Annotated in this window: 82 protein-coding genes and 1 tRNA gene (1 of these 83 only partly in view); 27 read left to right on the forward strand and 56 right to left on the reverse strand. The window is 60.0% G+C overall.

What is annotated here, in order from left to right; all coding sequences use genetic code 11:
• Both QVG21_RS02715 and purT read left to right on the forward strand, forming a co-directional pair.
• On the forward strand, nt 1-219 hold the 3' portion of the coding sequence (locus QVG21_RS02715) for a peptidylprolyl isomerase (RefSeq protein WP_251213749.1). Its footprint begins 231 nt before the window's first position; the window shows 219 of its 450 coding nt (coding positions 232-450); its start codon lies beyond the left edge, outside the window; the stop codon is at nt 217-219.
• Nucleotides 220-225: 6 nt separating this feature from the next.
• Nucleotides 226-1401 (forward strand): formate-dependent phosphoribosylglycinamide formyltransferase, encoded by a 1176-nt coding sequence (purT, locus tag QVG21_RS02720; protein ID WP_287921994.1) that lies wholly within the window; start codon nt 226-228, stop codon nt 1399-1401.
• A 75-nt stretch (nt 1402-1476) separates the two neighbouring features.
• Here the strand turns inward: purT and QVG21_RS02725 are convergent, their stop codons facing one another.
• The 11 genes from QVG21_RS02725 to QVG21_RS02775 all read right to left on the reverse strand — a co-directional run bounded on the left by QVG21_RS02725 (nt 1477) and on the right by QVG21_RS02775 (nt 19224).
• Entirely contained in the window at nt 1477-2664 is a 1188-nt protein-coding gene (locus QVG21_RS02725; RefSeq protein ID WP_287921996.1) for a pyridoxal phosphate-dependent aminotransferase, read from the reverse strand.
• A 155-nt stretch (nt 2665-2819) separates the two neighbouring features.
• A complete protein-coding gene (locus QVG21_RS02730; RefSeq protein ID WP_287921999.1) occupies nt 2820-4484 on the reverse strand; it encodes a putative transporter in 1665 nt (554 codons plus the stop codon).
• A gap of 83 nt (nt 4485-4567) precedes the next feature.
• Complete coding sequence (locus tag QVG21_RS02735) at nt 4568-5260, reverse strand: LrgB family protein (RefSeq protein ID WP_287922002.1); 693 nt, start codon at nt 5258-5260, stop codon at nt 4568-4570.
• On the reverse strand, nt 5253-5603 hold the full coding sequence (locus tag QVG21_RS02740; protein WP_251213744.1) for a CidA/LrgA family protein: 351 nt from the start codon (nt 5601-5603) through the stop codon (nt 5253-5255). Before QVG21_RS02740 ends, QVG21_RS02735 begins: the two co-directional genes overlap by 8 nt.
• 118 nt (nt 5604-5721) lie before the next feature.
• Nucleotides 5722-8205, reverse strand: coding sequence for a glycoside hydrolase family 3 N-terminal domain-containing protein (locus QVG21_RS02745; protein WP_287922005.1), 2484 nt, complete (start codon nt 8203-8205; stop codon nt 5722-5724).
• A gap of 38 nt (nt 8206-8243) precedes the next feature.
• Entirely contained in the window at nt 8244-10586 is a 2343-nt protein-coding gene (locus QVG21_RS02750; protein WP_287922008.1) for a glycoside hydrolase family 3 C-terminal domain-containing protein, read from the reverse strand.
• Between the two features lie 16 nt (nt 10587-10602).
• Nucleotides 10603-11793, reverse strand: coding sequence for an esterase (locus tag QVG21_RS02755; protein ID WP_287922011.1), 1191 nt, complete (start codon nt 11791-11793; stop codon nt 10603-10605).
• 92 nt (nt 11794-11885) lie between these two features.
• Nucleotides 11886-12839: a hypothetical protein gene (locus QVG21_RS02760; protein ID WP_287922014.1), complete on the reverse strand. Its 954-nt coding sequence runs from the start codon at nt 12837-12839 to the stop codon at nt 11886-11888.
• Nucleotides 12840-12872: 33 nt separating this feature from the next.
• A complete protein-coding gene (locus tag QVG21_RS02765; RefSeq protein WP_353738563.1) occupies nt 12873-14438 on the reverse strand; it encodes a RagB/SusD family nutrient uptake outer membrane protein in 1566 nt (521 codons plus the stop codon).
• A gap of 27 nt (nt 14439-14465) precedes the next feature.
• Nucleotides 14466-17531, reverse strand: a complete 3066-nt coding sequence (locus QVG21_RS02770; RefSeq protein WP_287922020.1) for a SusC/RagA family TonB-linked outer membrane protein — start codon at nt 17529-17531, stop codon at nt 14466-14468.
• Nucleotides 17532-17571: 40 nt separating this feature from the next.
• The gene (locus tag QVG21_RS02775) at nt 17572-19224 is read right to left on the reverse strand and encodes a carboxylesterase/lipase family protein (protein ID WP_287922023.1); all 1653 of its coding nucleotides are present in this window, start codon (nt 19222-19224) and stop codon (nt 17572-17574) included.
• 204 nt (nt 19225-19428) lie between these two features.
• Between QVG21_RS02775 and QVG21_RS02780 the strand changes: the two genes are divergently transcribed.
• Nucleotides 19429-23478: a hybrid sensor histidine kinase/response regulator transcription factor gene (locus QVG21_RS02780; protein WP_287922025.1), complete on the forward strand. Its 4050-nt coding sequence runs from the start codon at nt 19429-19431 to the stop codon at nt 23476-23478.
• Between the two features lie 46 nt (nt 23479-23524).
• Here QVG21_RS02780 and QVG21_RS02785 read toward each other — a convergent pair whose 3' ends face one another.
• The 15 genes from QVG21_RS02785 to QVG21_RS02855 all read right to left on the reverse strand — a co-directional run bounded on the left by QVG21_RS02785 (nt 23525) and on the right by QVG21_RS02855 (nt 48285).
• Nucleotides 23525-23689, reverse strand: coding sequence for a hypothetical protein (locus tag QVG21_RS02785; RefSeq protein WP_251213743.1), 165 nt, complete (start codon nt 23687-23689; stop codon nt 23525-23527).
• On the reverse strand, nt 23680-26040 hold the full coding sequence (gene feoB, locus QVG21_RS02790) for a ferrous iron transport protein B (protein ID WP_287922030.1): 2361 nt from the start codon (nt 26038-26040) through the stop codon (nt 23680-23682). The genes QVG21_RS02785 and feoB overlap by 10 nt, the downstream gene beginning before the upstream one ends.
• A 149-nt stretch (nt 26041-26189) precedes the next feature.
• Nucleotides 26190-27587: a sialate O-acetylesterase gene (locus QVG21_RS02795; protein ID WP_287922032.1), complete on the reverse strand. Its 1398-nt coding sequence runs from the start codon at nt 27585-27587 to the stop codon at nt 26190-26192.
• Nucleotides 27588-27592: 5 nt separating this feature from the next.
• Complete coding sequence (locus QVG21_RS02800) at nt 27593-29164, reverse strand: calcineurin-like phosphoesterase C-terminal domain-containing protein (protein ID WP_251213740.1); 1572 nt, start codon at nt 29162-29164, stop codon at nt 27593-27595.
• An 80-nt stretch (nt 29165-29244) separates the two neighbouring features.
• Complete coding sequence (locus tag QVG21_RS02805; protein WP_287922035.1) at nt 29245-31242, reverse strand: metallophosphoesterase N-terminal domain-containing protein; 1998 nt, start codon at nt 31240-31242, stop codon at nt 29245-29247.
• A 29-nt stretch (nt 31243-31271) separates the two neighbouring features.
• Entirely contained in the window at nt 31272-33122 is a 1851-nt protein-coding gene (locus tag QVG21_RS02810) for a DUF5017 domain-containing protein (protein ID WP_287922038.1), read from the reverse strand.
• Between the two features lie 16 nt (nt 33123-33138).
• Entirely contained in the window at nt 33139-34140 is a 1002-nt protein-coding gene (locus QVG21_RS02815) for a DUF5017 domain-containing protein (RefSeq protein ID WP_287922041.1), read from the reverse strand.
• 19 nt (nt 34141-34159) lie between these two features.
• Nucleotides 34160-35749: a RagB/SusD family nutrient uptake outer membrane protein gene (locus tag QVG21_RS02820; RefSeq protein WP_287922043.1), complete on the reverse strand. Its 1590-nt coding sequence runs from the start codon at nt 35747-35749 to the stop codon at nt 34160-34162.
• Nucleotides 35750-35767: 18 nt separating this feature from the next.
• Nucleotides 35768-38905 (reverse strand): SusC/RagA family TonB-linked outer membrane protein, encoded by a 3138-nt coding sequence (locus QVG21_RS02825; RefSeq protein ID WP_287922046.1) that lies wholly within the window; start codon nt 38903-38905, stop codon nt 35768-35770.
• Between the two features lie 29 nt (nt 38906-38934).
• Nucleotides 38935-40725, reverse strand: coding sequence for an L-fucose isomerase (locus QVG21_RS02830; protein ID WP_287922048.1), 1791 nt, complete (start codon nt 40723-40725; stop codon nt 38935-38937).
• Nucleotides 40726-40753: 28 nt separating this feature from the next.
• Nucleotides 40754-42217, reverse strand: coding sequence for a sulfatase family protein (locus QVG21_RS02835; protein WP_287922051.1), 1464 nt, complete (start codon nt 42215-42217; stop codon nt 40754-40756).
• Entirely contained in the window at nt 42214-43698 is a 1485-nt protein-coding gene (locus QVG21_RS02840; RefSeq protein ID WP_287922053.1) for a sodium:solute symporter family protein, read from the reverse strand. Before QVG21_RS02840 ends, QVG21_RS02835 begins: the two co-directional genes overlap by 4 nt.
• 21 nt (nt 43699-43719) lie before the next feature.
• On the reverse strand, nt 43720-44637 hold the full coding sequence (locus tag QVG21_RS02845; RefSeq protein ID WP_287922056.1) for a dihydrodipicolinate synthase family protein: 918 nt from the start codon (nt 44635-44637) through the stop codon (nt 43720-43722).
• A 198-nt stretch (nt 44638-44835) separates the two neighbouring features.
• Nucleotides 44836-47079, reverse strand: a complete 2244-nt coding sequence (locus tag QVG21_RS02850) for an FG-GAP repeat domain-containing protein (protein ID WP_287922058.1) — start codon at nt 47077-47079, stop codon at nt 44836-44838.
• Nucleotides 47080-47211: 132 nt separating this feature from the next.
• Entirely contained in the window at nt 47212-48285 is a 1074-nt protein-coding gene (locus tag QVG21_RS02855; RefSeq protein WP_287922060.1) for a LacI family DNA-binding transcriptional regulator, read from the reverse strand.
• A 113-nt stretch (nt 48286-48398) separates the two neighbouring features.
• On the opposite strand from QVG21_RS02855, the gene QVG21_RS02860 reads away from it, so the two are divergent.
• The 3 genes from QVG21_RS02860 (at nt 48399) to QVG21_RS02870 (ending at nt 51517) form a co-directional block, all read left to right on the forward strand.
• Nucleotides 48399-49526 carry a DUF6786 family protein gene (locus QVG21_RS02860; protein WP_287922063.1) on the forward strand — a complete coding sequence of 376 codons (1128 nt, stop codon included), beginning with the start codon at nt 48399-48401 and terminating at the stop codon, nt 49524-49526.
• Between the two features lie 14 nt (nt 49527-49540).
• Entirely contained in the window at nt 49541-51163 is a 1623-nt protein-coding gene (locus tag QVG21_RS02865) for a ribulokinase (RefSeq protein WP_287922066.1), read from the forward strand.
• 180 nt (nt 51164-51343) lie between these two features.
• On the forward strand, nt 51344-51517 hold the full coding sequence (locus tag QVG21_RS02870; protein WP_251213726.1) for a BF3379 family histone-like protein: 174 nt from the start codon (nt 51344-51346) through the stop codon (nt 51515-51517).
• A gap of 298 nt (nt 51518-51815) precedes the next feature.
• Here the strand turns inward: QVG21_RS02870 and QVG21_RS02875 are convergent, their stop codons facing one another.
• Genes QVG21_RS02875 through QVG21_RS02885 form a run of 3 tightly spaced genes read right to left on the reverse strand, consistent with a single transcriptional unit; the run spans nt 51816 to nt 55274 of the window.
• On the reverse strand, nt 51816-53528 hold the full coding sequence (locus QVG21_RS02875; protein WP_287922070.1) for a phosphoethanolamine transferase family protein: 1713 nt from the start codon (nt 53526-53528) through the stop codon (nt 51816-51818).
• A 3-nt stretch (nt 53529-53531) separates the two neighbouring features.
• On the reverse strand, nt 53532-54746 hold the full coding sequence (locus QVG21_RS02880) for a BamA/TamA family outer membrane protein (protein WP_287922072.1): 1215 nt from the start codon (nt 54744-54746) through the stop codon (nt 53532-53534).
• A 6-nt stretch (nt 54747-54752) separates the two neighbouring features.
• On the reverse strand, nt 54753-55274 hold the full coding sequence (locus tag QVG21_RS02885; protein ID WP_287922075.1) for a hypothetical protein: 522 nt from the start codon (nt 55272-55274) through the stop codon (nt 54753-54755).
• Between the two features lie 151 nt (nt 55275-55425).
• On the opposite strand from QVG21_RS02885, the gene QVG21_RS02890 reads away from it, so the two are divergent.
• On the forward strand, nt 55426-55914 hold the full coding sequence (locus QVG21_RS02890) for a low molecular weight protein-tyrosine-phosphatase (protein WP_287922078.1): 489 nt from the start codon (nt 55426-55428) through the stop codon (nt 55912-55914).
• Between the two features lie 31 nt (nt 55915-55945).
• Here QVG21_RS02890 and QVG21_RS02895 read toward each other — a convergent pair whose 3' ends face one another.
• Nucleotides 55946-56827, reverse strand: a complete 882-nt coding sequence (locus QVG21_RS02895; RefSeq protein ID WP_287922081.1) for a PorV/PorQ family protein — start codon at nt 56825-56827, stop codon at nt 55946-55948.
• 251 nt (nt 56828-57078) lie between these two features.
• Entirely contained in the window at nt 57079-57825 is a 747-nt protein-coding gene (gene fabG, locus QVG21_RS02900) for a 3-oxoacyl-[acyl-carrier-protein] reductase (protein ID WP_287922084.1), read from the reverse strand.
• Between the two features lie 154 nt (nt 57826-57979).
• Here fabG and glyA point away from each other — a divergent pair, with 154 nt between their 5' ends.
• Nucleotides 57980-59260, forward strand: coding sequence for a serine hydroxymethyltransferase (gene glyA / locus QVG21_RS02905; RefSeq protein WP_287922087.1), 1281 nt, complete (start codon nt 57980-57982; stop codon nt 59258-59260).
• The gene (locus tag QVG21_RS02910) at nt 59254-59955 is read left to right on the forward strand and encodes a DUF2461 domain-containing protein (RefSeq protein WP_251213718.1); all 702 of its coding nucleotides are present in this window, start codon (nt 59254-59256) and stop codon (nt 59953-59955) included. The genes glyA and QVG21_RS02910 overlap by 7 nt, the downstream gene beginning before the upstream one ends.
• A 71-nt stretch (nt 59956-60026) precedes the next feature.
• On the opposite strand, the gene glmS is transcribed toward QVG21_RS02910, so the two are convergent.
• The 3 genes from glmS to glmM all read right to left on the reverse strand — a co-directional run bounded on the left by glmS (nt 60027) and on the right by glmM (nt 64713).
• Nucleotides 60027-61871, reverse strand: a complete 1845-nt coding sequence (gene glmS, locus QVG21_RS02915; RefSeq protein WP_287922089.1) for a glutamine--fructose-6-phosphate transaminase (isomerizing) — start codon at nt 61869-61871, stop codon at nt 60027-60029.
• Between the two features lie 89 nt (nt 61872-61960).
• Nucleotides 61961-63322: a dipeptidase gene (locus QVG21_RS02920; protein ID WP_287922091.1), complete on the reverse strand. Its 1362-nt coding sequence runs from the start codon at nt 63320-63322 to the stop codon at nt 61961-61963.
• 2 nt (nt 63323-63324) lie between these two features.
• The gene (gene glmM, locus QVG21_RS02925) at nt 63325-64713 is read right to left on the reverse strand and encodes a phosphoglucosamine mutase (RefSeq protein WP_287922094.1); all 1389 of its coding nucleotides are present in this window, start codon (nt 64711-64713) and stop codon (nt 63325-63327) included.
• A gap of 126 nt (nt 64714-64839) precedes the next feature.
• Here glmM and QVG21_RS02930 point away from each other — a divergent pair, with 126 nt between their 5' ends.
• From QVG21_RS02930 to QVG21_RS02960, 7 genes are read left to right on the forward strand one after another with little or no spacing between them, the layout of a single operon-like run.
• Nucleotides 64840-65715, forward strand: a complete 876-nt coding sequence (locus QVG21_RS02930) for a nucleoside phosphorylase (protein ID WP_287922162.1) — start codon at nt 64840-64842, stop codon at nt 65713-65715.
• Nucleotides 65716-65760: 45 nt separating this feature from the next.
• Nucleotides 65761-66885: a DNA polymerase III subunit beta gene (dnaN, locus tag QVG21_RS02935; protein WP_251213714.1), complete on the forward strand. Its 1125-nt coding sequence runs from the start codon at nt 65761-65763 to the stop codon at nt 66883-66885.
• A gap of 8 nt (nt 66886-66893) precedes the next feature.
• On the forward strand, nt 66894-67661 hold the full coding sequence (locus tag QVG21_RS02940) for a 3'-5' exonuclease (RefSeq protein WP_251213713.1): 768 nt from the start codon (nt 66894-66896) through the stop codon (nt 67659-67661).
• A gap of 3 nt (nt 67662-67664) precedes the next feature.
• Nucleotides 67665-69509 (forward strand): LysM peptidoglycan-binding domain-containing protein, encoded by a 1845-nt coding sequence (locus tag QVG21_RS02945; RefSeq protein WP_287922100.1) that lies wholly within the window; start codon nt 67665-67667, stop codon nt 69507-69509.
• A gap of 3 nt (nt 69510-69512) precedes the next feature.
• Nucleotides 69513-70160, forward strand: coding sequence for a redox-sensing transcriptional repressor Rex (locus QVG21_RS02950; RefSeq protein WP_251213711.1), 648 nt, complete (start codon nt 69513-69515; stop codon nt 70158-70160).
• 3 nt (nt 70161-70163) lie between these two features.
• Nucleotides 70164-70721 (forward strand): adenylyltransferase/cytidyltransferase family protein, encoded by a 558-nt coding sequence (locus QVG21_RS02955; protein WP_287922103.1) that lies wholly within the window; start codon nt 70164-70166, stop codon nt 70719-70721.
• A 32-nt stretch (nt 70722-70753) separates the two neighbouring features.
• A complete protein-coding gene (locus QVG21_RS02960; protein ID WP_251213709.1) occupies nt 70754-71158 on the forward strand; it encodes an acyl-CoA thioesterase in 405 nt (134 codons plus the stop codon).
• 77 nt (nt 71159-71235) lie between these two features.
• On the opposite strand, the gene htpG is transcribed toward QVG21_RS02960, so the two are convergent.
• The 4 genes from htpG to dnaE form a co-directional block, all read right to left on the reverse strand.
• Nucleotides 71236-73296, reverse strand: a complete 2061-nt coding sequence (htpG, locus tag QVG21_RS02965; RefSeq protein WP_287922108.1) for a molecular chaperone HtpG — start codon at nt 73294-73296, stop codon at nt 71236-71238.
• A gap of 163 nt (nt 73297-73459) precedes the next feature.
• The gene (locus QVG21_RS02970; RefSeq protein WP_287922111.1) at nt 73460-74452 is read right to left on the reverse strand and encodes an aldose 1-epimerase; all 993 of its coding nucleotides are present in this window, start codon (nt 74450-74452) and stop codon (nt 73460-73462) included.
• 3 nt (nt 74453-74455) lie between these two features.
• On the reverse strand, nt 74456-74776 hold the full coding sequence (gene trxA, locus QVG21_RS02975; protein WP_289181939.1) for a thioredoxin: 321 nt from the start codon (nt 74774-74776) through the stop codon (nt 74456-74458).
• A gap of 16 nt (nt 74777-74792) precedes the next feature.
• Complete coding sequence (gene dnaE / locus QVG21_RS02980) at nt 74793-78740, reverse strand: DNA polymerase III subunit alpha (protein WP_287922113.1); 3948 nt, start codon at nt 78738-78740, stop codon at nt 74793-74795.
• A gap of 170 nt (nt 78741-78910) precedes the next feature.
• Between dnaE and QVG21_RS02985 the strand changes: the two genes are divergently transcribed.
• Complete coding sequence (locus QVG21_RS02985; protein ID WP_251213704.1) at nt 78911-79120, forward strand: putative signal transducing protein; 210 nt, start codon at nt 78911-78913, stop codon at nt 79118-79120.
• A 45-nt stretch (nt 79121-79165) separates the two neighbouring features.
• On the opposite strand, the gene QVG21_RS02990 is transcribed toward QVG21_RS02985, so the two are convergent.
• The 9 genes from QVG21_RS02990 to QVG21_RS03030 form a co-directional block, all read right to left on the reverse strand.
• Entirely contained in the window at nt 79166-79903 is a 738-nt protein-coding gene (locus QVG21_RS02990; protein WP_287922115.1) for a shikimate dehydrogenase family protein, read from the reverse strand.
• A 4-nt stretch (nt 79904-79907) separates the two neighbouring features.
• Complete coding sequence (locus QVG21_RS02995) at nt 79908-80810, reverse strand: DUF368 domain-containing protein (protein WP_287922117.1); 903 nt, start codon at nt 80808-80810, stop codon at nt 79908-79910.
• Nucleotides 80811-80820: 10 nt separating this feature from the next.
• Entirely contained in the window at nt 80821-82425 is a 1605-nt protein-coding gene (locus QVG21_RS03000) for a S41 family peptidase (protein WP_287922119.1), read from the reverse strand.
• A 16-nt stretch (nt 82426-82441) separates the two neighbouring features.
• Nucleotides 82442-83782: a histidine--tRNA ligase gene (gene hisS / locus QVG21_RS03005; protein ID WP_251213700.1), complete on the reverse strand. Its 1341-nt coding sequence runs from the start codon at nt 83780-83782 to the stop codon at nt 82442-82444.
• A 136-nt stretch (nt 83783-83918) separates the two neighbouring features.
• On the reverse strand, nt 83919-85595 hold the full coding sequence (ettA, locus tag QVG21_RS03010) for an energy-dependent translational throttle protein EttA (protein WP_287922123.1): 1677 nt from the start codon (nt 85593-85595) through the stop codon (nt 83919-83921).
• A gap of 296 nt (nt 85596-85891) precedes the next feature.
• Nucleotides 85892-86470: a rubrerythrin gene (rbr, locus tag QVG21_RS03015; protein ID WP_287922124.1), complete on the reverse strand. Its 579-nt coding sequence runs from the start codon at nt 86468-86470 to the stop codon at nt 85892-85894.
• A 73-nt stretch (nt 86471-86543) separates the two neighbouring features.
• Complete coding sequence (locus tag QVG21_RS03020; RefSeq protein ID WP_287922125.1) at nt 86544-87578, reverse strand: CapA family protein; 1035 nt, start codon at nt 87576-87578, stop codon at nt 86544-86546.
• Nucleotides 87575-87880 (reverse strand): DUF4491 family protein, encoded by a 306-nt coding sequence (locus tag QVG21_RS03025; protein WP_251213696.1) that lies wholly within the window; start codon nt 87878-87880, stop codon nt 87575-87577. Before QVG21_RS03025 ends, QVG21_RS03020 begins: the two co-directional genes overlap by 4 nt.
• Nucleotides 87881-87995: 115 nt before the next feature.
• On the reverse strand, nt 87996-89345 hold the full coding sequence (locus tag QVG21_RS03030; RefSeq protein ID WP_251213695.1) for a DcaP family trimeric outer membrane transporter: 1350 nt from the start codon (nt 89343-89345) through the stop codon (nt 87996-87998).
• Between the two features lie 300 nt (nt 89346-89645).
• Here QVG21_RS03030 and QVG21_RS03035 point away from each other — a divergent pair, with 300 nt between their 5' ends.
• The 6 genes from QVG21_RS03035 (at nt 89646) to QVG21_RS03060 (ending at nt 96840) form a co-directional block, all read left to right on the forward strand.
• Nucleotides 89646-90809: a metallophosphoesterase gene (locus QVG21_RS03035; protein ID WP_251213694.1), complete on the forward strand. Its 1164-nt coding sequence runs from the start codon at nt 89646-89648 to the stop codon at nt 90807-90809.
• Nucleotides 90800-91870 (forward strand): dihydrofolate reductase family protein, encoded by a 1071-nt coding sequence (locus QVG21_RS03040; RefSeq protein WP_287922127.1) that lies wholly within the window; start codon nt 90800-90802, stop codon nt 91868-91870. The genes QVG21_RS03035 and QVG21_RS03040 overlap by 10 nt, the downstream gene beginning before the upstream one ends.
• A gap of 115 nt (nt 91871-91985) precedes the next feature.
• Complete coding sequence (locus QVG21_RS03045) at nt 91986-93437, forward strand: TolC family protein (protein ID WP_287922129.1); 1452 nt, start codon at nt 91986-91988, stop codon at nt 93435-93437.
• Between the two features lie 12 nt (nt 93438-93449).
• A complete protein-coding gene (locus QVG21_RS03050; protein ID WP_251213691.1) occupies nt 93450-94439 on the forward strand; it encodes an HlyD family secretion protein in 990 nt (329 codons plus the stop codon).
• A gap of 3 nt (nt 94440-94442) precedes the next feature.
• Nucleotides 94443-95618, forward strand: a complete 1176-nt coding sequence (locus QVG21_RS03055) for an ABC transporter permease (protein ID WP_287922131.1) — start codon at nt 94443-94445, stop codon at nt 95616-95618.
• Between the two features lies 1 nt (nt 95619).
• Nucleotides 95620-96840: an ABC transporter permease gene (locus QVG21_RS03060; protein ID WP_287922133.1), complete on the forward strand. Its 1221-nt coding sequence runs from the start codon at nt 95620-95622 to the stop codon at nt 96838-96840.
• Nucleotides 96841-96898: 58 nt separating this feature from the next.
• On the opposite strand, the gene QVG21_RS03065 is transcribed toward QVG21_RS03060, so the two are convergent.
• The 6 genes from QVG21_RS03065 to mazG form a co-directional block, all read right to left on the reverse strand.
• Nucleotides 96899-99820 carry an outer membrane beta-barrel protein gene (locus QVG21_RS03065; RefSeq protein ID WP_287922136.1) on the reverse strand — a complete coding sequence of 974 codons (2922 nt, stop codon included), beginning with the start codon at nt 99818-99820 and terminating at the stop codon, nt 96899-96901.
• Between the two features lie 193 nt (nt 99821-100013).
• Nucleotides 100014-100454: a DUF4890 domain-containing protein gene (locus tag QVG21_RS03070; RefSeq protein ID WP_287922138.1), complete on the reverse strand. Its 441-nt coding sequence runs from the start codon at nt 100452-100454 to the stop codon at nt 100014-100016.
• A gap of 106 nt (nt 100455-100560) precedes the next feature.
• On the reverse strand, nt 100561-101322 hold the full coding sequence (locus tag QVG21_RS03075) for a LytR/AlgR family response regulator transcription factor (RefSeq protein WP_287922141.1): 762 nt from the start codon (nt 101320-101322) through the stop codon (nt 100561-100563).
• The gene (locus QVG21_RS03080) at nt 101307-102617 is read right to left on the reverse strand and encodes a sensor histidine kinase (protein WP_287922144.1); all 1311 of its coding nucleotides are present in this window, start codon (nt 102615-102617) and stop codon (nt 101307-101309) included. Before QVG21_RS03080 ends, QVG21_RS03075 begins: the two co-directional genes overlap by 16 nt.
• 4 nt (nt 102618-102621) lie before the next feature.
• Nucleotides 102622-103152 carry a gamma carbonic anhydrase family protein gene (locus tag QVG21_RS03085; protein ID WP_251213684.1) on the reverse strand — a complete coding sequence of 177 codons (531 nt, stop codon included), beginning with the start codon at nt 103150-103152 and terminating at the stop codon, nt 102622-102624.
• A gap of 1 nt (nt 103153) precedes the next feature.
• Nucleotides 103154-103933: a nucleoside triphosphate pyrophosphohydrolase gene (mazG, locus tag QVG21_RS03090; RefSeq protein WP_251213683.1), complete on the reverse strand. Its 780-nt coding sequence runs from the start codon at nt 103931-103933 to the stop codon at nt 103154-103156.
• Nucleotides 103934-104018: 85 nt separating this feature from the next.
• Between mazG and QVG21_RS03095 the strand changes: the two genes are divergently transcribed.
• A complete protein-coding gene (locus QVG21_RS03095; RefSeq protein WP_287922152.1) occupies nt 104019-106166 on the forward strand; it encodes a beta-N-acetylhexosaminidase in 2148 nt (715 codons plus the stop codon).
• Nucleotides 106167-106226: 60 nt separating this feature from the next.
• Here the strand turns inward: QVG21_RS03095 and pheT are convergent, their stop codons facing one another.
• Both pheT and QVG21_RS03105 read right to left on the reverse strand, forming a co-directional pair.
• On the reverse strand, nt 106227-108692 hold the full coding sequence (gene pheT / locus QVG21_RS03100) for a phenylalanine--tRNA ligase subunit beta (protein ID WP_287922154.1): 2466 nt from the start codon (nt 108690-108692) through the stop codon (nt 106227-106229).
• A 96-nt stretch (nt 108693-108788) separates the two neighbouring features.
• On the reverse strand, nt 108789-109688 hold the full coding sequence (locus QVG21_RS03105; protein WP_287922156.1) for an EamA family transporter: 900 nt from the start codon (nt 109686-109688) through the stop codon (nt 108789-108791).
• 168 nt (nt 109689-109856) lie between these two features.
• On the opposite strand from QVG21_RS03105, the gene lepA reads away from it, so the two are divergent.
• The 3 genes from lepA to QVG21_RS03120 all read left to right on the forward strand — a co-directional run bounded on the left by lepA (nt 109857) and on the right by QVG21_RS03120 (nt 112785).
• Nucleotides 109857-111647: a translation elongation factor 4 gene (gene lepA / locus QVG21_RS03110; protein WP_287922158.1), complete on the forward strand. Its 1791-nt coding sequence runs from the start codon at nt 109857-109859 to the stop codon at nt 111645-111647.
• Nucleotides 111648-111844: 197 nt separating this feature from the next.
• Nucleotides 111845-111917 (forward strand) — tRNA-Gly (locus tag QVG21_RS03115).
• Between the two features lie 355 nt (nt 111918-112272).
• The gene (locus tag QVG21_RS03120) at nt 112273-112785 is read left to right on the forward strand and encodes an Arm DNA-binding domain-containing protein (RefSeq protein ID WP_287922159.1); all 513 of its coding nucleotides are present in this window, start codon (nt 112273-112275) and stop codon (nt 112783-112785) included.
• A gap of 293 nt (nt 112786-113078) precedes the next feature.
• On the opposite strand, the gene QVG21_RS03125 is transcribed toward QVG21_RS03120, so the two are convergent.
• Nucleotides 113079-113332, reverse strand: a 254-nt coding sequence (locus tag QVG21_RS03125) for a PepSY domain-containing protein (RefSeq protein ID WP_287922160.1), incomplete at its 5' end; no start/stop codon positions are given.

The following is a 113332-nucleotide window of genomic DNA, read 5'->3' on the forward strand; positions in this document are numbered from 1 at the left end:
TCGGCCCCGCGTCAGTACCACGATCGCGGAGTGCTGTCGATGGCCCATGCAGGCAAGGACACGGGCGGTTCGCAGTTCTTCATCTGCCACAACCGCGAGAATACGCAGCACCTCGACGGCCGCCACACCTGCTTCGGCAAGGTCGTAGAGGGGCTCGACGTCATCGACGACATCCGCCCGGGCGACAAGATTCTTTCCATCCGCATCGTAGAAGAGTAGGAGGCCATGACCCGGAAAATCATGTTGCTCGGTTCGGGAGAATTGGGCAAAGAGTTCGTCATTGCCGCCCAGCGGCTCGGTCGGACCGTCGTTGCGTGCGATAAGTATCCCGGCGCTCCGGCCATGCAGGTGGCCGACGCCTGCGAGGTGTTCGACATGCTCGACGGCGATGCGCTCGAAGCAGCCGTCGCCAAACACCGGCCCGACATCATCGTGCCCGAAATCGAGGCCATCCGCACCGAACGTCTCTACGACATCGAGCGGCAGGGCGTGCAGGTGGTGCCCAGCGCCCGGGCCGTCAATTTCACCATGAACCGCAAGGCCATCCGCGACCTTGCGGCCAAAGAGCTGGGGCTCAAGACCGCCCGCTATTTCTACGCCAAGTCCTACGATGAGCTGTGCAGCGCCGCGGCCCGAATCGGATTCCCGTGCGTGGTCAAGCCGCTTATGTCCTCGTCGGGCAAAGGGCAGTCGGTGGTCAAGGGGCCCGAGGAACTGGAGCACGCGTGGAACTACGGGTGCGAGGGTTCGCGCGGCGACATCCGCGAACTGATCGTCGAGGAATTCATCGCGTTCGACAGCGAAATCACGCTGCTGACCGTCACGCAGAAGAACGGCCCTACGCTTTTCTGCCCGCCTATCGGCCACGTGCAGAAAGGCGGCGACTATCGCGAGAGTTTCCAGTCGCCGCAGATTGCTCCCGAGCATCTCGCCGAGGCGCAGCGCATGGCTGCCGCCGTCACCGAAGCGCTGACGGGCGCCGGCATCTGGGGTGTGGAATTCTTCCTCAGCCACGAAAACGGCGTCTATTTCTCCGAGCTGTCGCCCCGGCCGCACGATACGGGCATGGTGACGCTGGCCGGAACGCAGAATCTCAACGAATTCGAGCTGCACCTGCGCGCAGTGCTCGGTCTTCCGATTCCTGCGATTACGTTCGAGCGCATGGGTGCCAGCGCCGTCATTCTTTCGGAAAAGGCCATCGCCGGAACGCCCCGTTACGAGGGTGTCGGCGACGCGCTGGCTGCCGGCCCGCAGACCGACATCCGTATTTTCGGCAAGCCCTCGGCCCGCGTCGGTCGCCGAATGGGCGTGGTCGTGAGCTACGCGCCGCTGGGCAGCGACCTCGACGCCTTGCGCGAACGGACCAAAGCGGCCGCCGCCAAGGTCAAAGTGCTGGAGTAACCCATATCTCTGCATAAGCAAGGCGCCGAACCCACGAGTTCGGCGCCTTTTGCTTGTTCCGGTCGGAATCCGGATTTATTTGTGCAGTTTCGCTACCACGTTGTCCGTAGCCTTTTTCAGCAGCTCCTCCGGACAGCAGAGCGTGATGCGGATATAGCGCCTGCCCTCCGAGCCGAAGATTCCGCCCGGAGTGAGGAACACATCGCACTTTTCCATCACTTCGTCGGAGAACGAGAAGCTGTCGCCCTCGTAGTCCTCCGGCAGTTCGGCCCAGACGAACAGACCCGCCTGATGCTCGCGGTAGCGGCACCCCAGCGCATCGAGCAGGGCATACGCCTGCTTCTCGCGGCCGTAATAGATGGCGTTCAGCTCCTTGAACCATTCGTCGCCCAGCGCCAGCGCCGTGTCGGCCGCCGCCTGAATCGGGTAGAACATGCCCGAATCCATGTTCGACTTGAACGTGAGAATCGAATCTATCCACTCCTTTTTGCCCACCACGACGCCCACGCGCCAGCCAGCCATCGAATGGCCTTTCGAGAGCGAGTTCATCTCCAGCGCCACGTCGCGCGCGCCCTCGGCCTCCATGATGGAAATCGGAGCCTCGGCGTTGCGGATGAAGCTGTAGGGGTTGTCGTGGACAATCAGAATGTTGTGACGGGCACCGAAATCCACGATTTTCTGCATCAGCTCCATCGAGGGCGTCTGTCCCGTCGGCATGTTGGGGTAGTTGACCAGCATCATCTTCACACCCTCCAGCCCGGCGCGTTCGATGGCGTCGAAATCGGGGTAGAAGTTCGTCGCCTTGTTGAGCGAGTAGGTCACCATCTCGCCGCCCGACAGCCGCACGGCCGACGAATAGGTGGGGTAACCCGGATTCGGCACCAGCACCTTGTCGCCCTTGTTCAGAAAGGTCATGCAGATGTGCATGATGCCCTCTTTCGAGCCGATGAGCGGCAGCACCTCCGAATTGTAGTCCAGTTCGGTGCGGTACCATCTTTTGTACCAGTCGGCGAAAGCCTTGCGCAGAATCGGCTCGCCCTTGTAGGACATGTACTTGTGGACGTCGGGGCGCTGCGCCTCTTTCGACAGCCGTTCGATGACCGAGGGGTGGGGCGGCAGGTCGGGGCTGCCCATCGCGAGCTTGATGATCTGACGGCCCGTGGCCGCTTCGATATCGGCGATTTCGCGCAGACGGCGCGAGAAATAGTACTCTCCGGTGCCGTCCAGCCGGTGCGAACGGGCGATGTTGACTGCTTTGGCCATAATCAAATTGGTTTGTCTTTTACAAAGATAGCGCAAGCCGAACGCAATATCAAGTTTTCTTGAATATTGCTGAGGCGTAGTTTATCTTCTACAAAGGTAGCACACCGGGTGCGCAAAAGCAAATTAATTCCGTACTTTCCTGCCGCGGCGCCGGGTCAGAGCGCAAAAAGAATGAATATCTGCGCCGTGAGCACCCGCAGGAACATGACCACCGGATAGACCGTGGAATAGCCTACCGCGGGCATGTCGTTGCCTGCCGTGGCATTGGCATAGGCCAGCGCAGGCGGGTCGGTCGTCGCTCCGGCAATCAGTCCCATGAGCGTGTAGTAGTTCATCTTGAGCCACAGACGCGCCACGAGCCCCACGATCAGCAGGGGCACCACGGTGATGATGACACCGTAACCTATCCAGCGGTAGCCGCCGCCGACAACCGCGTCGACGAATCCGTCGCCCGCACCGATTCCGACCGCCGCAAGAAACAGCGCAATGCCGATTTCGCGCAGCATCAGATTGGCGCTCATGGTGGTGTAGGTCACCAGATGGAAGTGGGTGCCGAACCGGCCTATCAGAATCGCCACGATAAGCGGTCCGCCCGCCAGGCCCAGCTTCACGGGCTGCGGCACGTTCATCAGCGGAATCGAACCCAGCAAAACACCTAAAGCGATACCTACGAAGATCGTCACTAAGTTCGGGTGGTCCAGCTTCTTAAGCGAGTTGCCCAGCACGTCGGCCACCTGCGCCACCGCCTTGGCCGTGCCGACCACCATCACCCGGTCGCCGATTTGGAGTTCGAGCCCCTGGTAGGGTATCAGGTCGACGCCCGCACGGTTCACGCGCGTAAGCGTAATGCCGTATTTGGTCCGGAGCCGCAGGTCGGAAAACTTCTTGCCGTTGACCGAGGGCTTGGTTATCAGAATGCGGCGCGAAATGAGTTCGGCGTCGGGCGTGTTGCCGCCCCACTCCTCGTCGGTCATCTCCACCCGGTGGCCGAAGAACGCCACGATGGCTTCGGTATCTTCGGCCTGGCAGATGACACACAGGCGGTCGCCCGTGTGGATGACCGTGTCGGTGTCGGCCATCGCTATTTCGCCCGCCGAAGACATCACGCGCGAGATGACGAACTGGCGGTTGATCAGGTCGCGCAGATATTCCACCGTGCGGCCGTCGAGTATCTTGTTGGTGAACTCCACCGACACCTTGTCGGCGAATTTGTGTTCCTGCGAAAGCGCCGCGAGCCCTTCGTTTTCCTTCTCGAATTTCACGCGCAGGGCGTAGCGGATGAAAATCATCGTGAAGATGATGCCGACCACGCCGAGCGGATAGGCTACCGCATAGCCCAGCGCGATGGTCGGGTCGTTCAGCCCCGTTGCGTCGGCATAGGCCTGCTGGGCCGCACCCAGTCCGGGCGTGTTGGTCACGGCGCCCGAAAGAATGCCCACCATCGTGGGAATCGGGGTTCCGGTGACTATATGCAGGATATAGGCGGTCGCTACGCCCAGCAGCACGATGGCCGCGGCGCAGCAAACCAGCGTCAGCCCGCCGTGCTTGAACGAAGCGAAGAAGCCCGGCCCGACTTGCAGGCCTATCGAAAAGACAAAGAGAATCAGCCCGAATTCCTTGACGAAATGGAGCACGTCGCCGCTGACGGTCATGCCGATGCTGCTCAGCGCGATGCCGACGAACAGAATCCACGTGATGCCCAGCGAGACCCCGCCTATCTTGATTTTGCCCAGCAGAATTCCCAGTGTAATGGCCAGCGAGAAAATCAATACCGCGTGGGCGATGCCGCCGCCGAAAAAGAGGGATTGGAGCCACTCCATTTATCTGTCTGTTTTTGTGCTGTTTGACCTGCGTTACCTAACCAAGCGCAAAAATAGTCGATTTTCCGGGAAATTTCCAGCGTTCAATACAGAAATTTTTCCATCCAGGGGGTCAGCAGGGCCGTCGCAAGCCCCATCAGCGCCATGGCCAGTCCGCTCAGCGCTCCTTCGACCGCGCCTATTTCGATGGCCCGGGCCGTGCCGATGCCGTGTGCCGCCGCTCCGAGGGCGAATCCCCGGGCTTCGGGGTCGCACACGCCGCAGCGGCGCAGAATCCATTCGCCGAAAATACTGCCGAAGATTCCCACGCAGAAGACCACCACCGAGGTCACCGAGACGTTGCCGCCCAGCGGTCCCGACACCGACACGGCTATGGGCACCGTGACGGATTTGGGGGCTATCGAGTTGAGAATCATCCGCTCGGCGCCGAATGCCTTGGCCGTATAAACGACGCTCAGCACCCCTGTGACGCATCCGACGAGCGTAGCCACAGCTACGGGAACCAGGCTGCCGCGCAGCCGTTCGACCTGTTCGTAGAGCAGGTAGCCGAGCGCCACGACCGACATCCCCAGCGCGAAGTCGAGAATCCGGGTCGCTTCCTGATAGCGGGAGTAGGGGATGCCCGTTGTTTGCAAAAAGACAATCATGGCAACGAACGTGAGCAGTACGGGGTGCAGCAGAGCCAGCCGGGTCCGGCGGTAGATGATGCCGCCCAGGCAGAAAAGCCCCGTCGTCAGCGTGAGCAGAAAGAGGTCCGAGGAGATGAAGCTATTCATTCTTTCCGGGATTTTTGCGGTTGAGAATCTGATAGGTGCGGCCGGTTATGTAAAGTACCGCCACCGTCGAGACGATTCCCGCCACGACAATCGCCCACAGGTTGTCCAGAATGACATGGTACGATTCGATCAGCCCTACGCCGTAAGGAACGAAAAAGAGGGCCATGCTCCCCAGCAGGAACTTGGCGGCCGGGCGTACCTGTTCGGCATCGACCCACCGCAGGCACAGCGCCGCAAAGAGCAGGACCATGCCGATGATGTTTCCCGAGATGTGGTTCCCGGTCGCAAGGCTCAGCGCATTTCCCGCCAGCCAGCACAACAAGATGTAAAACACTCCGCGCATAACGGCCGCAAAGGTACGCAAACAATCGGCGGAATGAAACATTCCGTCCGAAAAAAAGCGGAGGCCCGACGGGAAAAACCGCCGGACCTCCGCCGCATTCAAACGTCTGATGCAAAACCTATCGGTTGGGCGTCGCCCATTTTCTGCCCTCCGAGCAGACGAGCTGCAGGGTCTGGTCGCCCGCCTGCATCCGGAAGCCGCCTTTTTCGAGCACCCATTTGCCGTCGTAGCCCACGAACGCAAGGTCGGAGCCCTTGAGCTTCAGCACGACGGTCTTCGTCTCGCCCGGCTGCAATTCGATTTTCTCGAAAGCACGCAGACGGCGGTTGTCGGGCGAGAGCGAGGCCACCAGGTCGCTGCTGAACAGCAGCACGCTCTCTTTGCCTGCGCGTTTGCCCGTGTTGGTCACGTCGACCGAGAACGTCAGCGTGTCATCGGCCGTGAAGTCCGTTTTGTCGACCCGGAAATTGCTGTACGCGAAGTCGGTGTAGCTCAGACCATAGCCGAAAGCCCATTGCACGGCGACTTGTGCGTCGTAGTTGTAGGCTCCCTCCATCTGCTTGCCGATGTGCTCGCAGGGCTTGTAGTCGTAGGTAATCAGCGAGTTGATTTCGCGCGGATAGGTGAACGGCAGTTTGCCGCTGAAGTTGGCGTCGCCCGCCAGCAGGTTGGCCAGCGCATCGCCGCCGTAGTTGCCCGGCAGCATGACGTCGACCACGGCCTTGGCCAGGGGCTCGATTTGGGCTACCAAGCGCGGACGGCCTTCGTTCAGAATCAGAATGATAGGCTTGCCGGTGCGGGCCAGCGCCTTCACCAATTCGGTCTGATTCTCCGAGAGGGTCAGGTTCGTCAGGTTGCCCGGCGTCTCGCAGTAGGAGTTCTCGCCGACGCACGCCACGATGCAGTCCGCACCTTCGGCCGTAGCCACCGCCTTTTCGATTTCGGGAGCGTTCTCCTCCCACCAGCTGCCGCCTTGCTTGTAGGTGACACCTGCTTCGTAAGTCACGTTTTCGGCGCCGAATTTTGCGGTCAGCGCTTCAAGAATCGTGTTATAGTCGGCCGCGCATGCGTCGGCCTTGTCGCCCTGCCAGGAGTAGGACCAGCCGCCGTTGAGCGTGCGCATCGAGTTGGCGTTGGGGCCCGTCACCAGCAGTTTCGTGCCCTTGGCCAGCGGCAGCAGACCGTCGGCGTTCTTCAGCAGGACGAGCGATTCCTCGGCTGCCTGCAACGCTACGGCCGCATGTTCAGCGCTGCCGAAAAGCGGGAAATCCTTGACGTCGTAGTAGGGTTTCTCGAAAAGGTTCAGGCGATATTTCATGCGCAGAATACGGCGCACGGCGTCGTCGATGCGGCTCATCGGAACCTCGCCCTCCTCGACCAGCTCTTTCAGCAGGGTGCAGAATTTCCAGTCGTAGGGGTCCATCGACATGTCGATGCCGGCGTTGATGGCGAGCTTGATAGCCTCCTTCTTGTCCTTGGCGATGCGGTCGCGCGTATAGAGGTTGTTGATGTCGGCCCAGTCGGTCACGATCATGCCGTCCCAGTTCAGGTCTTCCTTGAGCCACTGGGTCAGCAGTTCGTAGTTGGCGTGCATGGGCAGGCCGTTGTTCATCGACGAGTTGACCATCAGCGAGAGCGCCCCGGCCTTGACCATCTCAAGGTAAGGTGCGAAATGCTTTTCGCGCAGGTCCTGTACCGTAATCGACGACGGCGTGCGGTCCTTGCCGCTGACCGGAACACCGTAGCCCATATAGTGTTTCATGCAGGCGGCCACGTGCTGGTCGTCCACATGATTGGGGTCTTCGCCCTGGAATCCGACAACCGCTTCGCGGCCCATTTCGGCGTTCAGATAGCAGTCTTCGCCGTAGTTCTCCCACATGCGCGGCCAGCGCGGGTCGCGGCCGAGGTCGACTACCGGGGCATAGGTCCACGGAATGCTGCCGGCCTTGGTTTCGTAGGCCGAAATGCGGGCTCCTTCGCGCGTCAGCCCGCGGTTGAAGGTGGCGCCCATGTTGACACCCTGGGGGAAGAACGTACCGCCCTGCGTGTAGGTCGTGCCGTGAATCTGGTCGACGCCGTAGATGCAGGGGATGCCCATCGTCTCCATCGACTTCTCCTGAATACGGCGGATGATTTCCTGCCACTTTTCAGGGGTCTGCGCCACGCTGGCAGGCACGTTGAGAATCGAACCGACCTTGTAGGTGCCGATTACGGTGTCGAGCATCGCCTCGTCCAGCTGGAAGCCGTCGGCATTTTCGATGGCCATGATGCGCATGTAGATGCCCATCATCGTCTCCTGCGAAAGACCGTCCGAGAGGTCGAATTCCTTTTCGATGCCGTACTTCTTCAGCAGCTGTTCGATGTCGGCTTTCGTGGCGGTGTGCGGGTTCATCCCGGCAAAGGGGTTGACGCGTTTCTGGAGCAGGTCGATGGAAAGCTCGCACATCTGGCCCACCTTTTCGTCGAGCGTCATGCGGCGGAGCTGCTTTTCGACCTGCCGCTCGATCTTTTCGTTGCGCGGAATCGCAGGTCCGGCAGCCGGAAGAGCCGTCGTCGTCAGCAGCGAACCGACGGCGCAGAATAACATTAAGGTTTTTTTCATGATCTGATTATTCGGATTGTTAAGGATAGCCGTTGCTGCTATCGGCCGGAACGTTCGAGCAGCCTGAGCTTGCCCTGCGGCTTGAGCAGGTCTCCCACCGGAACGCTCGACGCCGCTGCATCGACAGCCGCTTTCGCACGAATGTCGCGCGACGAAGCGCCCAGCAGCAGGTCATAGCTGCCCGGAGTCACGACCCAAGCCGAAGAAGCCGTGTCGAACGACGCCAGGTTGGCTTTCGGCAGTTTCAGCACGAGGGTTTCGGTTTCGCCGGGCTGGAGTTCGCGGGTTTTGGCGAAAGCCTTGAGTTCCTTTTCGGGCTTGTTTGCCGTCGCCCGGTCGGGCGCCGCAACATAGAGCTGCACAGCTTCCTTGCCTGCCCGTTTGCCCGTGTTGGTAATCTGTACGCTCACGAGGTAGGCATCCTCCGTCGTTTCCACGCGCGGAGCGGCATACTCGAACGTCGTGTAGGACAGACCGTAGCCGAAGGGGTAGGAGACTTCCTTGCCGAACGTGTCGAAATAGCGATAACCCACGTAGATATCCTCCTCGTAGTCGGTATAGTCCACGTTCTTCAGGCTGTTCTTCTTTTCGCCGCTGTTGGAGATGTCCATGTTGGCCGCCATGTCGATGGGGAAGTTGGCCGAAGAAGCCGCATCCGCAAAGTGCACGGGGAAAGTCATCGTCAGCTTGCCGCTGGGCGAAGCCTTGCCGCTCAGCACGTCGGCCACGCTGTTGCCGCCCTCCTGGCCTGCCTGCCATGCGCACAGAATCGCATCCGGGCGGTTTTTCCACGAAGCGGTCTCGATGACGCCGCCGATGTTCAGCACCACTACCACCTTTTTCCCGGCGGCGTGGAACGCACGGCATACGTCGTTGAGCAGGGCCTTTTCTTCGCGCGTGAGCTCGAAATCGGCTTTCTTGCGGTCGAGGAATTCGCCCGAGGTGCGGCCCAGCGTAATGAGCGCTACGTCGTTCGCCTTGGCCAGCGCTTGCAGACGGGCCGCGGGAATCATCATTTCGGTCGGCCGGGGACGCGGCAGGAACATGGCGAAACGGTTGGTCGTGTCGGGACGGTTGCGCTCGTTTTCAGCGGCGATATGCTGCTCGTAGGCGGTTTTCAGTTCGCCGTCGAGTTCATAGCCCGCCTGCTTCAGTCCGTCGAGCAGCGAAACCGTATAGGCGCGGTTCACGTTGCCCGAGCCCGTACCTCCGGCGATGAAGTCGTAGGAGGTGCAGCCCAGCAGCGCGATGCGCTTGGTCCCGGCGGACAGCGGAAGCGCTTCGTTCTCGTTCTTCAGCAGGACCATACCCTCCGTAGCGCTCTGACGCGTCACGGCGGCGTGGGCCTCCAGGTCGGGTTTGTTCGAGAAGCGATACCCCTGGAAACGGGGCGTGCGCAGAATCATTTCCAGAATGCGTTTCACGTTGCGGTCGAGCACGGCTTCGTCCAGACGGCCCTCTTTCACGCCGCTGACGATCATTTCGTACTGCTTGTCCGTGCCGGGCTGGAGCATGTCGTTGCCGGCCACCATTTGCGCCACAGCGTCCTTGCCGCCGAACCAGTCGGTCATGACCATGCCGCGGAAACCCCATTCGTCGCGCAGCATGGCTGTCTGCAGCTCGGGATTCTCCGACGTATAGATGCCGTTGAGATAGTTGTAGGACGACATCACCGTCCACGGGTCGGATTCGCGGACCACAATCTCGAATCCTTTCAGATAGATTTCGCGCAGGGCCCGCTGCGATACGTGGGCATCGTTGGCCATGCGGTTGGTCTCCTGGTTGTTGAGCGCGAAGTGCTTCACCGAAGTACCTACGCCGTTGTTCTGCACGCCCCGTACATAGGCCGCAGCAATCTTGCCCGATACGACCGGGTCTTCGGAGTAGTACTCGAAATTGCGGCCGCAGAGCGGATTGCGGTGGATGTTGAGCGCCGGAGCCAGCAGCACGTCGGTGCCGTATTCCAGCACTTCGTTGCCGATGGCTTCGCCCACCTTTTCGACCAGCTGCTGGTCCCACGTCGAAGCCAGCAGCGTGCCGATGGGGAAGTGGGTGCAGTAGTAGGTCTGCGAATCGCCCTCACGCGTGGGGTTGATGCGCAGTCCGGCAGGACCGTCGGCCAGCACGACCGACGGAATGCCGAGCCGCTCGATGGGGTGGGTCGTTCCGGCGGCGCCCGGCACCAGCTTGCGGGTTTCGCCGACTACGGCGTTCTCGCCCGAGAAGCCGGCCATGCCGGTTCCTACGACCAGATGGGCCTTTTCTTCGAGCGTCATGGCTTCCACCACCTCGTCGATCGAGGCCCGGCCCAGTTGCGGCACCTGCGGGCCGCAGGCGGTCATGGCCGCGGCAAGCAGGGCGAATACGATTGGTTTGTTCATTTCGGTAGCGGTTGGATTATTTGAACAGCATGGGTACGAACTCGGTCAGATAGATGCGCCAGTTCTTCCAGATGTGGCCCTCGCCCGTTTCATAATAGGTGTAGGGATAGCCTTTCTTGTCGAGCATCTCGCGATATTCGCAGTTGGCCTTGTAGAGGAAGTCCTTGTCGCCGATGGCAATCCAGTAGAGAGCCGGTTTCTTGGCGAACTGCACGGCCAGCTTCTCTTCCAAGTTGTCGTAGACGGGCGATTTGGCGTTCTTGTCGGGCATGATGGCGGCCGAGAAGAGACCTACGTAGTCGAACATGTCGGGGTACTGCTTGGAGATGTGCATCGAGTGGTAGCCGCCCATCGACAGACCGCCGATGGCGCGCGCATGCTTGTTGCGCTGCGTGCGGTAGGTCGCATCCACGAAGTTCACCACGTCGGGGAACGCCGTCTCGAACGAGCCTTCCATCGTCTTGGGCAGCTGCAGCGAGGGTGCGGCATAGCCCAGCGGCGATTCGCCCGGAGCTGCCTGCAAGGCGGCGTTGCCGTTGGTCATCACCACGATCATCGGCTCGGCCTTGCCCTGTGCAATCAGGTTGTCGAGAATCTGTGCCGCGCGGCCCAGCTCGCTCCAGGCGTTTTCGTCGCCGCCCATGCCGTGCAGCAGATAGAATACGGGGTAGCGCTTGCTGCCCTGTTCATATCCGGCAGGCGTGTAGACCGTCAGACGGCGGTCGATGCCCAGCGTTGGACTGTTGTACCACACTTTCGACACCGTACCGTGGGGCACGTCGCAGACCTTGTAGAGGTCGGCACGGCCGCCGCCGATGAGGAACACATTGGTCACGCTCACCACGTCGCGGATGGTGTAGACGTTGCTCGGGTCGTTGATTTTCAGCCCGTCGACCACGAACGTGTAGCTGTAGAGTTCGGGGGCCAGTGGTTCGGGCGTGGTGAACTCCCAGACACCGTCGGTCTGCACCAGGTCGGCATAGCCCGGACCGTCGAATTCGCCGAACGGGGTCTTGATTTTCTGGGTGGGCAGGAAGTCGCCCGTCACCTGTACTTTCGCGGCGTTCGGAGCCTTGAGACGGAACGTCACGGTGTTGTCGCTGTGCACTTCGGGCGATACGACCGGTGCCATGCCCCACAGCGCCTGCTGTGCGCAGGCCAGGGAGCCGATCAGCAGCATGGCTGCCGACAGAACAATTTTCTTCATGTCAATACTGAGGTTTATGGTTGTCTTTTATCCGAACAAGGTTCCGTGCAATGTGCCATCGCACGGAACCTTGTTTCTTGGTTGTCGGACGGTTAGTTGCTTCCGGCGAGCTGGAGAGTGGCAAACTTGATGTTCACCTCCGTGAGCGTTCCGGAGGTGACGGAGCCGTCGGCATTCATCGTGAGCATGGTCTTCAGACCGCTGCCCGAGAAAGAGTAGAGATGGCCGCCTCCGGTAGCTTTGGCAAGTATGATGGATATTTTGCTGCCGGCCTTAAGGAATTCTTTCGTGCCTTTCGGATTGACAAGGTAGCTGCCCCAGCTCCCGCCGCCCCATTCGGCAGGCATCTGCATGCCGGAAGCCATCGACAGAGCATCCTGTGCGTTGTCCTTGACCGTGTATTCGCCGGCCAGTGCCGGAGCTTCGAGATTCTCGGCATTGATCATCTCGAACATCGCGACATTATTCCCGTCGGGATCGGAGATGGTGAACGCATACTTCGAGACTCCCGGCACCGTGCCCGTCACTTGTCCGCTCTGGTCTGTAATCAATACGGGCGAAATGGCCAGCATGGCCGTATAGCCGCTCGGATCGTCTTCACCGATTTCGAACGTAAGAGCACCTCTGTAGTTGCACTGCACTTCCGTACCGTCTTCAGCGGTGAGAAGCCCGGAGAAGATGTACATGTCGTTCACGAGATTGACGTTCAGGTTGCCCGAAACAACTTTCCGGGATTCGCCGAGCACGGCCGAAAACGTCTTGTCCGCAGCCACGGTCTCGGCGGCCGCATAGGTTCCGGCTTTCAGCACCCATTCGGCGCTGCCGATACGCATCTGCATCGAATGGCCTGCGGCGTCCTTGAGGTCGATAACCAGGGCCTTGATGCCTTTGCCCAGTTTTTCGGTGGGCTGCTGCTTGACCTCGGTGAAGTTGTAGCGCTCGATGTTGTCGTAGGTGCCGCTCAGGCCGTCGATCGGCTTCTCCTCGCAGGCTACGGCAAAGAGACCCGCCAGCAGCGCCGTCAAAATGAATCGTATGTTTTTCATGGTCATTTCTGTTTTTGTTGTCGGACCGGAGGTTTACTGCCAGCCTTCGTTTTGCTTCATGTTGGGATTGAGCTCCATCTCCTTGCGCGGAATCGGCAGCAGCTTGTGCTTGGCCTTGAAACCGTAGGTCGGGTTGCTCCACATGTACTTCGTCTCGGCGCCCGTGAATGCGGGAATCTGCTTGCCTTGTTCGGCCAGGAAGCTCTCGGCATCGCCCCAGCGGACGAGGTCTTGGAAACGAACGCTTTCCAAGCAGAGTTCCAGACGCTTCTCTTTCTTGACGTCGTCGAGCGTCACTGCGCTCAGCGGCGCAAGGCGCGCGCGGTCACGAATCTGGTTGATGTAGTTCAGCGCCTTGGTCGCGTCGCCGCCCTGCACGTGGGCTTCGGCAGCGAGCAGCAGCACTTCGGCGTAGCGCATGACGCGGTAGTTGGTCCATACGAACCACGGCTGCGTACCGGGCGACACGTTGTCTTCCTGCAGCAGACGGGTTTTCCAGATGAAATAGCCTTCATGACCGGAAAGATACTGTCCGGGCTGAACCTTGACACCGAGCGCTTCCATCTGATCGGCCGTGCGTATGGTGCTGCTCAGACGATAACCGTTCGCACCTTCCATCGCTACGAAAGCATCGTAGAGCGACTTGCGCGGGTTGAAGAATCCCCACGTACCGTTTTCGATGACCTTTGCAATGTTGCCCGTCATTTCCAGACGGTCCGAGCGCCAGCCGTACATCAGGTAGAACATCGTGTTGTTCTCATAGTGCGCCCAGCTCATCTGCTCGGGGTCCTTGCGCTTCTGGATTTCGAGCATGGCCTCGCAGCTGTTGTTGTTGGCCGAGTGGAGCAGCATGTCGTAATCGCCTTTGAAAAGTTCGTACTTCTTCGAGTCGATTACCTGGTCCAGGATGGCGGCAGCTTCGGCATACTTCTTTTGGAAAACATAGGCCTTGCCCAGCATGGCTTGTGCCACTTCCTTGGTTACGCGCATGCCGGTTTCGGCATCGTTCGCGCTGCTCTTCGACGGCAGCGCGTCGGAGTCGATGGCTTCGTTGAGGTCCTGCTCGATGAACTCCCACAGCTGTTCCACCGTGCTGTTGCCCATGCGGTATTCGCCGGGAGCAAGCAGATGGTCGACCTTGGGCACGGGGCCATAGAGCGTAACCAGGTCGAAATTGGCCCATGCACGGAAGAACTTGGCTTCGGCGACCGTACGCGCCTTGCCCGGCGTGTCGGGCTCGACCTTCTCGATGATAAGGTTGGCCTTGTAGATAAGGGCGTACATGCCCGCATAGAGGTCCTTTACCACGGTGTTGTCGGTGCCGAACGTATATTCGTTCAGCTGCTCCATGGAGGTGTTGTCACCTCGGTTGCCACCGCCGGCAAATACGTCGTCGGAAAGCAGGTTCTTGGCATAGAACCAGTTGGAGTAGATGCCGTCCCACGTACCGTAGAGCGATGCGAGGGCCTGCAGGGCCTCCTCGTCGGTTTTGTAGAAGTCGTCCTGACCTCCCATGTTGCCGTGTTTCGGGATGTCGAGATAGTTTTCGCAGCCGACCGCGAAAATCAACATCAAAGCCGATAACAGAATATGTTTCATTTTCATTGTTTCCGTAGTTGTGGTTTGTTAAAATTCGATGTTGAGACCGAATACGACCTTCTTCGAGCCGGGGTAGGAGCCCTTGTCGATACCCATGCCCGCCGTAGCGTTCGTCGCGGCTTCGGGGTCGAAGCCCGGGTATTTGCTGAAGGTGAAATAGTCGTCCAGCGAGCAGTATATGCGCAGATTGCTTACGTAGATTTTGCGCAGCCACTGCTTCGGGAACGAGTAGCCTATCTGAATCTGCTTGATTTTGAAGAACGAGCCGTCGTAAACCATGGCGTCGGAGAACTGGTACTTGTCCATGTTGTTGGCATTGGCGCGGGGTACCGTACCCGAGGTGTTCTGCGGCGTCCAGCGGTTGTCGTAGAAGACTTCCTTGAGTTTGTTGGAGGCCTGACGGTCGAACTTGTTGATGCAGTTGAAGATGTCGTTGCCGTGCGAACCGGTGCCGAAGACGGTCAGGTCGAGACCTTTCCACGCTGCCGTCAGCGTGATGCCGTACGTGAAGTCGGGGATGGCGTTGCCTATGTAGGTCAGGTCGCCGTCGCTCAAGTCACCGCTCCCGTCGAGGTCCTCGAACGTGGGGTCGCCCGTGGCGGGGTCGACGCCGGCAAATTTGTAGCCACGGAAATAATAGATGGGATAGCCCTTCTCGAAATAGGTGATCGCCGTATTGTGGAAGTACTCGCCGGGCAGACGTACCAGCGACGGGTCGAGGTAGGTCACCTTGTTCTTCAGCGTGGCGATGTTGCCGCGCACCGAGTAGGAGAAGTCGCCCACACGGTCTCTCCAGCCCAGCTCGACTTCCCAGCCGCGGTTGCTGACGTTACCGGCGTTGATGGGCGAAACGGTTCCGCCGACAATCAGCGACGGCGTCGTGCCGCTTACCAGCAGGTCCTTGGTCTTCTTGTCGTACCAGTCGACGCTCAGGGTCAGCCGGTCGTTGAACAGCCGCGCGTCAAGACCGATGTCTATCTGCTCGGAAGTCTCCCAGCGGAGTTCGGGGTTGCCCATGGAGCTGGGGGCCGTACCTTGGATGTAGTTGTTTCCCGGGAAGAAGGGATAGATGCGGTCCAAAGCCATGTCCGTGCTGTACAGGTATCCGCTCAGAGCGGCAAGACTGCCGTTCTGGCCCCAGCTTGCACGGAGCTTCAGGTTGGAGACGTATTTGCGGGCCGGCTCGAAGAACGATTCCTGGGAGATTACCCAGCCTGCCGATACAGCGGGGAAGTAGCCCCAGCGGTTCGTGGAGGGAAGTTGTGCCAGGTCGGCGGCGTCAGCACGCAGCGAAGCCTGAATCATGTAGCGGCCTGCGAATTCGTAGCCTACGCGGCCGAAGTAGGAGAGTTTGGCCGATTCGGTCTCCTCGCCGCTCACAGCCTTCGTTGCGGAGGCGGCAGCGTAGTTCAGATACCAGAATATCGGGTCGTTCTTCTTCAGCGCATCTTCTTCATTGCCTGTGAGACTGCCGTTGACATAGTTGTACGACGACTTCTGGAACGACATACCGATCATGGCGTTGATGCTGTGACGGCCGAACGTCCGGGCATAGTTGGCGAAGTTCTCCCACTGGTAGTAAATCGAGGTCGAGGAGCCTGCCGAATAGCCCAGGTAGGGATTGATGCGCTCGGAGTTGTTGTAGCTCGGCAGCGACACGGTGGAGGTGCGGGTGCCCGAGAGACGGTAGCCGAGACGCGAGGTGATGACCAGACCTTTCACGGGTTTGAAATCGCCGTACAGCGAACCCGTAACGTTGAAACCGCCGCTCTTGGCCACGTTGTTGTCGCGCATGATCAGCGGCTGGCCGAATTCGCCCGTGAAGAACGGCGAAACCGAGTAGTAGTTGCCTTTGCCGTCCTTGAGCAGCGGCTGACCGTTGTTCAAGGCCGTAAGCATGTTCATGGGCAGGTTGTTGGGCGCATAGACATCGGGAGTGAGCGGGTCCATCAGCAGCACCGAAGCCAGCAGACTGCCGTATTCGTTGCCTTCGGCCACGGTCCGCATGTCGTATTTCTCCAGCTGGTTGGTGGAGCCCACCTTCAGCCACGGTTTGATTTGGTATTCGCCGTTGACCGTGGCGGTCAGACGCTTGTAGGTGTCGGCGTCGCCCTTGACGATACCGTCGTTGTCGAGGTAGGAGAGCGAAAGGTAGTAGTTGCCCTGTTCGTTGCCGTTGGTGAAGGCGACGTTGTGTTTCTGCATCGTGCTCGTTTCAAACGCAACGTCGGTCCACGAGGTGTTGGTCGCACCGTCCCAGTTGCTCAGCAGGAAGTCGCGCGAGAGGATGCTGCCCTCGGTCATGTAGTCGATATACTGCTCGGCGTTGAGTACTTTCGGAACGTTGGCCAGCGTCTGCCACGAGTACTGGAAGTCGTAGGTCAGCTTGCCCTTGCCTGCCGCACCCTTTTTGGTGGTGACCAGCACGACGCCGTTCCCGGCTTCGGCGCCGTAGATGGCGGCCGATGCGGCGTCCTTGAGCACTTCCATCGACGCGATGTCGTTGGGGTCGATGCCGCTGATGTCGCTCAGACGCACGCCGTCGACCACATAGAGCGGGTTGGACGAAACGTTCGACGAGAAACCGCGCACACGCACCGTCGGCGATGCACCCGGGGCCGAGGAGCCCTGAATGATCTGTACGCCGGCCGTCTTGCCTTGCAGGGCGGCCTGTGCGTTGGTAATCGAGCGGTTCTGCATGTCTTCGGGTTTCACCTGCGAAATGGCGCCCGTCACCGAGCTCTTTTTCTGCACGCCGTAGCCTACCACCACCACGTCGTCCAGTTTCGTGCTCTCTTCGGCAAGCATAACGTTGTGCTCGCCGGGCGTGGCGGCCATTTCCTGGCTTACATAGCCTATGAACGAGAATACGAGGGTAGCGCCTTCGCCCACCGACAGCGCATAGCGGCCTTCGGCATCGGTCGTGGCTCCGTTGGTCGTACCGTTTTCAATGACGCTCGCTCCGGCCATCGGACCGTTGGCATCGGTTACCTGCCCCCAGACCTTGACCTTGGTCTGCGCCAGCAGCAGCGTCGCGGGCGCAAACAGGAGAAGCGTCGCAAGGAGCAATTTCCTTGTAGAATTGTTCTTCATGTTTAGAGTTTTTAGGTTTATTGAAACAGGTTGCCTCCTCTCAGAAGCCGCGCGTCGGGAAAGCGCGGACCACTTCGAGCAGTTCTTTGTCGTGGTTGTGCAGTATCCGGCAGTCGTTGTCGAAATACATCGTGGCGCCGTTGTCCGGCGTGTAGGGTTCCCAGGCGGGCAGGCCGTCGGCATTGGGGTTGCCCGTGCGGGCGAAGTTGATCCAGGCCCGGCTCATGCGGTCGGCCAGAGCCTGCGCTTCGCGGCCGCCGCCCGTCATCGAAGCGTGGCGTAGGGTGTTGTCGAAGACAAAGGGGATCTCCATGCAGTGGGTGCTGCGGAGCATGCCGTCCATGACGGGCGATTCCCACCCGAACAGATACATATATACAGGTGCGCCTTGCTGGGCCGTCTTGATGCGGGCCTGCTCGACGGCACCCGGGCGGAACACGAAGTCCACGTCCGCCAGGTCCTTGGGCTGGTAGTCCGGATAGGCTTTGCGGAAAGCCGCCATGAATTCGTCCGTCCGGTCGCCGTATTTCTTGCGCAGGAACTCTACGGCCTGTTCTTCGCTGATCGTCCGGAAGAAAGGCACATAGGTGCTCATCGTGAATTCGTGCAGGGTGGTGCCTATCATCAGCGGAATATCCTTGCTCTGGGCAGGGGCCTGCGGGTCGAACGGCTGGACCGGAAGCACTTCGCCGTCCACGGTGGGCGCCCAGCCGAAAATAAAGGTCGAGATGCCTTCCTTCTCGGCTTCGGCTTTCACGCGGGCCACCGCTTTTTCGCCGGCGGCCAGCAACTGTTCATAGGGAATTGTCTTCAGCTTGTCGATTTCCGAGGGGCGCAGGCCGAGTTCGCGCACTGCCGCGGCACCGATTCGCTGCGAGTACTTCTGTTCCATGGTGCGGAGCATCGAGCCGCTCTGTACGACGGCTTTGTGGAAAAGTCCCGCTGCCGCAGGCGTCGCAAGCAGGGTCGAGACCTTGCCGCCGCCGCCCGACTGGCCGAAGATGGTCACGTTGGCGGGGTCGCCGCCGAATGCGGCGATGTTGCGATTGACCCACTTGAGTGCGGCCACCAAGTCCAGCAGTCCGGCATTGCCCGAAGCCGCATATTTTTCGCCGAAGCCCGAGAGGTCCAAAAAGCCCAGCACGTTCAGACGGTGGTTCAGCGTCACGACCACCACGTCGCCTTTGCGCGCCAGATTGGCCCCGTCATACGAGGGAAGTTCCTGGCCACTGCCTGCCGCATAGCCGCCGCCGTGGAGCCATACCATCACGGGACGTTTCCGGCCGTCATTCAGTCCCGGGGTCCAGATATTCGCCCTCAGGCAGTCTTCGCCGGGATAGCCGTCGTCCCAGTCGAACGCAAAGGCGTGTTCGTCGCTCTGCCAGCCGCCGCGCACCCCCTGCGGGCAGGTCGGGCCGTAGGCACGGCTGCTGCGCACACCCTCCCATTTGTCGGGTGCCTGGGGCGGCATGAAGCGTTCGGCCTTGGCGTAGGGGATGCCCTTGAATATAAAGAGGTCTCCTTGCGCATATCCGGCCACATCGCCCGCTTCAGTGCGGGTCACGGCCGTTCGGGCCGAAGCGGCGATTTCGCCGGACGCATCCGTTCCGGCGCACTTCGTACCGACAGCTCCGCCGCAGGCGGAAGACAGAGCGGCTGCCCATACGAAAATCAGTCGAATCACAGGTTTCATAACTTGTAGTTTTTTCAGGTTTACAAGTTTAGATTGTTTCTTTCGGCCCGGCTTTTCCTCCTATTCAAAAGAGTTGTCCGTTTATTCAGCCGTGATTTCCCTGCGTTCAAAAATTTGTCGAATCGTCCAAATCTTCCGGAATGGGGCTTCTTATTGGATTATTATGCGTAACTTTAGTTTAGAAAAACTGCTATCTCGGAGCCTATGAAGTTCACCGCTTCCCTTTTCTTCGGTTCGCTGGCCTTGCTGAGCGCCGCGTGCCGCACCTCCGGCCCGGTCGACGAACGCCGGAGCGAAATAGAGAGTCCGCTGGTCTCGGGCACCATTTCCAACCAGCAGATAAAAGCCATCGCCGAGGATGCCCAGGGGCATATATGGATAGGTACGTTCCGCGGGCTCAACAAGTACAACGCCCACGAGTACCAGCAATATTTCTGCACGGACGATTCGCTGAGCCTTTGCGACAACCAGATTCAGGACCTCATGCGGGATTCGCACGGGCGGCTGTGGGTCGCCACCGTCAACGGTCCCTGCATCTACACCGACCAGGACGATTTCCGGCGCATCCCGCTCCGTTCGGACAACCGCAATATTTTGCAGCTCTTCGAGGACCGCACGGGGCGTATCTTCGCCATAACCTGCGAAACGCTCTACGAGTACGACGAGGGGGCCGGGCGGTTCGACCCGCTGCTTTCCGGTCTCGACCCCGACAATACGTTCCATGTGCGCTGCCACGTCGATTCCAGTAACCGGCTGTGGATCGTCAATTCAAGGGAGCTGCGGTGTTACGACCTCGTGGCGCGGCGCATTACCGACACCGTTCCGCTGAAAGACTTTCCGTACTATTCCTACCTCCACAACGGCCGCTATCTGTATCTTTCGGGGTATTCCCGGTGCCGGACTTTCGACACCTGGACCGGACGCTTCGACGAGGTGCCCGACGTCATCCGCCGTCACCCCCTTTTCGCCAAGGCGGATGTGACCTACATCCATCCCTACAACGATGACTGCCTGCTTTTCAACACCGCGCGGCACGGCATGTTCTGCTACGATTTCGTCCACGGTACTTTCATCCACCAGCAGCAGACCGGGTTTCCGTTCGAGGTTCCGCCGTTCAAAATCCGGAGCATGTTCACCGATTCGCAGCGTAACCTCTGGATCGGGTCCGAGGACCAGGGCTATACGGTTTGTTACCATTATAAAACCAGTTTCAACAGCAACAATTACCTGCGTTCCGAGCTGGCCAACAAGTCCGTCATTTCGGTTGCGGCCGACAGGGAGGCCAATCTGTGGATCGTCACCCTCATGGACGGGCTCTATGTCTACGATTTGCGGCGGCAGCGGCTCGACGCCGTCGGTATGGACGAGCTGTTCCCCTCCGAGAAGCAGCAAAAAATCTATATCAACCGGCTTTTCGTCGACCGCGACAATGCCGTGTGGATGACGGCTTCCAATCATCAGGTGCTCAAATGCCGTTACCGCAGCGGGGCCTTGCGGGTCGAGGCCCGGCATTCCGTCTTCCTGCCCATGTCCGTCACGCAGGATGCCAAGGGCACGGTCTGGGTCGGTACGGCCACCCATTTCCTCCATGCGCTGGCTCCGGGCAAAAGCCGTTTCGAGCCGATGCAGGTGTTCGACGGTTCGTTTTCGTTCATTCCCGATTTGTTGCCTTTGGAGGACGGCTCTTTGTTGGTGGCGGCGTTTAACCAGCCGCTGAAAATCGTTGCGAACGGCGAGATACGGGAGCTGGAGATTCCCGGCGACGACCTCCGGCAGTGCATCCGTCGCTCGGTTTTCATCCCCACCCGGATTTTCAAGGACCGCCGCGGCGACATCTGGATCGGCACCATCAGCAACGGATTGCTCCGCTACGTTTCCTCCGAAAAGCGGCTCGTGCCCGTGCCCGGCACCACCTGTCTCGAAATCGCGGCCATCGAGGAGGACGCCGAGGGCAATCTGTGGGTCAGCACCTTGTACGGACTGAGCAAATACGACCCTGCCACCGAGCGCTTCACCAATTACTACGCGTCCGACGGGCTGGGCGGCAATCAGTTCTACGAGCGTTCTTCCTGCCGCCTGCCCGACGGCACGCTCGTCTTCGGCGGTACGCACGGCCTTACGCTCTTCGACCCCTCGGCCGTGCCGACCAAACGGCGGATTCCGCTCGTCTTCGAGAACCTGCGCATCCACAACAGGCTCGTCGCGCCCCGCAGCGGCGGGCCCATCGAGCGCCACCTGGCCTATAACCCCGAAATCCGGCTCTGCCACAACCAGAACGGGTTCAGCGTTTCGTTCGCCGCGCTCGAATACTGCGAGTATGGCCGCGTGCATTATCATTACAAGCTCGAAGGGTTCGACGATTATTGGATCGAGGCCCGCAACAACCATGAGGTCAACTACGCCAATCTTCCGGCGGGCCGCTACCTCCTGCGCGTCAAGATTACCAGCAACGACCAGAGCGTCGCCGAGACCGAAAACGCCATCCCCGTCATCATCCGGCCTGCGCCTTGGCGCACATGGTGGGCCTACGGTTGTTATTTCATCGTCGCAGGCGGATTGGTGTGGGTGCTCGTCGGTTCGTGGCTCCGCATCCGGGCCGGAAAGGCGGCTGTGCGGGTCGCCGAGCGCGAGAAGGAGCAGGAGCGGCGGATGAACGCCATGATTCGGAGTTTCTTCTCCAACGTCTCGCACGAGTTCCGCACGCCGCTGACCATGATTTCCGGCCCCGTGGCGCAGCTTTGCGAGGAGCCCGGTCTTTCGGAGCAGAACCGGCGGCTGTTGCTTATCGTTCAGCGCAGTACCGACCGGATGCTCGAGCTGGTCAACCAGCAGCTGGATTTCAGCAAGCTCGAAAACGATACGCTCCGGCTCAGGGTGCGCCGCACCGACATCATCCGGGTCTTGCAGCGGCGGATCGACATCTTCCGCGTCAACGCCGCCACCAAGGGCATTTCGTTGCAGACCTGCGGCTTGGAAGAGACGTGCGTCATGTGGCTCGACGAGGACAAGCAGGACAAGATTTTCGGCAACCTCATGTCCAACGCCCTCAAGTTCACTCCCGGCAACGGCCGCATCGTCGTGCGGTTCGACATGATAGGCCACGATGAAGCCGCCCGCCTTTTCCCCGGCGACGCGGCGGTCCGGTGGATGCGCTATGTCAAGGTTTCGGTCGCCAATACGGGCGCCGACATCCCCGAGGACCAGCGGGAAAAGATTTTCGAGCGCTATTACCGCATCAACAACCGCACGGAGGGCAGTTACAATTACGGGACGGGCATCGGGCTTTACTATACGCGCAGCTTGGTGGAGCTCCACCACGGACGAATCAAGGCTTCGAGCCCCGAGGAGCTGAGCGGTGCGCTCTTCACGTTCATCCTGCCGCTGGACGACGAAGCCTATCCCGAGCAGGAGCGCAGCTCCGAATCGCCCGCCGAAATTCCCCCCCCCTTGGCCGTAGAGGCTTCCGAGGCGGTTTCCGCACCCGAACGCACCGACGGGCAGGAGCTGAAAAGCGTGTTGGTGCTCGACGACGATGCCGACGTTGTCAATTACCTTTGCACGCTGTTGTCGCCTTATTATAGGGTGTTGTCGTGTTTCGACGCGGAAGAAGCGCTCCGCAAGGTCGACGACGAAGCGCCCGATTTGGTGCTCAGCGACGTCGTTCTTCCCGGTATGGACGGTTATGCGTTTTGCCGCCGAATCAAGGACGATGCCCAGCTCTGCCACATTCCGGTGGTGCTGCTCACCGCCAAAACGCAGGTCGAAGACCAGGTCGAGGGGCTCAATACGGGCGCCGACGCTTATGTGACCAAGCCTTTCGAGCCGAGCTATCTGCTGGCGCTCGTCAAGTCGCAGCTCCGCAAGAGCGAGAGCGTGCGGCGGTTGCTCGGGCAGTCGACGCAGACGACCAAGATCGAGGAGGACCTGCTCGCACCGCAGGACAAGGCTTTCATGACCGAGCTCTACCGGCTCATGGAGACCGAGCTGTCGAATCCCGAGTTCGACATCGCCTGGGCCACCGAGGCCCTGCGGATTTCGCGGACCAAATTCTTCTACAAGCTCAAGGGGCTCACCGGAGAAAGCCCCAACGTCTTCTTCAAGACCTACAAGCTCAACCGGGCTGCGGAGTTGATTCTCGAAGGGCGCTATACGATTTCCGAAATCGCCGACATGACGGGATTCTCCACCTTGTCGCACTTCTCCAAGAGTTTCAAGAAGCAGTTCGGGCTCGCCCCCAGCGAGTACCACGGATAAATCGAAAGGCCGACGGATTTTCTAAATCCGCCGGCCTTTCAGTAAGCTATTTCTTGCGGTTTTTCAGCGGGCAGCGGGTCGCACCGCATCCGGCACAGCCGCCCCGGCGCCGTCCGGAGACGAAGCACACGAACCGCCACAGCAGCAGGGCGACAATCCCGCCCAAGATGATTCCGACCGTATAATCCTGCCAGTCCATGTTCAGAGCCACAGCGCCAGGTGATAGACGCCCCATGCCGCGAGCCATGCCAGCAGCGTGTCATAGACCACCGCGGCCAGCGCCCAGTGCCATCCCGCCTCGGCGCCGATGGCCGTCACGGTGGCGATGCACGGGAAGTACAGCAAAATGAACACCAGAAACGCCAGCGCCGTGGCGGTCGGGAAATCGCCGCTCGTCCTCAGCCGCCGCGGCAGGGTAGCCGCTTCGTCGGCCGGGTCGCCGTTTTCCGAATAGAGCACTCCTAAGGTGCTGACTACGATTTCTTTGGCCGCCACGCCCGATAACAGCGCCACGCCCGCTTTCCAGTTCATGCCTATCGGCTCGAAAACGGGTTCGCAGCCCTTGCCGATACGGCCCAGGTAAGAATTTTCGTAGTGCGCGGTTCCTCCGGCGCTCTCCTCCGTGCGGGGATAATAGCTCAGAAACCATACGATGACCGACGCTATCAGAATCATCCCGCCCATCTTGCGCAGGTATTGCGCGCACTTGTCCCACATGTGCGTCAGCGTGGTTTTCCACGTCGGCAAGCGATAGGGGGGCAGCTCCATGACGAACGGCGTCTCGTCCGCCCGAAAGAGGAAGCGCCGCAGCAGACGCGCCGTCACGACGGCTACCGCCACCCCCAGCACATAGAGCCCCGTCATGACCCATCCGGCGTGTGCCGTGAAGAACGTTCCGGCAATCAGTATGTATATAGGCAGCCGCGCGCTGCACGACATGAACGGAGTTATCAGGATGGTTATCAGGCGGCTGCTCCGGCTCTCGATGGTCCGGCATGCCATGACGGCCGGAACGTTGCAGCCGAATCCCATGACCAGCGGGATGAACGACTTGCCGTGCAGGCCGATGCGGTGCATCACCCGGTCCATGATGAACGCCGCACGGGCCAGATAGCCTGAATCCTCCATGAACGAGATGAACAGATAGAGCACCATGATATTGGGCAGAAATACGATGACCGCCCCCACGCCGCCTATGACCCCGTCCGCAAGCAGGTCGCGCAGCGCCCCGGGAGGCAGCAGCGCATCCACGCCCCGGCCGACCCAGCCCACCAGCGTGTCGATCCACCCTTGCGGATAGGCGCCCAAATAGAACGTGCACCAGAACATCAGCCACATCAGAAAGAAGAAAATCGGGAAGCCCCACAGCTTGTGCGTCACGAACGAATCTATCAGCGCCGTGGTCGTCGCTTCCTCCCGGCGGCCGGGGGTGTAGGTCTCTTTCAGCGCGCCCGATATGAAGCCGTATTTCTGATTGGCGAACGCCGTTTCGACGTCTTCGCCCAGCGCCTTGGTTATCCGCTCCGCTTCGCGGGCCGCCGTTTCGGCCCACACCGGGTAGCGTTCGCAGCGGCGCAGCTGTTCGTTCACCTGGCGGTCGCCTTCCAGCATCTTCATCGCAAAGTAGCGGGGCGGGAAGGTCTTGGGCAGTTGGCCGTGGTGCTCGTTCATGTCGCCGTTCAGTCGCCGAAGCCCCTCTTCGATGACGCTGCCTTGACCGATATGGATGTGCCGCACCCGTTCGTCCTGGTTTTCGTAGACGGCTATGACCGTGTCCAGCAGGGCTTCGATGCCCTTGCCGTTGCGCGCTTCCACCGGAACCATCGGCACGCCCAGCATCCGGCCCAGACTTTCGTAGTCGAGCTGCGCGCCGCTTGAGGTAAGTTCGTCGAACATGTTGAGCGCCACTACCATGCGCGGATTTATGTCTATCAGTTCGGTCGTCAGATAGAGGTTGCGTTCCAGGTTCGACGCCACCACCGAGTTGATGATTACGTCGGGTGTCTCCTCGGCGATGTGGGCCCGGACGAACAGTTCTTCGGGCGTATAGGCCGAGAGGGCATAGGTCCCCGGCAGGTCGGTTATCTGAAACCGGTAGCCGCGGTAGCAGCGCACGCCGCTCTTGGCGCCCACCGTCACCCCGCTGTAATTGCCCACATGTTCGTGACCGCCCGAAATCGCGTTGAACAGCGATGTCTTGCCGCTGTTCGGATTGCCCACCAGCGCCACGCAAATCGTGTGGCTGCGCGTGCGGACCAGTTCGTCTATCGCGTCGTCGCCCGGAACCGCTTCGACCGAAGCGTGCCGCTCCGGCGCCTTGAGCAGTTCGTGCGCTTCGCTGTCCGAAAATACCTGTATCATTTCCGCTTCGCTGCGCCGCAGCGATACGTCGTAGCCCATGATCCGGTATTGAATCGGGTCCTTGAGCGGCGCGTTCAGGATCACCTCCACCCGTTGGCCGCGGACGAATCCCATTTCCATGATCCGGCGGCGGAACCCTCCGTGGCCCAGTACTTTCAGAATCGTCGCCGATTCTCCGGTTTTCAGTTCGGACAGTCGCATATCGAGGAGTTTTTCATGCAGCATTTTCTCGTCCCAAAGTTACTCCTTTTGTCCCGTTCCCGCAATCCCCATTTCTCGGTATTTCGCCCCCGGCCAGCAAAAAGCCGGGCAGGTTCTCCCCGCCCGGCTCCGTACTCCGTCAATGATTCTCAATCCGCGTCGCTTCGGAAAGGGGCCACAGGGAGTCCCGCGGCATCGAACAGATTGCCTGTTGCTCCGTCGCTGAAGCAATAGCGCACGGCTGTCGGACGTGCAACCCGTTTGCTCCGGACCACCAGCTTGTCGCCGTCGATTCTGCCCTCCGCCGGAACGAATTCCATTGAAGCGTCGCACACTTCCAGCCCGGCGATACGCTTCCCGCGGCATACGAGTCCGCCCTCGGCATTGTCGAACGTCACGATGACCGCCGAGCGCTTGAATTCGGCCGACCGGAACGAAGCATGTTTGTACTTGCTCACCGTCCGCCCGTACACCTCGCCCAAAGCCCAGTTGGCCAGCCGGTCGCCGACGCCCTTTTTGTAGCGGGGATGGATGTTCGTCACGTCGTCGACCAAATCGGCGACAACCGCCATGCCCGTTCCCGGAACCGCAGCCGCCACACGTGCCTGCTGTTCGCGTACCAAGGCTCCGGCAATGCCTCCCTCCGTGCGGGCATAGGGCGCTATCTGCACGAAATAGAAGGGCAGCTGCCCTCCGAATGCCCTGCGCCAGCTCTCGATCATCATCCGGAATTCCGCGCCGTAGAGTTCGGCGTTCCGTTTGTTGGCTTCGCCTTGGTACCAGATTACTCCGGCAAAAGCCGTTTTGAGCAGCGGGGCGATCATCGCATTGTAGGCCGAACCGATTCGCCAGCCTTGTCTGCTTCGGGGATATTGTTCCCACGCCGCGACCATCTCCGCATTCCCGGCCATCGCCTCCGCAGGCGTCCATATTTCCACCGGAGTTCCGCCCCACGAGGCGTTGACAAGTCCCACGGGCTGCCCCAGCTCGGACGCCAGCCGTTTGCCGAAGAAGTAGCCCACCGCACTGAACCAGCGGGCGCTTTCCGCATCGCAGACCTGCCAGCACCCCTCGCAGTCGTCCTGCGGGTAGACCGAGCTGTTTTTCGTCACCGTGAACAGACGTATCTGCGGATTCATCGGCCGCGTCAGTTCCTCCTGCATGTCGACGATTCCATGTTCCGCGCTCCAGTTCATGTTCGACTGGCCGCTGCACAGCCACACCTGGCCTATCAGTACGTCGTCGATGGTTTTCTCGGCTTTCTTGGTTCTGAACGTAATCGAGTGCGGTTCCGCCGAGGCCGCAGGGGTGCGAAGTTCCACGGCCCAGGCCGTGTCGAAGCCAGCCTTGGCCGTCACCTCCCCGCCCCACGACGGGGCCACCGTTACCGTCGTGTTCGGATCGGCCCAGCCATGCAGCCGGACCGTCGTATCAGCTTGCAGGACCATGTGGTCGCCGATTGCCGACGGCAGCCGCAGTATCGGCTGCGCCAGGGCCGTTGCGGCGGTCAGCAGACAGATAGCCCCCGCCAACAGCAGTTTTTTCATCGTCTTCATCGCATGTCCCAGCTGAAAGGTTTGGGCCGCACGACCGTCTGCCGCCAGCTGTGCGAGAATCCGTCGCGCACAACGATTTCCAGCGGTGTGCCGGCTTCGGCCGCAACCACCCGGAACAGGTGTTCGGTCCGGGCCGGAGAAAAGGCGTTTCCGGTTTCGGGGACTTCGCCCTGCGATATGCAGCGGTAGAGCGGGTCGTAGCCGGCAATCCGTTCCACCGGAAGTTTGCGGCCGTTTTCGCGCACCGTTATCTTCCACGCCGGGTCGTAGTTGAATACGTTGATCCACACTTCGTTGCTCCCCGGTTTGCCGCCGTATTGTTCCGGCACGGCGTTCATGTCGTAGACCCGGAACTGGCAGCTGTCGACAGGCTGTCCCAGCGCCTTGTAGCTCCACGATATTTTCTTCCCGTCCACCCGGTAGATGGCATAGCCGCCGGGCGTGCCGTCCTTGGCCATGTGGCGGCGCCCCTCGCCGTAGAGTTTCCACGACGATGCCGCCACCGCCACGTTGTTGTGTTCTCTGAGGTGTTTCGAGTGGACATAGTGGCGGTTCACATGGGTGTGGCCCGTCAGCAGGCAGACTTTTCTGAAGCCCGCCAGCTTGGCCAGCAATTCGTCGGCCGCCCCCTCTTCCGTAAACTTTTGTTTCAGCTGTGCCCGGCCGTTTTTCAGCGCCTTGCATCCGAACAGCGGGGCGTGCATGCAGACGACAAGGGGCGTCGATTTCTTCACATGGCTCAGGTCCTGTTCCAGCCAGCCGAGCTGCGTTTCGTCGATGCAGACCCTGAAGTCCCAGCGGGTTTTCCCGTTTTCCAGCTTGCGGGGGCCCAGATAGACGATGTTGTCGAGCATCACATAGTGGACCTTTCCCAGGTTGAACGAGTAGTAGTTCGGGCCGATCACCCGGCGGTAGGTTTTCACCGCCGTCGAATCCCACGCTTCGGGCCTATGGTTTCCCTTGGGGTCGTTGTCGTGGTTGCCCATGCCGTGGTAAATCGCAATGGACGGGATGCGTTCCATCTCTTTCAGATACTCCGGCAGGCCGAATCTGTTTCGGTACCAGCGCGAATCGGTCGTCATGTCGCCCAGGGTCAGCGCATATTGTTTGCCAGGAGTCGTGCGCAGGGTTTCGCGGAAGTCCGGCACGAATTTCTCCCGGAATTGGCGGATGTCCTGCTGCGCCACCGTGTTCGTCAGGTGGATGTCGTTCAGTACGAACAGCGTGTAGCGGTCGTTCTCCGCCCTCACCAGCTCGAAGTCGGCGCGGTCTACCGCTTCGCCCGCCAGCGGCACGAAATGGCGCGGTATTACTCCGTCGGCTTCCACCTCGTAGCCCGAGGGGACCGACAGGAACACATAGCCGCACCGTTTGGAGGAGCGAAGTCCGTAGGTGCCTGCGGCATCCGTCACGGCCGTTCGTTCGCCGTCCGAAACAACAGCTCCCGCCACCGGTTTCCCGTCGCAGCGCACCGTGCCCACAACATTGAATTCCTGGGCCGTCGCCGTCCGGAGCGCCAGCAGCAGACAGAGCGCCGGCAGTTTTTTCAAGAATACGATATGTTTCATCGGTTCACAAGAGTTTCAAGGGGCCGGTTCCCGGGCGAGCTTCCGTATCGGAACGCCCGCCCGGAATCGGCTCCGCGCCGTTATTGCATGTCCCACGTAAAGGCTTTCGGGCGGACTACCGTCTGCGTCCATTTGTTGCCCGCGCCGTCGGTCACCTCCGCTTCCACACTGCTGTCGGGTGCCGAGGCCGTCGCCACGAACATGTGCGGCACGCCCGTTCCCGGCAAAAAGGCGCTGCTCAGCCCCGTCACGCCCTCGGCCGCCAGCGAATAGAGCGGGTCGGAGCGCCAGCTCTGAACCACCGGGATTTCGGTTCCGTTTTCGCGGACCTTGACCGTCCACGCCGGGTCCCAGTTGTATACGTTCACCAGCAGCTGGTTGCTCCCGGCATTGCCTCCGTAGGCCGCAGGCACCGTATTGAGGTCGTAGACGATGAACTGGCATTCGTCCGTATCCCGGCCGGTAGCCTTATAGTGGCGCGTCATCTGCTTGCCGTTGAACCGATAAATCGTGTAGCCCACCGGAGTGCCGTCCTTGCTCAGCTGCGGTTTTTCGGGGCCCAGAATCTGCCACGAGGAGCCCGACACCGAGATGTTGTTGTGTTCGGTGATCCGGTCCGAAATCTTGCAGTAGTAGTTCGTGTGGGTGTGGCCCGACATGATGTGCACCTGCTCGAACTTGGCGAACTTTTCCAGCAGCCAGTCCACCTGGTCGGGATTCGAGAAATTCTTGTTGGCCAGCAGCACGCCGTCGGCCATGCCGCTGTAACGGTACAGCGGCGCATGGGTCATCACCACCACCGGGGTCGCCGCGTCCACATGCGAAAGGTCCTTTTCCAGCCATCCCAGCTGCACGTCTTCCACATAGGTGTTGTAGGCGTTGGCTCCCGTGTAGACAATGTCGTCCAGCACCACGAAGTGCCATTGTCCCAGGTTGAACGAGTAGTAGTTCGGGCCGATCACCCGGCGGTAGGTCTCCACCGCCAGCGCGTCCCACACCTCCGAGGGTCCGGAGCAGCGGATGTCGTTGTCGTGGTTGCCCATCACATGCCAGATCGGAACCGCCCCGGCTACCCGCTCCATTTCGCCCAGATATTCGGGCAGGGCGAAGTTGTTGCGGTACCAGCGCGTGTCGGTCGTCATGTCGCCCAGCACGGTCGCATAGACCTTGCCCGGGGTCTGCGCCAGCATGGCCGCATAGTCGGGTGCGAATTCTTTGCGGAAACGCTGTACGTCGTCGGTCTCCTTCGTGTTGCTCAGGTGGATGTCGTTCATCACGAACAGGGTGAATTCATCGTTTTCCGCCTCGGTCAGCTCAAAGTCGGCCACTTCTTCGTCCGCACCGTCCAGCCGCACGAAGTTGCGCGGAATCAGTCCGTCCGCCGGCACTTCGTAGCCACTCGGCACCGAAATGAACACATAGCCCGTCCGCTTCCACGAGTGCAGTACGTATTTGCCGTTTTCGTCGGTCGTCGTCGTCAGTTCGCCGTCCGAAACGACCACGTCTTTCACAGGCGTTCCGTTGCAGCGCACCGTTCCCTGGACCGAGCTCGTCGCCAGCGGTTCTTCGGGTACGTCGTAGACAATCTTGCGGGCTATGGGCACCGCGCTCGCAAAGGTCGTCACCTGCGGTATTTCGACAGGCTTGCCCGCGTATGCGCGTTTCATGTAGACCGAAAGTTTCACTTCCTGGTCGGCCGTCGCATACATCATGTCCCGGTCCTGATAGATCGTGTTGGGCACCACCGCCCAGTCCTGGGGTTTGGCCGAGGCCGGCGCCACGATGTAGACCAGTCCGTCCATGCGGGTGGTGATCGTGCCGCCGTTGTTGGCTTTGCCCTTGCTCGTCAGCATCTCGAAGCCGTTGAAGTAGTCCGGGACGTTCGTCACCTTGTAGGCCCGGTCGGTGATGATCCGCGCGCCTTCTGCGAAGGTCTGTTTGCGGTAGCCCTCCGCTCCGCTCACAACGATCGTCTCGGCCGCGAGGTCGGACGCATCGCCCGGCGTCTCTTCGTGGCAGGCCCAAAGCAGCGGCATCAGGAGCAGCGCTCCCCATAGTTGTTTTATCGTCGGTTTCATGGTTTTCGTTTTTTTGTGTTTTCAGCTTCTCAGGGTTTTACCGTCACCGTAAAGCGGCAGACCGTTTCCGTTTCGTCGGTGAGCGTCTTGCTCCGGCCCACCAGTACGGTTTCGTAGGTTCCCGGTTCCGTAAACGCGTAGCTGAAGTCGCGGGGCATCTCCGTTCCCCCCCCCTTTACGGATTCGGGTTTGTCCGGTCCGAAGTTCGAGACCTTGCGTTCCAGCTTGTTCATCACGGCATAGGCGTCGCGGTCGCCCGGAGGATTGTTCACGCACCACATGCGCAGCGGAGAAATCGTCGTGCCGTTATATTCGTAGGGGGTTCCCTGCCAGTCCGAGCCGGCTTCTCCCTCCGCATATTTGTCGCCGTTGACAATATGGACCGTTTCCTTCGTCTGCGATAAAATGGGAATCCGGGTGTCGCCCTCCGTCCGCACGGCCATGATGTCCGTGAACCAGATGCCCGGACGGCTGTTCTTCAGCGTCGCATCGTATTTGTCGACATGATAGAAGAACGCGACATAAAGATACGGCGATTTTTCGTCATAGTACGCGCTCAGATTCACTTCGCCCGAAGGTATCATGCGGCCTTCTTCCAGATAGCGTTCCAGCGTGTTGGGACCGTTGTTGGCCGTCCAAGGTTTCGTCGGCAGCGTGAAGCGGGTGGTGACGTCCGTCCACGCAGCCGCCAGGATGTTCGGTTCCTCGAACGTCCCGTCGAAATCGGTCGAGACTTTCACCGTCAGGGGATGGAGCTGCGCTCCGCCCTGCATCTGCGCCCGGAACGAGAAGAAGACGTCCGAATACTCCAGACGGTCCTTATCGGCATATTCCCATTGGTGGAACTTTTCGCCCGAATAGAAGTCGACGGTCTCGGCTTCTCCGCTCAGCGCGAACACCACAGGTTCGCCGACCCGGCATTCCGTCACGGCTGCCGTCGCGTTGAACGCTTCGGCCGGCACGAATTCGTCCAGCGACAGAGCAGCATCCTGCCGATAGTTGCAGTTGGCCTTGAACGCAACGGCCGGAAGCGTCGTCGTGCAGGTCGAATTGTCAATGGCCGTCACTTCCAGCGCCAGCGTTCCCTCGGGGTGTCGGCCCGGCGCAAGCATCAGCCAAAAGCTCTGATAGTCGGTCTTGTTCAATACGGGCTGTTCTCCGAATACAAGCACGGCTTCTTTCTTTCCGTCGGTAATGTCGAGCGGGTCGTCCGCGACGGGTGCCGTCAGGTCCACCGTGCCCGCCCCGATCGTCAGCGGAGCCGCTTCCGACAGCAGCCGGATTCGCCGCACGGGTACGTCGACAGCCGTTCCGGGCGCCATCTTCAGCCGGATTTCCACCATCGCAAACAGGTTGCGGAACGTGAATCCGACCGGTGCCGGGTCCTCTTCGCTGAATACCCGCGTCACGGGCGCGGCCTTCATCACGCCCAGCCCGGCCAGATGTTCCGTCGAGCCCGGGCCGTTCTGCATCTGTTGGGTCGGCAGGACGACAGGCTGCGCGTTGGGCTCTGCGTCTGCATCTTCCGCGTAGGGATAATAGGCATAGAACGCCTGTTCGCCCCGGTTCCACTTGAAAATCTTGTCCAAGTCGGTCGACGCAAAAGTGCATTGCGACGGTTCGTTCCGTTCGGGAGCTGCGGCATAGGGGTAGTTGTTTCCCGCCGTGGCGCCCCGGCCGAAAATGCCGATGACATCGTCGGAACCCCATACGACGGATATTTCCGTGTCGTCCGCCTCCACGACCGTGCGGGTCGCGGCCGGACCGGCGCCCACAAAGCGCACGGCCGTTTCCGATGCCGCGAACGACGCTTCTACGGGAGCTTCCTGGCAGCCTGCGGCCAGACCAAGAAGCCATATCGGTATAAGTATCTTTTTCATAATCCGCTTTTTTTCGTCAGTTGCTCCATTCGTCGTGGACCGGAGGTTCGATGGTTCCGGTGTCGTTCACCACCGTGATCCGCAGTTCGCGCACCGCGTCCTTGCGTCCGTAGACATTGGAATTCGAGGCTACGAACGTCACCGTGTATTCGCCCGGCTTGTCGTAGGTGTGGTGGAACGACTTCATCGTCGGGTCGGCCACCGCCTTGATGCCCACTCCGCCGTCGGGGCCGGAATTCACGTCGTCCGGGCGGTACAGCGGGCCCGATACGGCCCGTATGCGCATGTCGGCGGTCGGCTTGTAGTCCGTGCGGAGCATGATGCGGCTCGTATTGACGTCGGGTTCCTGCGACTTGTTGTTATCGCGGTAGCCGGCATCGAACACGAACTGGAATCCGGCGTTCTTGAGGTTGTAGATGGTCGTCGTTCCCGCAGGGGTGATTCCGTTGATGTTGAAGTTCATGATGTCCACCTGCGTGCGGCCGTTCTTCTTGCTGTCCGTGTATTTTGCCACATGATAGTCGTACAGCAGATAAATCGGCGAGCCGTCTTCCGGAAACAGTTCGTCTATGTAGAGCGTGCCCGCAGGCACCGACTGCTCCGTATCCGTCGGCAGCACGAATCGGTCGGAAAGGTCCGTCCACGTGGCTTTGTCGACGCTTTCTTCGGTGTAGGTTCCGTCGAAGTCGGTCGAATAGAAGACCGGAGCGTTCCGAGGATTGGCATTTCCCTTGATTCCCGCCTTGGTCTGGGTCAGAAAGGAGAGGGTGGTCTCGGCCTTTTCGATACGGTCGCGGTCGCGGTAGTCGTAGGCATTGCCCGGTTCGCCCGAGTAGAATACGATGAAGTCGGGATTTCCCGCCAGCGCGAATTCCACCGGTTCGCCCACCTTGAACACCGTGCCGGAGGCCGACGCCGCAAAGTCGGGCGTTCCGACTTTCTCTTCTTCGTTGCAGCCCGCCAGCCCCAGCAGGGCTGCCGCCAGCAGCAGACGCGTCGCTAAATGATAGTATTTCATGATTCGCAGTTTTTTAAGATTACCAGCCGTTGTTCTGGACCAGATAGGGGTTCACGCTCAGTTCGTAGGTCGGAATCGGCCACAGCACGTCGCGGCGCTGTACGTTGCCATAGTACAGCCGGGCCGCCACATAGTAGTTCGACGTGTAGGTTTGCGGCACCGTCGAGCGGATCGACTGCATCCGGTCGTAGAATTCGCCCCAGCGTATCAGGTCGTCCTTGCGCAGCAGTTCGTGCCCCAGTTCGCGGGCGCGTTCGTCCTTGACGGCTTCCAGCAGCGACACCGCGCCTTCCACCGGCAGGTCGACCCCTTCGGCCGGCGCATTCAGGTCGCGTCCGTAGCCGCGGCGGCGTACCTTGTTCAGATGTTCGTAGGCCGCGGTCAGTTCGGTCGCGTCGCTTCCGGCATCCGCCGCCACCGCTTCCGCATACATCAGCAGGACGTCCGAGTAGCGGAGCAGCGGGAAGTTCGTCGACGTGTGGGTCGTGCTTTTCGGCGTTATGAGTTCGTACTCGCGGCGGAACTTGCCGCAGAAGCGTATCCACATGTTGTTCGCCGAGACCGTCTCCTTTTCGCCGCTGTCGCTCAGCGTGTAGTTCGCAATCGACCAGTCGCGGCGTTCGTCGTCCTCCTCGAACAGCTGGAAGAAGTAGGGCGTGGCCCGTATCGAGCCTATCGAGTAGCCCACTTCCGGCATGTCGGTGTTCGTGAACTTGATGCCGTTGTTGCGGCCTACCTGCCCCGCGGTCGTGCTGTAGGTGCCTACGTTGTTGCCATAGAATTCCACCTCGAAGATGCTTTCCCGCGTGTCGTACTTGTCTTGGATGTAGTTGATGAACACTTGTTGGTACGACGGGTTCAGCGCATGGTAGCCCGTGCCGATTACTTTCGCGGCATATTCCTTGGCTTTGGCGTACATTCCCGGTTCGTTCACCGGTTCGCCCGCCATGTAGAGACAGACGCGCGCAAGAATCCCCCACACGGCCGACTGGCTGATGCGTCCGCCGCATTCCACTTCGCCGATGGGCTTCACTTGTCCGGCCGCGGTTTCCATGTCTTCGATGATCTTCAGATAGACTTCGCGCTGCGGGGTCTGCGGAATCCGCACGTCGGAAAGTTTGCCCGAAGCAGGCGTGTGCAGCACCAGCGGCACGTCGCCGAAACGGGTCGTCAGCAGGAAATGATAGTAGGCGCGCAGAAAGAGCGCCTGCCCGCGGATGTTGTCGCGGTCGGCTTCGTCCATTTCGGGGTTTCCGATGTTCTCCAGCAGCAGGTTCGCCCGGCCGATTCCATCATAGAGGTCGCGCCAGTAGTTGCGGATTTTGCTGTCGGCAGGGTTCACGTCGTAGTAGCCGACCGTCCCTTCGTCCACGGTGTAGGCTTCGTAGCCGATGTCCGCCGACAGCCCCATGCGGCCCAGCATCATGGCTCCGTAGAGGCTCGTCTGGGCCAGCGTCGCATACACTCCGTTCAGCGCCGATTGCAGTTGCTCCTCGGTCTTGTAGTACTTCTTCGGGTCGATGAAGTCCTGCGATTCCGTGTCCAGCAGGCTGCAGGCATCCGCCAGCAGGAGCGACGCACAGAGCAGAATATATTGTACTTTTTTCATGTTCAGCGTGTTGTTGAATTAAAACGCAATCTTCAGCCCGGCCATGTAGGTCCGGTTCCGGGCATAGGCCGAATAGTCGTAGCCCGGCGTCAGCGCCGAGTTGCGGGTCGACACTTCCGGGTCGAGCCCCGAATACCGGGTCCACGTCCACAGGTTCTGCCCCGAAACGAATATCTGTACGTTGTGAAGATGGATCCGGCGCACCCATTTTTCCGGCAGCGTATAGCTCAGCTGTACGGTCTTCAGGCGCAGGAAAGAACCGTCTTCAATGGTCCGCGACGAGTAGACGCCGCGCGGGCCCTGGCCTCCGGGGCGGAAATTGCGGCTCGTCGGGTTTTCGGGTGTCCAGTGGTCCACATAGGAGCGGAATTGGTTGATGTTCTTCCCGTTGTAGTTTCCCTCGAAGATAATGCGGTTGGCATTCATGATGTCGTTGCCGTAGCTCCATTGGAAAAAGATGTTCAGGCTCAGACCCTTGTAGGTGAAGTTGTTGTTGAATCCGCCCGTGTGGATCGGCGTGGCCCGGCCTATGATGACCATATCCTGGTCGTTCACCACTCCGTCGCCGTTCTGGTCCGCATACTTGATGTCGCCCGGTTGTATCGTCTCGCGGGCATTGCCGTTGGTCGGCACGCTCTTTTTCAGGACATAGGCACCTGTCGCATCCACTTCAAAGTCGTCGTAGCCGTAGACCCCGTCCCAGGCTATGCCGTAAAACGCCGCCATCGGGCCGCCCACACGCGCTATGTAGAGCGGCGTGGAGTTGAAGTCCGTCGTGAAAGCCACCGTCGAGAGCAGGCTTTCCTGCCCTTCGGCCAGCGCCATCACCCGGTTGCGGTTGAAGCTGATGTTGAAGTCCGAGGTCCACTCGAAGTCGCGGGTCTTCACGTTCACCGTGCTCAGCGAGAGTTCCAGACCGTCGTTGCGGACTTTACCCACGTTCTTGTACACCGACGAGTAGCCGCTCGTGAAGGGCAGATTCGCATTCAGCAGCAGGTCGCGCGTGGTCTTGCGGTAGAGGTCGGCCGTGAGGTTCACCCGGTTGCCGAACAGCGACAGGTCCAGTCCGAGATCTATCTGTTCGGTGCTTTCCCACGTCAGGTCTTTGTTTCCCAGGTTGTTCGGCACGACCGCTTCCGAGGGGGCCCCGTTGCCGAACGAATAGTAGTCCGACTGCGTCAGCGACGGATAGGTCGCAAAGTCGCCGATGCGGTTGTTGCCCGTCACGCCATAGCTCACACGCAGTTTCGCGTCGTCCACGAATTTCAGTTTGCGCATGAACTTTTCCTGGCCCAGGCGCCACGCGAACGCCCCCGACGGGAAGATGCCCCAGCGGTTTCCCGGCGTGAATTTCGACGAGCCGTCCGCACGGAACGAGGCCGTGAACATGTAGCGCGAGCGGTAGCTGTAATTCACACGGCCCAGCCACGACATCAGCGCATTCTCCGACAGCACGGCCGTCGTCGAGTAGGGTATGCCGTCGTCCATGCCGCTCATGCCCAGAAATTCGTGGGGTATGTACGAGGTTCCGAATCCGTAGTTCGACGACACGGTGCCTTGCATCGTGTAGCCCACCGTCACGTCGAACTTATGTTTGTTGTTGAATTCGCGTTTGTAGACCAGCGTGTTTTCGTTCATCCAGTCTTCCAGCACGCGTTCGCCGAAACTCGCGTTCACGCCCTTGTTGTTTCCGGCCCGCGGGAATCCCTGGAAAGTCAGCGAGTTGTTGAATTCTTCCTGGCGGACCGTCTTCTTGCCGTATCCGGCCCGGACCGTCAGTTTCAGCCCGTCGATGATTTCCCACACCAGCTTCGCGTTCGACAGAAACGTCGTGGTCTTCTTGGTCGTGTTCTCGTTTTTGTTCGAGATGATGGGGTTCATCACGCTGGTGTCGTTTTCATCGTCGAACAGACTGTCGTCGTCTTTCGAGTTGAGAATGACCGGACGATAGGCCCATGTGCGGTACATCAGATAGGAGGCATACGCATTGGCCGACGCAAGCGACTTCGACGTGGTCTGTCCGTGGGTCCTGTCATGGGTGTAGTTGGCGTTTACGCTCAGATTCACTCGTTTGTTCAGTTTCGTGTCCAGCGATATGCGGCCTTGATACTTGCGGTAGCCCGAGTTGTCGATCACACCGTCCTGGTCCACCACCGAGCCCGATACCGCATAGCGTATCTGTTTGTTGCCGCCCGACACCGATACGTTGTGCGTGTGCATCAGCGCGCTGCGGAACAAGCGGTCCTGCCAGTCGATGCCTTCGTGCGTGCGGTAGAAGTCGAGCGTGCGGCCCGGCCGGGTCAGATAGCGGTCCAGGTTCGACGGGGCCCGTTCGATTTGGTAGACCACGAATTCGTAGGGCGTCATCAGTTCCATCCGTTTGGTCACTTCCTGGAATCCGACCGTTCCGTTGTAGGTCACTTTCGGTTTGCCCGCTTCGCCCTTGTTCGTCTCGATGATGATGACGCCGTTGGCTCCGCGCGAGCCATAGATGGCTGTCGCCGAAGCGTCTTTCAGCACCGTCAGCGAGGCTATGTCCGCCGTGTTGACCGCCGCGCTCGAAAAGTCCTCTATCGGGAATCCGTCCACCACATAGAGCGGCGAGTTGCTCTGCGTAAGGGAGTTCGCACCCCGGATTACGATGTCCATTTCCGCTCCCGGGGTTCCGTCGGACGAGGTGACCGAAACGCCCGCCAGACGTCCTTGCAGCGCCTGGTCGAACGACGCCACCGGCGCCTTCACCATGTCTTCCATCTTCACACGGCTCACCGTGCCCGTCACGTCCACCAGCCGTTGGTTGCCGTAGCCGATTTCCACGACCACGCTTTCGATCATCTTGGAGTCTTCTTTCAGCGTCACGTCTATGCGCGTCCGGTTTCCGACACGCACTTCTTCCGTCACGTACCCCAGCATCGAGAATACAAGCGTCTGCCCGGCTCCGGCTTCGATGGCGTATTTTCCGTCCGCGCCGACCGTCTGGCCCTTGTTGGTCCCCTCTACCAGCACCGCCGTGCCGACCAAGGGATTCCCGGCTTCGTCGCGCACTTCGCCCGTGACCGTCGCCGGACGCGGGTTCTGCCCCCAAAGTAGGGGCGAGCCGTAGCCCGGCAGCAGGAACGCGCATAGGCACAATCCTTTAAGTAGCATGTTTTTCATTGTTCGGGTTCATTTTAGGTTTCGGTTTTTCAGCGATACAGAGGCCCGTAGTTCCGGCAGGCGCGGTAGTCGGCGCCTTCGGGTTCGGAGCCGAACGCGGCCCAGGCCGTAGGGCGGAACAGTTCTTCCTGCGCTACGTTGTGCATCGACACCGGTATGCGCAGCATCGAAGCCAGCGTTATCAGGTCAGCGCCTACATGGCCGTAGCTGATGGCTCCGTGGTTGGCGCCCCAGTTGTTCATCACCGCGTAGACGTCGCGGAACGCCGTGTTGCCCGTCAGGCGAGGGGCGAACCATGTCGTCGGCCACGTGCGGTCGGTCCGGCGGTTAATGATGTCGAATATCTCGTCGTCCACGTTCACCGCCCAGCCTTCGGCTATCTGCAATACGGGGCCCAGGCCTTTCACAAGATTCAGCCGGCACATCGTCATCGGCATTTCGCCGCGCGTCAGGAAGTGCGACGAGAAGCCGCCGCCGCGCATGTATTCGCGGCCTGCAGGGTACCACGTCGTCGCTTCGAGACACGCTTCGGCTTCCCGTTCCCCGATTTCCCAGAACGGTTTCATCGCGGGGCTGCCCGCCGCATCCGTCTGGCGTCCCGTCGCATCCAGCGTGCACGAGCCCGAGTTTATCAGGTGGATGATGCCGCCCGCGGCCTTGCCCGTCAGACTGCGGCCCGTCACGCGCTTGACCGCTTCCGGCGACCAGAACGTGCGCACGTCGGCAAAGAGCTGCGCCCGGTTGGTCAGCAGGTGCAGCAGCAGCATCGACGCTCCGTTGAGCGTGTCGTTTTCAGTAGCGAACGTAATCGCTTCGCGGATGCCGTTCCAGTCGAACGACGAGTTCAGCACCGCTTCCGCGAAATCACCGTCGGGCCGGAAGTCGGTCCATTGGCGCTGGCCCTGGAATCCGCCCGCTATGGCGTTGTGGCCCATCGCTTCTTCCTCGAATCCCATTTCGGCCAGTTTCGGATTGCCGTGCATCAGGTCGCGGAAAATCTGCGTCATCTTCACCGCATACTCCCACACTTCGTCTTTCTTTTCGCGGGAATATACAAGGTGTTCCGGGTTGCAGTCGGCGCCTTCGCGGGGTTTGCAGTATTTCTCCACCCACGCCATCGCACGCGCGAATTCTTCCTTGTCGTAGATGCCCAGTTCCACCCGGCGTTCGATTTCCGAGCAGTCCACCGCTTCGCTGCGCATGCCGAGGTATTCCTGGAAGAAGTCCGGGTCGGGCATCGAGCCCGCAATGCCCATCGACACCGAGCCTATCGAGAGGTAGGATTTGCCGCGCATCTGCATCACCGCCACCGCCGCACGGCCGAATCGCAGCAGTTTTTCGCGCACGTCCGTCGGTATCGTTTCGTCCGTCACGTCCTGCACATCACGGCCATAGATGCCGAACGCAGGCAGTCCCTTTTGGTTGTGGCCCGCCAGCGCCGAGGCAAGATAGACCGCTCCCGGGCGTTCCGTGCCGTTGAATCCCCAGATGGCCTTGGGCATCAGCGGGTCCATGTCGATGGTTTCGGCGCCGTAGCACCAGCAGGGCGTCACCGATACGACGGCTCCTACGTTGTTGTCGCGGAATTTCCCGGCCGCCGCCGCGGCTTCCGCCACTCCGCCTATCGTCGTGTCGGCTATCACACATTCCACAGGTGCGCCGTCCGCATAGCGGAGTTCTTCGCTGTAGAGACGGGCCACCCGTTCGGCCATGCCCATCGTCATGGCTTCGAGCGATTCGCGGATTCCTCCGCGCCGTCCGTCGATAATCGGCCGGATTCCGATCTTCGGATGTCGGCCTGTCGGGATTGGGTTCTTCATTCTTCGGTAGTTTTATTGGGTTTTCGGTTCATTGCTGGTTTTCCCGCCGTTCGTAAATTTTCGGGTGGGGCAGCGTCGCGAAGTCTTCGTCTTCGATCATCTTGTACGTCAGTTTCAGTATCAGGTCGTCGCGTACGCTCCGCAGCGCCGGGTCGTCGGCCAGGTTGCGTTGTTCGTGCGGGTCCGTTTCCAGGTCGTAGAGCTCGAACATCGGCCTCGTCGGCGAGAAGTAGAGTTTTCCGAATCGCGGGGCCAGTTGGCCGCTTTCGTTCATCCGCGCCAGTTCGCGGAACATCTCCGTCTTCGCAAAGTCCACCGGCACCCACGGCTGTCCCGGCAGCAGATTGTATATCAGTTTGTAGCGTTCGCCCACGATGCAGCGCATCTGGTCGAATACCGACGTATCTTCGGGCAGCGAATTCGTCGCATGGCAGCTGCGCACCGAGTAGACATAGCGTTCTTCCGGTTCTGCGCCTTCGGTCAGCAGCGGCAGCAGGTTTTCGCCCTCCATCTCGGCAGGTACCGGCAGTCCCGCCGCCGACAGGCATGTCGCCGCAAGGTCCACATTCGACACCACCGCATCGGTCACCGCCGCCAGAATCCGTTCCGGCCAGCGTATCAGCAGCGGTACCTTGATTCCGTTCTCATAGAGCGTTCCCTTGGCCATGAACTGCGCTCCTCCGTTGTCGCCCATAAAGATGACAATCGTGTTCTCCGCCAGCCCGTGGTCGTCCAGGTATTGCAGTACTTCGCCGAAATCCGAGTCCAGCCGATGGATTTCATCGTAGTAGGCGGCCAGATATTCGCGCACGGCCCGCGTGTCCGGATAGAATTCCGGCAGCGTCAGCGACGCCGGGTCGTGGAGTTTCGGCGCATCGTAGGGGTGGTGCGGGTCCGAGTAGGAGAGTTGCAGGAAGAACGGTTTGTCCTTGTCGCGCCGCGCCATGAACGTGCGGAACTGGTCGTTGATTTGTCCGTGGCAGGCCCCTTTCCGCGCATCGGCCACAATCATGCACGTGTCCAGCCGCTCCGGGAAGGTTTTGTAGCCGTGGTCTATGTAGTATTGTTCCACTTCCTTGATTCTGCCTACCCGGCCGCTCACCGCGCCGTCCAGATGATAGCCGCGGCCCGCTACGCCCGTGTAATAGCCGTTTTCGCGCAGGTATTCCGGGAATGCACGGAAGCGGCGCGCCAGCGTCACATTGAAGCGCGTCATGTTCACCGCCACCGGGCTCCGGCCCGTCATGATCGACGCGCGCGAGGGTACGCTCTGCGGCGAGGTCGCATAGGCGCGGTTGAAGCGCACGCCCTCCGACGCGAAGCGGTCCAGATTCGGCGTCACGATGTCGCCGTTGCCGTAGCAGCCCACCGCAAATGCGCTTTGGTCGTCGCTCAGCACCAGCAGGATGTTCGGTTGTTCGGTTTGCGCCGCCGCGCTTCCGCCCAGTATTCCGCCGCACAGCAGCATGCCGGTTTTCAGTTGGCTTTTCATTTTTCCGTCGGTTTAGCGGTAAGCCGGGTCAGCAGGAATCCCGTCAGGAAGATCACCGTCGTCCCGAATACGATGGTCAGATAGGTGTGCAGCGGGCTGTGCAGGACATAGAACGGCGAGCCGTCGTTGATAAGCGGCGAAAGGCTCATCCACGCGATGGTCAGCAGGCCCAGCACCACCGCCACCACGGCATGCGCGCGTTTCACACGCTGGCACACCACGCCCAGCAGGAACAGGCCCAGCATCCCGCCGCTGAATATCGACGCCAGCTTCCACCACGCGTCCAGTATGCCGTCTATGCGCATCATCAGCAAGCCCACCACGATGCCCAGCGCTCCGATGACGAACGACGTTCCGTACAGGGTCGCCATGTTGCGTTTTTCCGTGAATTCCTTTTTCGACAGGCGTTTCGCGAAGTCGGTCAGTACGATGGTCGCCGACGAGTTGATACTCGTCGCTATCGTGCTCATGCCCGCCGAGAAGAGCGACGCCACCACCAGTCCCGTCAGGCCCGTCGGCAGTCCGTGTACGATGAACCACGGGAACACCTGGTCCGACGGCAAGCCCTCCGGCAGCAGTTCCGGCTGCGCCGTGTAGTAGCTGAACAGCGCCGTTCCGATATAGACGAATACTAGCGACACCGGTATGTAGAGCAGACCTCCGAACAGCGTCGATTTCACCGCTTCGGCCGTCGATTTGGTCGTCATGTAGCGTTGTACGTAGTTTTGGTCGATGCCGTAGTTCTGCATGTTCACGAACAGGCCGTATATCAGCACGACCCAGAACGTCGGTTCGGTCAGCGACAGCGAGAAGCTCCCCAGGCTGAATTTGCCGTGCGCCGCCGCTATGCCGAACAGTTGGCCCGGACCTTCCGGCATCGTGAACGTCAGTATCGCCGCGCAGGCTATCGCCCCGAATATCAGTATGATGCCTTGTATCGCATCCGTCCACACCACGGCAGCTATGCCGCCCAGGAGCGTGTATATCAGCGTCGCGATCCCCGTGCAGATGATTATCGTCTGTATGTCCCAGCCGAACATCGTGTTGAGCGGCAGCGCCAGCAGCAGCAGTATCGAGCCTATGCGGGCCAGTTGGGTCAGCAGGTAGCACACCGCCACATAGCCCCGGGCCCAGTAGCCGAACCGCAGTTCCAGATAATGGTAGGCCGATACGCTGTTCACATTGCGGTAGAGCGGGATGAAGACTTTCGCCGCCAGCCACGTCGCTATGGGTATCGACAGGCTGAATACGAACGGGTTCCAGTTGCCCTTGTAGGCGTCGCCCGGCAGTCCCAGGAAGCTGATGCTGCTCACGAACGTCGCAAATATCGACATGCCCACCACCCACGTCGGCAGCGAGCCTTCCGCCGCCGTGAAGGCCGCGGCTCCCTTGCGGCTGCGGAAATAGAAGCTGCACCCGAACAGGGCCACGCCGCCGACAAAGACAAAAAATACCAGGTAGTCAAGTATAGTTATTTCCATAGTCGTTTCCGTTTCGATAGGTTATCCCACGCATTTCGCGCCCAATGCTTCGAGCGCTTCCCGGATTCGCGTGCGTTCTTCCGCGCGGAATTTCCGGTAGGGGTACGACAGGAAGTCATCGCAGATGCCTAAAAGCGACAGGGCGCATTTCACCCCTTTCAAGTAGCTCGACCCGTATTTTCCCACCGTGTAGACGGTCGTGCTGATTTGCATGATCCGGCGTTGGAGTTCGCGTACCCGCGCGATGTCGTGCGCCGCGGCCGCTTCGTACATCCCCACATAGAGTTCCGGGAATATGTTCGCCCCGCCGTTCACTCCGCCGTCGGCGCCCAGCAGCACGCTCTCGCCCGTCAGTTCTTCGGGACCTACATAGAGCGAGAATTCCGGGTCGTCGCCCAGGTGGTAGAGCAGCGTCTGGAAATAGTTCATGTTCGCCGAGCTGTCTTTCAGTCCCGCTATGTTCGGGTGTTTCGCCAGCGTCTTTACCGTGGCAGGTTCCAGGAATACTTTCACATGCGAGGGCATGTTGTACAGATAGAGCGGCAGGGGCAGCGCATCGGCCAGCGCCGTATAGTATTCGATCAGTTCCTGCTGCGAGGGGGCAAAATAGTAGGGCGGGGCGGCCACTACGCCCACGGCTCCGCACTTCGCCGCATGTTCGGCCAGCCTTACGCTCTCGTCGAACGCCGTGTCCGTCACGCCCACCAGCACCGGGACACGGCCCGCCGCCTGTTCGCATACAAGGCTCACGAATTCGTAGCGCAGCCGATAGGTCAGGTTCTGCGCTTCGCCCGTCGTTCCCAGTATGAATATCGCGTGCACGCCTCCTTTTATCAGATGTTCCGTCAGGCGGACCGTTCCTTCGCGGTCCAGACAGTCGTTCCCCTTCAGCGGGGTAATCATCGGGGGAATGATGCCCCGCAGTTTCGTCGTTTGCATTCAGGTTGTTTGTTTATGGGTTGTTTTCAAGTTATATCCCCGTGTCAGTCCGAACTCTTTCCTTTGTCATCCCGGGCGCCCCTCTTTTCATTCTAAAGAGCCTATTCCTCTGTCATTCCAAGGAGCCCCCCCCTCTCTTTTGTCATTCTGAGGAGCTCTCTCCTTTGTCATTCTGAGGAGCCATCGGCGACGAAGAATCTATTCCGGACAGCCGTTGTTTTTCAGCAGATGGAAGTGCCCGTCTTCGGCACCTAAGAGCAGGTCCGGACGGCCGTCGCCGTCCCAGTCTACGGGGGTGGGGCAGGTCGTGTGGCCCGCCAGCACACGGTCGCTCAGGTTGCCCATGTATTCATACCACACTTCGCCGTTTTCTTCGCGCACGTTGCGGAACCACGCCGCATTCTGGCTGTCCACAATCAGGTCCGTGCGGCCGTCGCCGTCCCAGTCCGCGAAGCATATCTTGCGGCGGCCCGATTGTCCGCCTATGCCGTCGTTCAGCCGCAGCAGTCCCTCCGAGGTGTCGAGCACTCCTTTCTTGGCGCTGTACAGCGCGCAGTTGGTCGCATGGAAAATGCGGCGGCCCGGTTTGAGCAGCAGTTCGTCCTCCGGCGTGCGGAAGCGCTCGAAATAGGCCAGGTAGCCCTCGTGGTCCATCACCACCAGGTCCGTCAACCCGTCGCCGTTCCAGTCCATCGCTACGGGCGTCGTGCGCCATTGGGTCGTCAGCGTCCCCGGTTCGGGGTTCCACCAGTTCCACGCAGGTTTGGGCGCTTCGCCCTCCCACGCCACACGCACAGGCTGCGCCGGGGCCAGCGCAAGGCCGTCCTTGGCTCCCAGGTTGCGGAACCATTCTATTTTGCCCCATATCGAGTTGATGATTATGTCCGGCAGCCCGTCGCCGTCCCAGTCGGCCACCGACAGCACCGTGTAGCCCCATTTGCGTTCGGCCGGGCCTTGTATCGAGCCGTTCTCTCCGGCTTGGATGCGGAGCGGTTCGCCGTCAATGCAGAAAAGCCGCGGGGCGTCCCACACCGGGTTCTCCCCGCCCGACAGATTGCGTATCAGCGCGATTTCGCCCGCCGAGTTTCCGGCTATGATGTCTTGTTTGCCGTCGCCGTCCCAGTCGAATGCGCAGGGCGTCGACAGCGCGCCGAATTTCACCAGGTCGGCTTCCTGCCGGAAATAGAGCGGCTGCCCGAACTGCGGCATTCCCTTGCGGACCTTGCCCGTGTTGCGCACCCACGCCACCCGGCCGTCTTCGTCGCCCACTACCAGATCGGGGCGCCCGTCGCCGTCGAAGTCCGACACCACCGGCACGATCATCTCTATATGGAAGCGGATTTCGCCTTTCTTGTTCGCCAGCTGGCGGCCTGCCGCAAGGCGCGGTTCGCTGCGGGTCCCCGTGTTCTCGAACCACGTCAGCCCGTCGACGAATTCGCCGCAAATCAGGTCCAGGTCGCCATCGCCGTCGAAATCGGCGATGCAGGGGTTCGGCGCTCCGTATACGTCTATCGGCATTCCCCCGGCTTCGATTTTGCCGCGGTTCACATAGTTCCCGCCGACGTTCTCCAGCAGATACACACAGCCGTGCAGAGGTCCGCGCGTCCAGCGCCCCTCCGCATCATATGCGTTGTCCCAGCCGTAATCGTCCCACGTGTCGATGCCTACAACGATGTCTTTGTCGCCGTCGTTGTCCCAGTCCACGTAGTTCCACATGTTGCTGCGCGACTTCTTGTAGGTCGCGCCCAGCACTTCGCCCTCATACTTGATCTGCTGTTTCTCAGCATAGGGCGCCTCGAAGAATCCGAGGTGTTCCGTCTCTTTCGACAGCACATAGGGCGTCCCGTCCACCTCCGAAAGGCGGATGTTGTTCATCCCTTTTTCGCTGATACGGACCGCCGCGGCGAAAAGGGGTTTCTTCGCCGTGCCGATGTTCTTGAAATAGTAAAGTCCTTTGTAGGGGCGGTCGGGGCACGATACCAGCAGGTCTTTCACTCCGTCGCCGTCATAGTCGTACGGAATCGGAATGCCCCACAGGCCTACGCCCAGGTCGACCGTCAGCCCGGGATTGTTGTAGCGTAAAGCGCTAACGTTTCCTGCCGGACAGAGGGGGGGGGAATTCAGAGCTTCGGCTGCCGTTTCCGCAGCGTCATTTCGGGCCAGCAACGAATCTTCGTTTTTTGGTCTTAGGTTCCTATCGTCATTCTGAGCATCGCGAAGAATCTTGCTCCGTGAAGTTTTTTGTTCGCCGTTTTGCCCGTCTCGGGTTTCCGCTCCCGAGCCGGATGATTCCGAAAGAGCATCCGACGTCAGCGCCATCCACGCGCCTGCCGCCAGATTCTCCGTGGGTTCCGCAGCCCGGACCGGAGTTGCCGTTCCCACCTGCAACAAGGCACCCGCCGCCACAACGGCACAGGTCAATACAGAGGTACAAATTTTCATGTCTATCATCGTATTTATTATTTAAATCGTTTTAGCAACTTTTCAAAAAAAATAGTTGCCTCCCATATCTTGCAGCTTTTTCTGCCCTGCGAATCTTGCTAAAACGTTTTAGCAAATCGGCAAAAAAAGTCGTTACAACGACTTTTCCATTTCTTTTTCAGCGGGTTCCGCCGCCTTGTCCGACACGCCGTAGCCGGCGATTTCGGGCGTCAGCACCACCCGCGAACTGCTCGCAGAACGTTCCGCGCGGTCTTTCTGCGCAATGGTCTTCATCAGCAGGTCGAGGGCTTCGGTCCCGAAACGTTCGATAGGCTGGCGCACATAAGCCACGGCCGTCTTGTAGATGTCGAACGCTTCGTTGCTGTCGAAGCAGGCCATCGCGAAGTCCTGCGGAATCCGCCAGCCGTTGCGGAAAATCGTCGTCAGTCCGACGGTCGCCAGCGTGTTGGTCGCAAAGACAAAAGCCTCCACGCCGCGTTTCTTCGCGTCGCGGACCACTTTCTCCATCCAGTTCAGCTTGTCGTGGCGCAGGTGGTGGATGTGGATATTGTCCGCCAGCCCGGCGCGGGTCATGCAGGCCTTGTAGCCGTCCTCGCGCTGGCGGATGTTCGACAGCGACATGGCGTAGGAAATCATTTCGATGCGGGTGAATCCCTGCTGGAGCAGGGCCGTGGTCGTCTGAAGCCCGGCCCGGCGGTTGTCGAGCACCACGCTGCTCGCCTCGGCGCCCTCGACTTCGCGGTCGAGCAGCACGAGCGGAACGTTCTGCTGCGCCACGTTGCGGATGATGTCGTCCGAACCCTCGCACGGCACCACGATCAGTCCGTCGATGCCTTTGTTGCGGAAAACCTCGATCAGGTTCTCCAGCTTCTGCGGATTCTCGTCCGTGCTGCCGAACAGCACCGTATACTTATGTTTATAGGCCCGGTCTTCGATGCAGCGGGCGATGTCGGCGAAAAACTTGTTCGAGATGTCCGAAACGATCACCCCGATGGTGTTCGTCTTGCCGCTGCGGAGCATCCGCGCCGCGTTGTTGGGCTGGTAGTTGAGCTTGTCGGCTATTTCCAGGATGCGCTGCGCGGTCTCTCTGTTGACCCGGTAGTTCTCCTGCCCGCAGTCCCGGTTGCTCATCACGAACGATACCAGGGCGATAGATACGCCCGCTTCCGTAGCAATGTCCTTGATAGTTACCTTGCGTGTCGCCATAATCTTCGCTGTTTTTGCAAAATCGGGAAATACTCTTACCTTTGCAAAGGTAATTAAAACGTTTTAACAAACAAATTTTTCCCGTTCTTTTTTCCAATCGGACCGTTTGTATTATGGCTGCCTACGGCGAAGACCTCGATTTTCTGAAAGCGCACAGCATCGGCTTTCTCGAACTGACCGGCCCCCAGGGTGCCGCCCGGATATGTATCGTACCCGGCTGGCAGGGGCGTGCGATGACCTCGACCGCCGCAGGACGCGCCGGCACGAGTTTCGGCTGGCTCAACCGTCCGCTCATCGCGTCGGGCGCCGTGCGGCCGCAGTTCAATCCGGTAGGCGGCGAAGAACGCTTCTGGCTCGGTCCCGAGGGCGGCCCGTTCTCGCTCTACTTCGCGCCCGGCGCACCGCAGGAATACGCCAACTGGCAAGTACCCGCGGCGCTGGACACCGAACCCTACAAGATAGCGGAACAAAGCGCACAGCACGTGCGTTTCACCCACGAAGCAGTTTTCCGCAACGCTTCCGGCACCCGGTTCGAGGTGGGCATCGACCGCCGCATAACGCTCCTGCAGCCCGAAGACGCCGGAATGGAATTGCCCGCCGGAGTGTGCGCAGTGGGGTATCGGAGCGAAAACCGCATCGCCAATCGGGGTTCGGAGCCGTGGACGCCGCAGAGCGGTGCTCCCTCCGTCTGGCTTTTGGGCATGTTCCCGCCGTCGCCCTCGACCACGGTATTCCTGCCTTACGACACAGCGGCCGAGGGCAAGATAGTGAACAGCGATTATTTCGGCACCGTTCCCGCCGACCGCCTTTCGGTGGGCGAGGGGCTGGTCTGCCTGCGCATCGACGGCGCTTTCCGCTCGAAAATCGGTCTGCCGTGCGGCCGCGACCGCGGTATCTGCGGCAGCTACGATTCCGCATCCCGAACCCTTACCTTAATCAGATATGCCCGTTCGCGGCCCGGCACCCGCTACGTCGAAAGCCGTTGGGGCGAGCAGGCCGACCCGTTCGGCGGCGACGCGGTCAACGCCTACAACGACGGCCCGACCGAGACGGGCGAGGTGATGGGGCCTTTCTACGAAATCGAAACCTCCTCGCCGGCCGCGTTCCTACAGCCGGGCGGCGAGCTCTGCCACGCGCAGGAGGTATTCCATATCCAAGGACCGGAGCAGGCGCTCGCCGCCGTCATCCGGCCGCTGTTGTCCGCCGACCTCGAGAAGATTAAAAATTTATTCGATTGCTAAAACGTTTTAACAACATGAAGAACCCGACCTATGCCATTGGCGTCGACTTCGGAAGCGATTCCGTCCGGTGCCTCGTCGTCGACACGTCCGACGGCCGTGAAATGACCTCGGCAGTCTGCGCCTATCCCCGCTGGAAACAAGGACTTTACTGCGACCCGGTGCAGAACCGCTACCGCCAGCACCCGCTGGACTACATCGAATCGCTGGAACGGTGCGTCGGCGAAGCGCTGGCGAAATGCGGTGCGGAGGTGGCCGCCAACATCCGCGGCATCTCGTTCGACACGACGGCTTCCACGCCCGTGCTGACCGACAAGCAGGGCACGCCGCTGGCCCTGCTGCCCGAATTCGCCGAAAATCCCGACGCGATGTTCGTGCTGTGGAAAGACCACACGGCCCTTGCCGAAGCGGATTGCTTAAACGATTTAGCAAAACGCTGGGAGACCGACTATACCCGCTACTGCGGCGGCACCTATTCGTGCGAATGGGTGTGGGCCAAGGTGCTGCACTGCCTGCGCAACGACCCGTCGCTAAGGGCCAAGACCTACTCGTGGGTAGAGCACTGCGACTGGATATGCGCCCTGCTGGCGGGCGACACCACGCCGGAGAAAATAGCCCGCAGCCGCTGCGTGGCCGGCCACAAAGCCATGTGGCACGAAGAGTGGGGCGGGCTCCCGCCGTTCGGGTTCCTGACGGCCGCAGACCCGCTGCTGGGCATCTTCGAGGGGCATCTGTACCGCGAAACCGTCACGGGCGATGTGCGTATCGGGAGCTTGTGCGCCGAATGGGCGTCGCGGCTGGGGCTGCAACCGGGCATCGCCATCGGCATGGGGGCCATCGACTGCCACGTGGGAGCTGTCGGTGCGGGAATCGTACCGGGGACCCTGGTGAAGGTAATGGGGACCTCGACCTGCGACATAGTGGTGGGCACCTACGACGAAGCCGGCGACAAGGCCGTGCGGGGCATCTGCGGACAAGTCGACGGCTCGGTGCTGCCGGGATACGTCGGATTCGAGGCGGGGCAGGCGGCGTTCGGCGACATATACGCATGGTTCCGCCGGCTGATGGCATGGCCGCTGCGCCGGATAGCGCAAAGCGACCCGGCGCTGGAAGAACGCATACTTGAAGAACTGACGGCCGAAGCCGAACGCCTGCCGCTGAGCGACGAAGACCCGGTGGCGCTCGACTGGCACAACGGCCGCCGCACGCCCGACGCCGACCCGCGGGCACGCGGAACGCTCGACGGACTGACGCTTGCGACTTCGGCCCCGGCGCTGTTCAAGGCGCTGGTCGAAGCGACGGCGTTCGGCTCGCGCGCCATCAACGAACGGATGCTTGAGGAGGGAGTGACGATAGACAACATCATAGCCATCGGAGGAATCGCCCGCAAGTCGGCGTTCGTCATGCAAACGATGGCCGACGTCATCGGGGTGCCTATCCGAGTAGTGAGCAGCGACCAAGCCTGCGCCCTGGGAGCGGCCATGTTTGCCGCCGTAGTGGCGGGAATCCATCCGTCGGTCGCGGCCGCACAACAAGCCATGAGCCCCGGATTCTCGGCCGAATACCGCCCCGACCCGGAACGCCATGCGATTTACGACCGGCTTTATGCCCGCTATCTGCAACTCGGAAACACCCGCTGAGGCCCCGGCAAAACGACGAAGAGACGCGGCTGCGGTCGGCAGAAAACGGGAATTCAACGGGTCCGGAGAGCCGCAGAACGCGATTTTTCCCACAAAAAACGCTATTTTTTTGCTGCGGGATGGGAATTTTAGATAATTTTTATATCTTTGCGAAGAAAACAAACCCAAAAATCATTAGACATGAAAGAGTTGGTAACGAAAATCAATGCTGAGTTCGAGGTATTCGCCGCTAACGCAGCCGCTCAGGTAGAGAAAGGCAACAAAGCCGCAGGTACCCGCGCCCGCAAGTCGGCTCTGGAAATTTCCAAGCTGATGAAGGAATTCCGCAAGGTATCGGTAGAGGCTGCGAAATAAGCCCCCGCGCCGAGCGAAAACCAAAAAGGCCGCCCTTTCGAGGGGCGGCCTTTGTTGTTGGATGGCATAAGCGCTTCGCCTTTCCACAGGATGGTGACGTTTCATATAAGGAAAGATTCTTCGTCGCTTACAGCTCCTCAGAATGACAAGAGGGGGGGGGCACTCAAAATGACGGGGCAGGAGAGCCGCGGCGGAAAGAAGAATGCTCAGAATGACAAGACACGGGGAGAACAGCCGGACAACAGGAAACGGACGGGCTCCGGAATGCCCTGGCGAAAACGCAGCGAACTTGAACAACTCAGAGCTCAATACCGTTCCTCCGGAACACCTCCAAGTCCTGCGGCCGAAGCCCGGCACGAAGATAAGGAACGGCCTCGTTGTGGTCGTTGAGATAATAACGCGGAGCCCTCCTGTCGAACGCGGGACTGACCAACGACACGGAATCCCTGACATAAGGACTGCTGATGGCGGCGATCTGCGCCATGGTATGGAACAAGGCGTGGGTATTGGCGGGAACGTCGGAATTGGCGGCGGCCGTCTCGGCGACCCCGGGGAACGCGGCGCGGTAATCGGGCGAAAACCAGGCGAGCGAAGCGACCCACAACTGATAAGCCGTAGCGGTGGGAGAAGCGTGGAGAAAACGCTGCCGCTCGTCGTCGAGCAAATCCTCGCCGTGGTCGGCGCAATAGAGCACGGCGGACGACACGCCGCTGAGCGAACGGAGGTAAGCGATGGTCTCGGCGAGGAAGTGGTCGGTATAACAAACGGAATTGTCGTAGGCGTTGCACAACTCACGGGCATTCTGGGGCGTGATGGAGACGTTGTCGTCGGGCAGGAACCGCGCGAACTCGCGGGGATAACGCTCATGATAACTGAAATGCGACCCGTAGCAATGGAGGATGAAGAACAGCCGCGGCGAAGAACTCCGGCGGACGGCTTTCTGCACCTCTTCGAGCAGCTGCATGTCGTGGCGCGGAGAACGGATATAGACCAGATGCCGGGCGTCGTGGGCCAGGCGGTCGATCATGGCCCCCTGCTGCGACTGGTTGGAAATGAACCAGGTATCGAACCCGGCCTCGTTGAAGAGCGCGGGGAGCCCCTTGCGGCGGAACAGCTCCTCGTGCTGGTGGGTACCGACGGACGAAAGGAACAAGGGCACGCTTTTATGGGTGGTGTTGCTCTGGGTGAGCATGTTGCGGAACAAGACGACCTCCTTCTCCTGCGAAAGCCGCGGGTTGGTAGGGCGGCCGTAACCCATCAGCTGCCAGTTCATGGCCCGCGAAGCCTCGCCTATAATATATAGGTAAATCTCGCGCTCGGGCACCCGGTCGGGCCGCGATGCGGAATAAGAGAACCCCTCGGACGTATCGTCGAAACGGTAGGCCTTGCGGAACTCGATGCCGCTGAGCCGCATGTTATAAAAAGCGTTGACGGGGAAAATCTCGTCGCGCAGGACGTGCTTGTGCTCGCTGAAATGGTAGGCGGGCCACAAAGCCAAGGCCCCGAGGACGAACAACGACGCGCCCGTGAGCCCGACAGTCATGCGGGCGGTGCGGGAAATATAACGCTTATGCCCGATTTCGCGGGCCGCGAACCACAGCAACGGAAGATAAATCGCCAGGACGAGCACCACGGCGGGATAAATGTTCTCCAACAACTCGCCCGCCTCGCCGGGATTGGTAGTCAAGAGGTTGGTGAACATGTCGGTGGCGATGACGGAATTGCCGAAGAGATAAAGCAGCACGATCTGAAACGTACTGAAGAAGATGAAAGGAAACGCGCACCAAATCATGATGCCCGAACGCCGCAGGAGGACGCTCCACATCATATAAAACCCCAACGGCAGCAGAATGAGGGCCTCGACCGTCCAAGCCGGATAATGCTCGGTACAGGCCAGCACGCAATTGGGGATGATGAGAGCCACGAAGAAATAGACGGTCAACAAGGTGGTGAAACGGCTGCGCGTATGGCGCCAGACCCTGACACGATGCCTGTTCGGAGAAGTAGCCATGGACTAAAAAGCTTCGTTGATACTGAGCAGGAAACCGCTGGTCTTACGGCCGAAACCGTAGTCGACGCGCACGTTGACCCGCTTTTTGAACTCCCAACGCAGGCCGACGCCGTAGTTGGGCAAGGTATGCGACCAATCGAACCGGTCGCCGGAACGCTCGCTGAAGACATTGCCGGCACCGCCCCAGACCGTGCACCCGAAGCGCCGCCAGATACGCTGGCGCAATTCGAGCTGGACCGTGAGCAGGCAATTGTCGGTGTAGCGCCCCTCGTAATAACCGCGCATGCGCCGGCTGCCGCCCATGCGGGCGAGCATGGGCCACGGAGCGGCGGCGGAATTGAACTCGCCGTAAAAATCGAACGCCAGGGTACAATCTTTCCAAACACGCTGGTACCAATCGAACGTGAAAGTAGCGCGGTAAAGGGTAGTTTCGCAGGACCCGAGCGCCTTGGGGAAAATGGTCCCTTCGAGACTGGCGTAGAGCCCGCGCCACGGGCCGGGAATGAAATCGCGCGAATCGTACTCGACGATGGCGCCGATGCCGGTGAGGGTGTAAGAATGCTTCTGGTGACGGATGTAACTATCGCCCGCAGCGTCGAACTTCGTGCCGTCGGTATGCTGGAAACTGAGCCGCGAACCGACGTAAGTGTGGGGCAGGACGCGATAGACGTAACGCGCATGGACCTTGTACTGCTTCTCGACGTAGGAAGTTTCGGGGTTGCGGCGCGCATCGCAGTAACCGATGCCCCACAAATCGCGGGGCGCCGAAACGAACATGGCCTGATAATCCATCTTGCTGCGGCTGCGCCGGAAATACGTGTTGCCCTCGACGCCGACGGAGTAAAAACCGGAAATGGAGACGGTGGCGAAGACGGAGACGTCGGAGGGCGGGATGAGGGAATCGGTGCGGTCGATGCGATAAAGCCCTGCGGCCAGCACCCCGATTCCGAAATTGTTGGTTTTGGAATAATTAGGCCCCCCGGCGAAGGTGAGGTCGATCTTCTTCTCGAAAGTACGGTCGACGGCCGACTTGCCGAAGTAGTCGATGATCCGCCCGACGAACGACCTGCGCCGGACGAGCGTATCGGCCGGGAGGGAAAGCGAATCGACGGCAGCGGGAGTGGCGGGACTCTGCGGCCCGCCGGACGGGGAGACCCCGGCCCGAACGACGAAGCACGACCCGAACAACATGAAAAACAAAACGATGCGGCGGAACATCCGGATTTATCTGTAAGGCTCGACGGCCTTGTAGAAAGCCTCCTTGTCCGCCTCGGAAAGCACCCCCTTGCGGATGAAAACCAACTCGCCCTCCTTGGAAACGATCATCAGCACGAACTGGTTGTTGCAATCGCCCAAACCCCAGGCGGTACTGAGCGTGCGGTCCTGGTCGGCGAGCACGACGGCGCCGTTCTTGGCGGTGCGCTTCTTAGCCATGCTGCGAGCCATGCCGTTGGGAATCATGGGAGCGTCCTTGAGGTTCATGACGCCGAAACCGTAGAGGTTGTCGCCGGCGACACTGTGGTTCTGCTCCATTTCGATGGTGAAATCCTCGTTCTGCTTATGACGGTCGGGATCGACGTAGAATATCAGGAGGTTCTTTTTGCCCCACTGGGGCAACATGGCCGGATTGCCGTCGAGGTCGAGCACCTCGACGTTCGGCACCCTGCGGCGTATCTCCTGCGAACCGGCGAACGGCGCGGAACTCAGAAGCAGGACGACCAGCATCGCGATACGTTTCAATTTCATGGCTTTCACGTTATAATCTGCACTTGCGGATGCGGGACAAAGGTACGACATTTCCCCCAATGTATAACTCCCCGCAGGCGACAATATTGTTCGGAACGTCTTCATTGCCATTTACAAAAAGATTGCCTATCTTCGCGGAAAACAACCGACCATGCCGGAAAAATACAAAATACTTTTCGTCTGCCTGGGCAACATCTGCCGCTCGCCGGCCGCCGAAGGCGTCATGCGGCGCCTTGCGGAAACGCAGGGGCTGTCGGAACGGCTCGAAATCGACTCGGCAGGCACCTACGGAGGCCATCGCGGCGAACTGCCCGACCCGCGGATGCGGAGCGCGGCGGCGAAACGGGGACTTGGACTTACGCACCGCTCGCGGAAGATAGAGGAAGAAGACTTCGCGGAATTCGACCGCATCGTAGTCATGGACGACATGAACTACGAAGATGTCCATCGGCTGGCGCCGTCGCGCGAAGCGGCGGAACGGATTGACCGCATGCGCGAATTCTTCCGGAAACACCCGGACCGGAGCCATGTACCCGACCCGTATTACGAAGGGCACGAAGGTTTCGAGCTGGTGCTGGACCTGCTGGAAGACGGTTGCGAAGGACTGCTGGAAACACTGAAAAAAGAGGGACGCATCTAACGTCCCTCTTTAGGCGAATATCGGGCGGACCCTAAAAATCGAGCCCGAAACTGATGCTGTAAGTATTGCGCAACAAGGTGTTCTTTGGGGCGAAAAGGTAGGCGAAGTCGAGCCGCAGGTGGAGGATGCGGAGCCCGGCGCCGACGCTGGCATAGGAGGGGTAGTAATCCCGCCGCTCGCCGTAATGGTATCCGGCCCGGAACTGCACGAGCTGCATGAGGTTGTACTCGGCGCCGACCGACACCTGGCACCCGCGCACGGGCGAAGGCGAAAAACAATAACCGAAATCGGCACCGACGGTCAGTTCGTGGGCGTCGGAAAGGAACGTATCCAACGCGACGCCGGCCGTGAGGCTGATGGGGAGCGAATAATCGCTCTTTTGGAAATAACCGCCCAGATTACCGAGCTTGGCGCCGACGCGCAAAGTGGAGAAGTCGCCGACGCTGTTCAAGGGCTTCATCCAACCCACGCTCAAATCGACCGCCAAGGCATCGCCCGAACCCTCGGAGCGCTTGAAGTGCATGTAACGGGTGACGCCGCCGACGGCCCAACGGTCGCCGATACGGCGCGAATAACCCAAATCGACGGCCATGTCGTTACCGCCGTGCTCGCGGAAGAACTGCCGCCAACCGATTTGGGTGAGGTTGAAATTGTCGAAACGCCAATAACCCGTAACGGCGTAATAATTGGACTTGCCCTGCCCGTAATAAGAAGACGAAACCTGCGACGGCATGAGCGAAAAAGCAGCCATGGCGGGATTGCTGTAAATGGGGTGGGAACCCGAAAGGGCAGTCATGGCGACACCGCCCATGGCGAGCGTCTTGGCGTCGGGCGACGGGAGCCAGACGACCTCCTGCGCCGGGGCCACCGACAGGCTCAACACGAAGAACGGGATGGACAAGAGACGTTTCATGGGAAAGACGATTAGATAATGCAAAGATAGTGCAATTCTACCGAAACTTGGCAGGCAGGGGAGAAACAATTACGTCGCTGCACTCCGTGATTGTCTGCGTCGCGGCGGCAAAACATCTGCGACAGAAAATCCCTGCGGGATACTGCTCTACACAAAAAATACCTGCTCAAGTCGAAACTTGGCAGGCATTTTTGTTTCGAGCAAAGCCTTGGGGCTTCTTTTCTGTCGCTTCTCTTTGCTCGTACCGCTCCTTAACAATTCATAGCGCCACAGCAGTGGATGACCTGGCCGGAGACGTACGACGAGAGGTCGGAAGCGAGGAACAAAGCGACCTTGGCGACGTCCTCGGGCGTACCGCCGCGACGCAGGGGAATCTGCTGGTACCAACCCTCCTTGACCTCGTCGGGCAGCTTATCGGTCATGTCGGTGATGATGAAACCGGGAGCGATGGCGTTGGCGCGGATACCGCGGGGACCCATCTCCTTGGCAATGGACTTGGCCAGACCGATCATACCGGCCTTGGAAGCGGAGTAATTGCACTGGCCGGCGTTGCCGCTGACGCCGACGACGGACGACATGTTGATGATCGAACCGCTCTTCTGACGTGCCATGATAGGCGTGACGGCGTGGATGAAGTTGAACGCGGACTTGAGGTTGACCGTCAGCACGGCGTCCCACTGAGCCTCGGACATGCGCATCATCAAACCGTCCTTGGTGATACCGGCGTTGTTGACGAGAATGTCGATACGGCCGAAATCCTTGACGATTTCGTCGATGACCTTGTGCGTATCCTCAAAATTGGCGGCGTTCGATGCGTAACCCTTGGCCTTGACGCCCAAAGCGGCGATTTCGGCCTCGGTAGCCTTGCCGTTCTCGTCGATGTTCAGGTCGGTGAAAGCCACGTCGGCCCCCTCGGCGGCGAACTGCAGCGCGATGGCCTTGCCGATGCCGCGTGCGGCACCCGTCACGACAGCCACTTTTCCTTCGAGTAATTTCATAGTCTTCAAATATTTTATGTTGAATCGTTTTGCCTGTTGCGCCGCGAAGATACGAAAAATATTTGAAACACGGCCGGAAACTCTTGAATTTCGGCGAAAATGACTTATCTTTACCCATCGAAAGAAGAACCAACAAAAACCCCGCAAAAAACTTATGGAAAGAGATTCCCGGATTTTCGATCTGATCGGTGCCGAACGCAGCCGTCAGATGCACGGCATCGAACTGATCGCCTCGGAAAACTTCGTGAGCGACCAGGTGATGGAAGCCATGGGCTCGGTGCTGACCAACAAGTACGCCGAGGGCTATCCGGCAGCCCGCTACTACGGCGGCTGCGAAGTGGTCGACCAAGTCGAAAACCTCGCCATCGAACGCATCTGCCGTCTCTACGGTGCCGAGTATGCCAACGTGCAGCCCCATTCGGGCGCGCAGGCCAACATGGCGGTATTCTTCGCGTGCCTGCAACCGGGCGACACGTTCATGGGGCTCGACCTGGCCCACGGCGGACACCTTTCGCACGGCTCGCCGGTAAACATGTCGGGCAAATATTTCAAGGCCGTAGGGTACAAGCTGGACGAAGCGACGGGACGCATCGACTACGACGCGATGGAACGGCTGGCGCTGGAGTGCAAGCCCAAGCTGATTGTGGGCGGGGCCTCGGCCTACTCGCGCGAATGGGACTACGCCCGGATGCGCGCAATCGCTGACAAGGTGGGCGCGCTGCTGCTGGTCGACATGGCCCACACGGCCGGACTGATTGCGGCGGGGCTGCTGGAAAACCCGGTGAAACATGCGCATATCGTGACCTCGACGACCCACAAGACCCTGCGCGGACCGCGCGGAGGTATCATCCTGATGGGCAAGGACTTCGAGAACCCGTGGGGACAGACCACCCCGAAAGGCGCGGTGAAGATGATGTCGCAGATACTCAACTCGGCCGTATTCCCGGGCATCCAGGGCGGGCCGCTGGAACATGTCATCGCAGCTAAGGCGGTGGCGTTCGGCGAAGCGCTCGACCCGAGCTACAAGGAATACCAGCGCCAAGTGCAGAAAAACGCCCGTGCAATGGCCGACGCCTTTGCGAAACGCGGCTACAAAATCGTATCGGACGGCACGGACAACCACCTGATGCTGGTGGACCTGCGGACGAAGTTCCCCGACCTGACGGGCAAGCTGGCCGAAAAATGCCTGGTGGCGGCCGACATTACGACCAACAAGAACATGGTGCCGTTCGACAGCCGCTCGCCGTTCCAGACGTCGGGCCTGCGCTTCGGGACCCCGGCCATCACGACCCGCGGTCTGAAAGAAGACAAGATGGACTGCATCGTGGAACTGATAGACCGGGTGCTGCACGACCCCGAAAACGAGGAGAACATTGCATCGGTACGCCGCGACGTGAACGCGCTGATGGCCGAATATCCGCTTTTCGCATGGTAATCCGCCCGGCCGACATGGAAGAAATCGTGGGCTTCTTCCGCCGTTTGGACGAAAACAACACCCGCGAATGGTTCGACGCGCACCGCAGCGAATGGACGCATGTGAAGGCGCTGGCAGCGAAGCTGACCGAAGAACTGATCGAGGGAATCGCGGCGTTCGACCCCACGGTACGGGGACTGCGGGTGCAGGACTGCACCTACCGCATAGCGCGCGACACGCGGTTCTCGAACGACAAAAGCCCCTACAAGAACTGGCTGGGAATCTTCGTGGCGCCGAAAGGCAAGAAATCGGGCTATGCGGGCTACTACCTGCACATAGCCCCGAAAGGCGACCGGATGATAGGCGAGCACATGCTGATTTCGGGCATCTACTGCCCCGAACCGCTGCTGCTGCGCTCGGTGCGCGAAGAAATTCTTGACAACGGAACGGAACTGCAAAAAGCCATCGACGCGGCCAAAGGATTCCGGCTCAACACAGACAACAAACTCAAACGCGTACCGACGGGATTTCCGGCCGACTGCGAACACGCAGAGCTGCTGAAGCACAAGGACTGGTGCGTAGAGAAACCGATAGACGAGAGTTTTCTGTATGCCGAAGATTTCGTGGAACGGGCGGTCCAGGAATTCCGGAAGACGCATGGCTTCATCGAAATCATCAACCGGGCCGTGCAATACGCCTACGAAGAAATGATGTAAGATAAAGGCGCCGACCTCACGAGAAGTCGGCGCCTTTATTTTTTGTTCCAGATTCTTCAGAATGACATTTCCTACTCGACCGTGACGGACTTGGCGAGGTTGCGCGGCTGGTCGACGTTGCGCCCCTTGTAGACGGCGATGTAATAAGCCATGAGCTGCAAGGGAATCGACACGACGATAGGCATGAGGCACTCGGTGATGACAGGCACCTCAATGCAATAATCGGCCGAACGCCGCACCTGCTCGTCGCCGCGCGCCATGACGGCGATGATCTTGCCGCCGCGGGCCCGGACCTCCTCGATGTTGGAAGCGGTCTTCTCGTACGTATGGTCGGGGGTGGCGATGGCGACGGTCGGCATCTCGGCGTCGATGAGCGCGATGGGCCCGTGCTTCATCTCGGCGGCGGGGTAACCCTCGGCATGGATGTAGGAAATCTCCTTGAGCTTCAAAGCCCCCTCCAACGCCGTGGGGTAATTGTAACCGCGGCCGAGGTAGATGAAATTGTGGGCATAGGTGAAAATCTTGGCCAAATCCTTGATTTGGTCGCCGACCTTCAACACCTCTTCGAGCGTCTGCGGCAACTCCAGCAAAGCCTTGGAGACCTCGCGGTAGTAATCGTCGGAGACGGTGCCTTTCTCGCGGCCGATGGCGAGCGCGAGCATGGCCATGACGGTGACCTGCCCGGTGAACGCCTTGGTCGAAGCGACGCCGATTTCGGGTCCGACATGGATGTAAGCCCCCGAATCGGTGGCGCGGGCGATGGACGAACCGACGACGTTGCAAATGCCGAAGACGAAAGCCCCGGCCTTGCGGGCCAGCTCGACGGCGGCCAAGGTATCGGCCGTCTCGCCCGACTGCGAGACGGCGATGACGATGTCGTCCTCGCGGATGATGGGGTTGCGGTAACGGAACTCCGAGGCGTACTCGACCTCGACGGGGATGCGGCAGATGGATTCGATCAGATGCTCGCCGATGAGCGACGCATGCCACGAAGTACCGCACGCGACGAAGATGATGCGGCGGGCGGCGACGAACTTGTCGCGGTGGTCGATGACGCCCGAGAGCTTGACCTCGTAGGTCTCGGCGTTGATACGGCCGCGGATGCAGTCGACCAACGTACCGGGCTGCTCGTAAATCTCCTTGAGCATGAAGTGGGGATACCCGCCCTTTTCGAGCTGGGAAATCGACAGCTGGAGCTTCTTGATGTCGATGTTGCTCTCCCGGTTGTCGAGGGTGACGACCTTCAAAGGCTTATGGCGGTTGATGACCGCGACCTCGCCGTCGTTGATGTAGACGAAATCTTCGGTATACTCGATGATGGAAGTGGCGTCGGAACTGAGGAAATACTCCTCCTGACCGATACCCACGACCATCGGGCTGCTCTGGCGCGCGGCGATGATTTCGTCGGGGTTGTTCTTCTCGATGATGGCGATGGCGTAAGCCCCGACGACCTGCTTCAAAGCCTGCTGCACGGCTTCGAGGAGCGAACAGCTGTTGGTCTTGCGGACGTACTCGATCAGATTGACGAGCACTTCCGAATCGGTGCTGCTGCGGAAAGTATAGCCGTTCTCGACGAGGGCGTCCTTGAGCACGCGGTAATTCTCGATGATGCCGTTATGAATCAAGGCGATGTCCTCGGATTCGGAGTAATGGGGGTGGGCATTGACGTCGTTGGGCACGCCGTGCGTCGCCCAACGCGTATGGGCGATACCGATATGACCGAAGAGGTCCTTGCCGTCGAGGAAATGCTCCAGATCGGCGACCTTGCCCTTGCATTTGTAGACGTTGAGCCCGCCGCCGGCCCCGACCAACGCGACGCCCGCACTGTCGTAACCGCGATATTCGAGCCTGTGCAGGCCCTTGATAAGGATGGGGCAGGCGTCGCGCCCGCCGACATAACCGACTATTCCGCACATGATGGGTCTTGTTTTTAGGGGTGCTAAATTAAGAAAAAAATCCGAATCGCCCTGCAAAAAGGCCCGGATTTGAATCCGGGCCCCAGCGGCTATTGCGCGAAATACTTATAAAACAGAGGAATAGTCTCGACGCCCTTGTGGAACTGGTCGAGCCCGAAACTCTCGTTGGGCGAATGGATGGCGTCCTCGGCCAACCCGAAGCCCAGCAGCAACGACTTAATACCCAGAATCTCCTCGAATCCGCTGATGATGGGAATCGACCCGCCCGAATAGAAAGGCAGGGGCTTGCAGCCGAAAGTATCGGCGACGGCGCGCTCGGCAGCCTTGTAAGCGGGCATGTCGGTAGGCGCCACGTAGGGCATGCCGCCGTGCAGGAACCTGACGGAGACTTTGACGCTCTTGGGCGCGACGCGGCGGAAATGGGCCTCGAAGAGTTTGCCTATCTTCCGGAAATCCTGGTTCGGGACCAGCCGCATCGAAATCTTGGCCGAGGCTTTCGAGGGAATCACCGTCTTGGTTCCCTCGCCGGTATAACCGCCCCAAATGCCGTTGACGTCGAGCGACGGACGGATTCCGGTGCGTTCGAGGGTGGTGAACCCGGCTTCGCCCTCGACGTCGCCGATACTGAGCGAACGCTTGTAGGCGGACAGGCTGAAAGGCGCCTTGTTGAAAGCCCGGCGCTCAGCGGGCGTGAGCTCGCAGACATCGTCGTAGAAGCCCGGAACCGTCACGCGGCCGTTCTCGTCGATAAGACCGGCGACGAGCCGGGCCAGCACGTTGGCGGGGTTGGCGACGGCACCTCCGAAGAGCCCCGAATGGAGGTCCTTGTCGGGCCCGGTCACTTCAACCTCCATGTAAGTCAACCCGCGCAACCCGCAGGTAATGGAGGGAGTGGACATGGAGAGCATGGAGGTATCCGACACCAGAATGACGTCGGCTTTCAACAACTTTTTATTGCGGCGGCAGAAACCGTAAAGGCTGGCCGACCCGATCTCCTCCTCGCCCTCCAGCATGAACTTGACGTTGCAGGGAAGCGAATCGGTGGCGCACATGGCCTCGAACGCCTTGGCGTGCATCCACAGCTGCCCCTTGTCGTCGTCGGCGCCGCGGGCCCGAATGCGGCCGTTCTCGATGACGGGCTCGAACGGGTCGGTCCGCCACTCGGCACGCGGGTCGACGGGCATGACGTCGTAGTGGCCGTAGACCAGAACGGTTTTGGCCTTGGGGTCAATGATTTTCTCGGCGTACACCACCGGATTGCCGTCGGTAGGCATCACTTCGGCCCGGTCGGCACCCGCCTTGACCAAAGCCGCGGCGAGCCACTCGGCGCAACGCTGCATGTCGGGCTTGTGCTCGGACTGCGCGCTGACCGACGGGATACGCAGCAAGTCGAACAACTCGCTGATGAAACGCTCCTTATTGGCGTCTATATAATGCTTTACTTTATCCATGTCTACAAGTTGCATATGGTTTTGATTTCGCTGATGAAACGCTGGGCCAGCGCATCGGCTTCGGCCATCGTCCGGGCCTCGGTGTAGATGCGGATGATGGGCTCGGTGTTGGACTTGCGGAGGTGGACCCAATTTTCGGCGAAGTCGATTTTAACACCGTCCGTATCATTCACGTTTTCATGGGCATATTTAGCCTTTACTTCACGCAGGACTTTATCTACGTCGATGGCCGGAGTGAGCGAGATTTTGTTCTTGGACGCGAAATAGGCCGGGTAAGTGGCCCGCAACTCGGTCATCTTCATGTTCTTGGACGCGAGCCACGTGAGGAACAAAGCCGTGCCCACCAGCGCGTCGCGGCCGTAATGGAGCTCGGGATAGATGACCCCGCCGTTGCCCTCGCCGCCGATGACGGCGCCGACCTCCTTCATCTTGGCGACCACATTGACCTCGCCGACGGCCGACGCGAAGTAACTGCCGCCGTAACGCTGCGTCACGTCGCGCAGAGCCCGCGACGACGAAAGGTTGGAAACCGTATTGCCCGCCTTGCGCGAAAGGACGTAATCGGCCACGGCGACCAACGTATATTCTTCGACGAACATCGAACCGTCCTCGCTGACGAACGCCAGCCGGTCGACGTCGGGGTCGACGACGATACCCAGGTCGGCCTTTTCGCGCACGATGGCTTCGGCGATGGCCGTAAGGTTCTCGGGCAGCGGCTCGGGATTGTGGGCGAACTCGCCCGAAGGCTCGCAGTTGAGCTCGACGACCTCGCAGCCCAGTTCGCGCAACAATTGGGGCATGACGATGCCGCCGACCGAATTGACCGCATCGACCACCACCTTGAAATGCCGTTTGCGCACGGCCTCGGCGTCGACCAGGGGCAGCGCCAGCACGCGGCGGATATGCTCGCCGTTGAAATCCTCGCGAGAGATGACATGACCGATGGCGTCGATGGCGGGGTAGTCGAAACCGCACTCCTCGGCCATGGCCAGCACCCGTTTGCCCTCGGCATCGGAAAGGAACTCGCCCTCGGCGTTGAGCAGCTTGAGGGCGTTCCACTGGCGGGGATTGTGCGACGCTGTAATGATGATGCCGCCGTCGGCCTTTTTAGTGATGACGGCCATTTCGGTGCCGGGCGTGGTACACAGCCCGACGTTGATGACGTCGGCGCCGCAGGCCAGCAGGGTGCCCTCGACCAGGTCGCCGACCAGCTCGCCCGACAGCCGGGCGTCGCGCCCCACGACTATGGTAAGTTTTTTGCCCGGATTGCGCTCGGCGATGAGCCGGGCGTAGGCCGTAGTGAACTTGATGACGTCGGGCGGCGTCAGGTTGTCGCCCGCAGGCCCCCCGATGGTGCCGCGGATGCCCGAAATGGATTTGATGAGCGTCATGGAAAGTATGCTGCAATTAAAGGTAAACCGGACTTCGGGGACGACGAAATTTTCGCCCGAAGTTTTGTAATTCGATGTAAATATATTACTTTTATGCCAATTATGAAAATCAAAAATCAGACGACCATGCGTACTATTCCCGCTTCCGAATTGATTATCAACGAAGACGGCTCCATTTTCCATCTGCATCTGCGTCCCGAGCAACTGGCCGACACGGTGATTCTCGTGGGCGACCCGGGCCGTGTGGCCCTGGTGGCCGAACATTTCGAGAACGTGGAATGCCGCGTCTCGAACCGCGAATTCAACACCGTGACCGGAACCTACAAGGGCCGGCGCATGACGGTGCTTTCGACGGGCATCGGCATCGGCAACATCGACATTTCGGTGACGGAGCTGGACGCGCTGGCCAACGTGGATTTCGCAACCCGGCAGGAAAAGGCCGAGAAACGGCAGCTCACGCTGGTGCGCCTGGGAACCTCGGGCGCCATCCAACCCGACATCAAGGTAGGCGACTTCCTGTTCTCGCGCACGTCGGTGGGCTTCGACGGACTGCTGAGCTACTACAAAGGCCGCGACGCCGTCTGCGAGCTGGAACTGGAAGAAGCGTTCGTGAAGCACACGGGCTGGTACGAGAAGATGCCGCGCCCCTATTTCGTGAATGCGGACAAGACCCTTTTCGAGCATTTCAAGGATGCGACGACGGAGGGCATGACCATCGCGGCGCCGGGCTTCTACGCCCCGCAAGGCCGCTGGGTGCGGCTCGAACCGCACGACGCGCATCTGAACGAAAAAATCGAATCGTTCGACTTCGGCGGCCGACGCATCACCAACTTCGAGATGGAAGGCTCGGCGCTGGCGGGCCTGGCGGCGCTGATGGGCCACCGTGCGGCGACGATCTGCACGATTATCGCCCAACGCATCGCGCTGGACGCCTGCACGGACTACAAACCGTTCGTGAAGAAAATGATTGTCATGGCGCTGGACAAGCTGGCGACCCTGTAAGAGAAAAGCAAAGAACATAACAGAAATAAACAGAAAGAAAAAAGTATGAAATTCTCAGTATCAAGCTCCGCACTGCTCTCGCTGCTGGCGACGACCGGAAAAGTCATCAGCAACAAAAATACGCTGCCCATCCTCGACTACTTCCTGATGGAGTTGAGCGGCAGCGAACTGAAGGTGACCACCTCGGACCTCGAAACGACGCTGGTAGGCTCGATAGCCGTGGAGAGCGTGGAGAGCGAGGGCACGATTGCGGCCCCGGCCAAACTGATGCTCGATTCGCTCAAGGAATTTCCGGAGATGCCGCTGACCGTCGACGTCAACGACCAGAACTGGGAAATCAAAATCAACTGGAAGAGTGGCTCGCTCTCCATCCCGGGAGCCAGCGCTGTGAGCTATCCTGCCGTGCCGCAGCTGAGCGCGGAGAAAAAGGAACTGAAGATGGACGTCGACACGCTGGTGGCGGGCATCAACAAGACGATATTCGCGACGGCCGACGATGAACTGCGCCCCGTGATGAACGGCATATTCATCAGTCTGACGCCCGGCGCGCTGACGTTCGTAGGCACCGACGCCCACAAACTGGTGAAACACGAATCGGAAATGGAGAACGCGGAGACCGCCTCGTTCATCCTGCCGAAGAAACCGGCGAACCTGCTGAAATCGGTACTGCTCAAGGAAGACGACGCCATCGAAGTGGCTTTCGACTCGAAGAACGCCCAGTTCAAACTCAAGAGCCACACGCTGGTATGCCGGCTCATCGAGGGCAACTACCCGAACTACAATGCGGTGATTCCGGAAAACAACCCCAACAAGGTGCTGGTGGACCGCATCGAACTGCTGAACGGCATCAAGCGCGTGGCCGTCTGCTCGAACCCGACGACCAACCTGATCCGCATGGACATCGCGGCCAACAAGATAACGCTCACGGCCCAGGACATCGACTTCTCGGTATCGGCCAACGAAACGATTTCGTGCAGCTACGACGGGCAGGAAATCTCCATCGGCTTCAAATCGACCTTCATGGTGGAAATCCTCTCCAACATGGAGACCCCGACCGTGATGGTGGAACTGGCCGACTCGACCCGCGCGGGCGTCTTCAAACCCGTCTACGACGAGAAGCAGACGAGCGCGACGCTGATGCTGCTGATGCCGATGATGATTAACGCATAAGGGCGCGTATGAAGCTGAACCTGAAGCGGCCGATCGTCTTCTTCGACCTCGAAACCACGGGTGTGGACGCCTCGAAAGACCGCATCGTGGAAATCTCGATGATAAAGGTCATGCCCGACGGCACGGAAGATACCCGGACCCGCCGCATCAACCCCGGAATGCCCATACCGGCCGAAGCGACGGCCGTGCACGGGATAACGGACGCCGACGTGGCCGATGCGCCGAAATTCGCGCAGGTGGCCAAGTCGCTCGAAGAATTCATCCGCGGCTGCGACTTCGGAGGATTCAACTCCAACCGCTTCGACCTGCCGCTGCTGGTCGAGGAGTTCATGCGGGCGGGGCTCAGCGTAGACCTCAAGCGCCGCAAATTCATCGACGTGCAGAACATCTTCCACAAAAAGGAACAGCGCACGCTGGTGGCGGCCTACAAGTTCTACTGCGACAAGGAACTCGAAGACGCCCACTCGGCCGAAGCCGACACGCGGGCGACCTACGAAGTGCTCAAGGCCCAGCTCGACCGCTACGACGACCTGGAAAACGACGTGGACGCACTGGCGGCCTACTCCTGCCGGGGCGAAGCGGCCGACTATGCGGGGCGCATCCTCTACAACGAAAAAGGGGAGGAGGTCTTCGGATTCGGCAAGTACAAAGGCCGCTCCGTAGCCGAAATCTTCCGCGAGGAACCGAGCTACTACGCGTGGATGATGAACGGCGACTTCCCGCTCTACACCAAAAAGGTCATTACCGAAATCCGGATGCGCGATAAACTGAAATAAGGAATGAAACGACTGTGCGTCGCCGTGCTGCTGACGGTATGGGGGCTCTGCGCCCTGGCTGCGGAGAAATCCGGAATCATCGTCAGCATCAACGGCACAAAATACTATATCCACACCGTGCAGGCGGGAGAGACGCTCTACGGCCTGTCGAAAACCTATGCGGTCGGCGAACGGGTCATCGTCGAAAACAATCCGGAGACGGCCGCAGGACTGAAAGCGGGGACGAACCTCAAAATCCCCTACGTCTCCTCGCTGGCCGAACAGATGCCGGAGAAGAAGCTCCGCCGGACCTTCACCAAACACTACGTAGCCAAGGGCGAGACGCTCTATGGGATCTCGCGGGAATACGAAATCCCGATACAGACCATCATCGAGGACAACCCGTCGCTCGACCCGATACGCCTGCGGCCGGGCGAGAGGATACTGATCCGCAAGAAGAAAATCGGCTCGGAAGACGAAGCGGGAAGCCGCGCGCAGTGGGAAGAATACCGCTCGTCGCTCAACAGCATAGCCGCCCCGGGCGACGCCTACCACATTGTCCGGCAGGGCGAAACGTTCTACTCGCTCTCGAACCACTACGGCATCAGCGAAGAAGAACTCTCGCGGCTGAACGACGGGCTGAAACCCTCCGAACTGAAAGCCGGAGCGATGATAAAGGTACCGAGCGCCGAAACTCCGGCCCCGGCACAGCCGGAGACACCGGCAGAAGAACCCGAAACACCAGTCCCGGCCGACACGCTGGAGCAGTCGAAACCTTTCGGCGAAGTGGAATTCCGGGCGCTGAAACCCTCCGAGACGCTCAAGGTGGCCCTGCTGCTGCCGCTCTCGACGCAAACCGCCGGAGCCAACACCAACTACTTGGAATTCTACCAAGGCTTCCTGCTGGGGCTCGACAGCGTGAAAACCCGCTACGGCTATTCGGTCGACCTGACGCTGTTCAACACGGGCCGCGACAAGGAAAAGGTGGAGGAATTCATGAAGAGCGAAGAATTCCGCAGGTCCGACCTCATCGTAGGCCCCATCTACGAAGAGGAAACGCACACGGTGGTCCGCTTTGCCGAAAAGCGGCGGATTCCGGTGGTATCGCCGCTGGCCCACATCGAAAACCTCGGAAGCGATGCGCTGTTCCAACTGGCACCCGCCCCGGCGCACAAATACGACAAGATAGTCGATTCGCTGGACGGCCGCCGCATCACGCTGATATACACGGCCGACACGGACCATGAATTCGAGGCCGAAATACTGGCGCTGCTCGGCGACCGCGAATACCGGAAGCATACCTATAAATATGAACATCCCAACGACATCGCCAAGCACCGCAACTACAGCCCGGCCGATCTGACGCCATTACTGAACAACGAAGAGAACAACCTCTTCATCATCATGGCCGACAACGAAGTGGACGTGGACCGGATTCTGGCGGCGCTGGCCTCGGCCGACACGAGCATCACGACCCGCGGACGCATCGTACCCCGCTTTGCCGTGCTGGGCAATGCGCGCTGGAACCGTTACAGCAACATCGACCGCGCAATGTTCTTCAAGGACCGGGTGATTTTCCTGACGACCTACCACGCCAAACGCGATACGGATGCCGTGCGGGCATTCGACGGCGCCTACATCCGGGCGTTCGGAACGCTGCCGACGCTCTACTCCTACCGGGGATTCGACACGGCGATGATTTTCTGCCCGGCCATGTTCGGCGACATCGAATACGACATGGAGGGCCGCCGCTACCGGCCGCTTCAGACGGCCTACGTCTTCGGGCAGGAGCAGGAACACCAGAACCACGTGAACAACAACTGGATGCGCGTGAACTACCAATCGGATTTCACCATAACCGTCGAATAAGGCATGGGAGCTTTGACCAACGGGATTCCCGAAAAAACCATCGAACGACTGAGCGAATACCGCCGCACGCTGCTGACCAGCCACCGGCAGGGCATCACGCACATCTTTTCGCACGTATTGGCCGGAATCCACGGAATCACGGCCGTGCAGGTGCGCCGCGACCTGATGCTGATAGGCTTTTCGAGCGACACGAAAAAGGGCTACGACGTACAGGTGCTCATCGACTACATCAGCAACATCCTCGACAGCCCGGCGCCGATGAACATCGCCGTACTGGGCATGGGCCACCTCGGGCAGGCGATTACGAAGTACTTCAACGGCAAGGGGCTGAATCTGAAGATCACGGCCGCATTCGACGTCGACCCGGAAAAGGTGGGCAAGAAAATCGACGGCATTCCGTGCTACCACATGAACGCTTTCGAGAAGATGGTCGAAGACAAGGACATTTCGATTGTCATCCTCTCGTCGCCGACGAAAGTCGCGCCGGAGCTGGTGCTGCCCATCATCAACGCCGGAATCAAGGGGGTGCTGAACTTCACCTCCACGCCGCTGAACTTCCCGCAAGGAATCGTGGTCGAGAACTACGACATCACGACGCTGCTGGAAAAAGTGGCCTACCTGGTCAAGGAAAACGACGCTTCCAATCCTTAGGCGATGCGCGTTTTCGAGGGATTCGGTTCGCTGCCGGGTTTCAGGCATGCGGCCGTGACGGTAGGCTCGTTCGACGGGGTGCACCTCGGCCACCGGGCGCTGCTCGAACGGCTGACAGCGGAAGCTGAGGCGGCTGGCGGCGAAAGCATTGTCATGACTTTCGAGCCGCACCCACGCATAGCGCTGGGCCGGGCCGAAGGACTGCGCCTGCTGACAACCTTGGAAGAAAAGATAGGTCTGCTGGAACAATCGGGCGTCGGCAATGTGATTGTCATCCCGTTCGACCGGGCATTCGCTGCGCTGTCGGGACGCGACTTTATCGAACGCTGCATCTGCGGTGCGGCAGGCGCCGAAACGCTGATTGCCGGCTACAACCATCGGTTCGGCCACGACCGAACCGGAGCCGACGAAATCGAAGCGTCGGGACTGCTGCGGGTAGTGCGGGTCGGCGAATACCGGCTCGACGGACAACATGTCAGCTCCACGGTCATCCGCCGACTGCTCGACGAGGGCAAAACCGCCGAAGCCGAACGGCTGCTGGGGCGCAGAATGAAGAATTAAAAATGAAAAATTAAGAATCCATCTTCTACATCATGAAATCTTTCGACTGCCGGATTCGCGTGTGGTACAAGCACACCGACCAAATGAGCATCTGCCACCACTCGAACTATATCTGCTACTACGAAGCGGCCCGCAGCGAATGGATGCGCGCGCTGGGACTGCCGTTTGCGGAGGTCGAACGCCGCGGCATCATGATGCCCATCCTGGAAGTGCAGTCCAAATACCTGCGTCCGGCCTACTACGACGAACTGCTGACGGTGCGCATCATGCTGAAAGAACTGCCCGCGGCCCGCATCACGTTCCACTACGAAATCTACAACGAACGCGGCGACCTGCTCAACACAGGCATGACGCAGCTGGGATTCATCCACAGCGACACCCGCCGTCCCTGCCGCTGCCCCGAGTGGTTCCTCGAAGTGCTCGGCAAGCAGGAATAAGCGGGCCTGCCGAACTTACGAACAAAAAAACGGGAGCGGAAAAATCCGCTCCCGTTGCCATTCGGACGTATCCGGCGCTACTTCTCGATCAACGAAATCGAACGCTGGATGAAATCGGTAAGGCTCTTGCCCTTGAGCATGCCGTTGGTCAGCAAGGCAAGGTCGATGATCTGCCGCACCAGCCGATTGCTGCTGCCGATCTCCTTGAGCCGCTCGTTGCGCTCGTCGCGCAGGGTGACGATTTTCTTGGAAAGCTCCTCGCGCGTGGACTTCTCCTCGGCCGAAAGCTCCTCCTCCTTCTTGCCTTTGACCACTTCGTCGAAGCGCGCTTCCTCGCCGACAGCCGCGTCGATTTTCTTGGTGATGCTCTTGAGCTTGTCGCCGTAGGCTTTCTCCACGTCGGCCAAAATGTCGATGACGATAGGGTGGTTGGCATTGACCGCGATGGTGAAATTGTCGGGCATCTGACCGTAGAACTGGCTCATTCCGCCGCCGCTCACCTGCGCCATCTCCTTCATGCGGCGCATGAACTCGTTCTGCGTAATGACCACGGGGGCTTCGTCGGGCGACATGGGCTCGAACGAAATCTGATAGTGAATCTTCCCGTCGGCGGGCATCTGGCTCTCGAAGACCGGGGTGAGAATCTCCTGCTGGGCTTCGGTCAGCGCCATCTTGAGTTGCTCGTCTTTCTGAATGAGCTTGTCGACCACGTCGCTGTCGACACGGACGAACCGGGTGCCCTGGTTCTTGGATTCGTACCAGTTGATATAGTGGTTGTCGAGCTGGCCGTTCATCTCCAGCACGTCGTAGCCCTTGCCTTTGGCCGCTTCGAGGAACGTGTGCTTCTCCACGGGGTCGTCCACGTAAAGGAAGATGAGCGTCTTGTTCTTGTCGGTCTGGTTCTCCTTGACGAGGTCGGTGTACTCCTTGGCCGTGAAATACTTGCCGTCGACATTCTTCCACAACATGAAATCGTTGGCTTTCTCGGCGAACTTCTCGTCCGTAAGGATGCCGTACTGGATGAAAATCTTCAGATCGTCCCACTTGGCCTCGTAGTCGGCGCGCATGGTGGTGAAGAGTTCCTGCAAGCGGTCGGCGACCTTGCGGGTGATGTAGCTCGAAATCTTCTTCACGTTGGCGTCGCTCTGAAGATAGCTGCGCGACACGTTGAGCGGGATGTCGGGCGAGTCGATGACGCCGTGCAGCAGGGTCAGATACTCCGGCACGATGCCTTCGACCTGGTCGGTGACGAAGACTTGGTTGGAGTAGAGCTGAATCTTGTTTTTCTGAATCTCGAAATTGTTGTGAATCTTGGGGAAATAGAGAATACCCGTCAGGTGGAACGGATAGTCGATGTTCAGATGGATGTAGAAAAGCGGATCGTCGCTCATGGGGTAGAGCTCGCGGTAGAACTCCTTGTATTGCTCCTCGGTGATTTCGGTGGGCTTGCGCGTCCAGAGCGGCTCTACGTTGTTGATAACGTTGTCTTTGTCGGTGTCGACGTATTTGCCGTCTTTCCACTCCTTGACCTTGCCCGAAACGATGGGCACGGGCAGAAAACGGCAATACTTGCGCAGCAGGTCGTCGATTTTCGACTGCTCGGCGTATTCGAGGGCGTCCTCGGAGAGGTGCAGCACGATGGTCGTACCGCGGTCGCGCTGCTCGGAGAGCTCCTCCATCTCGAATTCGGGCGTTCCGGTGCAGCTCCAATGCACGGCCTTGGCACCCTCCTGATAGGAGCGGGTGAAGATTTCGACCTTGTCGGAGACCATGAACGACGAATAGAAACCCAGACCGAAGTGGCCGATGATGGGCTGGTTCTGATACTTGGCCATGAACTCCTCGGCACCCGAGAACGCAATCTGGTTGATGTACTTGTCGACCTCGTCGGCCGTCATGCCGATGCCGCGGTCGGTGACGGTGAGCGTCTTATGCTCCTTGTCGGCGGCGACGCGCACGGAGAGGTCGCCCAACTCGCCCTTCACCTCACCGATGGAAGAAAGGGTCTTGAGCTTTTGGGTGGCGTCCACCGCATTGGAAATCAGCTCGCGCAGAAAGATTTCGTGGTCTGAGTAAAGGAACTTCTTAATCACGGGGAAGATGTTCTCCGTCGTAACTCCGATTTTTCCGTTTTTCATAGTTTTATCGTTGTTATTTGCATTGTTCGTCTGCGCGCAAGAAGCACAAAGGGTGTGCCAGCCCCTTTTTCTGCCATTTTGGCAGTCCGGGACTGACAAACCGCTGCAAAAAAAGCGGACGACAAAGGGTGTCGGTCCGCTTTTCCAAGAAATATTCCCGCAGCTACCGGGCGTAAAGCCGGAATTTCATGCGCCATTTGTCGCCGGGAGCGACGGCCTGGAATCCGGCCGCGGCGGGGTCGGCGGCATTGGGCGCGTTGGTAGTCCACGACTGCGGTTCGGGACAACAATAAGGCACCTGCCCGCCGTTGTTCCAAACCGTCCAATAAGTCGTCTGTCCGTCCACCTCGTAGAACGTGCGAACGCCCGTCCGCAGATTCTCGACCAGCGCACCGCGGAACGGCTTGCCGTCGACGTCGATTTCGCGGAGCGTGAACCCGGCTTCGATGGGTCCGCACCCAGTCACCTGCAACCCTCCGTCGCGCAACTTGGCGAACTGCTCCGACAAAGGCAACTTCCTGCCTGTGGGAAGATTGCGCCCGCTCAGTTCAACTTGCTCGCCAACTGCGACCCGCATGACGTAATCGGCATCCGTACCGCCGGCGAACGGAATGCGCATGGGGGTATGGAATCCCACCCCCACGGGCATCGGCGTGCGGCTGCGGTTGGCCAGCATGACCTCCTGCTCCAACCCGCCAGCCGAAAGCCGATAGGTGATCTTGCACTTGAACTCATGGGGAAAATCCCTGAAAATCGCGTCGTTGGCCGCATTGGAGTAATAACGGCACTCGATCAGCACCTCGTCGTCCGTCTCCACGGCCTTGGAAACCGCGAACGGCTGGCTTTTGAGAATGCCGTGGTGGTAGTTGTGCTCCTTCTCGATGGTAATCGGGTACTGGTAAGTACGCCCGTCGAAAGTATAGCGGCCGTCCTCGATGCGGTTGGGCGGAAAGAGAACCGGCAGGCCGAAGACCTGCGGACGGCCCAAGAAGGTCTCCGCCTCGTCGGCCGCGGGAGTGCGCAGAATCTCAGCGCCCAACCGGGTATTGGCCAGCCGCACGAGGTTGGCGCCGACCGACGGGACGAGCAAAGCCGTATAATCGCCCTTGGAAAACTCCACGGCCTGCAACCCGTGGAAATCGACACAGCGAATCATCGCCTACAGCAGATTTTCGATTTTGGCTTTCAACACGTCTTTCGAGACGGCACCGACCTGCTTGTCGACGACCTCGCCGCCCTTGATGAAGACGATGGTGGGGATGTTGCGCACGCCGTATTTCATCGTGATTTCGTCGTTGTCCTCGACGTCGCACTTGCCGATGAGTACCTTGCCCTCGAACTCGGCGGCGAGCTCGTCGACGATGGGGGCGACCATGCGGCAGGGGCCGCACCACTCAGCCCAGAAGTCGATGACGACGGGCTTGTCCTGAGCGAGAATTTCCTGGAAATTCTCCTTGCTGATTGCTAATGCCATAGTGATATGAAATTGAAGTGTTTTATGAAATCGAATAACGTATGTTGTTTTCGTCCAGATAATTAATCAACGACGAAGAAAGGCTGACCTTATGGCTTTTGGAGAAGAACCGGCTGGAAACGTTGTTCGCGGGGTCGAACAGGCTGATTCGGAAAACGGTGTCGCCTTTCGACTCGCGGACCTTCGCGGTCAGCTCCTCGACCAGCTGCCGGGTGACGTCGCCGACGGGCAGCTGCACGCTCAGCTCCTTAATCATCGTATCGCGCAGCTCCTGCAACTGGACCATCGAAATAATCTTGAACTCCAACTCCTTGTCGTTGTAGAGCCGGGGCTGCACCTTGCCGCGCACGAAAAGGAAGTAATCGGCGAAAAGGTACTTGCGGAAGTTTTCATAATCCTTGCCGAACAGCGCGAACTCGTGCGTGCCGTTGTAATCTTCGAGCGTGAACTTGCCCCACGGCTTCCCGGTCTTGGTCATCAGGTTCTGCACGCCGACGACCATGCCGGCCACGGCTATCTCCTGCCCGCGCATGGAATCGAGGTTCTCCAAATCGGAAAGCTGGGTCTTGCACATGTGGTCGATGATGACCTTGTAGTCGTCGAGCGGGTGGGCCGAGAGGTAAAGCCCCATCATTTCGCGCTCCTTGGAGAGGGTTTCCAGCTGGCTCCAATCGGCGCAGGCCGGAATGACGGGCGGCTGGATGTCGACCTGCCCGCCTCCGCCGAAAAGGCTTTGCTGGGCGTTGTTCTTCTCGGCCTGGTAACGCAGCCCATAGCGTATAAGCTGCTCCATGAAGGTGGCGCCGCTCGAATCCCGCAGGTCGGCGCCGAAGAACTTGCCGCGGTGGAACGTGGCAATCGAATCGAAAGCCCCGGCATAGGCGAGGTTTTCGAGACACTTGCGGTTGACGACGGCATAATTGACACGCTCCATGAAATCGTAGATGTCCTTGAACTTGCCGTTCCGGGTCCGCTCCTCGATGATGCTGTCGGCGGCCGCCTCGCCGACCCCCTTGACCGCAGCCAGCCCGAAACGCACGTCGCCCGCCTCGTTGGCCGAAAAGGTCTTCATGGATTCGTTGATGTCCGACCCCATGACGTTGATGCCCATGCGCTTGCACTCGTTCATGTAGATGGTGAGCTGGTCCACGCGCGTGAGGTTTCGGCTCAAGACGGCGGCCATGTATTCGGACGGGTAATTGGCCTTGAGGTAGGCCGTCTGGTAAGCCACCCACGAATAGCAGGTGGCGTGCGACTTGTTGAACGCGTAGGAAGCGAACTTCTCCCAGTCGCCCCAGATTTTTTCGAGCACCTTGGGGTCGTGGCCGTTCTTCTGGCCGCCGTGGATGAACTTGGGCTTCAGCGCGTCGAGCTTGTCCTTGAGCTTCTTGCCCATCGCCTTGCGGAGCGTGTCGGATTCGCCGCGCGTGAAGTTGGCCAGCAGACGCGACAGCAGCATGACCTGCTCCTGGTAGACCGTCACGCCGTAAGTATCCTTGAGATACTTCTCCATGATGGGAATATCGTAGACGATGGGGCTGCGGCCGTGCTTGCGGGCGATGAAATCGGGAATGTAATCCATCGGCCCGGGCCGATAGAGGGCGTTCATGGCGATGAGGTCCTCGAAAGTCGAGGGCTGCAACTCGCGCAGGTATTTCTGCATGCCGGCAGACTCGAACTGGAACGTACCGACGGTACGCCCCTCGCCGTAGAGCTTGTAAGTGGCGGGGTCGTTGATAATCGAAAAATCGTCGATATCGACCTTGATGCCCTTGTTCTGCCGGATGTTCTCGACCGCATCCTTGATGATCGACAGGGTCTTGAGCCCGAGGAAGTCCATCTTGATAAGCCCGGTATCCTCGATGACCGAACCCTCGTACTGCGTCACGAGCATCTTCTCGCCCGTCTCCTTGTCGTCGGCCGTGGCAACGGGCACCCAGTCCGTGATGTCGTCGCGGCAGATGATGGTGCCGCAGGCGTGCACGCCCGTATTGCGGACGTTGCCTTCCAGCATCTTGGCGTAGCGGATCGTATCGCTCAGAATGGGATTGTCCGACTGCTCGGCCTGCTTGAGCTCGGGCACATAGTCGATGGCGTTCTGCAAGTTGAGCTTCTTGTCGGGAATCCGGTCGGGCACCAGCTTGCAGAGACGGTCCGATTCGGAGAGCACCAATTTCTGCACGCGCGCCACGTCCTTGATAGCCAGCTTGGTGGCCATCGTGCCGTAGGTGATGATATGGGCCACCTTTTCCTTGCCGTATTTCTGCGTCACCCAGTTGAGCACGCGGCCGCGGCCGTCGTCATCGAAGTCCACGTCAATATCGGGCAGCGAAATACGGTCGGGATTCAGAAAGCGCTCGAACAGCAGGTCGTAGGCGATGGGGTCGATTTGGGTGATGCCCAGGCAATAGGCCACCGCCGAACCGGCCGCCGAACCACGGCCCGGACCCACCGAGACGTCGAGCTCCTCGCGGGCGGCGCGGATGAAGTCCTGCACGATGAGGAAGTAGCCCGGGAAACCCATCGTTTTCATGATGTGCAGCTCGAAACGCAGGCGGTCCTGGACCTCGTCCGACAGATTTTCGCCGTAACGCTTGCGGGCGCCGTCCATGGTGAGCTTGGCCAAGTAGTCGGCCTCGAACTTGATGCGGTAGAGCTTGTCGTAGCCGCCCAGCTTCTCGATTTTCTTGCGCCCCTCCTCCTCGCTCATGACGACCTGCCCGTTTTCGTCGCGCGTGAACTCGTCGAAGAGCTCCTGCTCGGTGATGCGGGCACGGTACTCCTCCTCGGTCCCGAACTCGGCCGGAATCTCGAAAGTCGGCATGATAGGGGCGTGGTCGATGGAGTAGGATTCGACCTGATTGCAGATGTCGACCGTAGTAGCCATCGCTTCGGGGTCGCTCTCGCCGAAGATGGCAGCCATCTCGGCCGTGGTCTTCAGCCACTCCTGCTTGGAGTAAAGCATGCGCTTGGGGTCGTCGAGGTCCTTGCCGGTCGAAAGGCAGATCAACCGGTCGTGCGCCTCGGCGTTGTCCTCGTCGACGAAATGGACGTCGTTGGTGCAGACCATCCGCACGCCGTGCTTCTTGGCCAGCTCGCGCAGCTGTTTGTTGACCTCCAGCTGCATGGGGTAGGCCTCGTGGTTGGCCCGCTCGACAGTGGCCTTATGGAGCTGCAATTCCAGATAATAATCGTCGCCGAAAACGCCCTTGTGCCAACGGATGGATTCCTCGGCCTTTTCCAGGTCGCCCGCCGTAATGGCGCGCGGCACCTCGCCAGCCAGGCAGGCCGAACAGCAGATAAGCCCCTCGTGGTACTTCTCGATTTCGGTCCGGTCGGTACGCGGACGCATGTAGAAACCGTCGGTCCATGCCCTGGAGACGATTTTGGTGAGGTTGTGATAACCCTTGAGGTTCTTGGCAAGCAGGATGAGGTGGTAACCGCTCTGGTCGGGCTTGCCCTCCTTGTCCTGCAAACGCCGCCGGGCAACGTAGACTTCGCAGCCGATGATGGGCTTGAAATCGGGCTGCGCCTCCAACGCGGCGATTTTCTCGCGGCCGACGGCAGGGGCGTAGCCGAACTCCTTGTGCATGATGTCGAGCTGGTCGACATGGGCCTTGGCCTTGGCGTACTTCTCGGCATCCTCGGGCGAATCGTTCTTCCGCCGCTCCATAAGCACCAGCGTGTCGCGCTGCTCGGCCACGTAAATCTGGAGGTCGGGGACCTTGCCGAGCAACTCTTCGAGCGCGGCGAGCGCCTTCTTCAGATTCTTGATGCGGTCGTGCTTCTTGTGATTCTGCTTCTGAACGTAGTTGAAGAATTCCTTGATGCCGAACATATTGCCGTGGTCGGTCACGGCGATGCCGGGCTGTCCGTCGGCCATCGCCTTGTCGACCAGCTTGGGAATACTGGCCTGACCGTCGAGTATCGAATACTGGGTATGGACGTGCAGATGGACGAATTCGGACATGGAAACAGACGATTAAATGACCGTGGAGAAATCCGCCGCCGGCCGGTTCGCCGGAGGGAACTTTTCCGCTACGGCAAATATAACGCTATTTATGCGGAATTCCTTGGCAAGGCTCTTGCAATTTATCAACAAAATGCTTAATTTTATACAACCAACCGAACCCAAGTCCTATGCAAGACGAAACGATGGTTGTACTGGCGGAGTACAACACCTCTACCGAAGCCGAAATCACGAAGTCGATGCTCGACAGCGCAGGCATCTGGTCGACGATCCGCAACGAATACATGTCGTCGATCTATCCCGTGGGCACGATGCCCGCACAGGTGGTCGTCCGCTCGGAAGACTACGACAAGGCGCACGCCATGCTGCGTCACCGCTGAAAGAAAAGCCCTGCTTCCGAGCAGGGCTTTCGCTTCGTATCCGATTTACGGATTCCAGATTTCCCAAGCCGCTTCGGCCTGCACGCGGAACATGCGTTCGCCGTTCATGACCCGGGCACCGCGCTGCTGCCCGTAGGAGAGGAACTGCGTCAGCGGCGGATTATAGACCAGGTCGAGCAGCCGGTGTGCCGGCGTCACATAGGCATAGGGAATGCGCGGGGCATCGTCGACAGCAGGGTAGGTGCCTACGGGCGTGGCGTTGACAATAAGCCGGCTCTGTTCGACGACTTCGCACGGCAGGTTATCATAAGTGCAGTTGCCTTTGGCCGCGTCGCGCGAAACCAGCGCATAGGGGATATTGCGCTCGGCCAGCGCATATTGCACCGCCTGCGAAGCGCCGCCCGTGCCGAGCACAAGCGCCTGTTCGGGCAGGTCGTCGCCCAACAGCTCATCGAGCGACGCACGCAGCCCCGCAATATCCGTATTGTGCCCCGTCAGCCGCCCGTCGGCTTCGCGGCGCACGCAGTTGACCGCACCGATCATCCGGGCGTCGAACGACAGGTTGTCCAGATAGCGCATTACCTCGCGCTTGTAGGGGATAGTAACGTTGAATCCCTCCAACTCGGGCTGCGCCCGCAGCAGTTCCGGCAGCGCATCTATGGAAGGGAGTTCGTAGAGGGCGAAAGCACAGTCGGCGATTCCCTCACGCTCGAATTTCGCCGTGAAGTAGGCCGCCGATGCCGAATGGCCCAGCGGCCGGCCGATAAGTCCGAAGCGCCGCATGGCCTTACTCCCGTTTGCGGACGATGGCCCGGGCCGCGAGCTCGATTCCGTAGATGACCATGAAGCCCGCCACGCACAGCAGCACGGCCTGCATGTCGAACCGCTCCGGCCATACATTGGCCTCGACCAGCGGCTGGATTTTGCCGTGGCTGTCGGTGTAGGTCTCCAGCACTTCTTTCCACGGCCAAACCTTGTTGAGCGAGCCTATCATGAATCCCATCAACGTGGCCACCGTCACGTCGTGCCAATGCCGGAGCAGCCACGACAGCAGATGCGAGAACGAAACGATGCCCGCCACGGCACCCGCCAGGAATAGCGCGAGCACGGGAATATTCAGCTCGCCGACCGCCTGCAAAATAAACTGGTACTTGCCCAACAGCAGCAAAATGAACGCCCCCGAAATGCCGGGAAGAATCATGGCGCAGATGGCAATGGCCCCCGACAGCATGATGAACCACCACGTCTCGGGCGTCTCGGCAGGCGAAGCCACCGTAATCCACCACGCCACGGCTATGCCCGCAAGCAAGGCAGCCGCGCTCCGCCAATCCCATTTCCCGACCTGCCGGGCCACGAGCAGCGCCGAAGCGACAATCAGCCCGAAGAAGAACGACCACACGGCCACCGGGTGGTTCGTCAGCAGGTAGGTCATCAGCCGTGCGAGCGAGAAGACGGCCGTAGCGATACCCAGCAAAACGGGCAGCAGAAACCGCCCGTTGACATGGCGCCAGAATTCCCCGAACCGCAGTCGGCCGAGCAGGCGCAGAGCCGTCAGGTCTGCCCGGCGGATGGATTCGATGAGTTCTTCGTAGATACCCGAAATAAAGGCGATGGTGCCGCCCGAAACGCCCGGCACCACGTCGGCCGTACCCATGGCACAACCCTTGAGCCACAATAGCAGAAATTTCATCCGTTATGTTTTAATCGTTTTCTTCCAATATCGGCACGGCGAGTTCCTCCCAATGCCGGAGCAGCTCCAATGCCTGCGCATAAGCGCTGTGGTCCGCCGCCGCCCCGTTGACGACCCGATAGTAGGCCCCGGTTCCGAACAGACGCTGTGCAGTCAGTGCCTTGAGCTGCACCCGCATCCGGGCGGCCGACGCAGCGAAGCCCGCTTCGTCGAACGGCACGCCCCGTTCTTCTCCGGCGGCCGCCAGTCCACGGAGCAAAGCATCGTCGGGACAATAGTTTTCGAGGAACAGCTCCTCCGCAGGGTATTCCTTTTCGAGCCGCGACCGCTCCTTTTCGAGGTAAGCGACCGCAAAATCGTTGAATACGCCCCGCCGCACCAAGGCGCCATAATAAGCCGAATAGCCCGTCGTATCCGCTTCGGCCAGCACGTCGGGCCGGATGCCGCCGCCCCCGTGGACCGGACGCCCCGTACGCAGGGTGCGGAAAACCGGCGTTCCGGCGTCGAGCGAATCGCGCACGGCATCGTCGTAGCGGCGCAGATGGTCCATATAGTATCGGCGGCGCTGTCCGTTCTGATAGGGGCGCTGAATCATCCGCCCGGACGGGGTATGATAGCGCGCCACGGTCACCCGCACGGCCGAACCGTCGTCGAGCCTCACCTGCCGCTGGACCAGCCCCTTGCCGAAGCTCGGACGCCCGACGACCACGCCGCGGTCCCAGTCCTGCACGGCGCCCGCGACGATTTCCGACGCAGACGCCGACCGCTCGTCAATCAGCACGGCCAACTTGCAGTCCAGTCCCTCGCCGTCGGCGGGCGCCGAATAGCTTCGTTCCGCCACGGCCCGGCCCTCGGTCGAGACGATGACGGCACCGCGGGGCAGGAAAAATCCGGCCATTTCGACCGCCTGTTCCAGCAGACCGCCGCCGTTGCCGCGCAAGTCGAGCAACAATTGCCGGGGCCTGCCCAGCTTGGCGTAGGCTTCGCGGAATTCGTTCATGGTCGTGCGGCCGAAACGGTTGACCTTGATATAACCTATTCCGTCGTCGACCTTGTAGGCCGCGTCGATAGTGTTCAGCGGAATCCGGTCGCGCTCGATGACGAAATGAAGCGGCGCGGGCTCTCCGTGCCGCACGACGTCGACCGCCACCCGCGAACCGCGCTTGCCGCGCAGGTATCGGGGCACGTCGGAACGCGTCAGCCCCACGGCGTCGAGCGTGTCGATACGCACAATCCGGTCGTTGGGCAGCACACCGACCCGCTCGGCCGGACCCCCGACGATGGTATTGACCACGATGACCGTATCGCGCAAAATGTTGAATTCGACCCCGATGCCGCTGAACCCGCCGTCGAAGCTCGCATCGACGGATTGCATTTCGTCGGCGCTAATATAAGCCGAATGGGGATCGAGCCGTTCGAGCATGCCTTCGACAGCCCCCTCGATCAAGGGCCCGGCGTCCACCTCGTCGACATAGAAACGGTTCAGATAACGGTAAATCTGAAAGAACTTCTGCAACTCGTCCGTCTCTTGCTTAGCGGCCGGAGGTTCACCGTGCGCCAGCAATCCGGCTCCCGAAAGAAGCACGGATGCAAGCAATAGAAAGAGCTGGCGCATAGAATTCTATCCGGTTTTATTTCAAGCTGCACGCAAGGTCGGCGAAGGCCACCTGCCGCTGCTCGCCCGAACGCATCTCCTTGAGCGTCACGACCTGCGCTTCGAGCTCCTGCGAACCGACGATGGCCACGTAAGGAACGCCCCGGCGGTTGGCGTACTCCATCTGCTTCTTCATCTTGCCCGCTTCGGGGTAGATTTCGGCGGGAACACCCGCATCGCGCAGCGCACGCAGCAAACCGAGCGACGCAGCTTCCTCCTCGGCACCGAGGTTGACGAACAGCACCCGCGTGGAGCTGTTGACCTCCTCCGGAAAGAGGTTCAGCCCGGTCATGACATCGTAGATGCGGTCGGCGCCGAACGAAATGCCGACGCCCGACATGTTGGGCATGCCGAAGATGCCCGTGAGGTCGTCATAACGGCCGCCGCCGCAAATCGACCCGATGGCGAAGTCGAGCGCCTTGACCTCGAAGATGGCCCCCGTATAATAGTTCAGCCCGCGGGCCAGCGAAAGGTCGAGGTCGACCTGCAAGCCGAGCCCGAGCCGTTCGGCATAGCCGAAGACGGTTTCCATCTCCTCGATGCCTTTCAGTCCGGTTTCGGAAGCGCCGATTACGGCGCGCAACGCATCCAGCTTCTGGCGGTTATCGCCTGCGAGCTCAAGTATCGGCTGAAGTTTCGCGACCGCCTCCGGCTCCAGTCCGCGTTCGAGCAGTTCGGCCTTGACGTTGTCGAGCCCGATTTTCTCCAACTTGTCGATGGCCACCGTTATGTCGGTCATCTTGTCGGCATGCCCGATGGTCTCGGCGATGCCGTAAAGGATTTTGCGGTTGTTCATCTTGAGCGCCACGCGGATGCCCAGCGCCCGGAACACCCGGTCGACGATTTCGATCAGCTCGACCTCGCACAAAAGCGAACGGGTGCCGATGACGTCGACGTCGCACTGGTAGAACTCGCGGTAACGCCCTTTCTGCGGACGGTCGGCCCGCCACACGGGCTGCACCTGGTAGCGCTTGAACGGGAACGCCAGCTCGCCCTGATGCTGCACGACGTAACGGGCGAAAGGCACGGTCAGGTCGTAGCGGAGGCCCTTTTCGCAGATTTTCGATGCCTGGCGCACCTCGCCGTCGGAGAGCCCGGCGGCATAATCGCCCGAATTGAGAATCTTGAAAAGGAGCTTGTCGCCCTCGTCGCCGTACTTGCCCAAGAGGGTCGAGAGATTCTCCATCGAGGGGGTTTCGAGCGGCGCGAAGCCGTAGAGCCGGAAAACGCCCCTGATGGTGTCGAAGATATAGTTGCGGCGCATCATCTCCACCGGGGAGAAGTCGCGCGTACCCTTGGGAATCGAAGGTTTCTGCATTTTACAAGGTGAAAAGTAGAAAGTAAACTTTGCGATTAAGCGAGGGCAGAGACTGCTTGCAGGCTATGCCGAGCGCAAGCAAAGTCAAAAACCCCGCAGGGGTTATTAAAAGTCAAAATACGGCTGAGGCACCTTATCAGTTTTCGATCAGTTTGCGGTATTTCACGCGGTGGGGCTCCGTATCGCCGCCCTGCGCACGCTTCCACGCTTCGTACTCGCTGTACGAACCCTCGTAGAAAACCACCTGCGAATCGCCCTCGAACGAAAGGATGTGCGTGGCGATGCGGTCGAGGAACCAGCGGTCGTGCGAAATGACGACGGCGCACCCGGCGAAGTTCTCCAGACCCTCCTCAAGCGCCCGCAGCGTATTGACGTCGATGTCGTTGGTCGGCTCGTCGAGCAGCAGCACGTTGCCTTCCTCCTTGAGCGCCAGCGCCAGATGCAGGCGGTTGCGCTCACCGCCCGACAGCACGCCGCACTTCTTCTCCTGGTCGGCGCCCGTGAAGTTGAACCGGGCGATGTAGGCGCGCGCATTGACCTGCCGGTTGCCCAGCATGATGAGGTCGGCACCGCCCGACACCACCTCGTAGACCGACTTTTCGGGGTCGATGGACTTGTGCTGCTGATCGACGTAGGCCAGCTTGACCGTAGGACCTACGCGGAACGAACCCTCGGTAGGCTGTTCGAGCCCCATAATCATCCGGAAAAGGGTGGTCTTGCCCGTACCGTTGGGACCGATGACGCCCACGATACCCGCAGGCGGCAGCGAGAAATTCAGATTTTCGTAGAGAACGCGGTCGCCGAAAGCCTTCGTGACGCCCTGCGCCTCGATGACGACGTCGCCCAGACGCGGACCGTTCGGAATGAAGATTTCGAGCTTCTCTTCCTTTTGCTTCGTGTCCTCGTTCATCATCTTGTCGTAGGCCGACAGACGCGCCTTGGACTTGGCATGACGCCCCGAGGGCGACATGCGCACCCACTCCAGCTCGCGTTCAAGGGTCTTGCGGCGCTTGGATTCCTGCTTCTCCTCCATGGCCATGCGGGCGGTTTTCTGTTCGAGCCAGCCCGAGTAGTTGCCTTTCCACGGAATGCCCTCGCCGCGGTCGAGTTCGAGAATCCACCCGGCCACGTTATCGAGGAAATAGCGGTCGTGGGTCACGGCGATGACCGTGCCCTTATACTGTTGGAGATGCTGTTCGAGCCAGTCGATGGATTCGGCGTCGAGGTGGTTGGTGGGCTCGTCCAGGAGGAGGACATCGGGCTGCTGCAACAGCAGGCGGCACAAAGCCACGCGGCGCCGCTCGCCGCCCGAAAGGACCGCAACCTTCTGGTCGGCCTCGGGACACCGCAGGGCATCCATCGCACGCTCCAATACGCTGTCCAGCTCCCAGCCGTTGGCGTGGTCGATTTTCTCGTAGAGCTCGCCCTGCCGCTCGATCATGCGGGCCATTTCGTCGTCGGACATGGGTTCGCACAACTTCATGTTGATTTCCTCGTACTCTTTCAGCAGGGCCACCGTCTCGGCGCAGCCCTCCTCGACGACCTCGCGGACCGTCTTTTCGGGGTCGAGCTTCGGCTCCTGCTCCAGGTAGCCGACCGAATAGCCGGGCGAGAAGACGACTTCGCCCTGGAAATTCTTGTCGATGCCGGCGATAATCTTCATCAAGGTCGACTTGCCCGAGCCGTTCAGACCGATGATGCCTATCTTGGCGCCGTAGAAAAACGAGAGGTAGATGTTGTTGAGCACCTTTTTCTGATTGGTGAAGGTCTTCGAGACACCCACCATCGAGAAGATGATTTTTTCGTCTGCCATATCTAATTTTGCGGAAATAATGTACAAGTATCTAAGACGGTGTCAAAGATAGCACAAGTCGAGAGCAATGCCAAATTTATTTGAGCATTGCCGAGGCGAAGTTTATCTTCTACAAAGATAGCAATAAAATGCCACGCAGGAAAATCCCGGCGCAGAAAAACGCCGATTCGGAGCGGCAGACCGCAGACTCACGGCACCCGACTAAGCCAGCTGCATCCCGGAGCGAGCCCATATAAAAAAGCACGGCACAAAACCCCGTTGGATTTCGTGCCGGCATTCGTCGGGCGCTAAATACGCTAATAGTTCTCTTTCTTCGGCTCGAAATAGGCCTGCGGATGCTGGCAGGCAGGGCATATCCCCGGTGCCTGGGAAGCCTCGCAGACATACCCGCAGTTGCGGCACTGCCACCATATTTTGCCGTCGCGCCTGAAGAAGTCGCCGTCCGAAAAGCGGCTCAGCAGCTTGAGGTAGCGTTCCTCGTGATGCGCTTCGACGGTCGAAATCATGCGGAACGCCGTGGCGATTTCCGGGAAACCCTCTTCCTCGGCGATGCGGCAAAAATCGCGGTACAAAACGTCCCACTCCTCACGCTCGCCGTGGGCCGCGGCCAGCAGATTCTCCTGCGTGGTTCCGATGGGTCCGGCGGGGTAAGCCGCCGTAATTTCGACGTCGCCGCCCTCCAGAAACTTGAAGAAGCGCTTGGCGTGTTCCTTCTCCTGGTCGGCCGTCTCCAGAAAAACCGCGGCCACCTGCTCGTATCCCTCTTTCTTGGCCTTGCTCGCAAAGAACGTGTAGCGGCTCCGTGCCTGGCTTTCGCCCGCAAAGGCTTTCAGCAGATTCTGCTCGGTGCGGGTACCCTTGATGCTTTTTTCCATGATGGTTTGCTTTTGGTTCTGCTCCCGCTGCAAAATCCGCAGCAAACCCGCCGCTCCGGCCCGTTCGGTGCACTTATAGAACCGTTCCGAGCAATGCGTCCGTATCGGCCCGGAAACGCCGGTACTGAAAGGGCAGGGACAGGGTGTCGGCGGCCTCGGGCGGCAGAACGCGGAAACCGGGTACGGCGACCCACACGGGAACGACACGCAGGGCATAGGTCATGCGGCCGCCCGGATGGCGCGTAGCGTCGATTTCGGCCATCAGCCCGCCGTCGCAGTAACGCCGCTGCTGGTTGGAGACGAAATTGCCGAGCGAATAGAGCACCACATGCGCCGAATCGGCTTCGTAAGGCTGGATGACATGGGGATGATGTCCCACGACAATATCGGCCCCGTGGCGTCTGAGAAACCCGGCCAGCTGCCTCTGCGCCGCATTTTCATGGCGCTGATACTCGTTCCCCCAATGGACGCAGACCACCACGCAGTCGACGCTGTCGCGACCAATCGCCCCCAAATCCGCCGCCATGCGCAGCGTATCTATGTGGTTGACCGTCGTACCTTTCGGGACGGGCAGCCCATTGGTGCCGTAGGTGTAGTTCAGCAGGGCGAAACGGACCCCGCGGCAAACAAGATGCAGCGGATGATTGGCCGCACGGTCCAGGCTGTCCGCGAAAGTTCCGGTGTGACGGATGCCGCAGCGGTTCAGTTCCTCGACGGTCGTCCGGATGCCCACCGCATCGCCGTCGCAACAATGATTATTGGCCAACGTGGCAACGTCCACCCCTGCGTCGGCCAGCGCATCGGCCAACGCCACGGGTGAACGGAACCTCGGATAGCCCGTGTAATGCGAGGAGCGGGTGAGGGTGGTTTCCAGGTTGACCACCGTCAAATCGGCCGCCCGGAACCAGGGCCGCACAGCCGCAAAAGTTTCCGTATAGTCGAAGCCCGTTTCCCGCCGGGCCGCCGCGACCTGCGGCAGATGCTGCATGACGTCGCCCGTGAAGAGCAGCCGGACCGTCACCGGACGCTCCGGGTTCGGGGCAGGCGCCGGAACGAAATCGCAGCCTGCCAGCCAAAGCAGCAGGAAATAGCCCGTCAGCCGTTTCATTCGCTCCGCCTTTCCTTTTTGGGAAACCACCCTTTGGCGACCCGCCTGCGCTGCTCGAACAGCTCGCCGATCGACCAGAACGACGACGCGCCCCACACGGCCAGCAGGGTAGACCACAAAATATGGCGCACGGCGACGGAAGCCGCAACGGCCGCCGCCCCCATGACGAGAAACACCCACCAGCACCGCACGCCGAAATGATATTCGCCCTTGATGACCAAAGGATGGAACAGACCGATAATCAAAAACGTGGCGACGCCGATTACCAGTCCCGTCAGATTGTATTGAGCCAGAAAATCCATGTTTGCAAAGATAGCGATAATAAGACAAATATTTCGGCTTTGCCCAAAACAGCAAAAAAAACGGGCGGTTCCCCCTCGGGAGCCGCCCTGCGAAAAAACGGGGTGTCTTTTCGGTTTAGAAGCTGTACTGAACCATCAGGTTGACGCGGTTGGCGTGGTTGCGGTCGGTAACCATGTTCTTGCGCGTGCCGTAGAGGTACTCGGCGGCGAAGCGGAAGCGCGACGAGAGGTGGTAGCAGATGTTGCCGAAGATATACTGACCCTGGCGATACTCGTTGTCGGCATAGAAACCGTTCTTATGCTCGACGCGAACCATCGAATAACCGCCCGAGAGAGCTACGCGGCGCGAAAGGTTGATCTGCGCGGCAGCCTGCCAGGCCCACATGGGCGTGGTCTGGATGCGCTCGGCATGCTCGGGGTTGGGCGTGAAGTCGAGGCCCGAACCGGTCAGGTCCTGAATATAGGGAGTGATGCCCTTGCCATAGATACCGTTCATGAAGAGTACTACCGGACGGGCCACCTTGATACGGCCGCTGAACTGGGCGCCCCAGCCGAGCAGCGTGGTGTTGTTGCCCGTGCGGGCGTTGTGGAGGTACATGTCGCGGATGACACCCGATACGCGGATGTGGCTCTCGCGGTTGTTGCCCCATGCCAGCTGCAAGTAGGCCGGGAAATCGGGCACGCGCTGGCGCAGCGGCGTGTAGTAGTCGCTGTAGGTGCCGCTCACGTTGGGCATTTCGGCTGCGATACCGAAGGTCATGCGGTCGCGGGCGAAGGTCACCTCGTAGCGGATCATCGTGGCGAAGTTGAAGTTATAGGCGTTGGGACCCCGGAAATCGACGGTCATGGGCGCAGCCTGCAGGTCGCAGAAAGTCGTCACGTCGCGACCCAGCGTAAAGCCGCCGAGCGAAACGTAGGCCGAACGCAGACGGGGCGTGTAGCTGCCCTCGCGGCCGCCGCGGAAATCGGCATCCATGAAGACGATGACACGGCCGAGCACGCCCGAATTGGTAATCGACTTCAGGAAGACGCGCGAGGTCGAGGCATCCATCATGAGCTTCTGACGCGTGTTGTAGCCGCCCGGAATCGGAATGTCGTAAGGTACGAAGTCGATGTTGTCCGAAATGCCGTTGAAGTCGTAGCCCGCACGCAGGGTCACCGAACCGCCCAGAGCCAGCGAGAAACGGTTGTCCTTCGTCGTGAAAACGAACTGCGGTTTGGCCGCCTGCTGGAATCCGTAACGATGGGTTTCATCGTAGTCCTTGATGGCGTTGTTCACGGCCGCGCGGTTGCGTGCGATGGCCTCCTGTGCCGCACAGCCGCAGCCGATGTTCTCGGTCTCCTGCACGGAGATCAGATAAACCGTCGGCGAGTACTCACCCTCGGGGGCTTGGTTCGAGTAGCGCTGCGCCGAGGCGGAAGTTGCGAGCAGCAGAGCCGCAGTCAAAAGTCGAAATGTTTTCATAAGCCGAATAAAATTTGGTTTTTTAATGAATTCTCACGTTTTGCATTTGGAATACAACGGGTTAATTTCACCCGGCAAATTAGCAAGTTGTATGCCAAAAGCCGACAGCGCAAATCGGATTCGCTGGAAGATACCTCAAAACGCACTCTTCGTTACAGCCGCACGACGGCGGAGCAAGAACATGCCGATGCAAGTTTGCTTTTGCAGGCGGCTTGCGTTATCTTTGTACCGACAAGCCATCGGCAGCGACACGCCGCTTCGGCATCCGGTTTGCAGCCGACCCCTTTATATTTTATAGGTATGCTTTTTTCGATTTCGATTCTGATAGGCCTCTGCACCATAGCCGCCGACATGCACCACTACCGCCGCATGCGGCGCGAAGGCGCCGGCACGCTAAGACGCCGGCTGTTCATCGTATGGGCTTCTCTGACCAACTCGCTGCCCTTGGTCGTAGCTGTCACCAGCCTGTTGCTGTGCGACCATTCCACCACCTACATCCGGTGGTCGATGTGGATATTCTGGGTTTGGATAATTGCCTTGTTTCCGCGAATCGGATTCTATGCGCTCAACGCCCTGCATCGCCCCCGGCTCGGCATCCTGGCGGGTTTCGGTATCGCCGTCCTCATGATTTGGGGTGCGACCGCAGGACGCACGACTTTGCGGATCAACAAAATAGAGGTGTGTTCCGAGCGGCTTCCCGCGAGTTTCGACGGGCTGCGTATCGTTCAGCTGACGGATATTCACGTCGGCACGCTGGTACATCCCGACCGCGAGTTGCAGCGGCTCGTCGACAGCGTCAATGCGCTGAAGCCCGACCTGATCGTCTTCACGGGCGATTTGGTCAACATCCGTTCAAGCGAGCTGGAGCCCGACGTCATGCAGATACTGGCCCGGTTCGCGGCTCCGGTTTATTCGGTCACAGGCAACCACGACATCGGCAGCTACATCAAGGACACCATCCGGCTGCCCAAAGCCGAAAGCCTGGCGCAGGTCATCGAGCGGCAAACGCAAATGGGGTGGCAGGTACTCCAGGACACCACCGTCTACCTGCACCGCGGCAATGACAGCATTTCGCTGTCGGGCATCTCGTTCGACCCGGCATTATACAAGCTCCGCCACGCCTCGGACCTGCATTCTCCGACCTTGGCGAAAGCCTATACGGACGTGCCCGAAGCAATCTACAACCTCACGGCCGTCCATCTTCCCCAGCTGTGGCCGCAGATTCGCAACATCGGCCGCGGCGACCTCACGCTGGCGGGCCACGTGCACAGCATGCAGATGAAAATCCGGATTTTCGGCCATAGCTTCTCACCCGCCGCCTGTCTCTACGAGCAGTGGAGCGGCCGTTACGACGCTGACGGCAAGACGCTCTACATCAACGACGGCATCGGCTACGTGGGTTATCCCATGCGGCTCGGCGCCTGGCCCGAAATCACGCTCATAACCCTGCGCCGATGTTCGTAACCCTCTCCGCTGCCGTCACGGCCGACGGCTTCATGGACGACCGCACGCCCCGGCGGCTGTTGGTTTCGACGCCCGGGGACATGGCCGAAGTCTATCGGCTCCGGGCCGAACACGACGCAATTCTCGCCGGGGCCGAAACCCTGCGCCGCGACAACCCGGCCCTGCTGCTTCGCGACCCCGAAGCACGCCGTCGGCGCACGGAGCTCGGACTGCGGCCCGACCTGGCGAAAATCACGCTGACATCCTCCGGGAACCTCGACCCGTCGATGCGCTTTTTCACCGAGGGCGACGCCGACATCTACGTATTTTCCCCCCACGGCCTGCCCCATTTGAAAGGCGTTGCCGAAGTCATTCCAGCCGACACGCCCTTATCGGCCCGCGCCATCGTCACCGAATTGGAGAAGCGCGGCATCCGGCGGCTTTTCGTCGAGGGCGGCGCCCGCGTGCTCCGCATGTTCCTCGCCGAGGGCATGGCCGACACCCTGCGTCTGGCCGTCAATCCGGCGCTGCGGCTTGGCGAGGAGGGCAGGGCGCACTTCGCTTTCGCCCCCTCCGGCGATATTCCCTGCAAACACGAACGCTTCGGCAGCATGGAAGTGACCCAATGGCAGCTGAAGCCCGACACCGCCGAAACCGACCTCCACTATCTGCGCATGGCGGTCTCAGAGAGCCGCAAATGCACGCCCTGCGCAACGTCCTATTGCGTCGGCGCGATTATTGTCGCTTGCGACGGTGCCGTTTTCCGCGGCTACACCCACGAGACCTCGCCGACGCACCACGCAGAACAAGAAGCCATTGCCAAGGCGCTGGCGGCAGGCGCCGACCTCCGCGGCGCGGCGATTTATTCCTCGATGGAACCTTGCTCGCAGCGGGCCAGCGAACCCGAAAGCTGCACGCAGCTGATTCTGCGCCACGGCTTCGCACACGTGGTGTTCGCTCTCTACGAACCCGACCGCTTCGCATGCTGCCGCGGAGCGCTGACCCTGCGCGAAGCGGGTGTCGACGTCCGGTTCCGGCCCGAGCTCGCCGACGAGGTGCGCGCCGCAAACGCCCATCTGTAACGGCGAACGGTCGCAGATTTACACCCATAAGGACCTAAAAATGTTCTAAAATACCTATCAGAGAAAAACATATCCGATATATCGCTATATTTGCTTCCCACAATTGACAAATCCTATGAGAACAGCACTCAAGACCCTCCTTTCGGCAGCGGCGCTCTTCCTGCTGGCGCCTGCGCCGGCCCAGCAGCCCGCCGCGCTTTCGCTCGAAGAGGCGATTGCGGCCACGCTCGCGGACAACCCCGCCGTCAGGGCGGCCGAATACGAAGAGCGGGCCGCCGTCCAGGAACGCCGGGCCACCATCGGTCTGCGCATGCCGCAGATCAACGTGGTGGGGGCCTATGCCTACCTGGGCAAGGACATCGGGTTCGATTTCAACGAAATGAAAACTCCCGTCAAGGGCTTCGCCGGGCAGATACTCGGCAGCGGGCTGGTGCCGCCGCAGATGATTCCGCAGATTCAGCAGCTCCTCGACCCGATGCTCAACGCCGATTGGTTCCTCAAGATACAGGACCGCAGTCTCGGCACCGTCGGCGGGCAGGTGACCCTGCCTATCTGGCTGGGCGGTAAAATCAACGCCGCGAGCCGCGCCGCCAAAATCCAGGAGCGCACTGCCGTCGCGCAGAGCGACCAGACGCGCAACGCCTTGGTCTCGGAGCTCGTCGAGCGCTATTTCGGTCTTTCGCTGGCCTTGCAGGTGGTCGACGTCCGGCAGCAGGTGGTCGACGGCGTGCGGAAGCACCTGGAAGACGCCATCGCGCTTGAGGAAAACGGCATGATTGCCAAAAGCGAACGGCTCTACGTGGAGTTCAAGATGGCCGAAGCCGAGCGCGAGCTGGCCAACGCCCGCCTGCAGGCACAGACCATTTCAAGCGCCTTGCAGAATACGCTCAACCGCAGCGGCGAGACGCTCCCGCTGACTTCCATGTTCATCGTCGACCGCATCGAGGAGCTGAGCTATTACCAGGACCTCGCCGCCAAGTACAACCCCCTGCTCAACCAGGTCGCCCTGAAGCACGACCTCGCACAGGAGGGCGTCAAGCTCCAGCGCAGCAACTTCATGCCGCAGGTGGTGGCCATGGGCGGCGGTTCGTTCTACAACTACCAGGTCACGGGCATCGTTCCCCGCTGGGCCGTGGGCGTGGGGGTCAACTTCAAGATTTTCGACGGTCTGAACCGCGAATACAAATACTCGGCGGCCAAGCAGACGGTGCGCCGGGTCGGCGAGCTACAGAACAAGGCCGAAAAGGATATTTCGGTGCTGGTCGAACAGCTCTACAACCAGCTTCTCAACTACCGCAACCAGATGACCTCCATCGACGCGTCGCTGACTTTCGCCGAGGAGTATCTGCGCATGAAAAACGCCGCTTTCCTGGAAGGCATGGCCTCGTCGTCGGACCTCATCGACGCCGAACTGAATCTCGCAGGCGTGCGGGCCGAGCGGCTGCAGGCGGCTTTCAATTACGACAAGCTGCTGGCCCAGCTGCTCGAAGCGGCCGGCATCAGCGAAGAATACGCCTCCTATGCCCGCCGCGACAACGCCCGGGCCATCCATTTCGACAAGAAATAAAAACAGATTGATATGAAACGCAAGAACATTATCGCCATCATCGCCGCCGCCGTGGTCATCATCCTTGCGGTGGTGCTCATCAGCCGGTATCTGACCAAACACACGCCGATGCTGATTCAGGGTACGGTGGAGTGCACGACCTACAAAGCCTCGTCGAAAGTCCCCGGCCGCATCGACTGCATGAAGGTGTCGCAGGGCGAACGCGTCGAAAAGGGACAGCTGCTCTACGTGCTCTCGACACCCGAGCTCGACGCCAAGCTCCAGCAGGCCGAAGCCGTCAAGAGCGCGGCATCGGCTTTGGACGCCGCAGCTGTCGCAGGAGCCCGCACCCAGCAAATCGAAGCGGCGCAGAACATGTGGGAAAAGGCGCAGGCCGGGCTGGAGCTGGCCCGCAAGACCTATGAACGCGTCAAGAACCTCTACGACCAGGGGGTAGTCCCGGCGCAGAAGCTGGACGAGGCTTCGGCCAACTACGAAGCGATGAAAGCCACGGCGCAGGCCGCCAAGGCCCAATATACGATGGCCCGCGACGGCGCCCGCAAGGAGGACAAGGAAGCGGCCGCCGCAAAAGTCCGCCAAGCCGAAGGGGCCGTGAACGAGGTGGAATCCTACATCAACGATGCCATGGTCTACTCACCCGTCACGGGCGAAGTCTCGACCATCATCGCTGAGCAGGGCGAACTCGTCGGGAGCGGCTACCCGGTCGTAGCCATTCTGGACACGAGCGACATGTGGGTGACTTTCAACGTGAAAGAGACCCTGCTGCCCCATATCAAGGTCGGCACCCGCATGACAGGCTACATTCCGGCCCTCGGCTACGACACCGAATTCGAGGTGACCTACATCGCCGTGCAGGCCGACTTCGCCACCTGGGCCGCCACCCGCACGCAGGGCGGATTCGACATCCGCACCTTCGCCGTCAAGGCCCGCCCCGTGGGCGGTGTCATGACCCTGCGCCCGGGCATGAGCGTGCTGGTCGACTGGGATCAATTCGAGAAGTAGGGCATGGGCTTCCTGCGCAATACCCGCGACGCACTCGGGCGCGAACTCCGACGGCTGACGCACCAGCCCATGTACTTCGTGCTGATGTTTCTGCTGCCGCTCCTCTCGTTCGTCTTCTTCGCCGTCCTTTTCCAGAAGGGCGTGGCGCGCGACATTCCCATAGCGGTCCTTGACCAGGACCGCTCGACCCTCTCGCGCAAGGTGACCCAGATGATCGAGGAGACCCCCACGGCGCTGGTCGCCTACGGCATCCAGTCGATGGACGAGGGCGAACGGCTCATGCGCGAGGGGCGTATTTCGGCCGTCGTGCAGATTCCGGCGTTCTTCGAGAAGAACATTCTGAGCAACAGCCAGACCCATATCGAAGCCTACATTTCGGGCTCGAACATCACGGTCAACGGTCTCTTGTCGAAAGACATACAGACCGCCGTGACCATGTTTTCGGCCGGCATCCAGATTCAGCTGCTCACCAAGCAGGGACTTACCGAGCGGCAGGCGATGGCGCAGCTTCAGCCCGTGCGGTTCGACAAGCACGTGCTGTTCAACCCCTATATCAACTACGGGTATTATCTGTCGCCGAGCTTCATGCCGATGATGCTGCTTATCTTCATCGTCATGGTGACGGTCTTTTCCATCGGCACGGAACTCAAGAACGGCACGGCCCGCGAGTGGCTCGCGTCGGCCGACGATTCGATGGGGGCGGCGCTCTTGGGCAAGATGCTTCCCGTCACCGTCATCATGTTCCTGCTGTCGCAGGTCATGTTCGTCATCATCTTCAAGGTGGTGGGCGTGCCGCTCAACGGCAGTTTCACGCTGATTCTGACGGGTACGCTGCTGTTCATTCTCAGCTACCAGTCCATTTCGGTGCTGATTGTCTCGATCATGGCCAACCTGCGTCTTTCGCTCTCGCTGGGCGGAGGTTATTCGGTGCTGGCCTTCACCTTCTCGGGACTGACGTTCCCGATTATGGCCATGTACCCCGCCATGCGCGCGGTGAGCAAGCTCTTTCCGTTCACCTACTACACCGACCTGTTCGTCGACCAGATGCTGCGCGGGGCTCCGGCCCGCTGTTCGCTGCCCGACTTGGGGTGCATGGCGCTTTTCATCGTCTTACCGTTTCTGTGCCTGCGGCGTCTGAGACGTCTTTGCACGGAAGAAAAATTCTGGGGGAAATCGTAGCATGAACCGTTTCGCACGACAACTCAAATCCTACGGTCAGCAGCTGCGCGCCGTCATGGCCAACGAATACCGCACGATTTTCTCGGACGGCGGCGTCATGCTGATTCTGATTTTCGCGCTCTTTATCTACGCCACGGCCTATTCGCTGGCCTACGCGCCGCAGGTCCTGCGCAACGTGCCCATCGGTGTCATCGACCTGAGCCGGACTTCGACGAGCCGTGCGCTGACCGAGACCTTCAACGCCGGGCCGAATACCTACGTAGCTTATCAGCCCGCCGACATGGCGGAGGCCAAGAAGCTCTTCTTCGACCGCGAAATCTACGGCATCGTCTACATTCCGTCGGACTACGAGGAAAAACTGCTCGGCGGACAGCAGGCCGTTGTGGCCATCTACTGCGACGCGAGCTACTTTCTGATGTACAGGCAGGTCTTCCAGGAGGTGGTGACCACTATCGGCAACACCGGGGCGATGGTCGAGTTCCAGCGGCTGATAGCCAAAGGGGCCAACATCCCGCAGGCGCAGGCCACCACACAGCCCGTCATCTACCAGGCCCGCAACATTTTCAACCCTTACCTGGGCTACGGCACCTTCGTCATGCCCGCCATCATCATGGTCATCATCCAGCAGACCATGCTCATCGGCATCGGCATGATCGGCGGCACCTGGCGCGAACACGGGCTCTACCACAAACTCTGTCCGGCGGGGCGGCGGCACATGTCGACGCTGCCCATCGTGCTGGGACGCGGACTGGTCTACGCGTCGCTCTACGCCGTGACGTGTTTCTACATCCTCGGGCTGCACTATCGGCTGTTCCATTATCCGATGAACGGCGCCACGGGCACGATTCTGCTGTTCATGGCCGTCTACATGGCCGCGTGCATCGGCTTGAGCATCGCCGTGTCGACGTTGTTCCGCTACCGCGAGAATTCGCTGCTGTTCCTGCTGTGGACTTCCATTCCGCTGCTGATGCTCAGCGGTGTGTCGTATCCGCGCGAGGGCATTCCCGACTGGCTTTTCCAGTTCGGACAGCTATTTCCCAGCAGCCACGGCGTCAACGCGTTCATCCGCATCCAGACCATGGGGGCCTCGCTCTCGGAGGTCTTCGCCGAAATCAAGGCGCTGGTCATCCTGGCCGTCATCTACGGCGGGCTGGCGTGCATCGGCACCCACCTGGTCATCCGCCGCGAGGGCGGCTGCGCGTGCAGCGCTCCGGAAAAGTAAAGCACCTTTCCCTCCATAGAAAAACCCCGCCTGGCAGGCGGGGTTTTCTCGCAGCACGTTATCTCGGACCGTGGAACGCACCCGGAGGAGGACCGCCCGCACCGGGACCTGCCCCGCGCCGGGTCGGCTGGGCCATGCCGTCGTAATCCTTGATGTCGCGGGAACCTCTCTTGCCGAAGTGGCGCAGGTTATAGGTGAACTGCACCATATAGTAGCGGCCCACCACGCTGTTGGTGGCGTTCTGCGTCCAGCCCGAGCCGACCGTGCGGACGAACGACTTGTTCTGGTTGAAGATGTCGTTGACACCGATCATGATTTCGCCGCGCTGGTTGCGGAACACCTTTTTGCCGATCCATGCGTTGCAAAGCAGATAGTCGTCGTTGTAGTTGTTCGTGAAGCCGACATACTGCGTGTAGGCGGCGCTCGCCGTGAGGGTGAAGCCCAGCGGGAAGACCACTTTCAGATTGCCCTGCGCCGAGTGGTTGAAATAGCGGTTCTTGCCGGCCACCGCATCCAGCGAGTTCTTGGCTTCGTTGTAGGTGCCGTTCCACGAAAGGGTGAAGTCTACGTTCTCCGAAATGTTGCTGCCCAGCACGGCCCGGAAATTATAGCCCATGTTGCCCGTTTCGTTGCGCTTGCCGTCTATCCGGCTGGGGGTCAGCGAGTAGATGATGCCCGCCATGACGTTGAAGTTGCTCTTCAGAAAGCCTATCGGGAAACCGTAGCTCACGTGGGTCATCAGGTTCCAGTAGCCGCTCATGTTGACCGGACGCGAATACTGGAGGTAGGAGTAGTTGGCATCGACACCCGGAATCTCCACCGTCCCGTTGTAGCGCACATCGTTGGTGATGTAGTTCGACGCCGCCTGCATCGAGAACATCCACATGAACGTGCGGCCTTTCTCCACGTTGGAATTGGTGTAGTGGAAGTTGACCCGGTGGTTGTACGACGGATTCAAGCCGGGATTACCGCTCGAAATATATTGCGCATCGGATATGTCGAAAATGCTTTGCAGCTGGGTGACTTCCGGATTGTTCGTGTAGGACGATACGAAAAGGCGCAGCGAGTTTTCGCGGTTGATATTGAGCTGTCCCATCATAAAATAGAGCACGTTGTCGTAGTTGTGCCTGATTTTCTCCGCATCGGTCTGCATCACCTGGCCGTCGAGCGACGAGCGCTGATAGTAGACGTTGGCCACGAACGTATTGCGTTCCTTGGAGTAGCGGAAGCCCGGTCCGACGCGCTGGGTCAGGTAGTTGCTTTCGTAGGTGTTGGAAAGCGCAGGCATCGGGGCGATTCCGGCGATGGAAAAGTCGGCGCCCGTTTCATAGCTTTTCTTGTCGCGCTCCTGGTGTTCGTAGGCCGCCCGATATTGGAACGAGAGCTGCGCAAACTTGCTCACGGGTTCCGTATAGGTGAACTCGCCGCGCAGCGCCAGCGTGGACGAGGGGGCCATGCTGCGCAGGTAGCGCAGCTGCGTGTAGGAGTCCGCATCCCATCCCCACGGTGCATCGGCGCCATCGGGACGCAATGGCAATACGGGCGCCACGTTGGAATACGAGTTCGAGTTGTTGGTGAAGTCCGAATAGCGGAACATCCCGTCGACGGTTATCGTCCGGCCTGGTTTGCCCAGCTTGGCGCGATAGATGGCGTTCGTCCGGACGTTGTAGCCCGAGCGGGCGCTCTTGCTGAAGGTGTCGGTCGGGGAGTAGCCGCTCTCGCCGTACTGCCAGCCTGTCGTCCGGCTCAGCGGGTCGTTGGACTGGAAGCTGAATCCCGGCCGGATCATCAGATTGTGGTTCGGCGATATTTTCCATTCCAGCCGCGCATTGAAGCGGTGGTTGTAAGCCTGCGTGTCGGAACTTCCGCGGGTCGACAGGGTGTCGATGCTGGGGGTTTCGTACCACTTCTCCACGGTCGATTCGTTTTCCGTGTGGGTGTTGTTGAAGAAATAGCTGCCCTGGAAAGTCACCTGGTCCCTCTTGCCCCACGTGTCGGAATAGTTCACTCCGACGGCGTTGACCGTCGCCACACCGCTCTGCGGCCGCACCATGTACTGGCCCACGCCGCCGCGGCGTCCGCCGCCCGTATTGCCCGAGACGCCCAGAATGTCCTCGAACGAGAAATTCTGCTGGTTGACGTTGTTGAAGAGCCCGATGACCGATATGCGGCTGTCGCCGCTGAAAATGTTGGCATTGCCGCCCGCCAGATACTTGAAGCGGTCCCCGGTCTTGGTGTCGGCGTCGTAGCCCAGTCCGGCGTAGAACTTGCCGAACTGCCCCTGCCGCATGTTCTTGTGCGTGACGATATTGATGGCTTTGTAGCCCTCGCCGTCGTCCATGCCCGAAAATTCCGCGGCATCGCTCAGCTTGTTGTAGACTTCGATGCGGTCCACCGCCTGCGCAGGCAGCGACTTGATGGCCGTCGTGACATCTTCGCCGAAGAATTCCTTGCCGTCGACGAAGATTTTCTTCACCTCCTCGCCCTGCGCTTCGACCGCTCCGTCCGTAATCGTGATGCCCGGCATCTTCTTCAGCAGTCCCTCCACATCGGCGTCGGCCACCACCTTGAACGCCCCGGCGTTGTAGCTCACCGTGTCGCCTTTCTGCGAGGTACGCAGCGTCTTGGCTTCCTTGACCACGGCTTCGATTTCCACACCGGGCCTGAGCCGTATTTCGCCCAGATTCTGCCGGGGAGCCGCTACCGTGAAGGTCGTTTCGTAGTTGTTGTAGCCGAGGAACGACACCGACAGCGTATATTCACCGTAGGCGAGCGACGGCATCGAAACGGCCCCTTTGTAGGCCGACATGAAATGTTGCTGTTTGTCCGGTGCGGCCACGGGCGCCACCGTCAGCACGGCACCGGGTACCATGTCGCCCGTTTCGGCGTCGAGGACCGTAGCCGTGACGGCGCCTTTGCGTTGGGCGGAAGCCGCCGCGGCCGCCAGCGTAAGCAGGGTAGTAAGCAGTATTTTTCTCATCTTGAATCGGGTAACGCAATTTTCGCAGCGCGAAGTTAACTTATTTTGGCCGGACTTCCAGCGGCGGCAGGGCGAATCGCCCAAAAAGAGGGGTCAACCGCCCGCCACCGCCGGGCACAAACGCCGCGGCCCCCTGGCTGCTTTTCGGCAGATTCGGAAGCCGCGGCCGGACGTCAAGTGCCGGTTCGTATCGCTATCGGGCCCGCTGGCTATTGTCGCAGGGTCTGTCCGCTCTCTTGCAGTCTTTGTTCTGCTTGCAGCACTCCTTCTGCATCTTGCCGCGGTGCGCTCCGGGCATGGGGCCCTGCATCTGCGACCACTTCACGAACTGGTCGGTCGTCAGCAGCGATTTCATCTGCTCGGCTTCGGCCTGGCGGTTCTTGCGCATTTCGGCGTGCATGGCTTCCATCCGCTGAATCCGTTTCAGATTGAGCGCATAGACTTGCTTGGCCTGCGCCTCGTCCAGCCCCAGTTCTCGGGTCATCCGTTCGGTCTGACGCTGTGCCATCTGTTCGACGGTGGGGCGTTCCTTGGGCTGCATCCGCCCGTTTTTCGGATTGTTGTTCTGCGCCGAGGCGGCCGACCCTGCCAGCAGGCAAAGCGCTGCGGCAACTGCAATAATACGTTGTTTCATAGCTCTGATGAATTTTAAGTTATGGTTCTCCGATGCAAAGGTAGGGCCAAACGCAAAACCCGGGGCGGCACCCCGGGTCAAACGGCACGAACGGCGGGTCAACCGCCTATTCGGCAGGCTGAGCCGACCGCAGCCAGGCTTTGAATTCGGGTGCGCGGGCTTTGGAAACGACGATCCGTTCGGGCGTCGCGACTTGCAGCGACAGCGACAGGCGGCTGCCGAACCACACCACGATTTCTTTGACGGCACGGCGCGAAACGATGAACTGGCGGTTGGCGCGGAAGAAGTCGGCTTCGGGCAGCAGCGCCTGCAATGCTTCCAGCGTCCGGTCGAGCGGATAGATTTCGCCGTCGAAGCCGCAGGCCGTCACTTTCTCGTCGGAGGTGTAGCAGTAGGCGATTTTGTCGCGGTGCAGCGGAATGATCCGGTCGCGCACATGAACCAGAAAGGTCTCCTGCCGTTCGGCCGCCATCGCCTTGACCCGCGCACCGTAGGCCCGGCTCTCGCTGCCCGTCAGCCGGCGGAGTTTTTCAAGGGCCCGCTGCACGTCGGCGCTTTTGAGCGGTTTGAGCAGGTAGTCGATGCTGTTGACCTTGAAGGCTTCGAGCGCATAGCGGTCGTAAGCGGTCGTGAAGATGACCGGAGCCGCGATTTCCACTTCGTCGAAAATCCGGAACGAATCGCCGTCGGCCAGATGGATGTCCATGAAAAGCAGGTCGGGCTGCGGATGGTTCCGAAAATATTCCACGCTCTCGGCCACGCTTTCGAGCACCCCCGTCACCTCCACGTCCGGCGCCGTCTCGCGCAGAACGGCCCGCAGGTTGACCGCCGCCGCGGTCTCGTCTTCGATAATCAGCGCACGGAGCATGTCTCGGGTTTCTGAAGCGGCACCCGCACGGTGAATACCGTCCCGGTGTCGACGATTTCTATTTCGCACCCCGTAATCAGCCGCACCCGGCTGCGCAGGTTCTCCAGCCCGATGCCCGTCGAGGGCTCGGGTTCCAGTTTGGGCGCCTTGGGATTCGACACTTCCAGCCAGCCGACCGCCACACGCACGCTGATATGGAGCGGATGGGCCTTGGTTATGGCGTTATGTTTCACCGCGTTGCCCACCAGCGGTTGCAGCGACAGCGCGGGCAGCAGCCACGAACGGTATTCTTTCGGCACGTCGATGTCGAAGAACAGCTTGTCGGCATAGCGGATTTTGAACAGATAGCCGTAGGCTTCGAGGAAATCGAGTTCCTCGCCGAGCGAAAGCAGCGTGCTCTGCCCGTTCTGAATGATATAGCGGAACGTGTAGGAGAGCTGGTCTATATAGGTGAGCGCCTTGTCGTCGAGTTTCTCGCGCACGAGCATCGACAGCGAGTTGAGCGAGTTGAAAAAGAAGTGGGGGTTGATCTGCCCGACGAGCATGTTGTAGCGCGTCGTCAGATTTTCGTTCTTGAGCCGTTCGTTTTCCATCGCCACGGCCTGCTGCTGCGAAATCTGCACATATATCCAGCTGTAAAGCAGCGAAACCACCACGGCGAACGAGCACTTGAGCAGCAGCACATAGTCCAGCATCCGGGGCGCCATGAAATTAGGCAGCAGCCTGCCCGTGCGCCACTCGGTCACAGGGGCCAGGAAATAGAGCCCCGCGGCCACAGCCACGGCCCAGCAGCCGCGCACGATGAAGCGCCGCCGCGAATAGTCGTACCGCACCGGGGTGACGACCGACAGCAGGATGAACGAAAGCAGCAGATAGTAAATCAGCTGCAGGGTCAGCACAGCGCTTTCCGACGGGCGTTTGAAAAGCGCTCCGTAGTCGAATTCCTCGCCGTTGCGCCGCACCACCTTTTTCAGTACGGGGTGGGCGGCTTCCGATGCCGGAGCCGAGACGCTCACCGTCAGACTATCGCCGTCCGCAAGCCCCAACCGCCGGATTCGCGACATGGCCGCGTACACGCTGTCGCCGTTTTCGCCGATCAGATAGCCGTGACCGTCGGGCGACACCCACAGCAGTCCCGCTTCGTATTCTTCGGCCGCCGGCACCTCCTCGGGCGGCGGGGCAGGGGTGTTCGGGTCGACCAACAGCAGCAGCAGGTACGAGAAATTCACGACCAGGCTGACCGCCAGGGCGACCAGCAGGTTCAGCAGCACAGGATATTCGGTCCGCCAGCGCATCGGCCTACTCCTCCTTGAACCACGAAGCGTAGAGCATGTAGTCGTGCGCCGTGCGGCGGATGATTTCGTCGCGCTGTTCGGGCGTCACCTCCTTGACCTTTTTGGCCGGAACGCCCGCATAGACCGAATTGGGTTCCAGCTGGGCATTGGAGAGCACCAGCGCCCCCGCAGCGATGATGCAGCCCGACGGAATCACCGCATTGTCCAGCAGTATCGACCCCATGCCTATCAGGCAGTTGTCGCCGATGCGTGCGCCGTGGACCACCGCATTGTGGCCTATCGACACGTCGTTGCCGATGATGGTCTGCGACGGGTGCTTGGCTCCGTCATAGATGGTGTGGAGCACCGCTCCGTCCTGGATGTTGGTGCGGTCGCCGACCACGATTTTGTTGACGTCGCCGCGCAGCACGGCGTTGTACCAGATCGAGCAGTCGCGGCCCACGGTCACGTCGCCCAGCAGCACCGCCGTTTCGGCCAGAAAGGTATTTTCTCCTACGACGGGTTCGTGCCCGCGGATTTTTCGGATAAGCGCCATCTTATTCTCTCTTTTTTGCTTCCTGCCAAAGTTCTTCCATCCGCTCCGGCGTAAGTTCGTGCAGCGCATGTCCCTGCGCCGCGGCCTGTTCCTCCATGCAGTTGAAACGGCGGATGAATTTCTTGTTGGTTCGCTCCAAGGCCGATTCGGGGTCCACGCCGTAGAGACGGCAGGCGTTGACCAGCGCAAAGAGCAGGTCGCCGAATTCCGCTTCGAGGTCGGCCTGCGTCCCCGATTTCATTTCGGCCTCCACTTCGGCCGCTTCCTCGCGCACCTTGTCCCATACCTCCTCGCGCCGCTGCCAGTCGAAGCCCGTAGCGGCCGCCTTTTCGCCCACGCGGTAGGCCTTGACCATCGCCGGGAGCGAGCGCGGAACCCCGCCCAGCGTGCCGCTCTTGCGGTTTTTCTTCCGCAGTTTGAGCGCTTCCCAGTTCTCCTTCACCTGGTCGGGGGTATTGGCGTGGATGTCGCCGTAGACGTGCGGATGGCGGTATATCAGTTTGTCGCAGAGCGAATCGGCCACATCGGCATAGTCGAAAAGGCCCTCTTCCTCACCCAGCTTGGAGTAGAAAACCACATGCAGCAGCAGGTCGCCCAGCTCCTCCTTGATTCCCTCCATGTTGCGGTCGGTAATGGCGTCGGCCAGTTCGTAGGTCTCCTCGATGGTGTTGCTGCGCAGCGACTCGAAGGTCTGTTCGCGGTCCCACGGACATTCGCGGCGCAGGGTGTTCATCACCTCCAGAAGCCGCGCCGTGGCCGCAAGCCTTTTATCCTGTTCCATAAGATATATAAGGTATTTCTTTGCCGCAAAGGTAAGCAAATCGCCCGGAAAAAAGTAACTTTGCAAAAAACAAATTCCCCAGCCGATGAAATCCCCGCTGCTCCTTCTTTTGTCGTTTCTCGCCTTTTCGGCGGCGGCACAGCCCGCTCCCGGCCCGATGATCCCCCGCGAGGGTGCCTTCGTCTTCGGTCCGGCAACGGCCCTCGCGGCCGACGAAGCGCTCCTGCCGCTGGCCCATTATGCGGCCGAATACCTGGGGCGTCCCGTCCGGCAGCAGATGACGGGTACGGGCGCCGTCGTGCTGACCCTCGAACCCGGCGAGCCCTCGGAAGCGTACCGGCTCGAAATCGCCCCCGACTACATCCGCATCGGCGCCACCAGCCCCGGCGGAGCGTTCAACGGATTGCAGGCCCTTTTCCGGCTGCTGCCGCCCGAGGTCTACGCACAGCAGGGCATCCCCGACGGAACGGCGCTCGCCTGCGGCATCGCAGCCGACCGGCCGAAATACAGCTACCGCGGCATGATGCTCGACGTGGCGCGCACCTGGGTGGAAGTGCCCATGCTAAAACGTTTTATCAACCTGCTTTCCTACCACAACATCAACAAACTCCACCTCCACCTGGCCGACGACGACGGGTGGCGCATCCAAATCAAGTCGCACCCTGAGCTGGCCGAAGTCGGCGGTTTCCGCGGCGGCGATTCGCCCGTGGCGCCCGTCTACGGCAAATGGTCGGAAAAGTACGGCGGTTATTACACGCAGGACGAAATGCGCTCGCTGATCGAGTACGCCGCCTTGCGCAACATCGAAATCATCCCCGAAATCGACCTCCCGGGCCACAGCCGCTGCATCGGTTCGGTCCGTCCGGAAATCCGCTGCAACTATCCGCCCGACACCGTCACGACGGCCGGGACCGACTACCGCTCGGCGTGGTGCGTCGCACGCGAGGAAAACTACGCCCTGCTCGAAGAGATCCTCGGCGAAATCTGCGAGTTGTTCCCCTCGCCCTACATCCATATCGGCGGCGACGAGGTGGAGGTGGCGCAATGGAAGAAGTGTCCCGACTGCCGGGCGATGATGAAGCGACTCGGAACCGTCAACCCGCACCGGCTGCAAGACTATTTCATGGAGCGGCTCGCCGCCATGCTGGCCGCCCGCGGCAAGCGTCCGGCCGTGTGGAACGAAGCGGCCGCCAGCGGTACGTTCACCCGCGCAAGCCGCGTGCACGGGTGGACGAGCGTCGGCGCCTGCCATGCCGCAACCGCCAAGGGCTACCGCACGGTCATCATGCCGAGCGAGTGCTTCTACTTCGACATGCGCCAGACGCTCCGCGAGGAGGGCCACAGCTGGGCTTCGATTTTCGACGCCCGCCGGACCTACGAATTCGACCCGGCCGCGCGCGGCTTCTCGGACAGACAGCTGCGCCACGTGGAGGGTTTCGAGGGGGCGTTCTGGACCGAAATCTACACTTCGCACGAGCCCGAAAAGCCCGACTACATGGATTACATGTGTTTTCCGCGAATCTGCGCCCTGGCGCGCCTGGCATGGAGCGGCAACGACGAGGGGTGGGAGAGTTACTACCGCGAGCTGGTCACCGACCACTACGACCGGATGGCCGCCATGGGCATCGGCTTCCGGCTTTTCCCGCCGCAGCTCCGCTACGCAAACGGAACGTTCACCGCCACGGCCGACGACAATTCGGAAATCTGCTACACCGTCGACGACGGCCGCCCGAAGCGCTACACCAAGCCCCTGCGAACGGCTGAGCCGCACCGCTACCGCTTCTTCACCCGCTACAAGACGGGCCGCAGCCCGCAGGTGGCGGACAACTCCTATTATAGAGTCATCGCCCCCGCGCTGACCGTCACCTCCTCGATGGCCGAAAATCCCCGCGTCCCCTTCGCCAAGGCCGCCGCCTACAAAGCTCCGGCGCGCACGCGGCGCGCCTGCCGCCGGGGCGACTGGGTACTCTACACCTTCGCAAAGCCGATGTCATGCCGCGAAATCTTCCTCCAGACCGGACACGAACAGCTGCCCAAAACGCAGATAACGACCGGCTACGCTGAAGTTTCCTACGACGGGCAAAACTTCGTGCATATCGGCGAACTGGAGAACGGCAGCATCACGCTGCGGCCCGACCGGAAAATCAAGGCCGTACGTCTCGTCTCCACCTGCCACGGCAACGGCACGCCCTACGTGACCATCCAGCCCCCGCGAATCAAGCCGGTTCTGTAAAACGAAAACCCCGCAAGCCTGTCAGAAGCCTGCGGGGTTCTTTTTGCACGTATCGGCCGCCTAACTGCGCACCGTAGCGCCGCAGCGGCTCTCGAACTGCGCCGCGAGGTTGGCCATGACGCGTTCGATAGTCTTCTCGTCGAGCGTGCGGCTCTTGTCTTCGAGGATGAAACTCAAAGCGTAGGACTTCTTGCCCGCAGGCAGCTTGTCGCCCTCGTAGACGTCGAACAGCGCCACGCTCTTCAACAGCTTGCGCTCCGTAGCGAAAGCAACATCGCGCAGGGCCGAGAACGTCACCTGCTTGTCGACCAGCAGGGCCAGGTCGCGTTTCACTTCGGGGAACTTCGAGAGTTCCTCGGCGGCAATCTTGTGTTTCTTGGTCGAACGAACGAGCGCATCGAAGCTCACTTCCATGAAATAAACCTCCTGCTTGACGTCGAGCATCCGGCGGATGCGGCCGCTCACCGTACCGATTTGCAGCAGCTCCCTGTTGCCGAGCGACATCGAAAGCCCCTCGCCGTAGAGGTCGCTCTGCAAGCTCTCGGTTTTGAGGGCATAGATGTCCACCCCGAAGCGGCGCAGCAGCTTTTCGGCCACGGCCCGCAGCGTGAAGAACGACGCCTTTTCGGGCTTGGCGTTCCACGACTGCGGCACGGCCAGCCCCGTCACGGCTACGGCCAGCCGGTACTCCTCCGAATAGGCGGCCAGCGGGTTTTCGTCGGTGCGCTTCTCCGCATCGTAGAAATAGCAGTTGCCGAATTCGTAAAGCTGCAGGTCGCTGTTCTTGCGGTTGGCGTTGAGCTCCACGGCCTCCAGCATGTTGAAAAGCAGCGTCTGCCGCATGACGTTAAGGTCGGCGCTCAGCGGATTGAGTATCCGCACGCAGCGTTCCGCCGGGCAGGAGGTCAGCCCCTCGTAGTAGGCGCCCCTGGTCAGGGAGTTCGACATGATTTCCGTGAAGCCGTTGGCCGTCAGAAAATCGGCCGCCATGTTCATCAGCTTGCTGCGGTCCGGCCGCGGCGCATAGGAGAGGGTCGAACGCACACGGGTGGGAATCTCCACGTTATTGTAACCGTAGATGCGCAGAATGTCTTCGATAAGGTCGGCTTCGCGCTGCACGTCGACCCGATAGGGCGGCACGGCCACGGTCAGCACACCCTCCTTTTCGCCGAGTATCTTCACTTCGAGCGCCGCGAGGATGGCACGCACAGTCTCTTCGGGGATTTCCTTGCCTATCAGCGCATTGACCCGCGCGAACGACAGGTCGAAAACGAAGTCGGCAATCGGGGCGGGGCAGATGTCCGTGATGTCGCTCGAAATCTTGCCGCCGGCCAGTTCCTTCATCAGCAGAGCCGCCCGCTTGGCCGCATAGACCTGCATGTTGGGGTCGGCGCCGCGCTCGAAACGGAACGAGGAATCGGTGTTCAGCCCGAAACGCTTGGCGGTCTTGCGCACCCACACCGGGTTGAAATAGGCACTCTCGATGAAGACGTCCGCCGTCTCGTCGCCGATGCCCGAATCCAGCCCGCCGAAAACTCCGGCTATGCACATGGGCCGTTCGGCCGAACATATCATCAGGTCATCGGCCGTGAGTTTGCGTTCTACGCCGTCGAGCGTCACGAACGGCGTTCCCTCGGCACACGTGCGGACCACCACTTCGCCGCCCTCTATCTTGCGGGCATCGAACGCATGCAGCGGCTGGCCCAGCTCGAAAAGGACGAAATTGGTAATATCCACCAGGTTGTTCTTGGGATTGATTCCCGCGGCACGCAGGCAGTTCTGCATCCACTCGGGCGACGGACCTATCTTGCAGCCCGTAACGGTCACTCCGGCATAGCGGGGCGCCGCTTCGGTGTTCTCCACACGGATTTTGATGTTCAAATCGTGGTTGTCGGGGGCGAACGCCGACACGTCGGGCATCCGGACCTCGGTCTTCCGGCCGCGGCTGGTCAGATAGGCGGCCAGGTCGCGCGCCACGCCGATATGCGACGCCGCATCCACGCGGTTGGGCGTCAGCCCGATTTCAATCAGATAGTCGTCCTCGATTCGGAGGTATTCGCCGGCAGGCATCCCCACGGGCGCATCGGCAGGCAGTTCCATGATTCCGTCGTGCGACGCTCCGATGCCCAGTTCGTCCTCGGCGCAAAGCATGCCCAGTGATTCTACGCCGCGGATTTTGCTGCGCTTGATTTTGAACTCCTCGTCGCCTCCGTCCGGATAGAGCACGGCGCCGACGGTCGCGCACAGCACTTTGAGCCCGGCCCGGCAGTTGGCCGCACCGCAGACTATCTGCAAAGGCTCGGCAGCTCCGACATCGACGGTCGTAATGTGCAGGTGGTCGGAATCGGGGTGGTCGGTGCAGGTCAGCACCTCGGCGACCACCACGCCCCGAAGCCCGCCCTTGACGGTCTCGATTTTCTCGAAGCCCTCGACTTCGAGCCCGATGTCCGTGAGCACGGCCGCCGTCTCCTCGGCCGAAAGGCCGGTGTCGACATAGCGTTTGAGCCAGTTATAGGAGATATTCATGGTAAAAGCGAATTAAATTATCGGTAATTTCGGCATTCGCAAAGATAGGCAATAATTATGAATTGTGAATTATGAATTGTGAATTTCTGCCGGCGGCTACCGCGACCCGAGCCACAGAAAGACCATGCCCGCCAGGATGAAAGCCAGGTCCACGGCTTTCGAGCGCAGGTTGCGTTCGTGGAAAAGCACCGCTCCGCACAGGAACGACACCACGACCGAACCGCGCCGAATCATCGAGACGACGGAAATCATCGCATCCGAATCGCGCAGGGCCATCAAATAGGCGAAATCGGCCAGCGACAGGAATACGGAAATCAGCGGAATCGCCCAGCTCCAATGGAATGGGGTGGTGGTACGGCGCCGCGGCCACCACAGGACTGCGACGACGACGGCCATCATCAGAAACTGATAGAGGTTGTACCAGCCCTGCACGAAAACCGCATCGAGCCGCGTCATGATGAACTTGTCGTAAAGTCCGCTGACCGCCCCCGTCACGGCTGACAAAGCGACGAAAACAATCCAGATATTGTGGGCGAAATCGACCCCTTCGCGGCGGCTGGAGCGGCTGAGCATGAAAAGCGACAGCAGCGCCAGTCCGACGCCGACCCATTGACAGAGGTTGAGCCGTTCGCCGAAGACCAGCATGGCCCCCACGAGCACCATCACGGGCCGCGTGGCATTGATGGGCCCGACAATCGTAATCGGCAGGTGCTTGATGCCGAAATAGCCGAATATCCACGACGTCAGCACGATGGCCGACTTGAGCAGCACCAGTCCGTGGGCTTCGGCCGTACCGGTCGCCGACGCGAGCACCGTGCCGTCGAACCAGCCCCAGCCGCCCTCGGCCGAGAGAATCGTGGGCAGGAAAATCAAGGTGGAAAAAAGCGTATTCAGCAGCAGTACAGGCAACACGGCATTCTCCGTGAGTGCCTTTTTCTTGGCCGCGTCATACAGTCCGAGCAGCGCCGCCGAAGTGAAAGCAAGGGTCAGCCACATCTTCCGTCGATTTTAGGCCGCAAATATAGTGCAAGCCGAGGGCAAAAGCAAGCTCGGTTGCTTTTGCCGAGGTCCCGCCTGTCTTCTCTATCAATTTTTTTTGGTTCTCGGCCCGGCTTACATTATCTTTGCCGAAAAATAAACTGCCGCTCAGCCAGCGGTTTTTCTATGAAAAACATCCGTAACTTCTGCATCATAGCCCACATCGACCACGGGAAAAGTACGCTCGCCGACCGTCTGTTGGAAAAGACCAACACGCTCAACCAGCGCGAAATGCAGGCGCAGGTGCTCGACGACATGGACCTCGAGCGCGAAAAGGGCATCACCATCAAGAGCCACGCCATCCAGATGGAATACACGGCCCGCGACGGCCAGCGCTACGTGCTCAACCTCATCGACACCCCGGGACACGTCGATTTCTCCTACGAGGTCTCGCGCGCCATCGCTTCGTGCGAGGGGGCCCTTTTGGTGGTCGACGCTACGCAAGGTATTCAGGCACAGACCATCTCGAACCTCTACCTCGCCGTCGGCCACGACTTGGAGATCATCCCCGTGCTCAACAAGATCGACATGGATTCGGCCATGATCGACGAGGTGAAGGACCAGGTCATCGACCTTATCGGCTGCAAGGAGGAGGACATCCTGCTGGCATCCGGCAAAACGGGCCTCGGCGTCGAGGAGGTGCTCGAAGCCATCGTGCAGCGCATCCCGGCACCGAAAGGCGACGAAAACGGCCCTCTGCAGGCGTTGATTTTCGATTCGGTCTTCAACCCGTTCCGCGGCATCATCGCCTATTACCGCGTCTTCAACGGCACGCTCCGCAAGGGCGACCACGTGAAGTTCTTCAACACCGGCAGCGAGTACGACGCCGACGAGATCGGCGTGCTGAAGCTCAAGATGCAGCCGCGCCAGGAGATCAAGGCCGGCGACGTGGGGTATATCTGCTCGGGTATCAAGACTTCGGCCGACGTCAAGGTGGGCGATACGATCACGGCCGTCGACCGCCCGGCTCCCGAAGCCATCGCCGGATTCGAGGACGTGAAGCCGATGGTCTTCGCAGGCGTCTATCCCGTCGAGGCCGACCAATACGAGGACTTGCGCGCTTCGCTCGAAAAGCTGCAGCTCAACGATGCGTCGCTGACTTTCGAGCCCGAGAGTTCGTTGGCCCTGGGATTCGGTTTCCGCTGCGGGTTCCTCGGGCTGCTGCACATGGAAATCATCCAGGAACGCCTTTACCGCGAGTTCAACATGGACGTCATCACCACCGTGCCGAACGTGTCGTACCGCATCACCACCACGCAGGGCGACACGCTGGAAGTCCACAACCCCTCGGGACTGCCCGAAATTACGAAAATAGCCAAAATCGAGGAGCCCTATATTCTGGCGCAAATCATCACCAAGTCCGAATTCCTCGGCAACGTCATCAAGCTCTGCATCGACAAGCGCGGCGTCATGAAGAACCAGACTTTCATCACGCAGGACCGTGTGGAGGTCAATTTCGACATGCCGCTTTCGGAAATCGTCTTCGACTTCTACGACAAGCTCAAAAGCATCTCCAAGGGCTACGCCTCGTTCGACTACCACCGCACGGGTTACCAGCTCTCCAAGCTCGTCAAGCTCGACATCCTGCTCAACAGCGAGCCGGTCGACGCCCTTTCGTCGCTCATCTACGCCGACCACGCCTACGACTTCGGGCGCAAAATGTGCGAGAAGCTCAAGGAGCTCATCCCGCGCCAGCAGTTCGACATCGCCATCCAGGCGGCTATCGGCGCCAAGATTATCGCCCGCGAAACGGTCAAGGCCGTGCGTAAGGACGTGACGGCCAAGTGTTACGGCGGCGATATTTCGCGTAAGCGCAAACTGCTCGAAAAGCAGAAAAAGGGTAAAAAGCGCATGCGCCAGATCGGTAACGTCGAGGTGCCCCAGTCCGCGTTCCTCGCCGTGTTGAAAATGGATTGACCTCGCTTCGAGCAGCACAAAGACGTATTATTCCCGGATTTCTCCCCGCAATTCGTGCAATTCGGCCATGTAGTCTTTGCAAGCGTTCCGATTAGTGGAGAGAGAATAGGGTAGGAGCGTTCACAAATGCGCCTGCAATTTTTTTTCGCCCGAAATTTGATTTCTCCGTTTTTTCCGCGTATCTTTGCGCTCGCATTGCGGAAATAGCTCAGTTGGTAGAGCATCAGCTTCCCAAGCTGAGGGTCGCGAGTTCGAGTCTCGTTTTCCGCTCACGAGGTCCTTTTCGAAGGACCTTTTTTGTTGGGCAAGGTTGCGCAATTCGAAGCAAACAATTCTGTATATCAACGTTTTCGATAAGCCGAGTGCAGAGCCAAGCTTTGCTTGAGCTATGCCGAGGCGAGAAAACCTGCATGAAAATGAACGATATGCGGGATCGTTTCGTTTTCGTGCATAGCAAAAGGCAGCAGGCGAAAGCATCCTTTCCTTGTGCCGAATCGTGGTACATGGGTGTGAGCGGTAGAAATGTACCACACTTTTTCGGCAGTGCGTTGAATTACATTGGTTTGCATCGAACGTTCCGGGCTTTTCAATCGTATGATTGTCAAACTCAAAACGTATTCGGACGATGGAAAGAAAACGATTCGGCGTGACTTACTTTCTGCGCAAGGCACGCACCAACAAGGCTGGCTTAACTCCTATTCTGGCCCGCATCACCACCAATGGCATCTCAAAAGAGATCTACATCCAATGTTCGGTTCCTGCCGATAAATGGAACCAATCCAAAGAGCGGGCGACCGGCAAGGACAAATTATGTCAGCAGGTCAATTCTTATTTGGACGAATACCGCGCAAGGATTCTCGCTGTGCGTCAGGAACTAATCGCCAAAGGCTACGAAGGGAACTGCATCCAAATCAAAGAGCGGTTGCAAAATCCCTCCACTCTTTCGATTATGTTTGTTGCAGAATTGGAAAAATACTGCAACAAACGGCAGACAGAGGTCGGCGTGCGTATTACTCAACTGACAGCGAACAAATATCATCGGGTGCTGCGGTATCTGAAAGAATATGTCGCCGCACATTACAAGAAAAATGTTGTAACGTACCGACCAATCTGCGGATACATATTTCAATTAGCATGACAATAAGTCAATGGATAATCGTGTAATCATCAAACTTTTTTTGTCAGCATTGGCTGACAGCAAGGTGTGTATCGAGTTACTCGATACCTTTTGAGTTACTCAAAAGCCCTGTCTCTAACGAGAAAAATCGCACCTCCGAAGTCGGCGCTTTTGATCGGCGTCGCACTGCGAACGAATCGAAATCGGATAACTCCGGCGTGAGCACTGCCATTCATACGAATTCCGATTATACGAGAAAAACAGAGTGCCCGTAAAGGTCGAAAAGGCATCCCGCAAAAACGAATACCGTGTCGTCATTTACGTTTGTTCATGCACCGCCTCCACCACAACCAATAACCCGTCAGGGGAAGTGAGGCACCGATAAGTGCGGCGAGGAAATAGAGGATTTTCGTCCAGATGCCGCCCCACGTACCCGTGTGGAACGCATAGAACCAGCCGCGGAGGCGCTGCTGGCGGGGCCTCTCTTCATAACGGGTGATCTCGGCGAGACGGCCGCTGCGGGGGTCGAACGTCGCGCGGTCGATGCGTCGCATCGCCGATTGCCGCG

This window comes from Alistipes sp. UBA6068 (assembly GCF_949428155.1).
GTDB lineage: Bacteria > Bacteroidota > Bacteroidia > Bacteroidales > Rikenellaceae > Alistipes > Alistipes muris.

What these genes read in the sequence shown, in the direction of transcription:
- purT (WP_287921994.1), top strand. Translation starts at nt 226, where the DNA reads ATGACCCGGAAAATCATGTTGCTCGGTTCGGGAGAATTGGGCAAAGAG.
- QVG21_RS02725 (WP_287921996.1), bottom strand. Translation starts at nt 2,664, where the DNA reads ATGGCCAAAGCAGTCAACATCGCCCGTTCGCACCGGCTGGACGGCACC.
- QVG21_RS02730 (WP_287921999.1), bottom strand. Translation starts at nt 4,484, where the DNA reads ATGGAGTGGCTCCAATCCCTCTTTTTCGGCGGCGGCATCGCCCACGCG.
- QVG21_RS02735 (WP_287922002.1), bottom strand. Translation starts at nt 5,260, where the DNA reads ATGAATAGCTTCATCTCCTCGGACCTCTTTCTGCTCACGCTGACGACG.
- QVG21_RS02740 (WP_251213744.1), bottom strand. Translation starts at nt 5,603, where the DNA reads ATGCGCGGAGTGTTTTACATCTTGTTGTGCTGGCTGGCGGGAAATGCG.
- QVG21_RS02745 (WP_287922005.1), bottom strand. Translation starts at nt 8,205, where the DNA reads ATGAAAAAAACCTTAATGTTATTCTGCGCCGTCGGTTCGCTGCTGACG.
- QVG21_RS02750 (WP_287922008.1), bottom strand. Translation starts at nt 10,586, where the DNA reads ATGAACAAACCAATCGTATTCGCCCTGCTTGCCGCGGCCATGACCGCC.
- QVG21_RS02755 (WP_287922011.1), bottom strand. Translation starts at nt 11,793, where the DNA reads ATGAAGAAAATTGTTCTGTCGGCAGCCATGCTGCTGATCGGCTCCCTG.
- QVG21_RS02760 (WP_287922014.1), bottom strand. Translation starts at nt 12,839, where the DNA reads ATGAAAAACATACGATTCATTTTGACGGCGCTGCTGGCGGGTCTCTTT.
- QVG21_RS02765 (WP_353738563.1), bottom strand. Translation starts at nt 14,438, where the DNA reads ATGAAACATATTCTGTTATCGGCTTTGATGTTGATTTTCGCGGTCGGC.
- QVG21_RS02770 (WP_287922020.1), bottom strand. Translation starts at nt 17,531, where the DNA reads ATGAAGAACAATTCTACAAGGAAATTGCTCCTTGCGACGCTTCTCCTG.
- QVG21_RS02775 (WP_287922023.1), bottom strand. Translation starts at nt 19,224, where the DNA reads ATGAAACCTGTGATTCGACTGATTTTCGTATGGGCAGCCGCTCTGTCT.
- QVG21_RS02780 (WP_287922025.1), top strand. Translation starts at nt 19,429, where the DNA reads ATGAAGTTCACCGCTTCCCTTTTCTTCGGTTCGCTGGCCTTGCTGAGC.
- feoB (WP_287922030.1), bottom strand. Translation starts at nt 26,040, where the DNA reads ATGCGACTGTCCGAACTGAAAACCGGAGAATCGGCGACGATTCTGAAA.
- QVG21_RS02795 (WP_287922032.1), bottom strand. Translation starts at nt 27,587, where the DNA reads ATGAAAAAACTGCTGTTGGCGGGGGCTATCTGTCTGCTGACCGCCGCA.
- QVG21_RS02800 (WP_251213740.1), bottom strand. Translation starts at nt 29,164, where the DNA reads ATGAAACATATCGTATTCTTGAAAAAACTGCCGGCGCTCTGTCTGCTG.
- QVG21_RS02805 (WP_287922035.1), bottom strand. Translation starts at nt 31,242, where the DNA reads ATGAAACCGACGATAAAACAACTATGGGGAGCGCTGCTCCTGATGCCG.
- QVG21_RS02810 (WP_287922038.1), bottom strand. Translation starts at nt 33,122, where the DNA reads ATGAAAAAGATACTTATACCGATATGGCTTCTTGGTCTGGCCGCAGGC.
- QVG21_RS02815 (WP_287922041.1), bottom strand. Translation starts at nt 34,140, where the DNA reads ATGAAATACTATCATTTAGCGACGCGTCTGCTGCTGGCGGCAGCCCTG.
- QVG21_RS02820 (WP_287922043.1), bottom strand. Translation starts at nt 35,749, where the DNA reads ATGAAAAAAGTACAATATATTCTGCTCTGTGCGTCGCTCCTGCTGGCG.
- QVG21_RS02825 (WP_287922046.1), bottom strand. Translation starts at nt 38,905, where the DNA reads ATGAAAAACATGCTACTTAAAGGATTGTGCCTATGCGCGTTCCTGCTG.
- QVG21_RS02830 (WP_287922048.1), bottom strand. Translation starts at nt 40,725, where the DNA reads ATGAAGAACCCAATCCCGACAGGCCGACATCCGAAGATCGGAATCCGG.
- QVG21_RS02835 (WP_287922051.1), bottom strand. Translation starts at nt 42,217, where the DNA reads ATGAAAAGCCAACTGAAAACCGGCATGCTGCTGTGCGGCGGAATACTG.
- QVG21_RS02840 (WP_287922053.1), bottom strand. Translation starts at nt 43,698, where the DNA reads ATGGAAATAACTATACTTGACTACCTGGTATTTTTTGTCTTTGTCGGC.
- QVG21_RS02845 (WP_287922056.1), bottom strand. Translation starts at nt 44,637, where the DNA reads ATGCAAACGACGAAACTGCGGGGCATCATTCCCCCGATGATTACCCCG.
- QVG21_RS02850 (WP_287922058.1), bottom strand. Translation starts at nt 47,079, where the DNA reads ATGAAAATTTGTACCTCTGTATTGACCTGTGCCGTTGTGGCGGCGGGT.
- QVG21_RS02855 (WP_287922060.1), bottom strand. Translation starts at nt 48,285, where the DNA reads ATGGCGACACGCAAGGTAACTATCAAGGACATTGCTACGGAAGCGGGC.
- QVG21_RS02860 (WP_287922063.1), top strand. Translation starts at nt 48,399, where the DNA reads ATGGCTGCCTACGGCGAAGACCTCGATTTTCTGAAAGCGCACAGCATC.
- QVG21_RS02865 (WP_287922066.1), top strand. Translation starts at nt 49,541, where the DNA reads ATGAAGAACCCGACCTATGCCATTGGCGTCGACTTCGGAAGCGATTCC.
- QVG21_RS02870 (WP_251213726.1), top strand. Translation starts at nt 51,344, where the DNA reads ATGAAAGAGTTGGTAACGAAAATCAATGCTGAGTTCGAGGTATTCGCC.
- QVG21_RS02875 (WP_287922070.1), bottom strand. Translation starts at nt 53,528, where the DNA reads ATGGCTACTTCTCCGAACAGGCATCGTGTCAGGGTCTGGCGCCATACG.
- QVG21_RS02880 (WP_287922072.1), bottom strand. Translation starts at nt 54,746, where the DNA reads ATGTTCCGCCGCATCGTTTTGTTTTTCATGTTGTTCGGGTCGTGCTTC.
- QVG21_RS02885 (WP_287922075.1), bottom strand. Translation starts at nt 55,274, where the DNA reads ATGAAATTGAAACGTATCGCGATGCTGGTCGTCCTGCTTCTGAGTTCC.
- QVG21_RS02890 (WP_287922078.1), top strand. Translation starts at nt 55,426, where the DNA reads ATGCCGGAAAAATACAAAATACTTTTCGTCTGCCTGGGCAACATCTGC.
- QVG21_RS02895 (WP_287922081.1), bottom strand. Translation starts at nt 56,827, where the DNA reads ATGAAACGTCTCTTGTCCATCCCGTTCTTCGTGTTGAGCCTGTCGGTG.
- fabG (WP_287922084.1), bottom strand. Translation starts at nt 57,825, where the DNA reads ATGAAATTACTCGAAGGAAAAGTGGCTGTCGTGACGGGTGCCGCACGC.
- glyA (WP_287922087.1), top strand. Translation starts at nt 57,980, where the DNA reads ATGGAAAGAGATTCCCGGATTTTCGATCTGATCGGTGCCGAACGCAGC.
- QVG21_RS02910 (WP_251213718.1), top strand. Translation starts at nt 59,254, where the DNA reads ATGGTAATCCGCCCGGCCGACATGGAAGAAATCGTGGGCTTCTTCCGC.
- glmS (WP_287922089.1), bottom strand. Translation starts at nt 61,871, where the DNA reads ATGTGCGGAATAGTCGGTTATGTCGGCGGGCGCGACGCCTGCCCCATC.
- QVG21_RS02920 (WP_287922091.1), bottom strand. Translation starts at nt 63,322, where the DNA reads ATGGATAAAGTAAAGCATTATATAGACGCCAATAAGGAGCGTTTCATC.
- glmM (WP_287922094.1), bottom strand. Translation starts at nt 64,713, where the DNA reads ATGACGCTCATCAAATCCATTTCGGGCATCCGCGGCACCATCGGGGGG.
- QVG21_RS02930 (WP_287922162.1), top strand. Translation starts at nt 64,840, where the DNA reads ATGCGTACTATTCCCGCTTCCGAATTGATTATCAACGAAGACGGCTCC.
- dnaN (WP_251213714.1), top strand. Translation starts at nt 65,761, where the DNA reads ATGAAATTCTCAGTATCAAGCTCCGCACTGCTCTCGCTGCTGGCGACG.
- QVG21_RS02940 (WP_251213713.1), top strand. Translation starts at nt 66,894, where the DNA reads ATGAAGCTGAACCTGAAGCGGCCGATCGTCTTCTTCGACCTCGAAACC.
- QVG21_RS02945 (WP_287922100.1), top strand. Translation starts at nt 67,665, where the DNA reads ATGAAACGACTGTGCGTCGCCGTGCTGCTGACGGTATGGGGGCTCTGC.
- QVG21_RS02950 (WP_251213711.1), top strand. Translation starts at nt 69,513, where the DNA reads ATGGGAGCTTTGACCAACGGGATTCCCGAAAAAACCATCGAACGACTG.
- QVG21_RS02955 (WP_287922103.1), top strand. Translation starts at nt 70,164, where the DNA reads ATGCGCGTTTTCGAGGGATTCGGTTCGCTGCCGGGTTTCAGGCATGCG.
- QVG21_RS02960 (WP_251213709.1), top strand. Translation starts at nt 70,754, where the DNA reads ATGAAATCTTTCGACTGCCGGATTCGCGTGTGGTACAAGCACACCGAC.
- htpG (WP_287922108.1), bottom strand. Translation starts at nt 73,296, where the DNA reads ATGAAAAACGGAAAAATCGGAGTTACGACGGAGAACATCTTCCCCGTG.
- QVG21_RS02970 (WP_287922111.1), bottom strand. Translation starts at nt 74,452, where the DNA reads ATGATTCGCTGTGTCGATTTCCACGGGTTGCAGGCCGTGGAGTTTTCC.
- dnaE (WP_287922113.1), bottom strand. Translation starts at nt 78,740, where the DNA reads ATGTCCGAATTCGTCCATCTGCACGTCCATACCCAGTATTCGATACTC.
- QVG21_RS02985 (WP_251213704.1), top strand. Translation starts at nt 78,911, where the DNA reads ATGCAAGACGAAACGATGGTTGTACTGGCGGAGTACAACACCTCTACC.
- QVG21_RS02990 (WP_287922115.1), bottom strand. Translation starts at nt 79,903, where the DNA reads ATGCGGCGCTTCGGACTTATCGGCCGGCCGCTGGGCCATTCGGCATCG.
- QVG21_RS02995 (WP_287922117.1), bottom strand. Translation starts at nt 80,810, where the DNA reads ATGAAATTTCTGCTATTGTGGCTCAAGGGTTGTGCCATGGGTACGGCC.
- QVG21_RS03000 (WP_287922119.1), bottom strand. Translation starts at nt 82,425, where the DNA reads ATGCGCCAGCTCTTTCTATTGCTTGCATCCGTGCTTCTTTCGGGAGCC.
- hisS (WP_251213700.1), bottom strand. Translation starts at nt 83,782, where the DNA reads ATGCAGAAACCTTCGATTCCCAAGGGTACGCGCGACTTCTCCCCGGTG.
- ettA (WP_287922123.1), bottom strand. Translation starts at nt 85,595, where the DNA reads ATGGCAGACGAAAAAATCATCTTCTCGATGGTGGGTGTCTCGAAGACC.
- rbr (WP_287922124.1), bottom strand. Translation starts at nt 86,470, where the DNA reads ATGGAAAAAAGCATCAAGGGTACCCGCACCGAGCAGAATCTGCTGAAA.
- QVG21_RS03020 (WP_287922125.1), bottom strand. Translation starts at nt 87,578, where the DNA reads ATGAAACGGCTGACGGGCTATTTCCTGCTGCTTTGGCTGGCAGGCTGC.
- QVG21_RS03025 (WP_251213696.1), bottom strand. Translation starts at nt 87,880, where the DNA reads ATGGATTTTCTGGCTCAATACAATCTGACGGGACTGGTAATCGGCGTC.
- QVG21_RS03030 (WP_251213695.1), bottom strand. Translation starts at nt 89,345, where the DNA reads ATGAAAACATTTCGACTTTTGACTGCGGCTCTGCTGCTCGCAACTTCC.
- QVG21_RS03035 (WP_251213694.1), top strand. Translation starts at nt 89,646, where the DNA reads ATGCTTTTTTCGATTTCGATTCTGATAGGCCTCTGCACCATAGCCGCC.
- QVG21_RS03040 (WP_287922127.1), top strand. Translation starts at nt 90,800, where the DNA reads ATGTTCGTAACCCTCTCCGCTGCCGTCACGGCCGACGGCTTCATGGAC.
- QVG21_RS03045 (WP_287922129.1), top strand. Translation starts at nt 91,986, where the DNA reads ATGAGAACAGCACTCAAGACCCTCCTTTCGGCAGCGGCGCTCTTCCTG.
- QVG21_RS03050 (WP_251213691.1), top strand. Translation starts at nt 93,450, where the DNA reads ATGAAACGCAAGAACATTATCGCCATCATCGCCGCCGCCGTGGTCATC.
- QVG21_RS03055 (WP_287922131.1), top strand. Translation starts at nt 94,443, where the DNA reads ATGGGCTTCCTGCGCAATACCCGCGACGCACTCGGGCGCGAACTCCGA.
- QVG21_RS03060 (WP_287922133.1), top strand. Translation starts at nt 95,620, where the DNA reads ATGAACCGTTTCGCACGACAACTCAAATCCTACGGTCAGCAGCTGCGC.
- QVG21_RS03065 (WP_287922136.1), bottom strand. Translation starts at nt 99,820, where the DNA reads ATGAGAAAAATACTGCTTACTACCCTGCTTACGCTGGCGGCCGCGGCG.
- QVG21_RS03070 (WP_287922138.1), bottom strand. Translation starts at nt 100,454, where the DNA reads ATGAAACAACGTATTATTGCAGTTGCCGCAGCGCTTTGCCTGCTGGCA.
- QVG21_RS03075 (WP_287922141.1), bottom strand. Translation starts at nt 101,322, where the DNA reads ATGCTCCGTGCGCTGATTATCGAAGACGAGACCGCGGCGGCGGTCAAC.
- QVG21_RS03080 (WP_287922144.1), bottom strand. Translation starts at nt 102,617, where the DNA reads ATGCGCTGGCGGACCGAATATCCTGTGCTGCTGAACCTGCTGGTCGCC.
- QVG21_RS03085 (WP_251213684.1), bottom strand. Translation starts at nt 103,152, where the DNA reads ATGGCGCTTATCCGAAAAATCCGCGGGCACGAACCCGTCGTAGGAGAA.
- mazG (WP_251213683.1), bottom strand. Translation starts at nt 103,933, where the DNA reads ATGGAACAGGATAAAAGGCTTGCGGCCACGGCGCGGCTTCTGGAGGTG.
- QVG21_RS03095 (WP_287922152.1), top strand. Translation starts at nt 104,019, where the DNA reads ATGAAATCCCCGCTGCTCCTTCTTTTGTCGTTTCTCGCCTTTTCGGCG.
- pheT (WP_287922154.1), bottom strand. Translation starts at nt 108,692, where the DNA reads ATGAATATCTCCTATAACTGGCTCAAACGCTATGTCGACACCGGCCTT.
- QVG21_RS03105 (WP_287922156.1), bottom strand. Translation starts at nt 109,688, where the DNA reads ATGTGGCTGACCCTTGCTTTCACTTCGGCGGCGCTGCTCGGACTGTAT.
- lepA (WP_287922158.1), top strand. Translation starts at nt 109,857, where the DNA reads ATGAAAAACATCCGTAACTTCTGCATCATAGCCCACATCGACCACGGG.
- QVG21_RS03120 (WP_287922159.1), top strand. Translation starts at nt 112,273, where the DNA reads ATGGAAAGAAAACGATTCGGCGTGACTTACTTTCTGCGCAAGGCACGC.